Source organism: Pseudonocardia sp. TMWB2A (assembly GCF_017312135.1).
Genome location: NZ_QKQY01000002.1, coordinates 4728841 through 4841520 on the forward strand (window position 1 = coordinate 4728841; position 112680 = coordinate 4841520).

The 112680-nt window shown below is 75.6% G+C and carries 112 protein-coding genes and 2 riboswitches (2 of these 114 cut by a window edge); of the genes, 57 read left to right on the forward strand and 55 right to left on the reverse strand.

Features of this window, described 5'->3' with window-relative positions; all coding sequences use genetic code 11:
- Positions 1–741: the 5' portion of a crotonase/enoyl-CoA hydratase family protein gene (locus DMP17_RS36685; protein WP_226357881.1), read on the reverse strand. 63 nt of this gene lie to the left of the window's left edge; the window shows 741 of its 804 coding nt (coding positions 1–741); the start codon lies at positions 739–741; its stop codon lies beyond the left edge, outside the window.
- A gap of 9 nt (positions 742–750) precedes the next feature.
- Positions 751–1641 carry an alpha/beta fold hydrolase gene (locus tag DMP17_RS36690; protein WP_226366291.1) on the reverse strand — a complete coding sequence of 297 codons (891 nt, stop codon included), beginning with the start codon at positions 1639–1641 and terminating at the stop codon, positions 751–753.
- 130 nt (positions 1642–1771) lie between these two features.
- Here DMP17_RS36690 and DMP17_RS36695 point away from each other — a divergent pair, with 130 nt between their 5' ends.
- From DMP17_RS36695 to DMP17_RS36715, 5 genes are all read left to right on the forward strand, one after another.
- The gene (locus tag DMP17_RS36695; RefSeq protein WP_226366292.1) at positions 1772–2338 is read left to right on the forward strand and encodes a hypothetical protein; all 567 of its coding nucleotides are present in this window, start codon (positions 1772–1774) and stop codon (positions 2336–2338) included.
- A gap of 85 nt (positions 2339–2423) precedes the next feature.
- Complete coding sequence (locus DMP17_RS36700; RefSeq protein WP_226366293.1) at positions 2424–4211, forward strand: SDR family oxidoreductase; 1788 nt, start codon at positions 2424–2426, stop codon at positions 4209–4211.
- A gap of 26 nt (positions 4212–4237) precedes the next feature.
- Positions 4238–5164, forward strand: a complete 927-nt coding sequence (locus tag DMP17_RS36705) for a metal-dependent hydrolase (protein ID WP_226357885.1) — start codon at positions 4238–4240, stop codon at positions 5162–5164.
- Entirely contained in the window at positions 5161–6210 is a 1050-nt protein-coding gene (locus DMP17_RS36710; protein WP_337831929.1) for a PDR/VanB family oxidoreductase, read from the forward strand. The genes DMP17_RS36705 and DMP17_RS36710 overlap by 4 nt, the downstream gene beginning before the upstream one ends.
- Positions 6211–6237: 27 nt before the next feature.
- Positions 6238–6888 carry a TetR/AcrR family transcriptional regulator gene (locus DMP17_RS36715; protein WP_226357887.1) on the forward strand — a complete coding sequence of 217 codons (651 nt, stop codon included), beginning with the start codon at positions 6238–6240 and terminating at the stop codon, positions 6886–6888.
- On the opposite strand, the gene DMP17_RS36720 is transcribed toward DMP17_RS36715, so the two are convergent.
- From DMP17_RS36720 to DMP17_RS36740, 5 genes are all read right to left on the reverse strand, one after another.
- Complete coding sequence (locus tag DMP17_RS36720; protein WP_337831930.1) at positions 6846–8120, reverse strand: phosphodiester glycosidase family protein; 1275 nt, start codon at positions 8118–8120, stop codon at positions 6846–6848. The genes DMP17_RS36715 and DMP17_RS36720 overlap by 43 nt on opposite strands.
- A 237-nt stretch (positions 8121–8357) precedes the next feature.
- The gene (locus tag DMP17_RS36725; protein ID WP_178373978.1) at positions 8358–9725 is read right to left on the reverse strand and encodes an LLM class flavin-dependent oxidoreductase; all 1368 of its coding nucleotides are present in this window, start codon (positions 9723–9725) and stop codon (positions 8358–8360) included.
- Positions 9722–11059 (reverse strand): MFS transporter, encoded by a 1338-nt coding sequence (locus DMP17_RS36730; protein ID WP_226357890.1) that lies wholly within the window; start codon positions 11057–11059, stop codon positions 9722–9724. Before DMP17_RS36730 ends, DMP17_RS36725 begins: the two co-directional genes overlap by 4 nt.
- Before the next feature lie 177 nt (positions 11060–11236).
- The gene (gene erm / locus DMP17_RS36735; RefSeq protein ID WP_443217992.1) at positions 11237–12001 is read right to left on the reverse strand and encodes a 23S ribosomal RNA methyltransferase Erm; all 765 of its coding nucleotides are present in this window, start codon (positions 11999–12001) and stop codon (positions 11237–11239) included.
- A gap of 204 nt (positions 12002–12205) precedes the next feature.
- Positions 12206–13114 (reverse strand): enoyl-CoA hydratase-related protein, encoded by a 909-nt coding sequence (locus DMP17_RS36740; RefSeq protein WP_226357892.1) that lies wholly within the window; start codon positions 13112–13114, stop codon positions 12206–12208.
- Positions 13115–13260: 146 nt separating this feature from the next.
- Between DMP17_RS36740 and DMP17_RS36745 the strand changes: the two genes are divergently transcribed.
- Positions 13261–13947: a hypothetical protein gene (locus DMP17_RS36745; protein WP_226357893.1), complete on the forward strand. Its 687-nt coding sequence runs from the start codon at positions 13261–13263 to the stop codon at positions 13945–13947.
- An 11-nt stretch (positions 13948–13958) separates the two neighbouring features.
- Here the strand turns inward: DMP17_RS36745 and DMP17_RS36750 are convergent, their stop codons facing one another.
- Positions 13959–14711, reverse strand: coding sequence for a DUF1990 family protein (locus DMP17_RS36750; protein WP_337831932.1), 753 nt, complete (start codon positions 14709–14711; stop codon positions 13959–13961).
- Between the two features lie 58 nt (positions 14712–14769).
- Between DMP17_RS36750 and DMP17_RS36755 the strand changes: the two genes are divergently transcribed.
- Genes DMP17_RS36755 through DMP17_RS36765 form a run of 3 tightly spaced genes read left to right on the forward strand, consistent with a single transcriptional unit; the run spans position 14770 to position 16179 of the window.
- Entirely contained in the window at positions 14770–15000 is a 231-nt protein-coding gene (locus DMP17_RS36755) for a hypothetical protein (RefSeq protein WP_062403384.1), read from the forward strand.
- Positions 14934–15722 (forward strand): DUF1990 family protein, encoded by a 789-nt coding sequence (locus DMP17_RS36760; protein WP_337831933.1) that lies wholly within the window; start codon positions 14934–14936, stop codon positions 15720–15722. The genes DMP17_RS36755 and DMP17_RS36760 overlap by 67 nt, the downstream gene beginning before the upstream one ends.
- Before the next feature lie 34 nt (positions 15723–15756).
- Positions 15757–16179, forward strand: a complete 423-nt coding sequence (locus DMP17_RS36765) for a DUF5313 family protein (RefSeq protein ID WP_337831934.1) — start codon at positions 15757–15759, stop codon at positions 16177–16179.
- 31 nt (positions 16180–16210) lie between these two features.
- On the opposite strand, the gene DMP17_RS36770 is transcribed toward DMP17_RS36765, so the two are convergent.
- Entirely contained in the window at positions 16211–17170 is a 960-nt protein-coding gene (locus tag DMP17_RS36770) for an aldo/keto reductase (RefSeq protein ID WP_337831935.1), read from the reverse strand.
- A 52-nt stretch (positions 17171–17222) separates the two neighbouring features.
- Between DMP17_RS36770 and mntA the strand changes: the two genes are divergently transcribed.
- Entirely contained in the window at positions 17223–17624 is a 402-nt protein-coding gene (gene mntA / locus DMP17_RS36775) for a type VII toxin-antitoxin system MntA family adenylyltransferase antitoxin (protein WP_226357897.1), read from the forward strand.
- A gap of 263 nt (positions 17625–17887) precedes the next feature.
- Here the strand turns inward: mntA and DMP17_RS36780 are convergent, their stop codons facing one another.
- A complete protein-coding gene (locus DMP17_RS36780; RefSeq protein WP_337832788.1) occupies positions 17888–19030 on the reverse strand; it encodes a Glu/Leu/Phe/Val dehydrogenase dimerization domain-containing protein in 1143 nt (380 codons plus the stop codon).
- Between the two features lie 326 nt (positions 19031–19356).
- On the opposite strand from DMP17_RS36780, the gene DMP17_RS36785 reads away from it, so the two are divergent.
- From DMP17_RS36785 to DMP17_RS36815, 7 genes are all read left to right on the forward strand, one after another.
- Complete coding sequence (locus DMP17_RS36785; protein WP_337831936.1) at positions 19357–20307, forward strand: LysR family transcriptional regulator; 951 nt, start codon at positions 19357–19359, stop codon at positions 20305–20307.
- Between the two features lie 124 nt (positions 20308–20431).
- A complete protein-coding gene (locus DMP17_RS36790; RefSeq protein WP_337831937.1) occupies positions 20432–21970 on the forward strand; it encodes a molybdopterin-dependent oxidoreductase in 1539 nt (512 codons plus the stop codon).
- A gap of 132 nt (positions 21971–22102) precedes the next feature.
- The gene (locus DMP17_RS36795; RefSeq protein ID WP_337831938.1) at positions 22103–22777 is read left to right on the forward strand and encodes a fasciclin domain-containing protein; all 675 of its coding nucleotides are present in this window, start codon (positions 22103–22105) and stop codon (positions 22775–22777) included.
- A gap of 69 nt (positions 22778–22846) precedes the next feature.
- The gene (locus DMP17_RS36800) at positions 22847–24388 is read left to right on the forward strand and encodes a sulfite oxidase (RefSeq protein WP_337831939.1); all 1542 of its coding nucleotides are present in this window, start codon (positions 22847–22849) and stop codon (positions 24386–24388) included.
- 51 nt (positions 24389–24439) lie between these two features.
- Complete coding sequence (locus tag DMP17_RS36805; RefSeq protein ID WP_337831940.1) at positions 24440–27592, forward strand: arabinosyltransferase domain-containing protein; 3153 nt, start codon at positions 24440–24442, stop codon at positions 27590–27592.
- Positions 27593–27641: 49 nt separating this feature from the next.
- Positions 27642–28076: a VOC family protein gene (locus tag DMP17_RS36810; protein ID WP_073574340.1), complete on the forward strand. Its 435-nt coding sequence runs from the start codon at positions 27642–27644 to the stop codon at positions 28074–28076.
- A gap of 261 nt (positions 28077–28337) precedes the next feature.
- Positions 28338–28826 carry a beta-class carbonic anhydrase gene (locus DMP17_RS36815; RefSeq protein WP_226366307.1) on the forward strand — a complete coding sequence of 163 codons (489 nt, stop codon included), beginning with the start codon at positions 28338–28340 and terminating at the stop codon, positions 28824–28826.
- A 79-nt stretch (positions 28827–28905) separates the two neighbouring features.
- Here the strand turns inward: DMP17_RS36815 and DMP17_RS36820 are convergent, their stop codons facing one another.
- Positions 28906–29742, reverse strand: coding sequence for a helix-turn-helix domain-containing protein (locus DMP17_RS36820; protein ID WP_226357904.1), 837 nt, complete (start codon positions 29740–29742; stop codon positions 28906–28908).
- 46 nt (positions 29743–29788) lie between these two features.
- Here DMP17_RS36820 and DMP17_RS36825 point away from each other — a divergent pair, with 46 nt between their 5' ends.
- A complete protein-coding gene (locus DMP17_RS36825; RefSeq protein WP_337831941.1) occupies positions 29789–30709 on the forward strand; it encodes a TIGR03564 family F420-dependent LLM class oxidoreductase in 921 nt (306 codons plus the stop codon).
- A 184-nt stretch (positions 30710–30893) separates the two neighbouring features.
- On the opposite strand, the gene DMP17_RS36830 is transcribed toward DMP17_RS36825, so the two are convergent.
- From DMP17_RS36830 to DMP17_RS36865, 8 genes are all read right to left on the reverse strand, one after another.
- Positions 30894–31097 (reverse strand): hypothetical protein, encoded by a 204-nt coding sequence (locus DMP17_RS36830; RefSeq protein WP_062396219.1) that lies wholly within the window; start codon positions 31095–31097, stop codon positions 30894–30896.
- Between the two features lie 129 nt (positions 31098–31226).
- Entirely contained in the window at positions 31227–32852 is a 1626-nt protein-coding gene (locus DMP17_RS36835) for a dipeptide ABC transporter ATP-binding protein (RefSeq protein WP_226357906.1), read from the reverse strand.
- Positions 32849–33748: an ABC transporter permease gene (locus tag DMP17_RS36840; protein WP_226357907.1), complete on the reverse strand. Its 900-nt coding sequence runs from the start codon at positions 33746–33748 to the stop codon at positions 32849–32851. The genes DMP17_RS36835 and DMP17_RS36840 overlap by 4 nt, the downstream gene beginning before the upstream one ends.
- The gene (locus DMP17_RS36845) at positions 33745–34692 is read right to left on the reverse strand and encodes an ABC transporter permease (protein WP_226357908.1); all 948 of its coding nucleotides are present in this window, start codon (positions 34690–34692) and stop codon (positions 33745–33747) included. The genes DMP17_RS36840 and DMP17_RS36845 overlap by 4 nt, the downstream gene beginning before the upstream one ends.
- On the reverse strand, positions 34689–36323 hold the full coding sequence (locus DMP17_RS36850; RefSeq protein WP_337831942.1) for an ABC transporter substrate-binding protein: 1635 nt from the start codon (positions 36321–36323) through the stop codon (positions 34689–34691). The genes DMP17_RS36845 and DMP17_RS36850 overlap by 4 nt, the downstream gene beginning before the upstream one ends.
- Positions 36320–37699: an NtaA/DmoA family FMN-dependent monooxygenase gene (locus DMP17_RS36855; protein WP_337831943.1), complete on the reverse strand. Its 1380-nt coding sequence runs from the start codon at positions 37697–37699 to the stop codon at positions 36320–36322. Before DMP17_RS36855 ends, DMP17_RS36850 begins: the two co-directional genes overlap by 4 nt.
- The gene (locus DMP17_RS36860; protein ID WP_337831944.1) at positions 37696–38955 is read right to left on the reverse strand and encodes an LLM class flavin-dependent oxidoreductase; all 1260 of its coding nucleotides are present in this window, start codon (positions 38953–38955) and stop codon (positions 37696–37698) included. Before DMP17_RS36860 ends, DMP17_RS36855 begins: the two co-directional genes overlap by 4 nt.
- 139 nt (positions 38956–39094) lie before the next feature.
- Entirely contained in the window at positions 39095–39193 is a 99-nt protein-coding gene (locus DMP17_RS36865) for a putative leader peptide (protein ID WP_318299301.1), read from the reverse strand.
- A 5-nt stretch (positions 39194–39198) separates the two neighbouring features.
- Positions 39199–39294: riboswitch (SAM riboswitch) on the reverse strand.
- 570 nt (positions 39295–39864) lie between these two features.
- On the opposite strand from DMP17_RS36865, the gene DMP17_RS36870 reads away from it, so the two are divergent.
- The 10 genes from DMP17_RS36870 to DMP17_RS36910 all read left to right on the forward strand — a co-directional run bounded on the left by DMP17_RS36870 (position 39865) and on the right by DMP17_RS36910 (position 48531).
- Complete coding sequence (locus tag DMP17_RS36870) at positions 39865–40959, forward strand: ABC transporter substrate-binding protein (protein ID WP_226357912.1); 1095 nt, start codon at positions 39865–39867, stop codon at positions 40957–40959.
- Between the two features lie 28 nt (positions 40960–40987).
- Positions 40988–41788, forward strand: coding sequence for an ABC transporter ATP-binding protein (locus DMP17_RS36875; RefSeq protein ID WP_337831945.1), 801 nt, complete (start codon positions 40988–40990; stop codon positions 41786–41788).
- Positions 41778–42674 (forward strand): ABC transporter permease, encoded by an 897-nt coding sequence (locus DMP17_RS36880; RefSeq protein ID WP_374203910.1) that lies wholly within the window; start codon positions 41778–41780, stop codon positions 42672–42674. Before DMP17_RS36875 ends, DMP17_RS36880 begins: the two co-directional genes overlap by 11 nt.
- A gap of 187 nt (positions 42675–42861) precedes the next feature.
- Positions 42862–42939 carry a putative leader peptide gene (locus DMP17_RS46555; RefSeq protein WP_368858483.1) on the forward strand — a complete coding sequence of 26 codons (78 nt, stop codon included), beginning with the start codon at positions 42862–42864 and terminating at the stop codon, positions 42937–42939.
- Positions 42940–43328: 389 nt separating this feature from the next.
- Positions 43329–44174, forward strand: coding sequence for an ABC transporter permease (locus tag DMP17_RS36885; RefSeq protein WP_208827110.1), 846 nt, complete (start codon positions 43329–43331; stop codon positions 44172–44174).
- Positions 44147–44878, forward strand: a complete 732-nt coding sequence (locus DMP17_RS36890) for an ABC transporter ATP-binding protein (protein WP_337831946.1) — start codon at positions 44147–44149, stop codon at positions 44876–44878. The genes DMP17_RS36885 and DMP17_RS36890 overlap by 28 nt, the downstream gene beginning before the upstream one ends.
- Complete coding sequence (locus tag DMP17_RS36895; RefSeq protein WP_337831947.1) at positions 44875–45990, forward strand: LLM class flavin-dependent oxidoreductase; 1116 nt, start codon at positions 44875–44877, stop codon at positions 45988–45990. The genes DMP17_RS36890 and DMP17_RS36895 overlap by 4 nt, the downstream gene beginning before the upstream one ends.
- Positions 45987–47072, forward strand: coding sequence for an Rrf2 family transcriptional regulator (locus DMP17_RS36900; RefSeq protein ID WP_337831948.1), 1086 nt, complete (start codon positions 45987–45989; stop codon positions 47070–47072). Before DMP17_RS36895 ends, DMP17_RS36900 begins: the two co-directional genes overlap by 4 nt.
- A gap of 68 nt (positions 47073–47140) precedes the next feature.
- Entirely contained in the window at positions 47141–47551 is a 411-nt protein-coding gene (locus tag DMP17_RS36905) for a cupin domain-containing protein (RefSeq protein ID WP_226358036.1), read from the forward strand.
- A complete protein-coding gene (locus DMP17_RS36910; protein ID WP_226357917.1) occupies positions 47548–48531 on the forward strand; it encodes an ABC transporter substrate-binding protein in 984 nt (327 codons plus the stop codon). Before DMP17_RS36905 ends, DMP17_RS36910 begins: the two co-directional genes overlap by 4 nt.
- A 67-nt stretch (positions 48532–48598) precedes the next feature.
- On the opposite strand, the gene DMP17_RS36915 is transcribed toward DMP17_RS36910, so the two are convergent.
- Complete coding sequence (locus DMP17_RS36915) at positions 48599–49768, reverse strand: LLM class flavin-dependent oxidoreductase (RefSeq protein WP_226357918.1); 1170 nt, start codon at positions 49766–49768, stop codon at positions 48599–48601.
- A gap of 198 nt (positions 49769–49966) precedes the next feature.
- On the opposite strand from DMP17_RS36915, the gene DMP17_RS36920 reads away from it, so the two are divergent.
- From DMP17_RS36920 to DMP17_RS36945, 6 genes are all read left to right on the forward strand, one after another.
- Positions 49967–50059: a putative leader peptide gene (locus DMP17_RS36920; RefSeq protein ID WP_337825862.1), complete on the forward strand. Its 93-nt coding sequence runs from the start codon at positions 49967–49969 to the stop codon at positions 50057–50059.
- Between the two features lie 221 nt (positions 50060–50280).
- Complete coding sequence (locus DMP17_RS36925; RefSeq protein ID WP_226357919.1) at positions 50281–51504, forward strand: acyl-CoA dehydrogenase family protein; 1224 nt, start codon at positions 50281–50283, stop codon at positions 51502–51504.
- Positions 51501–52895: an LLM class flavin-dependent oxidoreductase gene (locus DMP17_RS36930; protein ID WP_226366321.1), complete on the forward strand. Its 1395-nt coding sequence runs from the start codon at positions 51501–51503 to the stop codon at positions 52893–52895. Before DMP17_RS36925 ends, DMP17_RS36930 begins: the two co-directional genes overlap by 4 nt.
- 465 nt (positions 52896–53360) lie before the next feature.
- Complete coding sequence (locus DMP17_RS36935) at positions 53361–54173, forward strand: ABC transporter ATP-binding protein (protein ID WP_443217938.1); 813 nt, start codon at positions 53361–53363, stop codon at positions 54171–54173.
- Positions 54174–54187: 14 nt separating this feature from the next.
- The gene (locus DMP17_RS36940) at positions 54188–55213 is read left to right on the forward strand and encodes an aliphatic sulfonate ABC transporter substrate-binding protein (RefSeq protein ID WP_226366322.1); all 1026 of its coding nucleotides are present in this window, start codon (positions 54188–54190) and stop codon (positions 55211–55213) included.
- Entirely contained in the window at positions 55210–56046 is an 837-nt protein-coding gene (locus tag DMP17_RS36945) for an ABC transporter permease (protein WP_226357922.1), read from the forward strand. The genes DMP17_RS36940 and DMP17_RS36945 overlap by 4 nt, the downstream gene beginning before the upstream one ends.
- Here the strand turns inward: DMP17_RS36945 and DMP17_RS36950 are convergent.
- From DMP17_RS36950 to DMP17_RS36980, 7 genes are all read right to left on the reverse strand, one after another.
- Positions 55991–57175, reverse strand: a complete 1185-nt coding sequence (locus DMP17_RS36950; RefSeq protein WP_226357923.1) for an MFS transporter — start codon at positions 57173–57175, stop codon at positions 55991–55993. The genes DMP17_RS36945 and DMP17_RS36950 overlap by 56 nt on opposite strands.
- A gap of 5 nt (positions 57176–57180) precedes the next feature.
- On the reverse strand, positions 57181–58083 hold the full coding sequence (locus DMP17_RS36955; protein WP_226357924.1) for an ABC transporter substrate-binding protein: 903 nt from the start codon (positions 58081–58083) through the stop codon (positions 57181–57183).
- Between the two features lie 61 nt (positions 58084–58144).
- A complete protein-coding gene (locus DMP17_RS36960) occupies positions 58145–58873 on the reverse strand; it encodes an ABC transporter ATP-binding protein (RefSeq protein WP_226366324.1) in 729 nt (242 codons plus the stop codon).
- Positions 58870–59757, reverse strand: a complete 888-nt coding sequence (locus DMP17_RS36965; protein ID WP_226366325.1) for an ABC transporter permease — start codon at positions 59755–59757, stop codon at positions 58870–58872. The genes DMP17_RS36960 and DMP17_RS36965 overlap by 4 nt, the downstream gene beginning before the upstream one ends.
- The gene (locus DMP17_RS36970) at positions 59754–60770 is read right to left on the reverse strand and encodes an ABC transporter substrate-binding protein (protein ID WP_337831949.1); all 1017 of its coding nucleotides are present in this window, start codon (positions 60768–60770) and stop codon (positions 59754–59756) included. The genes DMP17_RS36965 and DMP17_RS36970 overlap by 4 nt, the downstream gene beginning before the upstream one ends.
- A 212-nt stretch (positions 60771–60982) precedes the next feature.
- Complete coding sequence (locus DMP17_RS36975; protein WP_226357928.1) at positions 60983–61849, reverse strand: nitrate ABC transporter substrate-binding protein; 867 nt, start codon at positions 61847–61849, stop codon at positions 60983–60985.
- A 148-nt stretch (positions 61850–61997) separates the two neighbouring features.
- Entirely contained in the window at positions 61998–62786 is a 789-nt protein-coding gene (locus DMP17_RS36980; protein WP_226357929.1) for an IclR family transcriptional regulator, read from the reverse strand.
- A 158-nt stretch (positions 62787–62944) separates the two neighbouring features.
- On the opposite strand from DMP17_RS36980, the gene DMP17_RS36985 reads away from it, so the two are divergent.
- The gene (locus DMP17_RS36985) at positions 62945–65245 is read left to right on the forward strand and encodes a molybdopterin-dependent oxidoreductase (protein WP_226357930.1); all 2301 of its coding nucleotides are present in this window, start codon (positions 62945–62947) and stop codon (positions 65243–65245) included.
- 15 nt (positions 65246–65260) lie between these two features.
- Here DMP17_RS36985 and DMP17_RS36990 read toward each other — a convergent pair whose 3' ends face one another.
- From DMP17_RS36990 to DMP17_RS37045, 12 genes are all read right to left on the reverse strand, one after another.
- Positions 65261–66349 carry an LLM class flavin-dependent oxidoreductase gene (locus DMP17_RS36990; protein ID WP_226366328.1) on the reverse strand — a complete coding sequence of 363 codons (1089 nt, stop codon included), beginning with the start codon at positions 66347–66349 and terminating at the stop codon, positions 65261–65263.
- Complete coding sequence (locus DMP17_RS36995) at positions 66346–68007, reverse strand: dipeptide ABC transporter ATP-binding protein (protein WP_226366329.1); 1662 nt, start codon at positions 68005–68007, stop codon at positions 66346–66348. The genes DMP17_RS36990 and DMP17_RS36995 overlap by 4 nt, the downstream gene beginning before the upstream one ends.
- Positions 67986–68840 (reverse strand): ABC transporter permease, encoded by an 855-nt coding sequence (locus DMP17_RS37000; protein WP_337831950.1) that lies wholly within the window; start codon positions 68838–68840, stop codon positions 67986–67988. The genes DMP17_RS36995 and DMP17_RS37000 overlap by 22 nt, the downstream gene beginning before the upstream one ends.
- Positions 68837–69802, reverse strand: coding sequence for an ABC transporter permease (locus DMP17_RS37005; RefSeq protein WP_226357934.1), 966 nt, complete (start codon positions 69800–69802; stop codon positions 68837–68839). The genes DMP17_RS37000 and DMP17_RS37005 overlap by 4 nt, the downstream gene beginning before the upstream one ends.
- 7 nt (positions 69803–69809) lie before the next feature.
- Positions 69810–71453: an ABC transporter substrate-binding protein gene (locus DMP17_RS37010; protein ID WP_337831951.1), complete on the reverse strand. Its 1644-nt coding sequence runs from the start codon at positions 71451–71453 to the stop codon at positions 69810–69812.
- Positions 71450–72652, reverse strand: a complete 1203-nt coding sequence (locus tag DMP17_RS37015; RefSeq protein ID WP_337831952.1) for an acyl-CoA dehydrogenase family protein — start codon at positions 72650–72652, stop codon at positions 71450–71452. The genes DMP17_RS37010 and DMP17_RS37015 overlap by 4 nt, the downstream gene beginning before the upstream one ends.
- Positions 72649–73878, reverse strand: coding sequence for an LLM class flavin-dependent oxidoreductase (locus tag DMP17_RS37020; protein ID WP_226357937.1), 1230 nt, complete (start codon positions 73876–73878; stop codon positions 72649–72651). Before DMP17_RS37020 ends, DMP17_RS37015 begins: the two co-directional genes overlap by 4 nt.
- Before the next feature lie 135 nt (positions 73879–74013).
- Positions 74014–75381 carry an FAD-binding oxidoreductase gene (locus DMP17_RS37025; RefSeq protein ID WP_337831953.1) on the reverse strand — a complete coding sequence of 456 codons (1368 nt, stop codon included), beginning with the start codon at positions 75379–75381 and terminating at the stop codon, positions 74014–74016.
- Positions 75382–75530: 149 nt separating this feature from the next.
- Positions 75531–75674, reverse strand: a complete 144-nt coding sequence (locus tag DMP17_RS37030; RefSeq protein WP_226357939.1) for a hypothetical protein — start codon at positions 75672–75674, stop codon at positions 75531–75533.
- 125 nt (positions 75675–75799) lie between these two features.
- Positions 75800–77620 (reverse strand): rhodanese-like domain-containing protein, encoded by a 1821-nt coding sequence (locus tag DMP17_RS37035; protein WP_337831954.1) that lies wholly within the window; start codon positions 77618–77620, stop codon positions 75800–75802.
- Positions 77617–78381 carry a lysophospholipase gene (locus DMP17_RS37040; RefSeq protein WP_337831955.1) on the reverse strand — a complete coding sequence of 255 codons (765 nt, stop codon included), beginning with the start codon at positions 78379–78381 and terminating at the stop codon, positions 77617–77619. Before DMP17_RS37040 ends, DMP17_RS37035 begins: the two co-directional genes overlap by 4 nt.
- Before the next feature lie 107 nt (positions 78382–78488).
- Positions 78489–78620: a hypothetical protein gene (locus tag DMP17_RS37045; RefSeq protein WP_255655962.1), complete on the reverse strand. Its 132-nt coding sequence runs from the start codon at positions 78618–78620 to the stop codon at positions 78489–78491.
- Between the two features lie 96 nt (positions 78621–78716).
- Between DMP17_RS37045 and DMP17_RS37050 the strand changes: the two genes are divergently transcribed.
- Positions 78717–79592, forward strand: coding sequence for a LysR substrate-binding domain-containing protein (locus DMP17_RS37050; protein ID WP_226357941.1), 876 nt, complete (start codon positions 78717–78719; stop codon positions 79590–79592).
- A gap of 11 nt (positions 79593–79603) precedes the next feature.
- On the opposite strand, the gene DMP17_RS37055 is transcribed toward DMP17_RS37050, so the two are convergent.
- From DMP17_RS37055 to DMP17_RS37070, 4 genes are all read right to left on the reverse strand, one after another.
- Positions 79604–80077, reverse strand: coding sequence for a GNAT family N-acetyltransferase (locus DMP17_RS37055; RefSeq protein ID WP_226357942.1), 474 nt, complete (start codon positions 80075–80077; stop codon positions 79604–79606).
- Between the two features lie 210 nt (positions 80078–80287).
- Positions 80288–80395: riboswitch (SAM riboswitch) on the reverse strand.
- A gap of 142 nt (positions 80396–80537) precedes the next feature.
- Positions 80538–81359, reverse strand: a complete 822-nt coding sequence (locus DMP17_RS37060) for an ABC transporter ATP-binding protein (RefSeq protein WP_226357943.1) — start codon at positions 81357–81359, stop codon at positions 80538–80540.
- A complete protein-coding gene (locus DMP17_RS37065) occupies positions 81340–82380 on the reverse strand; it encodes a taurine ABC transporter substrate-binding protein (RefSeq protein WP_226357944.1) in 1041 nt (346 codons plus the stop codon). Before DMP17_RS37065 ends, DMP17_RS37060 begins: the two co-directional genes overlap by 20 nt.
- A complete protein-coding gene (locus DMP17_RS37070) occupies positions 82377–83228 on the reverse strand; it encodes an ABC transporter permease (RefSeq protein ID WP_226366334.1) in 852 nt (283 codons plus the stop codon). Before DMP17_RS37070 ends, DMP17_RS37065 begins: the two co-directional genes overlap by 4 nt.
- A gap of 704 nt (positions 83229–83932) precedes the next feature.
- Between DMP17_RS37070 and DMP17_RS37075 the strand changes: the two genes are divergently transcribed.
- Complete coding sequence (locus tag DMP17_RS37075) at positions 83933–84418, forward strand: OsmC family protein (protein ID WP_226357946.1); 486 nt, start codon at positions 83933–83935, stop codon at positions 84416–84418.
- Between the two features lie 56 nt (positions 84419–84474).
- On the opposite strand, the gene DMP17_RS37080 is transcribed toward DMP17_RS37075, so the two are convergent.
- Entirely contained in the window at positions 84475–85575 is a 1101-nt protein-coding gene (locus tag DMP17_RS37080; RefSeq protein ID WP_226366335.1) for an LLM class flavin-dependent oxidoreductase, read from the reverse strand.
- A 382-nt stretch (positions 85576–85957) separates the two neighbouring features.
- Between DMP17_RS37080 and DMP17_RS37085 the strand changes: the two genes are divergently transcribed.
- The 10 genes from DMP17_RS37085 (at position 85958) to DMP17_RS37125 (ending at position 95495) form a co-directional block, all read left to right on the forward strand.
- Positions 85958–87055: an LLM class flavin-dependent oxidoreductase gene (locus tag DMP17_RS37085; RefSeq protein WP_226357948.1), complete on the forward strand. Its 1098-nt coding sequence runs from the start codon at positions 85958–85960 to the stop codon at positions 87053–87055.
- Positions 87056–87155: 100 nt separating this feature from the next.
- Complete coding sequence (locus DMP17_RS46560) at positions 87156–87269, forward strand: putative leader peptide (protein ID WP_368858475.1); 114 nt, start codon at positions 87156–87158, stop codon at positions 87267–87269.
- Between the two features lie 102 nt (positions 87270–87371).
- On the forward strand, positions 87372–88235 hold the full coding sequence (locus DMP17_RS37090; RefSeq protein WP_374203912.1) for an ABC transporter permease: 864 nt from the start codon (positions 87372–87374) through the stop codon (positions 88233–88235).
- Positions 88232–88945 carry an ABC transporter ATP-binding protein gene (locus DMP17_RS37095; RefSeq protein WP_226357949.1) on the forward strand — a complete coding sequence of 238 codons (714 nt, stop codon included), beginning with the start codon at positions 88232–88234 and terminating at the stop codon, positions 88943–88945. Before DMP17_RS37090 ends, DMP17_RS37095 begins: the two co-directional genes overlap by 4 nt.
- Positions 88935–90062, forward strand: a complete 1128-nt coding sequence (locus DMP17_RS37100; protein ID WP_226357950.1) for an ABC transporter substrate-binding protein — start codon at positions 88935–88937, stop codon at positions 90060–90062. Before DMP17_RS37095 ends, DMP17_RS37100 begins: the two co-directional genes overlap by 11 nt.
- Positions 90059–91162: an LLM class flavin-dependent oxidoreductase gene (locus DMP17_RS37105; RefSeq protein WP_337831956.1), complete on the forward strand. Its 1104-nt coding sequence runs from the start codon at positions 90059–90061 to the stop codon at positions 91160–91162. The genes DMP17_RS37100 and DMP17_RS37105 overlap by 4 nt, the downstream gene beginning before the upstream one ends.
- Positions 91163–91530: 368 nt before the next feature.
- Complete coding sequence (locus DMP17_RS37110; protein ID WP_226366337.1) at positions 91531–92427, forward strand: MetQ/NlpA family ABC transporter substrate-binding protein; 897 nt, start codon at positions 91531–91533, stop codon at positions 92425–92427.
- On the forward strand, positions 92427–93470 hold the full coding sequence (locus DMP17_RS37115) for a methionine ABC transporter ATP-binding protein (RefSeq protein ID WP_337831957.1): 1044 nt from the start codon (positions 92427–92429) through the stop codon (positions 93468–93470). The genes DMP17_RS37110 and DMP17_RS37115 overlap by 1 nt, the downstream gene beginning before the upstream one ends.
- The gene (locus DMP17_RS37120) at positions 93467–94129 is read left to right on the forward strand and encodes a methionine ABC transporter permease (protein WP_337831958.1); all 663 of its coding nucleotides are present in this window, start codon (positions 93467–93469) and stop codon (positions 94127–94129) included. Before DMP17_RS37115 ends, DMP17_RS37120 begins: the two co-directional genes overlap by 4 nt.
- A 22-nt stretch (positions 94130–94151) precedes the next feature.
- On the forward strand, positions 94152–95495 hold the full coding sequence (locus DMP17_RS37125; RefSeq protein ID WP_226357955.1) for an NtaA/DmoA family FMN-dependent monooxygenase: 1344 nt from the start codon (positions 94152–94154) through the stop codon (positions 95493–95495).
- A gap of 9 nt (positions 95496–95504) precedes the next feature.
- On the opposite strand, the gene DMP17_RS37130 is transcribed toward DMP17_RS37125, so the two are convergent.
- A complete protein-coding gene (locus tag DMP17_RS37130; protein WP_157818269.1) occupies positions 95505–95903 on the reverse strand; it encodes a DUF3040 domain-containing protein in 399 nt (132 codons plus the stop codon).
- Positions 95904–96044: 141 nt separating this feature from the next.
- On the opposite strand from DMP17_RS37130, the gene mgtE reads away from it, so the two are divergent.
- Positions 96045–97370: a magnesium transporter gene (gene mgtE, locus DMP17_RS37135; RefSeq protein ID WP_226357957.1), complete on the forward strand. Its 1326-nt coding sequence runs from the start codon at positions 96045–96047 to the stop codon at positions 97368–97370.
- Here mgtE and DMP17_RS37140 read toward each other — a convergent pair.
- The 3 genes from DMP17_RS37140 to DMP17_RS37150 all read right to left on the reverse strand — a co-directional run bounded on the left by DMP17_RS37140 (position 97334) and on the right by DMP17_RS37150 (position 100916).
- Positions 97334–98431, reverse strand: coding sequence for a TerC family protein (locus DMP17_RS37140; RefSeq protein ID WP_337831959.1), 1098 nt, complete (start codon positions 98429–98431; stop codon positions 97334–97336). The two genes, mgtE and DMP17_RS37140, sit on opposite strands and share 37 nt — an antisense overlap.
- A 201-nt stretch (positions 98432–98632) precedes the next feature.
- Complete coding sequence (locus DMP17_RS37145; protein WP_337831960.1) at positions 98633–99733, reverse strand: TIGR03617 family F420-dependent LLM class oxidoreductase; 1101 nt, start codon at positions 99731–99733, stop codon at positions 98633–98635.
- Positions 99734–99782: 49 nt separating this feature from the next.
- Positions 99783–100916 (reverse strand): SDR family NAD(P)-dependent oxidoreductase, encoded by a 1134-nt coding sequence (locus tag DMP17_RS37150; RefSeq protein WP_337831961.1) that lies wholly within the window; start codon positions 100914–100916, stop codon positions 99783–99785.
- A 125-nt stretch (positions 100917–101041) separates the two neighbouring features.
- Here DMP17_RS37150 and DMP17_RS37155 point away from each other — a divergent pair, with 125 nt between their 5' ends.
- Positions 101042–101443 (forward strand): MerR family transcriptional regulator, encoded by a 402-nt coding sequence (locus tag DMP17_RS37155; protein ID WP_062396303.1) that lies wholly within the window; start codon positions 101042–101044, stop codon positions 101441–101443.
- Here the strand turns inward: DMP17_RS37155 and DMP17_RS37160 are convergent.
- Positions 101440–101712 (reverse strand): hypothetical protein, encoded by a 273-nt coding sequence (locus DMP17_RS37160; protein WP_226357961.1) that lies wholly within the window; start codon positions 101710–101712, stop codon positions 101440–101442. The genes DMP17_RS37155 and DMP17_RS37160 overlap by 4 nt on opposite strands.
- A gap of 205 nt (positions 101713–101917) precedes the next feature.
- Between DMP17_RS37160 and DMP17_RS37165 the strand changes: the two genes are divergently transcribed.
- Both DMP17_RS37165 and DMP17_RS37170 read left to right on the forward strand, forming a co-directional pair.
- On the forward strand, positions 101918–102100 hold the full coding sequence (locus tag DMP17_RS37165) for a YegP family protein (RefSeq protein WP_178374004.1): 183 nt from the start codon (positions 101918–101920) through the stop codon (positions 102098–102100).
- Positions 102101–102501: 401 nt separating this feature from the next.
- Positions 102502–103317 (forward strand): sigma-70 family RNA polymerase sigma factor, encoded by an 816-nt coding sequence (locus tag DMP17_RS37170; RefSeq protein WP_337831962.1) that lies wholly within the window; start codon positions 102502–102504, stop codon positions 103315–103317.
- A 121-nt stretch (positions 103318–103438) separates the two neighbouring features.
- On the opposite strand, the gene DMP17_RS37175 is transcribed toward DMP17_RS37170, so the two are convergent.
- Entirely contained in the window at positions 103439–104017 is a 579-nt protein-coding gene (locus DMP17_RS37175) for a type 1 glutamine amidotransferase domain-containing protein (RefSeq protein ID WP_337831963.1), read from the reverse strand.
- Between the two features lie 158 nt (positions 104018–104175).
- On the opposite strand from DMP17_RS37175, the gene DMP17_RS37180 reads away from it, so the two are divergent.
- Both DMP17_RS37180 and DMP17_RS37185 read left to right on the forward strand, forming a co-directional pair.
- Complete coding sequence (locus DMP17_RS37180) at positions 104176–104658, forward strand: winged helix-turn-helix transcriptional regulator (protein ID WP_337831964.1); 483 nt, start codon at positions 104176–104178, stop codon at positions 104656–104658.
- A complete protein-coding gene (locus DMP17_RS37185; RefSeq protein ID WP_337831965.1) occupies positions 104655–105179 on the forward strand; it encodes a PaaI family thioesterase in 525 nt (174 codons plus the stop codon). The genes DMP17_RS37180 and DMP17_RS37185 overlap by 4 nt, the downstream gene beginning before the upstream one ends.
- Positions 105180–105237: 58 nt before the next feature.
- On the opposite strand, the gene DMP17_RS37190 is transcribed toward DMP17_RS37185, so the two are convergent.
- From DMP17_RS37190 to DMP17_RS37210, 5 genes are all read right to left on the reverse strand, one after another.
- Positions 105238–105798, reverse strand: coding sequence for a hypothetical protein (locus DMP17_RS37190; RefSeq protein WP_226357967.1), 561 nt, complete (start codon positions 105796–105798; stop codon positions 105238–105240).
- A 184-nt stretch (positions 105799–105982) separates the two neighbouring features.
- Complete coding sequence (locus DMP17_RS37195) at positions 105983–106336, reverse strand: nitrile hydratase accessory protein (protein WP_337831966.1); 354 nt, start codon at positions 106334–106336, stop codon at positions 105983–105985.
- Entirely contained in the window at positions 106333–106920 is a 588-nt protein-coding gene (gene nthA / locus DMP17_RS37200) for a nitrile hydratase subunit alpha (RefSeq protein ID WP_337831967.1), read from the reverse strand. Before nthA ends, DMP17_RS37195 begins: the two co-directional genes overlap by 4 nt.
- Positions 106917–107639 carry an SH3-like domain-containing protein gene (locus DMP17_RS37205; RefSeq protein WP_337831968.1) on the reverse strand — a complete coding sequence of 241 codons (723 nt, stop codon included), beginning with the start codon at positions 107637–107639 and terminating at the stop codon, positions 106917–106919. Before DMP17_RS37205 ends, nthA begins: the two co-directional genes overlap by 4 nt.
- Positions 107640–108974: an MSMEG_0569 family flavin-dependent oxidoreductase gene (locus DMP17_RS37210; RefSeq protein WP_337831969.1), complete on the reverse strand. Its 1335-nt coding sequence runs from the start codon at positions 108972–108974 to the stop codon at positions 107640–107642. It abuts the gene before it with no gap.
- Positions 108975–109268: 294 nt separating this feature from the next.
- On the opposite strand from DMP17_RS37210, the gene DMP17_RS37215 reads away from it, so the two are divergent.
- The 4 genes from DMP17_RS37215 to DMP17_RS37230 all read left to right on the forward strand — a co-directional run.
- Positions 109269–109787 (forward strand): MSMEG_0572/Sll0783 family nitrogen starvation response protein, encoded by a 519-nt coding sequence (locus DMP17_RS37215; RefSeq protein WP_226357972.1) that lies wholly within the window; start codon positions 109269–109271, stop codon positions 109785–109787.
- Between the two features lie 144 nt (positions 109788–109931).
- A complete protein-coding gene (locus DMP17_RS37220; protein ID WP_226366353.1) occupies positions 109932–111086 on the forward strand; it encodes an MSMEG_0568 family radical SAM protein in 1155 nt (384 codons plus the stop codon).
- Positions 111087–111088: 2 nt separating this feature from the next.
- Entirely contained in the window at positions 111089–112615 is a 1527-nt protein-coding gene (locus DMP17_RS37225; RefSeq protein ID WP_337831970.1) for an MSMEG_0567/sll0787 family protein, read from the forward strand.
- Positions 112612–112680: the beginning of a carbon-nitrogen hydrolase family protein gene (locus DMP17_RS37230; protein ID WP_337831971.1), read on the forward strand. The gene runs 798 nt beyond the window's last position; only the first 69 of its 867 coding nucleotides appear in the window; the start codon lies at positions 112612–112614; its stop codon lies off the right edge, out of view. Before DMP17_RS37225 ends, DMP17_RS37230 begins: the two co-directional genes overlap by 4 nt.

The following is a 112680-nucleotide window of genomic DNA, read 5'->3' on the forward strand; positions in this document are numbered from 1 at the left end:
CTCCGAGGTCAGGACCGGGCCGATGATCGCGTCGTGGCGCTCCCAGCGGTCGGCGCCCCAGTCCGGGCTCTCCCGCACGATCCGCTTCGACGCGGCGACGCCGAGCGGCCCGTTCACCGCGATCCGCGCGGCCAGCGCCAGCGCGGCCTCCAGCGCGGTGCCGTCGTCGACGACGGAGTTGACCAGACCGGCGGCCTCGGCCCGCGCGGCGTCGATCGGGTCGCCGGTCAGCAGCATCTCCAGCGCCAGCGCCCGGGGCACCCGGTTCGCCAGCTCCAGCGCACCGCCCGCGGCGGCGACCAGCGACCGCTTGACCTCCGGCACTCCGAAGCGGGCACCGCGACCGGCGACGACGAGGTCGCAGGCCAGCATGATCTCGAACCCGCCGGCCAGCGCCCAGCCCTCGACGGCGGCGATCATCGGCGTGACCGGCGGGGCCTGGGTGATCCCGCAGAGCCCGCGCCCGGGCACCGACGGACGCTCGCCGCGCAGGAACGCCTTGAGGTCCATCCCGGCCGAGAACACCCCGCCCGCCCCGGTCAGCACGCCGACCCGCAGGTCCGGGTCGGCGTCGAGCTCGTCGACGGCCGCGGCGATCGAGCGCGCGACGTTCTCGTTCAGCGCGTTTTTGGCACGGGGCCGGTTGATCGTGATCAGCAGGACGCCGTCCCGCCGCTCGACGAGCACCTCCTCCTCGGAAGCGGCCGGTCCGGAAGGAGTCAGTTCTGACTGCTCTGTCATGGGGCCACCCTAGATCGCGGGGGCCACCACCGGAACCGAGTGCTCCCAGTCCGCGAGCAGCGTCCGCAGCGCGGTCACCAGGGCCAGCGGCTGGTCGATCATCACGTGGTGCCCGGCCCCGGGGATCTCGACGACCGGCGCCGCCCGGCCCATCCGGTCCACGACCATCTCCCCCATGTCCGCCGGGACCAGACCGTGCTCGGCCCGGAACAGCGCGATCCGGCAGCCGGGACGCCCGAGGTCGCCGGGGGTCAGCGAGATGCCGGCGAAGATGGCCGGGTCGAACTTCCAGCTCCAGCCGCCGTCGACGGCGCGGATGCTGTGCTCGGCGATGTGGCGGTGCACGTAGGGCAGGTCGCCGGGCTGCTCGGGGATGGTGCGGAACCGCGCGATCAGCGCGTCGCGGTCGGGGTGCACCTTCGCCGGGCCGAACGCCCGCTGCTCACGGGCGGCCCGCTCCTCCGGCGACCGGTCCCTGACCGGGGAGTCGACGGCGACGGCGCCGGCCAGCTCGTCGCCGTAGCGCAGGGCCGCGGTGAGCGTCACGAACCCGCCCATGCTGTGCCCGATGAGCGTCGGCCGGGGGCCGAGGCCCGAGGCGTCGATCACGGCGCGCAGCTCGACGGCCCAGCGGTCTAGGTCGTAGGACGGTGCCCGCCCGGAGTCGCCGTGCCCGGACAGGTCGACCGCCACGACCCGGCGCGTTCCCTCGGCCAGCAGCGGGGCGATGTGGTCCCACCAGTGCAGGTGCGCCGCGCCGCCGTGCACCAGCAGCACCCCGGGCCCGCCCGGGGTGCCCCAGCTGCGGAAGCGGACCTCGACGCCGTCGCTCTCGGTGCGGCCGGGCTCCCCCGGCTCGGCGAGTGCGTCGGTGAACCAGGTGGGCGGAGCGGTGGACACGCGGGGACCTCTGTTCGTGGGACGGGGACGACCGTTCGAACCTACGCCCCTCGTCAGTTCTGACCACGCCCGGTAACGGGGTGCGGGGGCCGGGCGACCTGCGTCACCGAGGGGCCGACGAGGAGGCGCGATGACCGGTACGGCGACGGGGACGGTGGTGCGGGCCGTGCCACGCGACCCCGGGGCGTGGGACCGCACCGACCGGCGCCTGGGGAGCGCACTGGTGTCGCTCGCGCGCGACGCGGACGCCCCGGCGGGGACCGCGGACGCGGTGCGCGGCTGGCGCCGGATGGCCGGTCCGCTGCGCGCCGCCCAGCACCGCCCCGGGTACGGCCCCGGGCCGTGCCCGGACCTGTGCCTGGTCCCGGTCGGACCGGCCGACGTCGCCGCGCTCGGCCTGCTCGCCGCCGCCCTCGGCGCCCGGACGCTGCCCGGCGCCGACGAGGGGCCGCTGCGCCGGGCGGCCGCCGCGGCCGGCACCACGGCCACGGCTCTGGTGCTGGAGCTCGCCCGGGTGCACGGCGTCCTGGACCTCGACCTGGGCGCCGACGGCGAGCTGCTCTACGCGCTGGCCGGGGTCCGCACCGCGGGGACCACGGCCGCGGCCGCGCACGACGCGGTGGCCGCCCGGGTCGGCGCGATGTGGGCGGCCGGTCGGGCGCCGCACCCCACACCCACCGTCGACGACCGGGGCTGACCGATCACCGGGTCCCGCCCGGCCGCCCGGGACGGATGACGGGCCAGGGGTGGCGCCTTGTTGACACGTTTTCTACGATGACGGTGTGTCTCACAACGAGGTGGAGTCCGCGAGCCGCACCCGGACGGTGACCACGCAGGACGGCCTGGAGCTGGTCGTGGAGGAACGGGGCGACCCGTCGCACCCGACGGTCGTCGCGGTGCACGGCTACCCCGACGACCGGCACGTGTGGGACCGCATCGCCGCGGACCTCGCCGCCGACCACCACGTCGTCACCTACGACGTGCGCGGCCACGGGGGCTCGGCCGCCCCCGGCGCCCCGGCCGGCTACGACCTGGAGCTCCTCGCCGCCGACCTGCGCACGGTGGCCGACGCCGTCTCCCCCGACGCCCCGGTGCACCTGCTCGCCCACGACTGGGGCTCGATCCAGACCTGGCACGCCGTCACGCGCGAGGACGGCACCCCCTCGGCGATGGACGGCCGGGTCGCGTCGTTCACCTCGATCTCCGGCCCGTGCCTGGACCACGTGGCGCTGTTCCTGCGCCGCCGCGGGCTCCGCGACCTGCGGCCGGTGCTCACCCAGGCGCTGCACTCCTGGTACACCCTGGCGTTCCGGGTGCCGGTGCTGCCCGAGCTGATGATCCGCAGCGGGCTGCTCGGCGCGATGGTGGCGCGGACCGAGCGGATCCCCCGCCCCTCGGTGCGCGACGCGGTCAACGGCCTGGAGCTCTACCGGCGCAACCTGCCGCGGCGGCTCGGCCGCCCGCAGCCGCGCCGCACCGACGTCCCGGTGCAGATCCTGGCTCCGCTCGGCGACGCCTACGTCACCCCCGCGATGGCGACGAGCGCCGCCGGGTTCGCCCCCGACCTGCGGGTCCGCTACCTGCCCGGCGGGCACTGGATCGTCCGCAAGCGCGCGGGCGTGATCGCCCGGTGTGTCCGCGAGCTCGTCGCCGAGCGCAGCGGCGGGACCGCCGCGCCCGCGCTGGCCCGGGCGGGGGCCCGGGGCGCCGCCCTGGTCCGCACCGGGGGACGGCCGGGCCGGGCGTCGCGCTGGGAGGGCGGGCTCGCCGTCGTCACCGGGGCGGGCAGCGGGATCGGCCGTGAGATCGCCCGCCAGGTCGCCGACCTGGGGGGCCGGGTCGTCGTCGCCGACGTCTCCGAGGCCGGCGCCGCGGAGACCGTCGACCTGGTGACCCGGCGGCACGGGCCCGGCCGCGCGGTGGCCGCGGTCGTCGACGTCGCCGACGAGGCCGCCGTCGCCGCCCTCGCCGAGCGGGTCGCGGCCGAGCACGGGGTGCCCGACCTCGTTGTCAACAACGCCGGGATCGCCGTCGCCGGGTCGTTCGCCGACACCACGGCGCAGGAGTGGCAGCGGATCGTCGACGTGAACCTGTGGGGCGTCGTGCACGGCTGCCGGCACTTCGGCGCGCTGCTCGCCGCGCACGGCGAGGGCGGCACGATCGTCAACACCGCCTCGGCGGCGGCGTACCTGCCGTCGCGCTCGCTGCCGGCCTACGCCACGACCAAGGCGGCGGTGCTGATGCTGTCGCAGTGCCTGCGCGCCGAGCTGGCGGGCGCCGGGGTCGGGGTCACCGCGCTGTGCCCCGGGTTCGTCGACACCCCGATCACCGGGGCGACCCGCTTCGCCGGCACCGACGACGCCACCCAGGCCGCCCGCCGTCGCGACGCCGCGGCCGCCTACACCCGGCGCGGGTACACCCCGCAGCGCGTCGCCGCCCGCCTGGTCCGCGCCGTCGAGCGGGACCTGCCGATCGCCCCGGTCACCGCCGAGGCACACGTCGGGCTGCTCGCGTCCCGGCTGTCCCCCGGCCTCGTCCGCGCGCTCGCCCGCGTCGACGGCACCCGCTGAGAAACCCGTCCGAGAGGAGAACCGCCGTGAACAGCCCCGCCGCCGGTGACCCGGCCGCCGACCGCATCGCCCTGCAGGCCCGCGACGTCCACTTCGACTTCGCCGAGCTGCGGACCGACTGGATCCCCGGCGAGCCGTTCGCCTCGCACCTGATCGACGTGCTGCACCTGCTGCTGCCCGAGGGCGAGCGCTGGTTCGTGGAGGTCTTCTCCCGCGCGCTGCCGATGGTCCGGGACGAGGCGCTGGCCGAGGACGTGCGCGGGTTCATCGGCCAGGAGGCCGTGCACGCGACCTCGCACCAGGGGGCGCTGGACCACCTCGTCGAGGCGGGCGTCGACGTGACCCGCTTCGTCGAGCAGGTCGAGTGGATCTTCAAGGAGCTGCTCGGCGACCGCGGCCTGACCGGCGACGCGGCCCGGGAGTGGCTGGTGGAGCGGGTCGGGCTGATCGCGGCGATCGAGCACTTCACCGCCGTCCTCGGCTCCTGGATCCTCGACTCCGCCGCGCTGGACGCGGCCGGGGCCGACCCGCACATGCTGGACATGCTGCGCTGGCACGGCGCCGAGGAGGTCGAGCACCGCAACGTCGCGCACGACCTCTACACCCACCTCGACGGCCGCTGGCTGCGCCGGATCCGGGCGATGGCGGTGGCCGGCCCGGCGCTGGCGAAGCTGTGGGTCGACGGCACCCGGCACCTGTGCGCCCGCGACCCGCACCTGCGCGGGACACCGCAGCGCCGGGCCCGGCTGCGCGACTACCTGCGGGACTCCCGGCGCGGGCTCGTGCCCGGGCCGTGGCTGTTCACCCGCGCCGTCCTGACCTACCTGAGCCCGCGGTTCCACCCGGCCGCGCACGGCGACACCGACGCCGCGGTGGCCTACCTCGCGGTCTCCCCCGCCGCCCGCGCCGCCGAGGCGGGCCACACCGGCCCGGCCGAGGGGTCCGCGGCATGAGTCCCGCGCTGCTGCCCGGCGCGGGCTCGACCGCGCCGCCGCCGCACCCGAACCGCGGGGCCACCGCGCTGTCGGTGCTCACCGCGGTGACCCAGACCCTCGCGACGGCCGGTGCCCGGCGCCGCCGCCCGGTCACCCCGGTGGACCGCACCCTGCTCGTCGAGGTGCACGCCGTGCGCCGTCCCTGCCCCGACGTCGCCGAGCTCGACCTCGTCCCGGCGGGCACCGAGCCGCTGCCGGGCTGGCGGCCCGGCGCGCACGTCGACGTCGAGCTGCCCTCCTGGGTCATGCGCCAGTACTCGCTGTGCGGCGACCCGGACGACCGGTCGGTGTACCGGATCGCGGTACGGAGGGTGCCCGGGGGCACCGGCTCGCACGAGATGCACGCCCTGCGCCCCGGGGTGCGGCTGCGGCTGCACGGCCCGCGCAACGCCTTCCCGCTGGCCACGGCGCCGTCGTACCTGTTCGTCGCCGGCGGCATCGGGATCACCCCGATCGCGCCGATGGTCCGGGCCGCGCACGCGGCCGGGATGCCGTGGCGGCTGGTGCACACCGGCCGGGACCGGGCGTCGATGCCGCTGTCGGACGCACTCGCCGCGCTGGCCCCGGACCGGGTCCTGCGCCGCCCCGACGACGTCGCGGGTGTCCCGTCGGCGGCCGAGCTGCTGTCCGGGACCGACGCCGACGCCGCCGTCTACTGCTGCGGCCCGCCGCCGATGATCGAGTCGCTGCGCCGGGCACTGCCCGCCGGGCAGCGGTTCCACTCCGAGCGGTTCTCCCCGCCCCCGATCCGCGACGGCCGCCCGTTCACCGTCCGGATCGCCGGTGGCCCGGACGTCGCGGTCCCCGCCGACCGCACCGCGCTCGACGCGGTCCGCGAGCTGCGCCCGGACGTGCCGTACTCGTGCCGGCAGGGGTTCTGCGGGACCTGCCACGTGCGGCTGGTCGAGGGCACGACCGTGGGCGACCCGGCCGGGCCGGGCCTGACCGCGCTGTGCGTCGGGCGGGCCACGGACGGGACCATCGTCGTCGATCTCGGGCGCTGAGGCGTGGGATCCGTACTCTCGTCGGTGATGACCTCACCCGCACGTCCACCCCGGCGTATGACGCCCGAGGCCCGCCGCGCACAGCTCGTGTCCGCCGCGCTCGACCTCTACGGCGCCCGCTCGCCGGAGGAGGTGGCCGTCGAGGACGTCACCCGGGCCGCGGACGTGTCCCGGGCGCTGTTCTACCGGTACTTCTCCGGGATGGAGGAGCTGCACGTCGCGGCGCTGGGCAGCGTCGCCGAGGAGCTCATCGACCGGGTCGCGCTGCCCACCGACGGCCCGCTGGACTCCCAGCTGGCCGACGCGCTGGACGTGTTCCTCGACGTCGTCGGCCGGCACTCGCGGGCCTACGTCGCGCTGCTGCGCAGCGGCTCGGTCGTCTCCACCGGGGAGACCGACGCCATGGTCGACGGCGTGCGCGACCACATCGTGGACCTGCTGTGCGTGCGCGGCGGCGTGCCCGACCCGACCCCGCTGCAGCTGATGACCCTGCGCGGCTGGGTCGCGCTGGTCGAGGGCTCGGTGCTGGTGTGGCTGGAGGCGGGCCGGGTGCCCGCCCACGCCGAGCTGCGGGACTGGCTGGTGGAGCAGCTGTTCGCGATGCTCGGGGTCACCGTCGCCCGCGACCCGGACGCTCAGTTCTCCACGACGCCGAGCGCGTTGGGCACCAGCCGGTAGGCGTCCTCGGACGGGCTGTTCACGACCTGGTCGCGGAACACCATCGTCGAGGAGCCGCCGCCGTCGAGGTTGACGCCGTCGACGGCGCCCGCCCGGCGCAGCTGCTCGGCGGTCTCGGCCAGGGTGATCCCGACCGAGGTCGACTCGCGGCCGTCGGCGGTGAGCAGGATCAGCCGTCCCTGCGCGGTGTAGCCCGCGGCGCTGCGCGGGTCGCGCGAGCGGGTGTCCAGCCCGGCGACGGGTGCGCCGTCGCGCAGGATCGGTGACGCCCCGACCGCGGTCCGCGGCGCGGTCCCCGACGCGGCGGTGAGGGCCTGCCGCACGGTGACCCGGTCGCCGACGGCGAGCCCGCGCAGCGCGGCGGCGCCCTGGTCGCGGCCGGCGAGGACCTGTTCCCCGGCCGGGATCGCGCCCCCGCCGGGCGGGCCGACGGCGGTGACCGCGCCGTCGCGGACCACGACCTCGACCCGGTCCGGTGCGCACGGCGCGTCCCGGTCGGTGTCGCTGCCGCACAGCGTGGCGGCCCGGTCGCCCGCCCAGTCGGAGGTGAACAGCCCGATCCCGCCGACGGGCACGGCGTAGGCGTTGAGGGTGTCGATCCGCAGGCGGCCCTTCGGCCCGGTCACGGACGCGTCGAGGGTGAGCCGGTCCAGACGGGGGGTGCCGTCGTCGTCGATCGCGAGGACGTCGCCCTGCTGGGCGCCGGGGACGCCCGGGGCGAGCCGCCGCCCGGGCGGGACGGCGGAGGTGAGTGCCCGGCCGTCGCGGACCGAGGGGCCGGCCGCGGCGTTGCTGCGGGCCAGGTCGAAGAAGTCGCCGTTGATCGCGGCGACGGCGCCGCCGCGCCGGGCGTGCGCGGGCACCGAGGACCGCTCCCCGACCATCGCGCCGGTGAGCAGGGTCGCGCGCAGCTCGGCCCGGTTCAGGTCGGCGACGACGATGTCGACGGTCACCGGCCCGGCCGGGGTGTCGACGCGCTCCTCGCGGTGGGTGATCGCGGGGGCCTGCGGGGCCGGGGCGACGGGCGCCGCGGCCGGGCCCGGGGCGGCACCGGGTCCGGCGGACGCGGGTGCGGCGGCGGGACCGGCGGACGCTGCCGCCGGCGCGGTGGCCGCGACGGGGTGCGCCTCCCGGGCGGGGGCCGCGGACGCCTGCTGGGTGACCGGTACCAGCACCCCGATCACGACCGCCGCCGCCACCGCCGCGCCCCGGCTGCCCGTCCACCCCACCATGCCCGCACTCCCCCGATCGCCACCCCGGCCGGGACCGAGGTGAACACGGCGGTACGGCGACGGCGCGGGGCGTCACGCGTCGGTGGTGCAGGGCCACCCGGTCGGGGTCGGGACGTCCCCCTGCGGGGTGGCCCGGCTCCGCGGAGCGCGACCGTCGGCACCATGATCACCGGGAGTGGAGCGGCCGGGTGAGGGGACTGCTCCCCGCGCTCCACTCCCGGTGATCATGGCGTGGGGTCAGAGCGTGCGGTGCGCCGCCCCGGGGTGGTCCTTCGCGAGCCGGGCGCCGTCGCCGGTGCCGTAGCGCTCGCGCAGGGTGGGGCCGCCCGCGTCGGCGGCGGCGGGCATCCGGCCGCGGCGGCGCAGCTCGGGCACGACGTGGGTGACGACGTCGGCCATCGTCCCCGGGGTGACGGCGTAGGCCAGGTTGAAGCCGTCGAGGTCGGCCTCGTCGGCCCAGCGCTCCAGCTCGTCGGCGACCCCCGCCCCGGACCCGACGACGAGCGGCCCGCGCCCGCCGACGGTGATGAACTCCGCGAGCTCCCCCACCGTCCAGTCGCGGTCCGGCCCGGTGAACGACGCCAGTGCCGAGCGGGTCGCGTCGGTCTGCACGTACTCGAGCTTCTGCTCCGGCGACGCCCCGGCCAGGTCGACGCCGGACCAGCCGCCGAACAGCGCCAGCGCCGCGGACGGGTCGGTCAGCTCCAGGTACTCGGCCAGCGTCGCGCGGGCGGCCTCGTCGGTCTCCCCGGCGATCGCGGTGAGCATCGCGAAGACCTTCACCGAGCGCGGGTCCCGCCCGGCGCGGGCGGCCTCGGCGCGCACCGCGTCGACCGAGCGGCGGACCACCGCGGGCGACGGGCCGGACACGAACACGGCCTCGGCGTGGGTGCCGGCGAACCGGGCACCGCGCGGCGACGCGCCCGCCTGGAAGATCACCGGGGTGCGCTGCGGGGACGGCTCGGACAGGAACGGGCCGGGCACGTCGAACCAGCGGCCGTGGTGGGCGATGTCGTGCACCCGGTCCGGCTCGGTGAACACGCCGCGGGCACGGTCGCGGACCACGGCGTCGTCGTCCCAGGAGCCCTCCCACAGCTTGTAGCAGACCTCCAGGAACTCCTCGGCGAGCTCGTAGCGCTCGTCGTGCGGGATCTGCCCGGACCGGCCGAGGTTGCGCGCCGCGGAGTCCAGGTAGGACGTGACGACGTTCCACGCGACCCGGCCGCGGGTGAGGTGGTCGAGGGTGGTGAGCCGCCGCGCCAGCGCGTAGGGGTGCTCGTAGGCGACCGAGACGGTCACCCCGAACCCGAGCCGCGAGGTCACCCCCGCCATCGCGGGGACGAGCAGCAGCGGGTCGGCGAGCGGGACCTGCGCGGCGGCGCGGACGGCGGCGTCGCGGGAGCCGCCGTAGACGTCGTAGACGCCGAGGACGTCGGCGAGGAACAGCGCGTCGAAGCCGCCGTCCTCCAGCATCCGGGCCAGCGAGGTCCAGTGGTCGAGGTCGGTGTAGCGGTGCCCCTCGTCGGACGGGTGGCGCCACAGCCCGGCGGACTGGTGGCCCACACAGGCCATGTCGAAGGCGTTGAGCAGGATGCGGCCGGTCATGCCGACACCTTCTCCCGGGCGGTGCGCAGCCCGCCGCGGTGGGTCTCGCGGAGCAGGACGGTGGAGACGATGCAGATCGCGAACAGCACCCCGAAGTACCCCCAGATCAGCCACGGGGTCCCGCCGCCCGCATAGAGCAGCGCGGTGGCGACCAGCGGCGTGGTGCCGCCGATGACCGACCCGATCTGGTAGCCCAGCGACGCCCCGCTGTAGCGCAGCCGGGTGTCGAACAGCTCGCCGTACCAGGCCGCCTGCGGGCCGTACATCGCGTCGTGGAAGAGGTTGACCAGCACGACCATGCCGACCACGACCAGCACGGTGGACCCGGTGTCGAGCAGCAGGAAGAAGGCCCCGAGGAACAGCGGCGCCCCGATCGCGCCGACCAGGTAGACCGGCTTGCGGCCGACCCGGTCGGACAGGACCGCCCACAGCGGCGTCGAGAACAGCCCGATCGCCGAGGCGATGATCACCGCGGTCAGCCCGGCGCCCTCGGCGGCGCCGGAGTCGCCCTGGGCCAGATAGGTCAGCGCGAACGTCGTCGCCAGGATGTAGACGGAGTTCTGGGCGATCCGGCTGCCGACGGTCAGCAGCACGGTGCGCCAGTCGGTGCGCAGCACCTCCAGCACCGGGCGGCGGGACAGCGTCCCGGCGTCGCGGGCGGCGGTGAACACCGCGGGGTCGGCGAGGGTGAGCCGGATGGCCAGCCCCACCACGACGAGCACCGCGCTGAGCAGGAACGGGATGCGCCAGGCCCCGGCGAGGAACGCCTCCTTGCCCGCGATCGCGAGCACCGCGGTGTAGACGCCCGACGCGAGCAGCATCCCGGCCGAGGAGCCGATCTGCGGGAAGCTGCCGAACAGGCCGCGCCGGCGTTCGGTCTCGGCGTGCTCGACGGCCATCAGCACCGCACCGGCCCACTCCGCGCCCACGGCGAGCCCCTGGGCCAGCCGCAGCACCACCAGCAGCACCGGGGCCAGCAGCCCGACGGTCGGGTAGGTCGGCAGCAGCCCGATGAGCGTCGTCGCGACGCCCATCAGCACCAGCGACCCGACCAGGACGGCACGGCGGCCGATCCGGTCGCCCAGGTGCCCGGCGACGACGGCCCCGATCGGCCGCGCCCCGAACCCGGCGGCGTAGGTCGCGAACGACGCCAGCACGCCGGTCGCCGGGTCGGCGTCGGTGAAGAACAGCGGGGCGAACACCAGCGCCGCGGCGGTGGCGTAGAGGTAGAAGTCGTACCACTCGATGGTGGTCCCGACGAGGCTCGCGACGGCGGCGCGGCGCGGGGTGGCGCCGGACGGCGGGGCGGGATCGGACACGGCGGAGCTGGACACGGGACCTGCCGGTGGGTGAGGCGGAGCGGGGAGTCGGTGCGCGGGGCCGGGGTCAGCGACAGGCGTGCGACGACAGGCGGCCGTGGTCCAGCCACCGCCGGCGGGTCAGCTCCGAGTGCTCCACACCGCCCACCCGAACAGACGACCCCCGCCCGGCGCAACGGAGCGGGACCGGAGTCACCTCCGCCCGGCCACTTCGACGTGCAGCCGGACCCACGCCCCGGCGTCGAGGTCGCGCGGCAGCGCCCGCGGCCCGAGCCCGCACTCGCGCGCCCAGTCCCGGGCGAGGGCGCGGCCGAACCGCCGCCCGACGACGTCGACGACCCCGCGGCCGCGGCCGGTGAACACCGCGTCGACCATCCGGTGGTGGTCCCGGGGCCGGGCGTCGAGCAACGGCACGTCGCGGCGGGCGATCTCCAGCACCCCGCCGTCGACGGCCGGGACCGGCCGGAACGCCCGGGCCGGGACACGGTCGTGCAGGGTGAAGGTGAACCACGGCCACCAGCGGGCGGTGAGCGCGCTGGTGCCGCCGACCGCCGCCCGCTTGCGCGCCACCTCCCACTGCACCAGCAGCAGCGCGTGGGCCCAGCGCGGGGCGCCCAGCAGGCGTCGCAGCAGCGGGGTGGTCAGGGCGTAGGGGACGTTGGACACCACGTCGACGGGCCGGTCCAGGCGGGCGTCGAGCAGGTCGCCGTGGACGACGGTGACGGCGTCGCCGAACCGCCGCCGCAACCGGGCCACCCGGTAGGGGTCGAGTTCGACCGCGGTCAGCGGCCTGCCGGGCAGCCGCAGCAGCTCGGCGGTCAGCGCACCGTCGCCGGGGCCCAGCTCCAGCAGCGGCCGGGCCGGGTACCCGGCGACGACCGCGGCCAGCGCGGCCGGGACGGAGGCGTCGACGAGGAAGTTCTGACCGTGCTCGTGACGGCCGAGCGGGCGGGGCAGGGGGGATCGCACAGGAGGCTCCCGGGGTGGGAGCCGGGGGCGCGGCGGGGCGCCGCCCGGCAGGGGTACGAGGACCGGCTGCTCGGACGGCGGCGCCACGAGATCGGCAGGGATCAGGTGTGGCGCCGCCGTCGGGCGACGCGCAGGCGTATCGAGGCCACGGGGCGACGGTAGGGGCGCCGGGGTCGCCGGCGCACCCGGATTTCAGTCCGTCAGGTCGGCGGGCGGCGCGGGCCAGTGCGGCAGGACGTGACCGGGGTAGTCGTCGGTGACGGTGTCGGGGAAGGCGGGCGGGCGCTTCTCCAGGAACGAGGTGACACCCTCGGCGACGTCGCGGCCCTGCCCGAGGTGCGCGATCGCGGCCGAGTCGGCGCGGTGGGCGTCCCACGGGGTGGGTGAGCCGAGCATCCCCCACAGCAGCTGACGGGTCAGCGCGACCGACACCGCTGAGGTGTTGTCGGCGATCTCGCGGGCGATCGCGCGGGCGGCGCCGAGCAGCTCGTCGTCGGGCAGGACACGGGAGACCAGGCGTCCGTCGAGGGCCTCGGCGGCGTCGAACACCCGGCCGGTCGCGGCCCACTCCATGGCCCGGGAGACGCCGACGATGCGCGGCAGGAACCAGCTCGATGCGGCCTCGGGGACGAGCCCGCGGCGGGCGAACACGAACCCGAACCGGGCCGAGGCCCCGGCCAGCCGGATGTCGGCGGGCAGCGTCATCGTCGCCCCGATGCCGACCGCGGGCCCGTTGACGGCGGCGATCACCGGGGTGCGCAGGGCCGCCATCCGCATGGTCACGGTGCCGCCGCCGTCGCGGACGACGCCGCCGATGGTGCCGACGCCCGCCCGGTCGGCGGCGCGCTGCGGGTCGGTGGGGTCGAACGACGCCCCGCCGCGGCCCAGGTCGGCGCCGGCGCAGAAGCCGCGGCCGCGGCCGGTGAGCACGATCGCGCGGACGGTGTCGTCGGCGTCGGCGCGGTCGTAGGCGGCGATCAGCTCGCGGGCCATCGTCGGGGTGAACGCGTTGAGGCGGTCCGGGCGGTCGAGGGTGATCGTGGCGACCCGGTCGTCGACGTCGTAGGAGATCTCGGTGAAGGCGGGAGCGTCGGTGCTCATGATCGGCGAGTCTGCCCCGCCCCGCGCCCGGGCGACAGTGCCCGCGGCGTCCGCAGCCCGTCCGCAAGTGGGCTGCAAGCGGCCGGACGCACGGTGGTCGGGTCGCGCCGGACCGACCGGACGCGCCCCTTCCGGAAGGACCCACCGTGACCGTGCAGGACTCCCCCACAGCCCCCACCGCCCCGGCCGTCCCCGCCGTCGACCCCGCCCGGCGACGCCTGGTGGTGGGCGGCGGCGTGATGCTGCTCGCCTCCGCCGTGCTCTCGCTCGCCGGTGGCGTCGCCCACCCCGTCGTCGACGGGAACGCCCACTCCGTCGCGTCCCTGCTCGCCCCCGGCTCGCCGTGGGCGCAGCTGTCGATCTACGCCGGCGCGCTCGCGCTGATGATGGGCCTGCCCGCGGCCTGGGGCTGGTTCGCCCCGCGGGCCGGTGTGCTCGGCACGCTCGGGTTCGGCCTGTACTTCCTGGGCAACGCGCTGAGCGCGCAGGGCCACCTCGTCGTCGAGGGGCTGGTGGCGCCCGCGATCGCGCAGGCCGCCCCGGAGCTGGTCCCCGACGACGGCAGCATCCTCGCCGCCCCCGGTTTCGCGCTGCTGCAGATGGTCGGCGGGCTGGTCTTCCTGGCCGGGCTGGCGCTGATGGGTGTGGCGCTGATGCGCACCGCCGGGGTGCCGCGCTGGATCGGCGCGGCCGCGCTGGCCGGGTCGCTGCTGCTGTTCGTGCCGCTGCCGGAGGCCCCGGTGCTCAGCGGGCTGCACGTGGAGCTGCTGCGCGGGATCGCCGTCGCCGGGCTCGGGGTCGTCATGATCCGCGAGGTGCGGGCCGCCCGGTGAGGCCCGCCGCGTCATCCGGCGGTCGCGAACCGCCGGGTGCGCACCGTCACGCCGCCGTCCGGGCGGCCGCCCGCGATGGCGGCCGCCCGGATGCAGGCGTGCGTCCACATGTTGAACTGCACCTCCTTGGCCACCCGCAGGGTGTTGTAGAGCACGTGCGACAGCCGGTCCCCGGGCCGCGCCCAGGACTCGATGTCGAAGCGCAGCATCTCCGGGTGGTCCGGGTCGCGACGGGTGCGGAAGTCGATCCGGCCGGCCTCCAGGTGCCCGTCGAGGGTGACGAAGGAGAACCCGGTCGGCCCGGCGGCGGCCACCCGCACCGGGCCGTCCCACGGGCCGGGCATGCGGATCAGGAACTCGTCGCCGACGGTCATCCCGCCGGGCTCGCCGTGGGTGCGGCGGAACACCGCGAACTCCGGTGACCAGCGGTCGGGGTCCGCGGCGAGGCGCGTCATGAGCTCCTCGGGGCCGAGCCGGGACCCGCGGATGCGCACGGTGTAGCGCCGGTGCAGCAGGGTGCCGTACCCGTCCGAGGGGCGCTGGACGTCGTCGCCCTCGGCGCCCTGCGGCGAGGCGGGCGGCAGGTCCCCCAGGTCCCCGACGACGTCGCTGCGGTGGATCGGTGTGGTGCGCCAGAAGTAGCGCCACGACACCAGCGCCAGGCCCACCGGCCAGCGCAGCACCGCCGACACCCGCCGGGACCGCCGGTCACCCGTCACCGGGGTGGACCGATCGCTCGTCGTGGCCGTCCTGGGAGTCCGCACGGCGTAGACATACCCCCTGTGCGGGATTACATCCGCCGGGAGCGGGGAAGGGACCGCCATGACGGTCGGACGTGTCCTGCACCGGGTCGGGTTGCGCGGTGCCCAGCTCCAGTGGTTCTCCCTCGGCTCGGTGGGCTTCTCCATCGCGCTGTGGCTGCGCGCGAAGACCGTGGACCAGGACGAGCGCGGCAACGCCGAACGCCGCGCGGTCTTCGTCGGCCTGTGGCCGTCGATGTTCTGGCTGATCGGCGACTCGATGCGGCGCGAGGAGAAGGGCCGTCGGTCCTGAAGCGCCCCGCCCCCGGGGACCGTCGCGCCGACCTGGACGGGCTCGCCGCACGCGGCGTGAACTTCGACGACGCCGAGACCCCCACCGACACCCGTGACCCGCGCTGGCACGTCGACCACGGCCGGGCCCTGGTCGGCACCGAGCCGCCCGGCGACCCGGTCCCCGACGGCCCGTGGGAACGTGCCTGCGCGGTGCTGCGCGACTACCAGTTCACCGCCCCGAACCGGCTGCGCGGCGTGTTCCGCCCGTCCGACCCGCTGCTGGGGCGGGACATGCTGCTGGAGGGCCGGTTCGGGCCGATGCGCTTCCACCTCGGCGTCCGCGTGACCGGTCTCGTCGACGAGACCGTCGACGGCCGGCGCGTCTGGGGCTGGACCTACGAGACCCTGCACGGACACCTGGAGGAGGGGCGGCTCACCTACGAGGTGGTCAAGGACCTCACGACCGGCGACGTCGAGTTCGTCATCCGCGCGTTCTCCCGGCCCGCGCACATCCCGAACCCGCTGTTCCGGCTCGGCTTCGGACTGTTCGGCCGCGCGGTGCAGCTGGAGTTCTACCATCGGGCCGGGCAACGGGTCCGCGAGCTCGTGGCCGACGCGGCGGCGGGCAGACCGCTGCCACAGCCGCTGCCGGGTGCCGACGGGGTGACCGTCGCCCCGCAGAACGGCGGACGGCACTGGACGGACCCGTTCGCCGTGCTCGTCCGGCATCCGGGTGTCTGACCCGGGTGCGCGATCCGATGAGGGGGAGCTTCCGATGGACGACCGGATCCGGCGTCCGAACCCGTTCCGCTGGGTGGCCTACGCCTTCGGTGCCCGGCTGCCGGCCCGGAACCGGCGCTGGGTGCTGCACGACGTCACGACCCGCACCTGGGTGCTGCGCCACCTGATCCGTACGACGGTCCAGCTGATCCCGCTGCTGGCCCTGCTGTTCCTGGTGGTGCCCGGCCCGGCGTGGGTGCGGCTGGGCGCCATCGCCTCCGGCGCGGTGATCGGCTACTTCTACTCGACGGTCTACGTGGTCGAGGCGTGCGAGACCCGGGTGATGAAGGCCGGCTACCCGGTGGGGGCGGCCGCGTCGACCCGGGAGGCGCGACGCGCCGAGCAGCACGTCGACGCCCGCCTGCGTCACGACCGGGAGTTCGGGGCGGACCGCGACCGGAACGACCGCCGGGGCTGAGCACCCCCGCCGCGGCGCGCCCCGGCAGCGGTCACGCCGCGCCGTCGAGCCGGGCCCGGTGCTCCCCGGTGAGGTGCAGGTCACGGGCGTCGAGGGCCTCGTCGAGCTGGGCGGTGCGGCTGACCCCGACCAGCGGCCACGCCGGCCCGACGGCCTGCTCGCCCGCCAGCCCGGTCCGGCCGTGGCCGCCGGTGGTGATCCAGGCGAGCACGACCTGGTTGCGGGTCGCGCCGGTGTCGGCGGCGACGGCGTCGAGCGCGGCTAGCCGCGCGGTGGTGCCGGGGTGGTCGTAGGCGTCGGGCAGGGCGCGGTCGGCGCGGGTCAGCGCCCCGTTGACCAGCGGGGTGTAGGCCCACAGGGTCAGGTCCTCGGCGGTCGCGAGGTCCGCGGCGTCGGCGCCCAGCAGCATGTGCCCGGAGTCCGGCAGCGCCGCACCGGGCCGCGGGACCACGTAGGAGTGCCGGTACTGGACGGCGTCGAACCCGGCGACGCCCTGTGCCGCGGCGCTCGCACGGGCCCGCTCCACCCGCCACGCGGTGTGGTTGGACGCGCCGAGTCGCCCGGCCAGCCCGTCGGTGACCAGGGCGCCGAGCGCGGCGACGGTCTCGTCGAGGCCGGTCGCGCGGTCCTCGGTGTGCGCCCAGAACAGGTCGACGGCCTCGACGCCGAGCCGGGCCAGGCTGCCGGCGGCCGCGTCGCGCACCGCGGTGGCGCCGAGCCCGCCGCGCACCCCGGTCTTGGTGGAGATCCGGACCTGCTCGCGCACCCCGGGCCGGGCGGCGAGCCAGGCGCCGAGCACCCGCTCGCTCGCCCCGATCTCCCCGGCCGGGTCGTTCCAGAAGGCGTAGACGTCGGCGGTGTCGAGCCACACCCCGCCGCGCTCGACGAAGCGGTCGAGCAGCGCGAACGAGGTGGCCTCGTCGACGCGGGTGCCGAGGTTCATGGTGCCGAGGACGATCTGCGGCGCGGTCGGCGAGGTCGCGGGGGTCATGGGAGGAGCATCCGGGTCGATGCCCCGCGACGGGGCGCCGGGGTGTGCCACGATGACCGTCGTGGATCCCGATCTCGACCCGGTGTTCACCGCGCACGACGTCGCGGTGGCCTACCTGTTCGGGTCGCGCGCCACCGGGACCGCGCGGCCGGACAGCGACCACGACGTGGCGGTGCTGTTCGCCGGTGAGCCCGCTCCCGTCGCCACCGAGCTGCTCGCCGCGGACCTGGCCGCCCTGCTCGGGACCGGGGTGGACGTCGTCGACCTCGGGCGGGCGGGCCTCGAGCTGCGCGGCCGGGTCGCGGAGTCCGGCCGCCTGCTGTTCAGCGCCGACGAGGTCGCACGGGTCCGGTTCGAGGTGGACGCCCGGATGCGCTGGATCGAGTTCCGCCCCGTCCTGGAGGAGACGACCCGTACCTTCCTCGCCCGTGTCGCGCGGGAGGGGTTGCGCTGATGGTCGACACCGACCGCGTGCGCCGGTTGCTGGTGATGCTGGAGCGCTACCGAGACCTCCTCGCCGAGGACGCCCCCCGACCCGTTCCGCCGCCGTAGTCCTGCGGGGTCCGGTGGGCGCCTTCGCCACCCGCATCGCCGCCCTCGCCGCCTGACACCGGGCCCGCGCCGGTCCCCCGGCACGCCGCGGCGCCCCGTCCCGACGCGCGGCCCCCGGTGCACGGGGTGCCGCGCGGCGTCACGGGGCGCCGCGGGCGGAGCGGATCAGGGGATGACGACCGGCCCGGTGGTCGGGGCGGGGTCGTCGGCCCAGCGGTGCCCGGTCTCGCGCGGGGTGACGCCGTCCTCGGACCACGCGGCCAGCAGCTGCGCGACCTTGGCGTGCATCACGGTGCGCAGCCGGTCGAAGGAGTTCTGCGGGTCGTCGTCGACCTCACCGAGCAGCAGCCACCAGGCCCAGGCGACCGCACCGGCGTTGGCGACGAAGTCCGGCAGCACCGGCACGCCGCGGGCGGCGAGCATGGCCTCGGCCTCCGGGGTGGTCGCGGCGTTCGCGGCCTCGACGACCACGCGGGCGCGGACGTCGTAGGAGTTGTCCGGGGTGATCGCGTAGGAGATCGCGGCCGGCACCAGGATGTCGACCTCGGCGGAGAGGATCGCGGTGCGCGGGAGCTGCTCGACACCGGCGGGCAGCCGGGTGCGGTCGATCTCGCCGAAACCGTCGCGCAGGTCCAGCAGCGCGGGCACGTCGAGCCCGTCGGCGCAGTGCAGGGTGCCCGCGGCGTCGGCCAGCGTGGTGACCTTCATCCCGGCCTCGTACAGGTAGTAGGCGGCCGCACCGCCCATCGTGCCGACGCCCTGGATCGCGACCGTGGTGTCGGCCGGGATCCGGCCCCAGGACACCGCGGAGGCCAGGCAGGCGTGCGCGACGCCGTAGCCGCCGATCACGTCACCCAGCTCGAACCCGCCGTCGACCTCGGCGGTCAGCCCGGTGCGCACCCGCTCCAGGGTGGCGGCCGGGTCGGCGGCGCGGCTGATCGCGGCGTGGTAGCTCTGGCCGAGGCCGATCTTCTCGAAGACCTCGTCGATCAGGTGCTGCGGGACGCCGAGGTCCTCCGCGGTCACCCAGTGCGCGTCGATCCAGGGGCGCATGGCCTCGCAGAACCGCTCCAGCACCTCGACGGCGCGCGGGTCCTTCGGGTCGAAGTCGATGCCGCCCTTGGCCCCGCCGATCGGCAGGTCGAAGGTGGCGGTCTTGTTGGCCATGCCGCGTGCGAGGTCCTCGACCTCGGACAACGTGCAGCCGGCCCGCATCCGGGTGCCGCCGGTGGCGAGGCCGGCCCGCAGGGTGTGCACGACCAGGTAGCCGACGGCGCCGGTCACGGCGTCGTTCCACTGCAGGCGCATGTACGGCTCGGGGCGGCGGACGACCGGAGCGACGGTGGGCGCCGGGGCGCCGGAGACGTACGGGGCGGCCGTGGCCGCCGTCTGCGGGGTGCTCCCGGCCGGGTTCTGCATCGTCGTCATGGCGACCCACCTCCTGCTCGTGCTGCACCGGTCGTCGCCGCCAGGGGCCGTTCCGGTCTCGTCGACATCGCGGACCTCGTCGTCCCCCGGCCGCAGTCGTTCCCGACCGGTGGCCCCAGGTTGCGGTCGCACCCGGCCCCGCGTCCATTTACGGATCATTCACGGCGCTGTTCACCGTTCCTGCACAGCGCAATAGGCTCAGCCACATGGAGCTGTCCCTGTCTCGGCTGCGGATGCTGCGCGAGCTGCACCGGCGGGGAACCATCACGGCGGCGGCGACCGCGCTGCACTACACGGCGTCGGCGGTGTCCCAGCAGCTCGCGCAGCTCGAGCGCGACGTCGGGAGCCGCCTGTTCGAACGGAGAGGTCGCCGGGTCCAGCTCACCGACCTCGGGGTCCTGCTGGCCGAGCACGCCGAGGAGATCCTCGCCTCGGTCGAGCGCGCCACCCAGGCCCTGGAGGAGGCGGGCGAGACCGTTGCGGCCAAGCTCACCGCCGGGGTGTGGGCCTCGGTCGCCTCGGGCCTGCTGCCCGACGCGCTGACCGCGCTGGCCCGTACCCACCCCGGTGTCGAGGTCCGCACCCGCGAGCTCGCCCCGGAGGAGACCGCGGCCGCGGTGCGCGACGGCGAGCTCGACCTGTCGTTCGTCATCGACTACTCGAACTACCCGATGACGTGGGACAAGGGCCTGGAGCGGGCGGTCATCGCCGTCGAGCGGGTCTACGCGGCGGTGCCCGCCGGGGCGGTGCCGGCCGCGAGCGTGATGCTGTCGGAGCTGGCCGAGCACCCGTGGATCGTCTCGCCCGCCCGGTCGCACTTCGGGCAGGCGGCCCGGCTGGCCTGTCAGAGCGCGGGCTTCGAGCCGCGGATCGACCACGAGGTCGAGGAGCAGGCCACCGCGATGGCGATGGTCGCGGCCGGGCTCGGCGTCACCCTGGTGACCGACCTGGGCCTGGCGCTGCGCCCGCCGGGGGTCGACATCGTCGCGCTCGGCGACTCCCTGACCCGCACGGTGTCGCTGGCCTACCGCACCACCACCGCACGACGCGCCGCGCTGCCGCTGGTGATCGAGGCCGTCCGGACCGCGGCGGCGCAGAAGGGGCTCGGCGCCGACGTCCCGGTCCCGGCGCAGCCGGACTCGCTCGGCCTGACCTGACCCGTTCCGCGGCGGAATCGTCGGAACCCGGTCGAACCGTTTCCGCCGCCGGTTCCGAAGAACGGTCGTGCTGACCGAGAACCGGACCGAGGGAAACGGGCCCCTGGCCCTTCCGTCGCGTTCCGTGGCGATCCTGGTGGAACTGCTGGCGATCGCCGCGGCGGTGGCATCGGGGCACCTCGTGGCGGCCCTGATGGCGCCGGCGTCGTCGCCCTTCGTGGCCGTCGGCGACGCGGTCGTGCGGCTCTCGCCGCAGCCGGTCGTGGAGTTCGCCAAGTCCGCGTTCGGGACGGCCGACAAGCCGGTCCTGCTCACCGGGATCGGCGTGCTGCTGGTGCTGCTCGGCGCACTGGCCGGGCTCGCGGCGCGACGACGGCCCGCGGTGGGGACCGCGGCCGTCGCCGCGCTGGGGCTGCTCGCGGTGGCCGCGGTGCTGACCGGTCCGGTGCCGACCGCGACCGACCTGCCCGCACCGGTCGTCGCACTGGTGGTGGGCGTGGCGGTGCAGCGGGGGCTGGACCGCCTCGCCCGCCGTCCCGGTGGGACACGCACCGAGGGCGGCGGGAGCGGTGCCGGGGTCCCCCGGCGCACCGTGCTCGCCGGGGCCTCGGCCGCCGTCGCCGCCGGGACGCTCGTCGCGGGCGGCGCCGGCCTGGCGCTGTCCTCCTCGGGCAGCGGGATCGCGGCCTCGCGGGCCGCGCTGACCGGCAGGCTGGCCGCGGCGACGCTAGCCGAGACCGCCCCGCCGGTGCCCGCCTCGGCCGCGTTCCCCCAGCTCGGCACCGTCCCGTTCGTGACGCCGAACGCCGACTTCTACCGGATCGACGTCGCCCTGACGATCCCCGCGGTCCGGGCCGAGGACTGGTCGCTGCGGGTGCACGGCCGGGTCGGGCGCGAGCTCGTCCTCACCGTCGACGACCTGCTGCGACGCCCGTTGGTGCAGCGCACGATCACGATGACCTGCGTGTCCAACACGGTCGGCGGGAACCTGGTGTCCACCGCGGACTTCGTCGGCGTCGAGCTGGCCCCGCTGCTGCTGGAGGCCGGCGTCGACCCGTCCGCGGACCAGATCGTGTCCACCAGCCGCGACGGCTGGACCGCGGGCACCCCGACCGCGACCGTGCTGGAGCCCGGCCGCGGCGCGCTGCTCGCACTCGGCATGAACGGCGAGGCGCTGCCGGTCGAGCACGGCTTCCCCGTGCGCATGGTCGTCCCCGGCCTCTACGGCTACGTCTCGGCCACCAAGTGGCTCGCCGACATCGAGCTGACGACCTTCGCCGAGCGCAGCGTCTACTGGCGCGACCGGGGCTGGGCCGAGCGCGCCCCGATCAAGACCCAGTGCCGCATCGACGCCCCGGTCGGGTTCTCGAAGCTCCCGGCCGGACGTGTGCAGGTCGCCGGGGTCGCGTGGGCGCAGCCGGTGGGGATCACCGCCGTCGAGGTCCGCGCCGACGACGGACCCTGGGTGCGCGCCGAGCTGGCCACCGAGGTCAACCCGAACACCTGGCGGATGTGGCGGGCCGAGCTCGACCTCTCCCCCGGCAGCCACACCCTCACCGCCCGCGCCACCGACCGCCGCGGGCTCGTCCAGACCGACGTCCGCGTCGAACCGATCCCGGACGGCGCGACGGGCTGGCCCAGCACCATCGTCACCGTCGTCTGAACCGATTCCCGAGGCTCTCGGAAAAAAGATCCGGAAACTTCCCGGATACCCCGAACCGCCCGGCCCCACAGCCCGAACAATTCATCGACAGTCTACACAGGACAGACAGTTTCCTCGAAAGGGAATTCAGCCATGCGCGCCTCTCGCACCCTCGCCACCGTCGGCCTGCTCGCCGCCCTCTCGCTCGGCCTCACCGCCTGTGGCGGCGGCAGCGACTCCTCCACCCCGCCGGCCGCGGCCCCGGCCTCCTCCTCGGCGCCGGCGACCACCGCCGCCGCCGACGGCGTCACCACCAACGACGACGTCTTCGGCCCGGCCTGCAGCCAGCTGCCGCAGGGCGACGAGCCCGGCTCGCTGAACTCGATGGGCCCGCAGCCGGTCGCCACCGCCGCGAGCACCAACCCGCTGCTGACCACGCTGGTCACCGCCGTCGGCAAGGTCCCCGGCCTGGCCGACACCCTGAACCAGCAGAAGGGCATCACCGTCTTCGCCCCGGCGAACGACGCCTTCACCGCGGTGCAGAAGCAGCTCGGCGACGAGAAGTTCAACGCCCTGCTGGCCGACACGACCGCGCTGCAGGGCCTGCTCTCCTACCACGTGACCCCGGAGCGCCTGGACGCCGCGGGAATCGTGGAGAAGAAGACCCTGACCGAGCTGGCCGGCGGTGACCTCACCATCGGCGGCACCGCCGAGGCACCCACCGTCACCGACGGGCAGGGCAACACCGCCAACATCCTCTGCGGCAACATCCCGACCGCGAACGCCACCGTGTTCGTGATCGACAAGGTCCTCATGCCCAAGAGCTGACGACCGACAGCACGACACGACGGGCCCGGGGTGCGAACCCCGGGCCCGTCGTCGTACGAACACCCTGGTGTGACTGCGACCCCGATCCGCCCCGCCGAGTCCCTCACCCGGCCGCGGGCGGTGGTCACCGGTCTTCTCGGCGTCGGCTCGGCCCTCGCCGTGGGCGACCTCGTAGCGGGGCTGGTGGCGCCGGCGTCGTCGCCGTTCCTGACCGTCGGCGACCAGTTCGTCCGGCTGACCCCGGAGTGGCTGAAGCAGTTCGCGATCGCCACGTTCGGCACCGCCGACAAGCTCGCACTGCTGACCGGGATGGCGCTGGTGATCACCGGGCTGGCCGTGGCCGCCGGGCTCCTGGCCCGGCGACGGCCCGCCCCGGGCGTGGCGGTCGTGGTCGCGATGGGGGTGACCGCCCTGGTCACCACGGTGTCCGCGCCCGCGTTCCGGCCGGTCGACCTGCTCGCCCCCGCGGTCGCGCTCCTCGTCGGGCCGACGGTGTTCCTCGCGGTGCACGCCGCGTTCACCCGGGCGGCCCGGGACGGCCTGGGCGCCGCAGCGCCGCTGTCGCGCCGGCGGGCCCTCTCGCTGGCCGGCGGGGTCGCGGTCGTGTCGCTGGGGGCGACCGTCGCCGGGCGGCTGCTCGCCGCCGCGCCGTCGACGTCCGGGCCCGCGGCACTCGCGCTGCCGCCCGCCCCGCCGGTACCGGCGCTCCCGCCGGACGCGACCCTGCCGGGCGCACCGGCCTGGCTGACCCCGACCGCGGACTTCTACCGGATCGACACCGCGCTGCAGGTCCCGCGGGTCGACGCCGCGTCGTGGACCCTGCGGGTGCACGGCATGGTCGAGCGCGAGCTGACCCTCTCCCTGGACCAGCTGCGGGCCCGCCGGGTCGTCGAGGTGCCGATCACGATGGTGTGCGTGTCCAACCCGGTCGGCGGCGCGCTGATCTCCACCGCCCGGTTCACCGGGGTGCGCCTGGCCGACCTGCTCGCCGAGGCCGGGGTCGGGCCCGGGGCCCAGCAGCTGCTGTCTACCAGCGTCGACGGGTTCACCACCGGCACCCCGGTCGACGTCGTCACCGACGGCCGCGACGCCCTGCTCGCGTTCGGCATGAACGGCGAGGCGCTGCCGGTCGAGCACGGCTTCCCGGTGCGCATGGTCGTCCCCGGCCTCTACGGCTACGTCTCCGGCTGCAAGTGGATCACCGACATCGAGGTGACCACCTGGGACGCGGCCACCCCGTACTGGGCCGAGCGCGGCTGGGCCCGCGAGGGCCCGGTGAAGACCCAGTCCCGCATCGACACGCCGGTCGCCGGGGCGTCGGTCCCGGCCGGGCGGGTCGTCGTCGCCGGGACGTCGTGGGCACCGCACGTCGGCATCACCCGGGTCGAGGTCGCCGTCGACGGTGGGACCTGGGTCCCGGCCCGCCTCGGCGCCGACGTCGCTGCCGACACCTGGCGGATGTGGCGCACCGAGATCGAACTGGGACCCGGCGAGCACACCCTGCGCGTGCGCGCGACCGACCGGACCGGCACGGTGCAGACGGAACGGGAACAGGTCTCGATCCCCGACGGCGCGACCGGCCGGCACACGGTGCCGGTCACCGCGGTCTGACGGGCGGGCCGGCCCCGCCGCGCTCCCCCCGCCGAGTCGATCCGGAAGTCGATGCACCCCTCAGCCCACCCCGCCCCGCCGTCCGTCCCCCGCCGCCTGGTGGTCGCGACCCTGCTCGCCGGCCTGCTCGCGGGCCTGCTCGCCGCGCTGGTGCCGTTCGCCCCCGTCGACACCCGCAGCACGACCGTGACCTGGCCCCGGGCGGGCGAGCAGCCGGTGTCGACGACGGCGGCGTTCCAGCCCTACGCGCCGGAGGCGGTGCGCGTCGACGTCGGCTGCCGGGTGCTGCGCGCCGCGCAGGCCCGCTCCGCCGACACCGGGACGGCGACGACCGTCGTGGCCTCGGAACGGCCCGGTGCCACCGGGATCGGGTTCGCCGTGCTCACCGGACCGGGCGGGGAGCTGCGGGTCCTGGTCGGGGGCCGTGAGCTGCTGCGCGCCCCCGTCCCGCCCGGCGACGACTGCGGGCTGGTCCTCGACACCGACGAGGCCGGGTCCCGGGTCACCCTCGGCGACGCCGCCCCGCGCGCCTTCTCCGGCGACGTCGTACGCGCGGTCGCCGCGTTCACCACCCAGCTCTCCCCCGCCGACGCCGACGGCCTGCGGGTCACCGCGCGCACCGCGGACTGGTTCGCCGCCGCGTCGTCGCCGGCCAAGACCGCGCTGATCGGGCTGCAGTGGCTCGCCGCCGCCGTCGCCGCGGTGCTGCTGGCCCGCCTGGCCGGTGACCGGTTCCGGCGCCGCCGTGGCGCGGCCCGGCTCCGGCGGGCCCGGCTGGCCGCGGTGGGCACCCCGGCCGGGATCGGGCGGGCCGCCGCGGACGTGCTCGTCGTCGTCACCCTCGCGGTGTGGACGGTGCTCGGGCCGCTGTCCACCGACGACGGCTTCACCGAGGCGATCGCGCGCAACGCGACCGGCACCGCGACCGGCGACTTCGGCAACGTCTACCGCTGGGGCAACGCCTCGGAGGCGCCGTACACGCTGGTGATCCGTATGGTCCGGGCGCTCGCCGAGACCGGGGTGGGGCCGCTGGTGCTGCGCGTGCCGTCGGTGCTCGCCGGGATCGCGGTGTGGCTGCTGCTGTCGCGGGTCGCGCTGCCGGCGGTGCTGGCACGCCACCACCGCCGGGCCTGGGTGCGGGGCACGCTCGGCGTCGCGCTGCTGGCGTGGTGGCTGCCGCTGAACCTCGGGGTCCGCCCGGAGCCGTTCGCGGCGCTCGCGACGACCGCGGCGCTGTGCTGTGCGCTGCGCGCCGCCGCCCGGCCCGGGCGCCGCGGCGGGACGTGGACCGCGGCCGCCGCCCTGGCCTCGGGGCTGGCACTGGCGGTGACGCCGTCGGCGGTGACCGTCGCCGGTCCGCTGGTGCTGCTGCTCCCGGCGCTGTGGCGGCGGGTCACCCGCCACGGCGGCGGGGGGCTCGCAGTCGGGGTCGCGGCGACCGTCGCCGCGGCCGGGATCGCCGCGGCCGGGCTCACCCCCGTCTTCACCGGGCAGAGCCTGTACACGGTCGCGCGGGCCACCGAGATGCACCAGTTCTACGGCCCGGCCACACCGTGGTTCCAGGAGCTGCGCCGCTGGAGCTACCTGCTGGGGTTCGGCACCGAGCAGGGCGGCCTCGGCCGCCGGGTGCCGGTGCTGCTCGCCGTCGCGATGCTGGTCGCGGCGCTGCCGCTGGTCGCCCGCGGCGCGCACCGGTGGGGTCCGGGTCTGCGGTGGACACCGGTCCCCCTGGCCGGGCTCGCACTCGGGTTCGTGCTGCTCACCCCGGCGCCGTCGAAGTGGACACACTACTTCGGGACGCTCGCCGGGACCGGGGCGCTCGCCGTCGCCGCGGGGGCGGTGCTGGTGGTGACCGCGGCCCGGCGGCCCGCCGACCCGACCGTGCGCGGCGCGGCCGCCGCCGGGACCCTGGCGGCGGTCGTGCTGGCCGCGCTGGCCTTCTCCGGACGCAACGAGTGGTTCCTGTGGTCGGGCTGGGGCGTGCCGCGCGCCGACGGGCCGTTCGCGCCGCTGAACTCGCCCGCGGCGTGGGCCGTGGTGGCGGTGGCGGTGCTGGTGGTGTCCACCGTCGCGGGACGACGACGGCACCGGACACGGCGGGAGTCCACGGCCCGGGCCGCGGCGGCGCTGCCCGCCGGGGTCGTGGTGGTCGCCCTGGTCATCGGGGTGTCGGTGGTGGTGGCGTCGTTCGTCGTCGCCCCGGTGCGCCAGGGCGGGGGCTACAGCGTCGGCGGACAGATGTGGAGCGAGCTGACCGGCCGCGACACCTGCGGGATCCTCGACCACGTCACGGTTCCGGTCGACGCGGGCGCGCTGCCCGCCGCGGGCGGCGCCGACACCCTCACCGGGTTCGCCGAAGGCCGTGGCTGGGTCGACGCCCCGCCGCGCGGCGAGCTCGCCTGGGGCAGTCTCGACGGCGGCCCGGGCACCACCGGCGAGCTCCGGACCCGCTGGTTCACCGTCGCGCCGGGACCGGGCGACCGGGTGCTGTCGGTCGACGTCGCCGGGCGGACCGGGCAGGGCAACACCCTGGAGCTGGAGTACGCCCGCGCCGGGTCGCCGGGCCCGGACGGGCGCGTGTCGCTCGACGACACCGCGACCGGTGCCCGCGGCACCTACCCCACCGAGCGGGTGCAGGAGGCCGTGCCGCTGGACCGGCCGGCCTGGCGCACCGTGCGGGTGCCCGTCTCCGCGTTCCCGGTGGACGTCGACCGGGTGCGGGTGCACGCCGTCGACACCGCCGTCGGGCCGGGCGGCTGGGTGGCCGCGGCCGCCCCGCGGATGCTCACCCCGGCGCCGGTGGTGCCGCTGCTGCGCGACGCCGACGGCCCGGTCTACGTCGACTGGTCGATCCTCTGGTCGGCGCCCTGCCTGCGCGACCTGCCCGCCGTCCGGGCCGGGCTGGTGCAGACCCCGCGCTACCTGGTGCTGGGCCCGTCGTCGCTGGGGTTCGCCGTGGACGTGTCGTTCGCCGACGTCGCCGGGGGCAGCTTCGCGGCGATGCGCCGCACCACCACCGAGCAGGTCGTCGCGACCCGGATCGACACCGCCGACGACCCGGACCAGGCCGACTGGGGCTCGGTCACCCGGATCGACACCGACCTCGCCGTCGACGCCTACGACGTCACCTCGGTCCCGGTGCGCCGCTGGGGCTGGGAGGGCGACCGGACCCCGGTCGGGTACCCGGCCCTCCCGGCACCGTGACCACCCTCCGGTCGGAGGGGGCCCACGGCCGCGTCCGGCTGATAGACACATGCGGACACCCGCACGCAACGAAGCGAGGGACACCGTGGCCTTCCCCGGTCTGCAGCACGTCGCCCTGACCGTCAGCGATCTCGAACGCAGCACGCGCTGGTACGCGGCGCTGTTCGGCACCGAGCCCGTCCTGGACGAGGACGAGGAGGGCGGCCGCTTCCACCACACCGTCTTCGCCCTCGACGGCGGGATGCTGTTCGGTCTGCACACCCACCAGGGCCGCGAGTCCGGCGAGCCTTTCGACGAGGAGCGCACCGGCCTCGACCACGTCGGCTTCGCGGTCGGCTCGCACGCCGAGCTGGAGCAGTGGGCGCAGAAGCTGACCGAGCTCGGGATCGCCCACGAGGGCGTCAAGAAGGCGCACTACGGCAGCGGGGTCTCCTTCCGCGACCCGGACAACATCGCCCTGGAGTTCTTCACCGGACCGGAGTGAGCCGGCGGGTGGGGCATGTCCGGACACGCCCCACCGGTGTCCGTCCGGTGGACGGTTCCTTGCTCCGGACCGGGTATCGCGATCGAATCATGCGGTGATGCGCACCCTGCTGGAGCCGTTCTGGCCCGGTCGGCGGATCGTCGCGTTCGACGAGCTGTGTCGGTGGGCCGCGTAGCGACCCCCGGGTCGCCGCGTGGCCGCCCCGTGCATCGCGCGCGGGTCCGACGCCCGCGCCACCGACCACCCACACCGGAGGACCCCGTGTCCGTCACCGACGAACTGCTCGAGAACAACGCCCGCTACGCCGAGAACTTCTCCGGCCCGCTCCCGCTGCCGCCGGCCCGCAAGATCGCGGTGGTCGCCTGCATGGACGCCCGGCTCGACGTGTACCGCGTCCTCGGTCTGAACGAGGGCGACGCCCACGTCATCCGCAACGCGGGCGGCGTCGTCACCGACGACGAGATCCGCTCGCTCGCGATCAGCCAGCGGCTGCTGGGGACCGAGGAGATCATCCTCATCCACCACACCGACTGCGGGATGCTGACCTTCACCGACGACGCGTTCAGGGCCTCGATCCGCGACGAGACCGGCATCAAGCCGCCGTGGGCCGCCGAGGCGTTCGACGACCTCGACGCCGACGTCCGTCAGTCGCTCGCCCGGATCCGGGCGAACCCCTTCGTCCCGCACACCGACGCCGTCCGCGGTTTCGTGTTCGACGTCGCGACCGGGCGGCTGACCGAGGTGGAGTAGGCCCGTCACACCCCGCGTGCGGTCGCCGCACCCGTCGCGACGGGTGCGGCGACGTCGCGAGGGGTGCGGCGGCAGCGGGTCAGGACGGCAGCAGCACCAGGACCGCCGCGCCCGGCACCCCGGCCTCGCCCAGCAGGTAGGCCGTCCGGTCGGCACCGCCCAGGCGCACCCGGGGCCGGCCGAACGCGCCGACGCCGCGGCACTCCCACAGCGGCGTCCACTCCGGTGCGTCGGCGCGCAGGGCGGCGCGGACCCCGCGGGTCCCCGGGTCGGTGGGGTCGAGATCCGAGGCCATCCGGAACCGGCGGTGCAGCGCGGCGAGCAGCCCGTCGGGACCGGGGCCGGGGCACGACGTCACCGCCGGGCCGGGGTCCGGCCCGAACCGGGCCCGCGCCGACGGGTCGGCCGCCAGCTGCCACAGCACGTGCCGCCGTCCCGGGTCGTCGTCGGCGGGCCGGCCGACCGCGGCCTCCCACGCGTCGTTGGCGGCGACGACGCCGAGCCGGGCGTCGAGCAGCACCGCCGGGTGATCGGGCCAGCTCGCGAGCACCGGGGCCAGCTCCTCCGGCGCGGTGCCCGCCGCCGGTCCCCCGTCGCGGGACAGCCGGGTCAGGTGGGCGATCCCGGGGGCGTCGATGCCCAGCACCCGGCCGACCGCGGTGAGGACCTCGTCGGAGGCGGTCACCCGCCCCTGTTCGAGCCACGTGTACCAGGTCAGACCGACCCCGGCGAGCGCCGCGACCTCCTCGCGGCGCAGCCCCGGCGTGCGCCGGCGGCCCCGGTCGGGCAACCCGACCGTCGCCGGCGCGACCCGCTCCCGGTAGGAGCGCAGACAGGCGCCCAGCTCACGGCGGCGGTCGGCCGTCGCCGTCCGGGACCGGGCCGTCGCCGATCCTGTCACCACGGGTACCCCCATCGGTTCGCTCCTGGTCCGGGCCCGGCCGTCGTCGCACGGTGGGTCCATGATCGGTATCGGTGTCAACCTCGCGGCCGGGCTCGAGGATTCCGGGTCGGCGAACCTGGTGGAGGAGATCGTGGACCGCGCCCGGGCGGTCGCCGCGGCGGGACTGCGCACGGTGTGGCTGCCGCAGGGCTACGGGTTCGACACGCTCACCCTGTACGCCGCCGTGGCCCGCGAGGTCCCCGACGTCGAGCTGGGCGCGTCGGTCGTCGTCGTGCAGCCGCGGCACCCCCGGGTGCTGGCCGCGCAGGCGCTGACCGTGCAGGCGGCGTCGGGCGGGCGGCTCACGCTGGGGCTCGGGGTCAGCCACCCGGGGCTGCTGGAGGTGTACGGCCTGCCGTTCACGCGGCCGGTGGCCGCACTGTCCGACCACCTCGACGTGCTCGCCCCGCTGCTGCGCGGCGAACGGGTCCCCGGCTCGTCCGGTCCCGGGTCGGATCCGGCGGACACCGCGGTGTCCGGCGCCGCGCCGGAGGTCCCGCTGCTGCTCGGCGCGCTGGGCCCGCGGATGCTGCGGCTGGCGGGTGAGCGGACCACGGGCACCATCACCTTCCTCACCGGGCCGCGGACGATCTCCGGGCACGTCCGGCCGTTGCTCGACGCGGCGGCCGCAGGACGGCCGTCGCCGCGGGTGGTCGTCGGGGTGCCGGTGTCGGCGACGACCGCACCGGACCGGGTGCGGGCCGCCGCCGCGGCCGACTACGCGGCCTACGCCCGGCTGCCGTCCTACGCGGGGGTGCTGGAACGGGAGGGGCTGAGCTCGCCGGGCGGGCTCGTCGTCGCCGGGGACGAGGACGTGATCGCGGCCGGGATCGCCCGCTACGCCGACGCCGGTGCCACCGACCTGCTCGTCAGCCCGCTGGGCGACGCCACCGAGCGGGCGCGCACCGTCGCGGTCCTCGGCCGGATCGCCGCGTCCTGAGCGCCGCATCTCGGCGACGCCCGGATGCGCGGTCGCCCGCACGCCGACCGGCCCGCCGGCACCGGGGCGCGCGCCGAGATGCAGCCCAGCGGGCGCACGGGGTCGCCCTGCGCCTCCTGAGCTGCATCTCGGTGTCATCCCGGGCCCGCCGGGACGCGACTCGTGCCGCGTCCCGGCGGGACGGTCAGGCGACGCGCGGGCGGCGGCGCAGCGCCGTGCGGGCCGCCGCGAGCTGCTGGGCCACCTCGGCGGTGATCAGCTCGGCGTGCAGGGCGTCGTTGCCGGGGTCGCCGCCGCCGCGCAGCGCGCGGTGGCGCCGCACGAGGGCGTCGAGACCGTCGAGAAGCTGGGTTCCCGGATCAGCGGTGGGCAGGGTCGGAACGCTCATGGGATGTCTCCTGGTGACGAGGTGTCGGTGTCGATCCGTCGGGTCGATCGACCGGCCGACACAGCGTCGTGGACACCCTCACGTAGTCGATGTGACGCCGCCGGGACAGGACGGTGTTGATGTACCAGCTCACGGCGCCGCGGCTTTCCTGCCGGCGATCGCGGCTAGCAGCTCTCGGGTGTAGTCGTCCCGCGGGTCGTCGAACAGCTCCGCGGTGGGCCGCAGCTCGCGGAGCCGACCGTCGCGCATCACGCCGGTACGGTGCGCGACCCGCCGGACCACGGCGAGGTCGTGCGAGATGAACAGGTAGGACAGGCCGTCGCGCTGCTGCAGCTCCGCGAGCAGCTCCAGCACCTGGGCCTGCACCGAGACGTCGAGCGCGGACACCGGCTCGTCGGCGACGACGAGGTCCGGCGACAGGGCCAGCGCCCGGGCGATCGCGACGCGCTGGCGCTGCCCGCCGGACAGCTCCTCGGGCCGCCGGTCGAGCGTCCCGGACGGGAGTGCGACCCGGTCGACGAGCTCCGCGGCGCGGTCGGCCTGCTCGGCGGCCGAGCCGACGGAGAACGCCCGCAGCGGCTCGGTGACGATCTCGCGGACGGTGAACCGGGGGTCCAGCGAGGCGTAGGGGTTCTGGTAGATCAGCTGGGCGCGGCGGCGCAGCGCCCGCCACGCCTCGCCGCGGACGTGGGTGACGTCCTCGCCGCCCAGCAGCACCTGCCCGGAGGTGGGGTCCTCCAGGCGCAGCAGCAGCCGCGCGGTCGTCGACTTGCCCGATCCGGACTCCCCGACCAGGGCGACGGTCTCGCCGCGGGCGATCGTGAACGACACCCCGTCGACGGCGCGGTGGGTGCGCCGCCGCCACGAGCCGCGGACCCGCGGCAGCGGGAACTCCTTGACCAGGTCGCGGACCTCGGCGACCGGGGTCCCCGAGGTGTCGACGGCGGCCGGCTCCGGTGGGGCGGTGAGCGCGAGACCGGGGGCGGCGGCGAGCAGCTCCCGGGTGTAGGGGTCGCGGGCCCCGGTGAGCAGCTCGGCCGGGGTGCCCTGCTCGACGACCCGCCCGTGCCGCATGACGACGATCCGGTCGGCCCGGTCGGTGGCGACGGCGAGGTCGTGGGTGATCAGCAGCAGCGCGGTGCCGAGGTCGCGGCGCAGCGCGTCGAGGTGGTCGAGGATCCGCCGCGCCACGGTCGCGTCGAGGGCGCTGGTCGGCTCGTCGGCGACGACCAGCGCGGGCCCGGCGGCGAGGGCGATCGCGATGAGCACGCGCTGGCGCATCCCGCCGGACAGCTGGTGCGGGTACTGCCCGGCGCGGGTGTCCGGCTCGTCGAGCCCGGCCTGCCCCAGGAGCTCGACGGCACGGGCCGGTGCGGAGCGGCGGTCGGCGAGCCCGTGGGTGCGCAGCACCTCCGCGACCTGCACGCCGACCTTCTGCACCGGGTTCAGCGCGACGCCCGGGTCCTGCGGGACGAACCCGATCCGGGCGCCGCGCACCGACCGGTACGCCCGCTCGGACAGCCCGGTGAGGGTGGTGCCGTCGAGGGCGACGGTGCCGGCGGTGACGGCGCCTGCGACGGGCAGCAGCCCGAGCACCGCGGCGGCCAGGGTGGTCTTGCCCGACCCGGACTCCCCGACGACGGCGACGACCTCGCCGGGCGCGACGGTCAGGTCGACCCCGCGGACGGCGTGCACCGTCCCGCCGCCACCGGCGTAGGCGACCTCCAGGCCCTCCACCTGCAGCAGGGCTCTCATGCGGACCGCCCCCACTCGCCGTCCAGGGCGCGGGAGATGCGGTTGACCGACAGCACGGTCGCGGCGATGACCAGGCCGGGCATCGCGCACACCCACCAGGCGACGGCCAGGTAGTTGCGGCCGTCGGCGACCAGCGAGCCCCACTCCGAGGCGGGCGGTGGGGCGCCGTAGCCGAGGAAGCTCAGCGCGGACACCGCGAGGATCGCGAGGCCGAACTCCAGCACCGCGAGCACGACGACCGGCCCGGCCGCGTTGGGCAACACGTGCCGCCACAGCGAGACGTACCAGCGGGTGCCGACCGCGCGGGCGGCCTCGACGTAGAGGGCGCGGCGCACCCGCAGGGTCTCGGCGCGCATCACCCGGGCGAAGCTGGCGACGCTCGCCACGCCGACCGCGATCGCGACCTTCACCGTCCCGAAGCCGAGCGCGGTGATCAGGGCCAGCGACAGCAGGATCGCGGGGATCGCGAGGAGCACGTCGACGCCGCGCATGAGGATCTCGTCGACCCAGCCGCCGGCGAACCCGGCGAGCAGCCCGATCAGCCCGCCCGCGACGAGGGCGACGGCGACCGCGATCACCGTGGCCTGCAGCGACAGCGAGGCGCCGTGCACGACCCGGGTCCACACGTCGCGGCCGAGGTGGTCGGTGCCGAACCAGTGGCCCGGCCCGGGCGGGGCGAGCCGGTGCGCGGTGTCGCCGACGGCGGGGTCGCCGGGTGCGAGCAGCGAGGGCACGAACGCCGCGGTCAGCACGAGCAGCACGACCGCCGCGGCGAACACCAGCCCGGGCCGGGACCGCAGGAACCGTCCGAGCCGGGCCCGCGGCCGTCGTCCGGCCGGGGGCGGTGCGTCGCGGACGCCGGGCGCGACGAGGGGTGTGTGGTCGAGCAGGGTCATCGGGTACTCCCGGAGGCGACGGCGACCCGCGGGTCGAGCAGCGGGTAGGCGAGGTCGACGAGCAGGTTGACCACGACGAACGCGAGCGCCGCGAACAGCACGACCCCCTGGACGACGGGGATGTCCTGGGCGCCGACCGAGGCGACGGTGAGCCGGCCCAGGCCGGGCCGGGTGAACACCGTCTCGACGACGACGGACCCGGCGAGCAGGTTGCCGACGACGTACCCGAGCACGGTGAGGGCGGGGATCGCGGCGTTGCCCAGGGCGTGCCGCAGGTGCACCGCGGCCTCCCCCACCCCCTTGGCGCGGGCGGTCGTCACGTAGGGCGCGTCGAGTGCCTGGGTGAGGCTCTTCGCCAGCACCTGCGCGACGAGCGCACCGGTCGGGAGCCCGAGGGTGACCGCCGGGAGGATCAGCGACTCCGGTCCGCGGTCGCCGACCGAGGGCAGCCAGCCGAGGGAGAACGAGAACAGCTGCACCAGCATCAGCCCGACCCAGAACACCGGCAGCGACACCGCCAGCGACGGCAGCGACGCCAGCACCTGCCGCAGCCACGGCGTCCGGGCCCAGGTCGCGGCGAGCGCGACCGCGGTGCCGCCGACGACGGCGACGAGCAGCCCGGCGGCGGCGATCTGCAGGGTCGGCGGGAGGGCCTCCGCGACCGCGGTCCGCACGTCCTGCCCGCTGGCGAACGACGTCCCGAGGTCACCGTGCAGCGCCGCCCAGAGCTTCGTCACGTACTGCACCGGCAGCGGCTGGTCGAGGCCGTAGCGGGCGCGCAGGGCGTCCAGCTCGGCCGGCGACACCGGCTCGCCGTCGCCCGAGGCCATCGTCGCGACCGGGTCGCCGGGCAGCAGGTAGAGCACGACGAAGCTGACCGTCCACGCCGCCCAGAGCACGACGGCGGCGAGCCCGAGGCGACGCAGCAGGTACGGGACGGTCATCGCGCGTCGGACTTCCAGGCGTCGTGCAGCTGGATGCGCGAGGACGCGTCGAACGCGACGCCGTGCGCGTCCGGGCCGACGCCGAGCACGGTGGTGAGCTCGACGACGGGCGCGGTGTCGAACCGCTCGGCGAGCAGCTTCTGCGCCTGCCCGGCGAGTGCCGCGCGCTGCGCCGGATCGACGGTGGCTGCCTGCGCCACCAGCGGGGCCTGCAGCGGACCGGCGGGCAGCCGGTAGCGGTTGGTCCCGTCGGTGCCGTAGGTCGACCGCAGGATGTCCGGGTCGGCGCGGGTCAGGTTGCCCCACGCGGCGACGAAGTCCCCTCCGTCGAGGACGGCCTGGGTCTCGGCGATCTGGATCTCGCGGAGCTGGAGGTCGATCCCGATCCGGCGCAGCTGCTGCTGGATCAGCTCCAGCGCGGGCTTGGTGGTGCCGATGTTCTGGGCGAACGTCAGCGGCACGGTCAGGCGCTGCCCGCCCTTGGCGCGGATGCCGTCGGGCCCGGGCACCCACCCGGCGCGGTCGAGCGCGGCCGTCGCGGCGGCCGGGTCGTAGCCGACGAGCGCGGACTGGTCGGCGTAGGACGGCGTCGTCGACGACAGCGGGGAGGTCGCCGCGCGCGTCTGGCTCGGGTAGACCGCGGCGACGACCTCGTTGCGGTCGATGCCCCGGCTCACCGCCTCGCGGACGGCGGCGTCGGCGCCGAGCGGGGTGCCCTGGTTGAACGTGATCCCGAACGGCAGGCCCGGGTTCGGCCGGGCCGGGAGCTGGACGCCGGCCCCGGTGAGCGGGGCCTCGTCCTGCTGGCCGACGCTGGCGATCGCGTCGACCTCGCCGGACTGCACGCTGCCCGCCCGCACCCCGGACTCGGGGACGACGCGGAACTCGGCCCGGTCGAGCCAGGCCTCGCCGGGGTGGGTGAACAGCTGCGAGCCCCAGTCGTAGCCGGCCCGCTTCGCGAGCACGGTGACGTCGTTCTTGGCGTAGCGCTCGATCGTGAACGGGCCGGAGCCGACGACGCCGGCGCAGCGCTCGTCGTCGGAGCGGGCGGCGCTGGCCGGGGACAGCAGGCCGAGGCTGTGGGTGGAGGTGCCCTGCAGGAACTGCACGTTGGGCTTCGCGAACCGGACGGTGAACCCGGTGGGGCTCGTGACGTCGGTGCCGGTGTACCCGGCCAGGTACCCCTTGGGGAGGCTGCCGCGGGCGCCCAGCTTCACCGCCCGGTCGAGGTTCGTCCTCACCGCGGCCGCGTCGACCGGCGCACCGTCGGAGAACGTGGCCCCGGGGCGCAGCGTGAACGTCCAGGCGGTGGCGTCGGCGTTCGACGACCAGCGGGTCGCCAGCCAGGGCACGATCGCCCCGGTGGACGGGTCCTGGTCGGTGAGCGAGTCGACGACCTGGCGCAGCGAGTAGATCGAGTCGTTGCTCTGCACCTGCTGCGGGTCGGCGCAGCCCTGGTCCGAGGAGACCGCGAACACCAGCGTCCCACCCGGCTGCGGCGGGCCCGCGTCGGCGGCGGCGCCCCCGGCGCCGGAGCCGCAGGCGGTGAGGGTGAGCGCGGTGGCGGCGAGCAGCACCGCCGACCGGCCGGCGGGCAGGTCCCGCCACCATCCGCGACGACGGCGCGTCACGACGCCACCGCCGGGCGGCGCTCGCCGAACCGCGACGGGCTCGCGAGTCCGAGGTGCTCGCGCAGCGTCGCGCCGGGGGTGTAGTCGGTCCGGAACACTCCGCGCTCCTGCAGGATCGGGACGACCTTCTCCACGACCTCGTCGAGGCCGGACGGGGTGACGTGGGAGCCGAGGATGAAGCCGTCGGAGGCGTCGGCCTGCACGTAGCGGTCGATCTCGTCGGCGACGTGCTCCGGGGTCCCGACGAACACCGCGCGGTCGAAGACGTGCGCGACGGTCTCGCGCAGGGAGTACCCGTGGGCGGCGGCGAGCTCGCGCCAGGCGGCGACGGTCGCGTGGGCGTCCTGGGTCAACGGGGCCCGGCCCTCGATCCACTTCGGGGCGTCGGGGGTGGGGTCGACGTCGGGCAGCGGGCCGTCCGGGTCGTAGGCGGACAGGTCCCGGTTCCACACCATCTCGGCGAGCACGATCGAGGTCCACGGGTCGACCTGCTGGTCGTGGATGTGGGCGTGCCGTTCGCGGGCCTCGGCGTCGGTGTCGCCGAGGACGACGCCCGCGCTGGGCAGGATCCGCACCTCGTCGGGGTCGCGGCCGGCCTTCCGGACGCGGGCCTTGACGTCGTCGTAGAAGGCGCGGGCCTCGTCGAACTTCTGGTAGCGGGAGAAGATCGCGTCGGCGGACGCGGCGGCGAAGTCGCGCCCGGCCGGGGACTCCCCGGCCTGCAGCACCACCGGGTGGCCCTGCGGGCTGCGCGGGGTGGTGAAGCGCCCGGCGATGTCGAACTGGTTGCCCGAGACCGCGAAGTCGCCGACGTGGCCGTCGCGCAGGAAGGTGCCCGACGCGGGGTCGGCGACGACGGCGTCGGAGCCCCAGGAGTCCCACAGCGCGCGGACCGCGGCGAGGGTCTCCCCCGCGCGCTCGTAGCGCTGGTGGTGGCCGAGGAACGCGCCGCGGCGGAAGTTCTCGCCGGTGGGGGCGTCGGAGCTGGTCACGACGTTCCACGCGGCCCGGCCGCCGGAGAGCAGGTCGAGCGTGGCGAACTTGCGGGCCAGCTCGTAGGGCTCGTTGAAGGTGGAGTTGATCGTCCCGGCCAGCCCGATGTGCTCGGTGACCGCGGCCAGCGCGGCGAGCACGGTGAAGGTGTCCGGGCGCCCGACGACGTCGGAGTCGAACACCTCACCGCCGCGGGTGCGCAGCCGCAGCCCCTCGGCGAGGAAAAGCAGGTCGAGCCTCCCGCGCTCGGCGGTGCGCGCCCAGTGCTCGAAGGACTCCCAGTCGATGTGGCTGCCGGAGGCGGGGTCGCTCCAGACGGTGTCGTGGTTGACGCCCGGGAAGTAGGCGCCGAGCACGATCTGCTTCCTGCCGGTCCTGGTCATGCGGTCGCTCCGGAGAGGGTCGGTACGGCGGTGGGATCCGCTCCCGGGGCGTAGCGGCTGACCGGGCGGGTCAGGCCGAAGCGCGCGCGCAGGGTGGTCTCGCCGTAGGTCGTGCGGAAGGCGCCGCGGGCCTGCAGCTCGGGCACCAGGCCGTCGACGACCGCGTCGAGGTCGGTCGGGAGGACGGCCGGGCGCAGGCGGTAGCCGTCGAGGCCGGCACGGCGCCAGGACAGCAGGGTGTCGGCGAGCCCGGTCGGGGTGGTGGCGAGGACGACGGCGTCGGAGGAGATCGGGTCGAGGGCGTCGAGGCGGGCGAGCCGGTCGCGGGCGGCGCGTTCGGTCGCCTCGAGGACCACGACGACGTCGCCGAGGATCCGCAGCGGCGGTGCGGTGCGGCCCACGGCGGCCTCGGCGGCCCGGACCTGGGCGACGATGCGGGCGGCGTCGTCGGCGTCGTGCGGGGTGGTGAACACGACGTCGCCGACCCGGGCGGCGAGCAGCGCCGGGGCGTAGCCGTGGGCCAGCGAGACGACCAGCGGCTGGCCCTGCGGCGGGCGCGGCACGATCGACGGCCCGGCGACGCCGAAGTGCTCCCCGGCGAAGTCGACCCGGTGCAGCTTGTCCCGGTCGACGAAGCGCCCGGTCAGGGCGTCGCGGATCTCGGCGTCGTCCTCCCAGGAGTCCCAGAGCCTGCGCACCACCTCGACGGCGTCGGCGGCCTCGCCGAACAGCTCGGCGACGAGCTCACGGGCGGCCGGGGTGTCGAGGTCGGCGCGGCGCAGGCCGGGGACGGTGCGGCGGCCGAAGTGGGCGGCCTCGTCGGCGCGCACCGAGGTCTGCACCCGCCAGCCGGCGCGGCCGCGGCTGTCGTGGTCGAGGGTGGACAGCGCCGACGCGACGTGGAACGGCTCGGTGTGGGTGGTGGTGACGGTCGGGACCAGCCCGATCCGTGAGGTCAGCGGCGCGAGGAAGGCGGCGACGAGGGAGGCGTCGAGCCGGCCCTGCACCCGGTCGGTGCGCCGGTCGGCGCCGCTCAGGTGGTCCCCGGACTGCAGCCCGAGTGCGTCCTCGATCGTGAGCAGGTCCAGCAGCCCGCGCTCGGCGGTGCGGGCCAGGTCGGTCCAGTAGCGGGCGGTGAACAGCTCGCCGGGGCGGGCGCCGGGCTCGCGCCAGGCGGCGGGGTGCCAGCCGGCACCCTCGAGCGCGACGGCCAGGTGCAGAGGGCCGTCGCCGGTGGTGGTGTCCGATGTGGACATACGGCATCGCTTTCTCGTCGAACGGGGGCACGACGGGACGACAAGGACGTCGGGGCGGCCCGCGGGACGCGGCGGCCGGGACGGGTGGCCGTCGTGGACGGCCGGGACGGGGTGGGCGGGGCGCCCGGCGGGACGCCGGTCAGGCCCGACAGGTGGCGCCCGCGACCCGCATCAGGTCGACGTGGCGGCGGTACCGGGGATGGTGCGCGGCACGCACCTGCTCGGCGACCGTGCGCATGGGTTCCTCCATCGAACCCGGCTGGAGCACCCGCTCCCGCGTGCTGCGGGGGGTTGCTGCGGCGTCGTCGAGCCGGGTCTCTCGGCCGCTCCGGATGGTGTGCGATCCGACTGTAGGTTTCCGGTGCCCGACGGTGTCAACCCGCATCACAGTCGAGTGACCTGCGCCGCAGCAAGTCTCCCGACCTGCGGAACCACCACCCGGATGCCAGGGAAGATGTCCGGACACGCTGACCGTGTTCCTGGTTGGTGGACGCCGGGTTGTCCGGAGAGGTGACCACCGCGCACCCTGGTCGGGTGACGATGAGCCAGCGGCGGCCCTCGCGCCCCGCACGGCTCGTGGGGGACGCGACGGCCCCCGTCCCCCAGCGGCAGGCGCGCACGGCGTGGCGCGCTGTGCCCCTGCGCCCTACCGGCCTCGAGCCGTTCTGGCCGAGCCGGCGCGCGCCCGCCTACAGCGAACTCTGTCGCTGACCGGTCTCCCGTCCCGCGGGCCGTAACGCCACGCCCCCGGCGTGCGAGGCACCCGCCGGACCGGGAACCGCCCGCCGGACACCACTCCGGCCCGCCACCCGTCCCGTACCCCGGCACGCCCTCCCAGGGCCGGCCGGCCCCGGCGCGCAGCGGTCGTCCCGACCGCCCGCCGCCCCCACGGAAGGACCCCGTCCCGCGATGTCCCCGCACGTCCTGCGTCCCGGATCCCGGGCGCGCACCGCCGCCGTCCTGCTCGCGCTGCTCACCGCGCTCGGGCTGCTGGCCGGCTGCTCCCGCGCCGACGAGAGCACCACCGCCGCGGGAGCCACCTCCCCCGCGACCGAGGTCCGCCTCGGCTACTTCCCGAACATCACCCACGCCCCCGCGCTGGTCGGGGTGAAGCAGGGCCTGTTCGCCGCCGAGCTGGGGAACACGAAGCTCACCACCCAGACGTTCAACGCCGGCCCGGACCAGGTCAACGCCCTGCTCGGCGGCTCGATCGACGTCGCGTTCATCGGTTCCGGCCCGGCGATCAACGCCTTCACCAAGTCGAACGGCGAGGCCGTGCGCCTCGTCGCGGGATCCACCTCGGCCGGCGCCCAGCTGGTGACCAGCCCGGACATCACCTCCCCCGAGCAGCTCAAGGGCAAGATCATCGCGACGCCGCAGCTGGGCAACACCCAGGACATCGCGCTGAAGACCTGGCTGTCGGAGAACAAGCTCCCGATCGGGCAGGGCCCGGCCGCGGTGACCGTGCAGAACATCGAGAACCCGCAGACCCTCGACCTGTTCAAGCAGGGCAAGGTCGCCGGCGGCTGGCTGCCCGAGCCGTGGAGCTCGCGCCTGGTCGACGCCGGGGCGAAGGTCCTGGTCGACGAGAAGTCCCTGTGGCCCGGCGGGAAGTTCCCGACGACCGTCGTCATCGTCCGGACCGAGTTCCTCCAGCAGCACCCGCAGACCGTCGAGGCGATCCTGCGGGGCGAGCAGAAGGCCATCGCGCTCATCCGCGACAACCCCGCCGAGGCGAAGACCGTCTCCAACGAGGCGATCGGCGAGATCACCGGCAAGCCGCTGGCGGCGAACATCCTCGACCGCGCCTTCACCGAGCTGTCCTTCGACTCCGATCCGCTCGCCTCGACCTTCCCGCAGCTGGCCAAGGACTCGGTCACGGCGGGCATCGCGAAGAGCGAGGCGAACCTGACCGGCTTCCTCGACCCGGCCGCGGTCGACGCGGTCCGGACCAGCTCCGGGGAGACCGCCGTGGACCCGGCCGGTCTCGCCGCCGCGAACTGACCTTTCCGATCGACGAGGGGAACCACCGATGACCGTCGACCTGACCACCCGGCGCCCGAGGACCCGCGGCACCGCCGTGGAGCTGTCCGGGGTCGCCAAGACCTTCGGCACCGGCACCGGGGCCGTGACCGCGCTCAACGGGATCGACCTGCGGGTCGGCGACGGCGAGTTCCTCTGCGTGCTCGGCGCGTCCGGCTGCGGCAAGTCGACGCTGCTGAACCTGCTCGCCGGGCTCGACGGGCCCACCGCGGGCGCGGTCCGGGTCGGGTCGGCGCGGCCGTCGTTCATGTTCCAGGAGGCCGCGCTCATGCCGTGGCTGACCGCGCTGCGCAACGTCGAGCTGCCGCTCAAGCTCGCCGGGCACGGCCGGTCGGCCCGGCGTGAGCGGGCCGAGGAGCTGCTCACCCTGGTACGGCTGGAGGGCCTGGGCGACAAGCGTCCGCACGAGCTGTCCGGCGGCATGCGCCAGCGCGTGTCGCTGGCCCGCGCCCTGGCCGCGGCCACAGGCCTCGGCGACACCCACGGCGCCGGGGGGCTCCTGCTGATGGACGAGCCGTTCGCCGCGCTCGACGCCATCACCCGCGACGTCCTGCAGGGCGAGCTGCTGCGGGTCTGGCGGGCCACCGGGACGACGATCGTGTTCGTCACCCACGACGTCCGCGAGGCCGTCCGGCTGGCCGAGCGGGTCGTGCTGCTGTCGTCGCGGCCGGGGACCGTCGTCCGCGAGTGGACGGTGCCCGCCGGCGGTCACGACGCCGAGGCGCAGGCCGAGCTGCACGACGACATCACCGGACGGCTGCGGGCGGTGATCACCAGCCATGCCGCGTGAGGAGTCCTCGATGACCGTCGTCGACGACGACCGCGACTCCGCGGCCGCCGTCGCCGGGCTCGACGCGCTCGACACCCCCGTCGAGCGGACGACGCCGTGGTGGCAGCGGTTCCTGCGGACCTGGCTGCCGCCGATCGTCGCGCTCGTGGCGATCGTGGTGGTCTGGCAGATCGTCTGGGCCTCGGCGGTCACGCCCGAGTACCGGCTGCCCGCCCCGGGCGCGGTGGCCGAGGCGTTCGGCGAGACCGTCGTCAGCGGCGAGATCTGGTCGATCCTGTGGACCTCGATCAGCCGGGCCGCGCTCGGCTTCCTGCTCGCCCTGGTGATCGCCACCCCGCTCGGCGTGGTCGTCGCCAAGGTGCCGCTGGTCCGTGCGGCGATCGGGCCGCTGCTCACCGGTCTCCAGTCGCTGCCGTCGGTGGCCTGGGTGCCCGCCGCGGTGCTGTGGTTCGGGCTGACCAACACCACGATCTTCTTCGTGGTCCTGCTCGGCTCGGTGCCCTCGATCGCGAACGGCCTGGTCGCGGGCATCGACCAGGTGCCGCCGATCCTGCCCCGGGCCGGCCAGGTCCTGGGCGCGACGGGCTACCAGATGGCCCGCTACGTCCTGCTCCCCGCGGCGCTGCCCGGCTACCTCGCCGGCTGCAAGCAGGGCTGGGCGTTCTCCTGGCGCTCGCTGATGGCCGCGGAGATCATCGCGGCCGGACCCGCGCTCGGGGTCGGGCTGGGCGCCTACCTGAAGAACGGCGCCGACGTGAACGACATCGTGCAGGTGTTCGCCGCGATCCTGCTGATCCTCATCGTCGGCATCGGGGTCGAGCTGCTGGTCTTCCGGCCGCTGGAGCGACGGGTGCTGCGCGCCCGGGGGCTGGCGCTCACCGTCTGACCCGGCCGTCGACCTCCCCGTCCCACGACCGGGCCGCCCGTACGAACCCGCGTACGGGCGGCCAGGTCGTGCGTGATCCGAGGTGTCCGGACGGGTTCCCGCACCCGTTCCCACCAGCCGAAACGTCGTGACTCCAATCCCAACTCCAAGGGTTGGGTTTCGAGCCCGGGGCGGTTACCGTCACCGTATGACCGTTCCGGTTCCGCTGACCACGCGCGCGCACATCGACCTCGCGCGCGTCGCGTCGGCGCTCTGTCGGTCCTGACCCGGGCACGGCCCACCGCGCCGCCCGGTCCCGCTCGACGGCGCCCCCGACCGCACCACCCCGGCGTGCCGCGCCTGTGGTGCCGGTCCGGCACCCCGGCCGGCCGGGTGGCCCCGCCCGGTGTGCGCCACCGCCGGGCGGGCGGACCACCGCGGCTCCGCACCCCGCCGGCGCACCCGGCCACCTGACGACACCCGTCCCACCGGCCCCGTGGGGCAGACCGGTCCCACCGTGCCCGCCCGACACGGCCGGTTCCGGCGTGCCGGTACCTCCGGCACCCCACCCCCGTACCCGGCCCGTCCCCGCGACGGCCCACGAGCCCGCCACCTCCGCCCGGCACCCGCACCGCCCGGGCCGGCCGGCGTGCCCTCCGAACCCCAGGAGCCCCCATGACGACCGTCTCCGAACGGGAGCGCACCAGCTCCCCGCCCGAGGTCGAGACCCTCCGCACCCGGCACACCCGCGGACCGGACCGGGTCCCCCGCTGGGTGGTCAAGACCGCGTCCCCGGTCGTGCTCATCGGGCTGTGGCAGGTGCTGTCGAGCACCGGCGTCCTCCCGCGCGACGTCCTCGCCTCCCCCGCGACCGTCGCGGTCACGGCCGCCGAGATGTGGGCCGACGGTGCGCTGCAGAGCGCGGTGGCGGTGTCGAGCGTGCGGGTGCTGTCCGGCATCGCGATCGGTGTCGTCGCCGCGGTCCTGCTCGCCACCCTGTCCGGGCTCTTCCGGCGCGGCGAGGACGTGATCGACGCGCCCGTGCAGATGCTGCGCACGGTGCCCGTCATCGGGCTCATCCCGCTGCTGATCATCTGGTTCGGCATCGGCGAGGAGCCCAAGATCGCGCTGATCGCGCTGGCGGTGACCTTCCCGCTCTACATGAACCTCTTCGGTGGCATCCGCAACGTCGACGCGACGCTCGTCGAGGCCGCCCGCACCCTCGGCCTGGGCTGGTTCGGCCAGGTCCGGCACGTGATCCTGCCGTCGGCGATGCCCCAGTTCCTGGTCGGGCTGCGCTACTCGCTCGGCACCGCGTGGCTCGCCCTGGTCTTCGGCGAGACGATCAACGCGACGTCGGGGATCGGCTACGAGATGAACACCGCCCGGGAGTTCTTCCAGACCGACGTCATCGTCGTCTGCCTCGCGCTCTACGCGGTGCTCGGGCTGGTCGGCGACCTCGTCGTGCGCACCCTGGAGAGGGGGCTGCTGTCGTGGCGACCGGCGTTCAGCGGGCGGTGAGGCCCGTCTCGGTCCGCGGCCTGAGCCGGCACTTCGGTGACCGGGCCGTCCTGACCGACCTCGACCTGGACATCGAGCCCGGCGAGTTCGTCGCCCTGCTCGGCGCCTCGGGCTGCGGCAAGTCCACCCTGCTGCGGATCCTGGCCGACCTCGACAACGACGTCAGCGGCGAGGTCACCGTCGCCCGGCGCCGCGCCGTCGGCTTCCAGGCACCCCGCCTGCTGCCGTGGAAGAGGGTGTGGCGCAACGTCGTGCTGGGCCTGCCCGGACGGCCGGACCGCGCCCGCGCCGAGGCCGCGCTGACCGAGGTCGGCCTCGCCCACCGCACCGACGTGTGGCCCAAGGTCCTGTCCGGCGGCGAGGCGCAGCGGGCCGCGCTGGCCCGCGCCCTGGTCCGCGACCCGGACCTGCTGCTGCTCGACGAGCCGTTCTCCGCGCTCGACGCGCTGACCCGGATCACCGCCCGCGGGCTCGTCGACGAGCTGTGGCAGCGCCACCGCTGCGCGGTGCTGCTGGTGACCCACGACGTGGAGGAGGCGCTCGTCCTGGCCGACCGCGTCCTGGTGATGGACGGCGGCCGGATCGCGCACGACGCGCCGATCCCGTTCCCCCGGCCGCGCGACGTCACCGACCCCGCCTTCCAACACCTGCGGGCCGACCTGCTCGGCAGGCTCGGCGTGCACCGACCCCAGGAGCGAGCGTGAGCATCGAGTTCATCGGCATGATCGGGACCCAGGAGGTCTCCGAGATCCGGCCCGCCACCGGCCCCGTCCTGGACCCGGCCGTCGTCCGCCGGTTCGCCGCCGCCCACGAGGAGGCCGGCTTCGACAAGGTCCTCATCGGGCACTCGTCGTCGACGCCCGACGGGCTGCAGGTCGCCGCGTACGCCGCCGCGCACACCGACCGGCTCGGCTTCCTGGTCGCGCACCGGCCCGGCTTCACCGCGCCCACCCTGGCCGCCCGCCAGTACGCCACGCTCGACCACGTCAGCGGGGGCGGCCGGGTCGCGATGCACGTCATCTCCGGGGGCAGCGACACCGACCAGCGCCGCGACGGCGACTGGCTGGACAAGGACGAGCGCTACGCCCGCACCGACGAGTACCTCTCCGTCGTCCGCCGGGCCTGGACCGACCCCGAGCCCTTCGACCACACCGGCGAGCACTACCGGGTCGCCGGCGTCGCCCAGGAGATCCGTCCGCTCGGCCCGATCCCGGTGTACTTCGGCGGGTCCTCCGACGCCGCGTACCGGGTGGGCGGGCGGCACGCCGACGTGTTCGCGCTCTGGGGCGAGCCCCTCGCCGGGACCGCCGAGCAGATCGCCCGGGTGCACGACGCCGCCCGCGCCGCGGGCCGCACCGAGCCGCCCCGGATCAGCGTGTCCTTCCGCCCGATCCTCGGCGACACCGAGGAGCAGGCGTGGGCACGCGCCCACGACGTCCGGGACCGGATCGTCGCCGCCCGGGGCGGGCACGGCTCGTTCACCGGCACCCGGATGCGCGAGCCGGGGGCCCCGGCCAACGTCGGCTCGCAGCGGCTGCTCGCCGCCGCCGAGGCCGGTGAGCTGCACGACCGCTGCCTGTGGACCGCCACCGCGGCCGCCTCCGGCGCGGCCGGCAACTCCACCGCGCTCGTCGGCACCCCGGACACCGTCGCCGCGGCGCTCGCCGACTACGCCGACATCGGGGTCACCACCCTGCTGATCCGCGGCTACGACCCGATCGACGACGCCCGCCGCTACGGCAGCGAGCTGCTGCCCGCCGTCCGGGCCGAGCTGGCCCGGCGCGCGGCCACCGCCGGGGTGGGGGTCCCCGCGTGAGCGCACCCGCCACCGCCGGCACCGTGTGGACCCCCGAGGGCACCTCGCGCGGCACCGTCGCCGTCCTGACCGGCCGGGGGGAGCACCCCGGTCTCTACGCCCGGCTCGGCCGACGGCTCGCCGTCGACGGCTGGACCCTCGCCGTGCCCGGCCCCGGCGCCGGGGTGGACGAGGTCGGCGCCGCGCTGGCCGGCGCGACCGGGGCCCGGGTGCTGCTCGGGTCCGACACCGGTGCGCTGCGCGCCTGGGAGCTGGCCGCCACCGTCCGGCCGGACGGGCTCGTGCTGGCGGGGCTGCCCACCGGCGCCCCGGGGGCACCGCCGGCGGACCGGGCCGGGGAGCTCGACGCCCGCACCGCCTGCCCGGTGCACCGTGGGCTGCTCGAGTCCGACCCCGACTTCACCTGGGGCGCGTTCGCGCAGGCGCCGCCCCCGCCGCCGTCGGACCCGCTGCCCGGCTCCCCCGTGCTGTGGCTGCACGGCGACGCCGACCCGGTGGCCCCGGTTGCCGGGATCCGGGCGCTGGCCCGCCCGGGCGACGACGTCGCCGTCGTCGTCGACGGGGTGCACGACGTGCTCAACGACCAGTTCCACCGGATCGTCGCCGCCCGGCTCGTGCAGTTCCTCGAGCGCCTCGCCAAGGGCGCCCGGTTCGCCGAGGAGACGCCGACCGCCGCGGCGGAACCGGTCCGCGCGCGCCGCGCCGCGCCGCTGACCGTCTCGGCGCGGCTGGACCACGCGATGCGCGCACTGGCCGAGCTCGTCGCCGCCGACGGCGCGACCGTCACCTGCGACGCGATGGCGCGCGCCCGCGGCGTCCCGCTGAACTCGCTGGTCAACGTGATGCTCGCGCTGCGCCGGGCCGGCCTGGTGACCAGCCGCCGCGGCTGCGAGGGCGGCTACCGGCTGGCCCGGCCGGCCGCGGAGATCACCGTCGCCGACGTCGTGCGCGCCACCGAGGGCTCGATCGCCCAGGTCCGCGACGGCGGTCCGGCCGCGCCGCTGTGGGCGGACCTGGAACGCACCGTCGCCGACTTCCTGACCACCCGCACCCTGACCGCCCTGGAGGGCGATACCCGGTGACCACGCACCCGCACGGGACCGACCCGTTCCACCCCGACCTCGTTCCCACCCCGCCCGACCACGCCCGGGTGCACCTCGTCCGGGGCGCCGAGCTGTCCGCCGACACCGCCCAGACCAGCGGCATGTCCCGCCGCGAGGCGGTGAGCGGACGGACCGTCGGCTCGTCGAAGCTCTGGACCGGTGAGACGCACGTCGCGCCCGCCACGAACTCCGGGGACCACCACCACGGCGAGGCGGAGACCTCGATCTACGTCGTCTCCGGCCGGCCGCGGTTCGTCTTCCACGACGGCACCGGCGAGGTGGTCCTGCAGACCGAGCCCGGCGACTACGTGTTCGTGCCGCCGTGGGTCCCGCACCGCGAGGAGAACCCCGACCCGGAGGTGCCGGCCGTCGTCGTGATCTCCCGCAGCACCCAGGAGGGGATCGTCGTGAACCTCCCCTCGCTCACCCCGCTCACCGACCCGGAGACCACCCCGTGACCCGCCGACCGCTGCTCGCCCTGCCCGCCGTGCTCGCCGCGCTGGCGCTGCTGCTCACCGGCTGCTCCGGCGCCGCCGACGACGGCCCGGCCGACCTGTCGCAGGTCACCCTGCGGGTCGGCGACCAGGCCGGCATCCAGCAGGCGCTGGTGAACGCCTCCGGCGCCCTCGACGGCGCCCCCTACCGGGTGGAGTGGGCGCAGTTCCCGGCCGCCGCGCCGCTGCTGGAGGCACTGCGCGGCGAGGCGATCGACGTCGGCATCGCCGGCGACGCACCCACCCTGACCGCGCTGTCCTCCACCGACCGCATCAAGATCGTCGAGGCGACCCGCTCCCCCAGCCAGGGCGGCCTCGCGCTGCTCGTGCCGAAGGACTCCCCGATCCGGTCGGTCGCCGACCTGCGCGGGAAGAAGGTCTCGCCGACCACCCAGGGCAGCATCGGCCACTACCTGCTGCTGCGGGCGCTGGAGGAGGCCGGCGTGCGGCCGGACGAGGTGACGATCTCGTTCCTGCAGCCGGTCGACGCGGCCGCCGCGATGAACTCGGGTGCGATCGACGCCTGGTCCACCTGGGACCCCTACACCGCGGTCGCGCAGCAGGAGTCCGGCGCGCGGATCCTGCGCGACGCGAAGGGCCTCGGCACCGGGCTGACCTTCCTCGACGCCAACACGGCGGCGCTGGAGGACGCGGGCACCCGCGCCGCGCTCACCGACTTCACCGAGCGCTACGGCCGTGCCCTGCAGTGGGCCCGGGAGCACCAGCAGCAGAACGCCGCGATCTACGCGGAGCTGACGAAGCGGCCGGCCGCGGTGGCCGACCTGATGGCGCAGCGGGCGCTGCGCGACACCCAGCCGCTGTCCCCGGAGCTCGTCGCCGAGCTGCAGGGGGTCGCCGACCGCTACTCCGCCTACGGCGTGCTGCGCACCCCGGTCGACGTGGCCTCCGCGATCGAGGACCTGCGCGCCCCCGCCGGCTCCTGACCCCGACGCCCCCACCCCGCGCCACGTGAGCGGGGTGGGGGCGTCTCCCGCACCGGGACGAGGGTGCTCACGTCCGGTAGTCGGCGGCGAACGGGACGGACCGGGCCGATCCGGCGTCGGCCGGGGCGCCGTCGGGCGGGGTCCACAGGCCGCGCTCACGCAGCACCGGCATGACGCCCTCGCCCATCCACCACGCCTCCTCCAGGTGCGGGTACCCGGAGAGGACGAACTCGTCGATCCCGGCCTCGTGGTACTCCGCGATCCGGTCGGCGACCTCGGTGTGGCTCCCGACGAGTGCGGTGCCCGCGCCGCCGCGGACCAGGCCGACCCCGGCCCACAGGTTCGGCGCGATCGTCAGGTCCTCGACGGAGGTCTTGACCCCGCCGTGCAGGGCCCGCATCCGGCGCTGCCCCTCCGACTCCGAGGCCGCGAGCCCCGCCTGCACCCCGGCGATCGTCGCGGGGTCGAGCGCGTCGAGGAGCTTCTGCGCCTGCGCCCACGCCTCGGCGGCGGTGTCGCGGGTGATCACGTGCAGCCGGATCCCGAAGCGCACGGTGCGCCCGCGGTCGGCGGCGAGCTTCCGGATCCAGCCGATCTTCTCCCGGACGGCCTCCACGGGCTCGCCCCAGGTGAGGTACACGTCGGCGTGCTCGGCGGCGACGTCACCCGCGGCCGGGGAGGACCCGCCGAAGTAGACCGGCGGGACCGGGTCGGGCAGCCGCGACAGCGACGCCGTCTCGACCCGGACGTGCTCGCCGTCGAGGTCGACGGTCCCGCCGCGCCACAGCCGGGTCACGACCGAGAGGAACTCGCCCGTCCGGGCGTAGCGGGCGTCCTTGTCGAGGAAGTCGCCGTAGGCGCGCTGCTCGCGGGACTCGCCGCCGGTGACGACGTTGAGCAGCAGCCGGCCGCCGGAGTGGCGCTGGAAGGTCGCGGCCTGCTGGGCGGCCAGGGTCGGGGAGATCGATCCGGGCCGGAACGCGACGAGGAACTTCAGGCGCTCGGTGTGCGCGACGAGCATCGCGGTGGTGAGCCACGCGTCCTCGCACCAGGCGCCGGTCGGGGTGAGCGCGCCGTCGAACCCGGCCTGTTCCGCGGCCCGGGCGACCGTGGTGAGGTACTCGATCGAGGCGGGACGGATGGCGCCGGCGGACCCGGTCGCGTTGCCGTGGCCTCCCCCGACGAGGTGGCGGCCGTCGCCCATGGTGGGCAGGAACCAGTGCAGGGTGACTCCCATCCGGGAGACGGAACAGTGCCGCACCCGCCGGCGCAAGTCGGCCGGGACGACGGTCACACGGTGTTCCACAGTGGACCGCCCAGCCCGCGGGACACCTGTCCGGACGACCCGGATCATGCCTCCCACCAGGCAGGACGCCGGTGATCCGGGTCCCCGTCCCCTTGGGTGACGGCGCCGGTCACGGCTACCGTGGCGTCCGTGACCGGATCGGTGCTGCTGACCACGCGAGGCCATGTCGACCTCGCGCGCGTGGCGTCGGCGCTGTGTCGGCGCTCGGCCCGTCGCCGCTGAGGCCACGCCCTCGCCGACCGGGATCCGTACCGCGCCCGGTCCTGCGGGACCACCGGCGGCCGTCGCGGCCGCCGGGCCCCCGCCCGCCGCCGGCCCGACGGGGCCCGGACGTTCCCGCGGACCGCCGGCCCCGCACCGCGGCACCCACCCGTACCCCACCCCGGCGCCACCGCGCCGCCGTCGTGCCCCGGCGCGTCGCCGCCCCACCGGAAGGACCTCCCGTGACCACCACCTCCCCCGCCCCCACCGGCACCGACGGCCGCGCCGCCTGGACCGACGAGCAGCTCGACGCCGTCTTCGCGCCGGTGTTCGCGCGGATCGCGCAGGGCGCGGTGGCCCGTGAGCAGGGCCGGGCCCTCGCCCGCGACGAGGTCGCCGCGCTGCGGGCGGAGCGCTTCGGCGCGCTGCGGCTGCCCGTGGAGCTCGGCGGCTACGGCGCCACGGTGCGCCAGCAGTTCCGGCTGCTCGTCGACCTCGCCGCCGCGGAGTCGAACCTGCCCCAGGCGCTGCGCGTGCACTGGTGGTACGTCGACGACCTGCTGCTCGCCGCACCGGGCGCCGACCGCGACGCCCGCCTCGCCGCCGTCGCGGAGGGTGGACTGGTCGGGAACGCGATCACCGAGCCCGGCGTCGGCGCGATCGACCGGTACCGCACGACGCTGACCCCCGACGGCGACGGCTACCGGCTCGACGGCACCAAGTACTACTCGACCGGCAGCCTCTACGCCGACCAGATCCTGGTCGCCGCCGACCTCGACGGGGAGCGCGTGTCCGTGCTCGTCGACGGCGACGCCGAGGGCGTCGTGCAGCACGACGACTGGGACGGCTTCGGCCAGCGCCTCACCGCCAGCGGCACCACCGACTTCCGGGGCGTCGCGGTCGCCCGCGACCGGGTCCTCGGCCCCGGCTACGGCACCGAGGGCCGCGGCTGGGGCACCTCCTACCTGCAGCTCGTGCAGCTCGCCGTGCTCGCCGGGATCGCCCGGCGCGCCACCGACGACGTCGCCGCCTGGGTCCGCGAGCGCACCCGCACCTTCACCCACGCCCCGGCCGATCTGCCCCGCCACGACCCGCTGGTGCAGCAGGTCATCGGCCGGCTCTCGGCCGCCGCGTGGTCCTCGCGCGCCCTGGTGCTGACCATCGCCGAGCAGCTCGACGCGCTGCTGGCCGCGGGCGGGGAGGACGCGGAGCTGCTCGACCGGGTGGAGCTCGACGTCGCCCACGCCCAGGCCGCGGTCATCCCGGCGGTGCTCGACGCGACGACCGAGCTGTTCGAGGTCGGCGGTGCCTCGATCACCTCGGAGAAGCTCCGGTTGGACCGGCACTGGCGCAACGCCCGGGTCATCTCCACGCACAACCCGCTGATCTACAAGCTGCAGTCCATCGGTGACCACGTGCTCAACGGCACCGACCTGCCCTACGCCTGGAGCGCGGGCAAGCGATGACCGGCCACCCGCGACGGCTGCACCTCAACGCCTTCGACATGACCTGCGCCGGGCACCAGTCGCCCGGGCTGTGGCGCCACCCCGAGGACCGCTCGCACACCTTCCACGACCTGCGCTACTGGACCGATCTGGCGCAGCTGCTGGAGCGCGGCGGGTTCACCAGCCTGTTCGTCGCCGACGTCGTCGGGCTCTACGACGTCTACCGCGACGGCCCCGAACCGGCGATCCGCGACGGCGTGCAGGTCCCCGTCGGGGACCCGACGCTGGCGGTGTCGGCGATGGCCGCGGTCACCGAGCGGCTCGGCTTCGGGATCACCGTCTCGCTGACCTACGAGAAGCCCTACGCCCTGGCGCGCCGGTTCTCCACGCTGGACCACTACACCCGGGGCCGGGTCGCGTGGAACGTCGTGACCTCCTACCTGGAGTCCGCGGCCCGCAACCTGGGCCTGGAGAAGCAGGTGCCGCACGACCGGCGCTACGACGTCGCCGACGAGTTCATGGAGGTCGTCTACCAGCTGTGGGAGGCCTCCTGGGACGACGACGCGGTGCTGCTCGACCGGGAGAAGGGCGTCTACACCGACCCGGCGAAGGTCCGCCCGATCGACCACCACGGCGAGTTCTTCGACGTGCCCGGCATCGGGCTCACCGAGCCGTCGCCGCAGCGCACCCCGACGATCTTCCAGGCCGGTGCGTCGTCGCGCGGCACGACGTTCGCCGCCCGGCACGCCGAGGGCGTCTTCGTCATCTCCCCCACCCCGGAGACCCTGGCGCCGCGGGTCGCCGAGCTGCGCAGGCAGACCGCCGCGCAGGGCCGCGACCCACGCGCGGTGAAGGTCTTCACGATGGTCACCGTGATCACCGGCGCCACCGACGAGCAGGCCCGGGAGCGCTGGGCCGACCTCGCGCAGTACGTCAGCCTGGAGGGCGCGCTCACCCTCTACGGCGGCTGGTCGGGCCTCGACCTGTCCACCATGGACCCGGACGAGCCGCTGCGGTTCGCCGAGACCGAGGCCATCCGCAGCGCGGTGGAGCTGTTCACCACCGCGGACCCGACCCGTGAGTGGACGCCGCGGGCGATCGCCGAGCACATCGGGATCGGCGGGATGGGCGCGGTCGTCGTGGGCGGGCCGCAGACGGTCGCCGACGAGCTGGAGCGCTGGGCCGAGGTCGCCGACGTCGACGGGTTCAACCTGGCCTACGCCGTCACCCCGGGCACCTTCGCCGACGTCGTCGAGCACGTGGTGCCCGAGCTGCGCCGGCGCGGGGTCCTGGCCGAGGCGCCGGAGGGTGCGACGCTGCGCGAGCACCTGCAGGGCGCCGGTCAGGCCCGGGTCCGGGCCGACCACCCCGCCGCCGTCCACGCGCGGCGCCGGGGCCCGACCCCCGCCTGACCCGGCTCCCCTCCCGGCCCGCGGTCCCGCTCCCCGCTGCACGGGCGGGCCGTTCGTCCCGTAGGTCGGCACGAACGGCCCGTTCGCGCCGAGCCCGGCGCACGACCCGCCGCGCGAACGGCCCGGTCGTGCCGAGCCGGGCCGGACGTCGTGGTGTCGTCGTCGCCCTCCGGCTCGCGGCCGATCCAGGGGCCGGCGGCGTCCCGGACGGACCGACCACTCCGTCGAGTGATCGCCTAACACGACGGCGCACCGGATTCGCACGGAGACGACGAAACTCACCATCGCTTTCCGAATTCGTTCACCCGTTCGTATGATCTCCGCGTGCGACTTCCCGGACCGAGCGTGGGCGACCTGCTGGTCGGCCGCATCTGGCTCGACCTCGGGTACCTCGCCGGCGCGACCTGTCGGGCCTGACGCGACCACCGCCGTCCGTCCCCGTCGCGCCCGAACAGGACTCCCGTCGTGCAGACCGCCGCCACGTGGGCGCCGCCCGCGTCCGTCCGCCTGTCCGCCGTCGACCGCGCCTTCGGCTCCGGTCCCGACCGCCGCGTCGTGCTCGACGAGGTCGACCTCGACGTCGCCGCCGGTGAGGTCGTCGCCCTGCTGGGCGCCTCCGGCTGCGGCAAGTCGACCCTGCTGCGGCTCGTCGCCGGTCTCGACCACCCGTCCGCAGGCGAGGTCCGGGTCGACGACGAGCGCGTCGACGGCGTGCAGGGCCGTGCCGCCGTCGTCTTCCAGGAGCCGCGGCTGCTGCCCTGGCGCACCCTCGCCGACAACGTCGCGTTCGGGCTTCCCGACCGCACACCCCGTGACGAGCGGGCCGACGCCGTCGCCCGCGCGCTGGAGGCGGTGGGGCTCGCCGAGTTCGCCGGGTACCGGCCACGGGCCGTCTCCGGCGGCATGGCCCAGCGGGCCGGGCTCGCCCGCGCGCTCGTCCGCACCCCCGGGGTGCTGCTGCTCGACGAGCCGTTCGCCGCGCTCGACGCACTGACCCGGCTGCGGATGCAGGACCTGGTCGACGACCTGCAGCGCGCCTCCGGGGCGACCGTGCTGCTCGTGACCCACGACGTCGACGAGGCCCTGCACCTCGCCGACCGGGTCGTCGTCCTCGGTCGGGCGGCCCCCGACCGAGGTGCCGCGGTGGTGCACACGCTGCGGCCGCCGTCGCCACGCCCCCGCGACCGCTCCGACCCCGCCGCGACGGCGCTGCGTGCGGACCTGCTGTCCCGCCTCGGCGTCCCCGCCCAGCACAGCCGCATCCCCACCCAGCGATGAACGGGAGACCGACCATGCGCCCGCTGCGCACCGTCCTGCCCGCCCTGCTCGCCCTGCTGCTGCTCGCCGGCTGCGCGGCCGGGGAGAACGCCGACGGCACCGTCGCCGGGGACTCCGGAGGCGGAGCGGCCGCGGTCCGGCTGGACTACGCCTACTACAACCCCGAGAGCCTGGTGATCCGCGAGCAGGGCTGGCTGGAGCAGGAGCTCGGCCGGGACAACGTGGAGTGGGTGCTCTCGCAGGGGTCGAACAAGGCCAACGAGAACCTGCGGGCCGGGGTGATCGACGTCGGCTCGACGGCGGGCACCCCGGCGCTGCTGGCCCGCGCCAACGGGTCCCCGATCCGCTCGATCGACGTCTACTCCCGGCCCGAGTGGTCCGCGATCGTGGTGCCCGCCGGCTCGGCGATCACCGACCCGGCGCAGCTGCGCGGGCGCAAGGTCGCCGTCACCCAGGGCACCGACCCGTACTTCTTCCTCGTACAGACTCTCGCGCGGGCCGGGCTCGACCGCGACGACGTCGAGATCGTGAACCTGCAGCACTCCGACGGGCGCACCGCGCTGGAGCGGGGCGACGTCGACGCCTGGGCCGGTCTCGACCCGTTCATGGCGCAGTCCGAGCTCTCCGTGGGGTCGCGGCTGGTCTACCGCAACCTCGACTTCAACTCCTACGGGCTGCTCAACGCCACCGAGTCGTTCCTGGAACGCGACCCGGACACCGCGGCCGTCGTCGTGCGGGCCTACGAGCGGGCGCGGGCCTGGATCGCCGAGAACCCCGACGAGGCCGTGGCGACGCTGGCCCGGGCCGCGTCCATCGACCCGGCCGTCGCCCGCAAGCAGCTCACCGAGCGCACCCGGCTCGACATCGACCCGGTCCCCGGCCCCGACCAGCGGGCGGTGCTGGAGCGACTGCTGCCGATCCTGGTGTCGGAGAACCTGGTCCGCTCCGAGAGCGACGCCCGCACCGCGCTGGACACCCTGTTCGAGCCACGTTTCGCCGAGCAGGCCGCCGGCACCCGGTCGGACGGGAGCCGGCCGTGACCGTCACCGGGACCAGGGGCACCCGCCCCACACCGGCTCCAGCGACGCCGGGACCGGCCGCCCCGGACCGGCCGACGCGTCGCAGGCTGCTCACCGGCGCCGCCGCCGGCCTCGTGCTGCCGGTCCTGCTGGTCCTCGGCTGGCACCTGCTCGCGGCGTCCGGACGGTTCTCTCCCGCGCAGCTGCCCGCCCCGCTCGACGTCGCCGCCGCACTCGGTGAGCTCGCCGGACGTGGCGAGCTGTGGCAGCACGTCGCGATCAGCGTGCAGCGGGTGCTGCTCGGCTTCGGCGCGGGTGCAGGGGCGGGCCTGCTGCTGGGTGGGCTCGTCGGGCTCTCCTCCCGGGCGCGGTCCCTCCTCGCCCCCACCGTGCAGGCGCTGCGTGCGGTGCCCTCGCTGGCCTGGGTGCCGCTGCTGCTCCTGTGGCTCGGCATCGGCGAGACCCCGAAGATCACTCTCGTGGCGATCGGGGCGTTCTTCCCCGTCTACACGACGGTCGCGGCCGCACTCGACCACGTCGACCACCGGCTCGTCGAGGTCGGCCGCGCCTACGGACGCTCGGGCCTGCGACTGTTCCTGCAGGTGCAGCTGCCGGCGATCGCGCCGCCCGCGCTCGCCGGGCTGCGGCTCGGGCTCGCGCAGGGCTGGCTGTTCCTGGTCGCGGCGGAGCTGATCGCGTCGTCGATCGGGCTCGGGTTCCTGCTGATCGACAGCCAGAACACCGGGCGCACCGACATCCTCCTGCTGGCGATCGTGCTCCTCGCGGTGCTGGGGAAGCTCACCGACGCGCTGCTCGGTCTGGCCGAGCGGGCGCTGCTGCGCCGCTGGACCTGACCCGCACCGCGGCCAGCAGCGCCAGCGCCAGCACCGGTGCGACGGCGGTGGCGGCGAACCCCGCGGCCCCGGCGTGGGCGTACAGCGGCACCCACACCGGCGGCGCCAGCGCGCCGCCGAAGAACTGGGCCGACAGCGCCAGTGACGCCGCCCCCGCCCGGTTGCCGACGGTGCTCGTCGCCGCCACGGCGTTGACCGTCGTGCGCAGACCGGTGACCGCGGCGCCGACCGCGGCAATGCCCAGCCCGAGCAGCCACACCGTCGGCCCGAGCGCGGCGAGGAGCAGCCCGGCCGCCAGCAGGAGGTTCATCAGCACCCCGGTCCGGCGCGGTCCCAGCGTGTCCAGCCGCCGGCCCAGCAGCGGCGCGGCCAGCAGACCGGCCACACCGAACGCGGCCGCGAGCAGGCCGCGCTGCCACGGCCCGAGCCCGAAGTCGGCCTCGGCGCGCAGGATCGACAGCACCGTCAGCCCCACGGCCGCCAGGTAGCAGAGGAACGACAGCCCACAGGCCAGCGCCAGGTTCCGGTTCAGCAGCGCACGTACCGGCGGTGGCCCGGCGGGGCGGGGTCCGGCCGTCATCGTCGGCGGGAACACCGCCAGGACCACCGCGACCACGGCCGGGAACACGAATGCCAGCCGCCAGTCCAGCGCCGCCGACGGCCCGGACACCAGCGGGCTCGCCGCCTGCCCGGCGGCCTGCATCCCGGCGAAGAAGCCCAGCGCCCGGCCGAGCCCGGCCCGCGGGACCAGGTCGGTGATCGCGGCGACCAGCAGCGGTGTGGTGAACGCGTTCGTGACCCCCTGCAGCGCGCGGGCGGCGAGGAACCACTCGACGGTCGGGGCCAGCACGCAGCACACGCAGGCACCCACGAACGCCACCAGCGACACCTGCATGGTGCGGGCGCGACCCCAGCGTTCGGCGAGGGTCCCCGACACCAGCATCACCGCGGCGAACGGGAGCATGTAGGCGGTGACGGCCGCGGCCGTCACCTCGGGTGTGCCGGCCAGGCCGGTCGCGACCTCGTGCACCATCGGCGTGACCATCGTGCTGGCGTACGGGCCCAGGAAGCCGCCGACGTAGAGCGGCCACGCCCGGACACCCGGACGTGGCCGCAGCGGGGTGGTCACCCGTCTCAGACCTCCACGAGGTTCTTGACCAGGCCCTCGTAGGTGCGGTCCGGCTCGATCAGGCCCCAGGACACCATCCAGTCGTAGGTGCGCTGGAACTGCGCCTGCGGGTACGGCGCCGGGTCGACGTAGCGCAGCCGGCCCAGCGGGATCTCGTGCGGCTCCACGGTCCCCAGCTCGGCCGGGATCTCGCCGGTCAGGTGGTGCAGGTACGGGCGCGGGTCGGCGTTGATCGCCGCCACCGCCCGCACGACGGCGCGGTTCACCCGGGCGTAGGTGTCCTCGTCGACCTGGGGGCTCGCGATCTCGGCACCGACGTAGAACGCCTCGGCCAGTACCTTGTAACCCTGCTTCTCGGCCAGGGTGATCCACGGCTCCATCAGGGCGGCGGCCTCCACGGTGCCGTCGCGCAGCGCCTCGAAACGGACCTGCGGGCCACCGTAGTGCGCGACCGAGATCTCCTCCCGCGGCAGGAAGCCCTCCAGGGTCTGCAGCGCGACGTAGTGCGAGCCGTGGTGGAAGTTCACCGCCACCGTGACCCCCGCGAGGTCCTGCGGGTGGGTCGCCGGGTGGTCCCCTCGGACCATGATCGCCTGACCGTTCACGGCCGCCCGCTTCGAGACGACCCGCCCGCCGACGGCGGTGTCCTGGGCCCGGCGCACCTGTCCCCACTCGCAGGCCCGGTACAGCGACGCCTCACCGCTCTCGAAGTGTGACTTGGTGGCGCCGAACGCGCTGAGGAGCTCGTGGTCCTCCAGCGGGGAGAGCCCGGCGTTCGCGTAGGCCTTGGTGACGAACTCGACGTCGACCCCCTCGTCGGCGAAGTAGCCCTCGTCCTGGGCGACGAGCTGGGGCAGTGAGAACACCAGGGACAGCAGCTCCATGGTGACCTTCGGACGCTCGGTCATGAGGTCGTTCCCTTCCGTTCGGGCGCACCGCGCTCGGGCGAGAGCGGTGTCGGATGCGCGCTCAGGCGAGCGCGGCGACGATGCGGGTGTGCAGGTCGAACAGGTGCGGGTCCTCCGCCGAGCGGGGCCGGGCCCGGTCGACGTGGTGCTCCGCGGCGATCCGGGCCGGGCGGCCGGCCAGGACGATGACGCGGTCGGCGAGCAGGGCCGCCTCCAGCGGGTTGTGGGTGACGAGCAGGCCCGTGCGGGGACGGCGCATCCACAGCTCCTGCAGCAGCAGCCGCAGCTTGCGGGCGGTCAGCTCGTCCAGCGCGCTGAACGGTTCGTCGAGCAGCACGAGGTCGGGCTCGACCGCGAACGCCCGTGCCACCGCGACCCGCTGACGTTGACCGCCGGACAGCACGCTCGGATAGGACCCGGCGTACTCGGCGAGCCCCACCGCCTCGAGCACCGCGTCCGCGGCGCCCGGTTCCAGGCCCGCGGCCTCCAGCGCGAGGACCACGTTCTGCCGGACCGGGAGCCAGTCCAGCAGACGCGGCTGCTGGAACACCACCCCGAGGCGGGGCCGTCCGATCTCGACGGTGCCGCGGTCGGGCACGGTCAGCCCGGCGACCACGTGCAGCAGGGTCGTCTTGCCGGTCCCCGAGGCGCCGACCAACGCGACGAGCTCACCTTCCTCGACGGTCAGCGAGAAGTCCTCCAGGACGGTCTGCGGCGTGCCGGTGCGGACGTCGACGAAGGTCTTCCCGACACCGTCGAGCCGGATCCGGGTGGTGGCCGGGGCGCTCACACCGTCACCGCTCTGCGCCAGCGGCCGGCGCGCCGCTCCAGGCCCTGCAGCACGCCGTACTCCAGCACCGCCATGACGACGGCGAACAGCAGCGTCCACGCCAGGACGGCGGCGACGTTCTGCCCGGCGAAGGCGTTGTTGAGCTGGTAGCCCACCCCGCTCGACATCCCGAAGACCTCCACGAGCACGATCACCTTCCAGCCGAGCGACAGGCCCAGCCGGGCACCGGCGAACAGCGACGGCGCGAGCGCGGGCAACCACAGCCGGCGCAGCCGCGTGCGGCGGGAGAACCGGTAGACGTGCGCCATCTCCAGCAGGTCCGGGTCGACCGAGCGCACGCCCTGGTAGATCGTCAGGACGAGCGCGGGCGCCGAGGCCAGAGCCACCGCGATCACCGGGTTGGCCAGACCGACGCCGAACCAGATCACGCACAGCAGCGCCCACACCAGCCCCGGAATGGTCAGGCCGAGCAGCACCGCGGGCTCGCAGAACCGGCGCGCGACGGCGTTGCGCCCCATCGCGATCCCCACCGCGACGGCGACGACGAAGGCCAGTGCGAAACCGAGCGCCACCCGCAGCACCGTGATGCCGAGCTGGGTGACGAGATCGCCGTCGACGACGATGCCGACGAGCTCACCCGCGATGTCCCCGACGCCCGGGACCAGCACGGAGTCGACTAGCACGGCCATGAGCTGCCACCCCGCGGCGGCGAGGACCAGGAACGCCGCGGCCGGGCCCACCGCCCGCAGCACCGTCCGCCCCCCGCCCGCGGACGCTCCGGTGTCCGCCGGTCGGCGACCGGACCCGGCGCCGGGCGATGAGCCGGGGCCGGGCGGTGCCGGGGCCGTCGGCGCGGCCGTGCCGGGGTCCGTACCGGTGCTCATGCCGCCCCCAGCTCGGTCCAGGGCAGCTGAGCGGGCACGGCCTTCACCAGGCCGACCTGCCGGGCGACCTCGACCTGGCGTTGCAGGTTCGCGAACGCGGGCGCCCCCCACTCGACCGGGTAGACGTCCCGCATCCGTTCGGGCAACAGGGCGATCGCGGCCCGCTCCGTGGCCGGGATGCCGTAGACCTCGTGCAGGTCGGTCAGGACCGCGGGTCGCTCACGGATGATCTCGTGGGCGCGCACCCGCAGGTCGGCGACCGCGCGGGCGGCGACCGGGTCGCGGTCCAGGAAGGAACGGACGGTGCCCTGCCCGTTGAGGATCAGCGACGCCGGGTCCTCGCCGGTGCCCTGCGCCCACTGCTCACCGACGGTGGCGATCTGGCGGGCACCCCGCCCGACCAGCCGTGTCGCGTTGGGCTCGATGGTGACGATCGCGTCGACGTCGCCGCGGTCGAACAGGGCCAGCCCGGCCAGTACGGCGCCGGGGAACAGCTCGTACTCGGCGTTCAGGTCGGTCCCGTTCACCGCGGCCGCGAGCTGGGTGGAGCGGAACGCGTCGCTGTTGTTCGGCGGCGTCGCGACCCGCTTGCCCCGGAGGTCGGCCGGCGTCCGGTACGGGCTGTTCTCCGGGACCAGCCAGCGGACGTGGTTGGTGAGATTGGGTGAGAACAGCACGACGTCCGACCCCGCCTCGGCTGCGACGACCGCTCCCAGCGGGCCGAAGCTCGCGACGTCGAGCGCGCCGGAGAGCAGCTTGTTCTGCACGTCCCCCGGACCGGTGCCCGAGACGTAGCTGAGGTCGAGCCCCTCGAGCAGGCCGTTCTGCTCGGCGATCGGCCGGATCACCGAGCTCGCGGTGCCCGCGCCGGAGTCCTCGACCCGGGCGCCGGCCCGCCCGCCTGCCGCACCACCGCAGGCGGCGAGCAGAGGTGTGGCGGCGAGGCCGGCGGCGCCGAGGAGGACGGCGCGCAGAACGGTGCGCCGGTCGGTGGTCAGGGGATGTTCGGGCATGGGTGGGTCTCCGTGTCCGGGGAGGAGTCCGCGCGCGGGCGCGACGAGGACCGGCGTCGCGCGGAGCGCGGCCGGATGGGAACGGGCCGTGGGGCCCGGCGGGATGAGAAGGCCGGTGGGTCAGCGGGCCGACGGGCCCGGACACGTCCCACCGTTGATCCGGCAGAGGTCGATGTGCCGGCGGCTGGTGAGCAGCCGCGTGCGGGCGCCGGTCATCGCAGTGCCTGCAGCGTCTCGTAGCCGGAGCGGCCGTCGGTGAGCCGCCAGGACCGCATCCAGGCGTAGGTCTCGGTGAACCGCTGCTCGGTGAACGGGACGATGTGGGTGTAGCGGTAGTGGTCGGACCGCAGGTCGGCCGGGTCGAGCCGGTCGCCGGCCTCGGCTGCGACCAGCGGAGCCCACCGGGCACGGTCGGCGTTGATCAGGTCGACGGCACTGTTCACCGCGCCCCGGTAGGCCGCCTGCTGCTCGGCGGTCAGGTGCGGGGCCACCACCTGGGACCCGCGGTAGGTGTAGGTACCCAGCACGTGAGCACCGTGGACCAGTGCCGCGGACAGGAACGGCTCCATCAGCATCGTCGCCCGCGACCGGCCGGCGAGCAGCGCGTCGAGCCGGTCGACCGGCCGGCCCCCGTGCACCAGTGCGATCCGCTGCCGGGGCACGGTGCCCTCCAGCAGGTGCAACGCGGTGTAGTGGGACCCGGTGTACTCGTTGATCGAGACCGGGACGTCGGCGAGGTCGTGCGGCTCGTTGAGCTCCGGGTCGAGGCTGACGAGCGCCTGGGCGACGACGGCGGCACGCAGGTGCCCGATCCGGCCGCCGCGGGCGTCGCGCTCGAGACGGTCGATGCCGCCCCACTCGCAGACGTTGTAGACGTCGGCGCGGGCCGCGGCGAACTGCGACTCCTTGTACCGGACACCGGGGTTGCGGCGCGCGTCGGCGGAGCGGTCGGCCGGGTCCTCGAAGCGGACCGACAGGCCTGCCTCGGTGAAGAGCCCCTCCGAGACCGCGACGAGCTCGGGGAGGTCGAACACGACGTGGTTCGGCGACACCACGATCTCGTCACGCACAGCGGTCACGACGCGTCCTCCTCCCGGTGCGGTGAACACCACCGTAGGAAGCGACGGACAGGCCCGTCAACAGGCAGTTTGCAGGATGCGGGACACACTTCCGCAGTGCGCAATGTACGGACACGTGTCCAGATTCGTCCGGTTCGGGATCGCCCTCTCAGAACTCCCCGAACGCCATCGACACCGGCAGCCCCTCCAGTGCGTCCGCTGCGGTCCGGACCAGCGCGCCGACCTCGTCGAGGGAGCCGTCGGGCAGCCGGCTCACCGGACCCTGGACCTCCACCCCCATCCGCACGACCTCGCCGGGGCCGACGAGCGGCGCCGCGACCGCGCGCAGGGCGTCGTCGTGCGGGTCGTCGAGCACGGCGTAGCCGCGGAACTGGGTGGCGAGCAGGTCGGTCTCGGCGAGCCACGACTCCGGCGAACGGTGCCCGGAGCGGGTGAGCAGCGCAGCGGCCTCGTCGAGCGGGTCGGTCCCGAACGCGACGACGGCGTGCCCGATCGCCGAGTCCAGCAGCGGGACCCGGCGCCCCGGCTGCCCGGTGTAGCGCAGCGCCCGGGTCGAGGGCACCGACAGCACCACGAGCACGTCGTCGCCACGGCGCATGCCGATGCTCGCGGTCTCACCCGTGCGGTCCGCGAGCTCCTTCAGCACGTCCGCCGCCTCGGGGACCCCGGAGGAGCCGAGCGACTTGCGGGCCAGCCGCAGCAGCAGCGGGCCGGGCAGGAACCGGTCGGATGCCGCGTCGCGGCACAGCAGGTTGCCCGACACCAGGGTGTGCGCCAGCCGGTGCACCGTCGACACGGTCATCCCGGTGATCTTGGCGATCTCGGTCGTCGTGAGACCGCCGTCGCTGTCGACGACGATGCCGAGCACCGAGGCCGCCCGGGCCACGGACTGGATCTCGCCGCCACGGGAGGCGCCACCGGGTGCACGTCCGGTCATCGGGAGGTCCTCGGGTCCGGTCTCGACACCGGCCCACCCTAGTGCCCCGACGGCGGGCGGCCCCCGCACCGCGACCGGGACCGATCACGGGAGACGATCGACGCCGATGGCGGATCATCGTTGGACACCGCCGCCCCCGGACGCCTTGACTCGCGAACGTGGCCGCCCCCGCTCCCCCGCCCTCCGCCCGCCACCACAGCTCGCACTGGGGGTCGTTCCGGGCGGTGCCGTCGGGGACGGGGCTCGCCGTGTTCCCCCGGCCCGGCGACCCCGACCCGTCGCCGTTGCTCGGCAACGTCGCCTCCGCCGTCGACCACCCGGCGCGGGTGCGGCGGCCTGCGGTGCGGCTCGGGTGGTGGACCGACGGCCCCGGCCCGGACGCGCGGCGCGGCGCCGACCGCTGGGTCGAGGTCGGCTGGGACGAGGTGCTCGACCGGCTCGCCGCCGAGCTGGTCAGGGTCCGTGACACGCACGGCCCGCAGGCCGTCTACGGCGGCAGCTACGGCTGGGCCAGCGCGGGCCGTTTCCACCACGCGCAGAGCCAGGTGCACCGCTTCCTCGACGTGGCGCTCGGCGGGTACGTGCGCTCGGTCGGCACCTACAGCGCGGCCGCCGCGGAGACGGTGCTGCGCCACGTGCTGGGACCCACCGACGTCGTCTCCAAGGGCCCGGTGACCTGGGACCAGGTGGCCACGCACACCGACACGGTGCTCGCCTTCGGCGGGATGAACCTGAAGAACTCCACGGTCGGGGCGGGCGGGATCAGCGCGCACGTGGAGCGCGACGCGCTGGCCGCGGCGGCCGCGCGCGGCGCGCACCTGGTGAACATCGGGCCGCTGCGCTCGGACCTGCCGCCCGAGGCGCGACCGCGGTGGCTGTCGCTGCCACCGGGCACCGACACCGCGCTGATGCTCGGGCTCCTGCACACCCTGCTCGACGAGGACCGGCACGACCGGGCGTTCCTGGACCGGTACTGCGTCGGCTGGGACCGGGTCGCCGGATACCTGCTCGGCCGCGACGACGGCGTCGTCAAGAGCGCGGTGTGGGCGTCGGGGATCACCGGGGTGGCGGCCGGGGAGATCCGCGACCTCGCGCGGCGCGCGGCGGCCGGACGGACGCTGGTCACCGTCGCGCAGTCGCTGCAGCGCGCCGAGTTCGGCGAGCAGCCGGTGTGGGCGGGCGTCGTGCTCGCCGCGGCACTGGGTCGGATCGGGCTGCCGGGCGCCGGGTTCTGCTACGGGCTGGGCTCGATCGGGCACTACGGCAGGCCGCGGGTCGACGTCGCGGTCGGGGCGCTGCCCCAGGGCGTGAACGGCGTCGACGCGGCGATCCCGGTCGCCCGGGTCGCGGACATGCTGCTGCATCCGGGCGAGCTCTACGACCACGACGGCCGCCGCGCCCGTTACCCGCACGTCCGGCTCGCGTACTGGGCGGGCGGCAACCCGTTCCACCACCACCAGGACCTCGGGCGGCTGCGTCGCGCCCTCGCCCGGCTCGACACCTTCGTCGTGCACGAACCGGCGTGGACCGCGACCGCCCGGCACGCCGACGTCGTGCTCCCCACGACCTGGACGATCGAGCGCGACGACATCGGCGCGAGCCGCCACGACCCGGTGATGACCGCGATGCACCGGCTCGCCGACCCGCCCGGCGAGGCCCGCGACGACCACGCGATCCTCTCGGCGCTCGCGGACCGGCTCGGAGCGGGCGCGGCGTTCACCGGTGGCCGCGACGTCGACGGCTGGCTCGCCCACCTCTACGAGGTGACCCGCGCCGACCTGGCGGCCCGCGGTCTGCCCGCACCGTCCTACGCCGGATTCCGCGCCGCCGGGGAGCTCACGCTGCCGACCCGCCCCGACGACGGCGGCGTGCTCGCCGCGTTCCGCGCCGACCCCGACCGGCATCCGCTGCCGACACCGTCGGGCCGGATCGAGCTGCACTCCGCGACCGTCGCCGCGTTCGGCTACGCCGACGCCCCTGGCCACCCGGTGTGGCGGGCGCCGACCGACGCGCCGACCGCGCGGCACCCGCTGTGGCTGGTGGCGAACCAGCCGGCGACCCGACTGCACTCCCAGCTCGACTTCGGCGCGCACAGCGCCGCCCACAAGGTCGACGGCCGGGAGGTCGCGGCGGTGCACCCGGACGACGCCGCGGCCCGCGGCATCGCCGACGGCGACCTGGTCCGGCTGCACAACGACCGCGGCGCCTGCCTGGCGGCGGCCCGGGTCACCGACGACGTCCGGGCCGGGGTGGTTCAGCTGCCGACCGGGGCCTGGTTCGACCCGCTGGACCCGACGGCGGAGCGGCCGCTCTGCGTGCACGGCAACCCGAACGTGCTGACCCGCGACGTCGGCACCTCACCGCTGGCCCAGGGCTGCACCGGCCAGCACACGGCCGTCGAGCTGACCCGCCACGACGGGCCGGTGCGCCCGGTGGGGGTGCACCGGCCCCCGGTGTGAGCCGGCCGCGCAGGGTCAGGCGGGTGACCAGCCCCAGGCCGGCGCGACGGCGGCGAGGTCGGTGAGCAGCCGGACGTTCGCCTCCGGCCCGAAGCCCGGCGGCAGGAACAGCACGACCTCGTCGGCGGCGGCGATCCCCGGGTCGGCGAGCACCGAGGCGGCGACCTCGTCGGGGGTGCCGTGGTGCACCGGGCTGATCCGCTGCCCGGCCGGGAGCCGCGGGCCGACCACCGGTTCCAGGGCGCCGTGCGGGCGCGAGGCCGCCATCCCCTCGGTGCGGCGCTGGTGGTCGTAGGCGGCGTAGGTCGCGCGCAGCGCCGCGGTGGTGCCGGGCAGGATCGACGCGGCGACGGCCACCGGCGGCGGGGGGCTGCCGTGCACGTCGTGCCAGGTGTCGCGGTAGGCCGCGATCACCCGGGCCTGGTACTGCGCGAAGGTCTCCCCGTCGGCGAGCCCGTGCAGCACGGTCCCGGTGATCAGACCGAGCCCGAGGCGGGCGGCCCGCCGTGCGGAGTCGGTGCTCGCCGCGCCGATCCGCAGCCGGGCGCGCAGTCCGGGGCTGTGCGGGGTGACCCGGATCGGGGTACCGACCGGGGCGCCCTGCCCCGGCCCGTCGACGACGTGCAGCGGCTCGCCGGACACCCCGGCGAGGAACCGGTCCAGCCGGCGCAGCGCCTCGGTACGCGGGTCGGTGTCGACGCCGCCGAACACCGCGTCCCACGGCGCCTGCGCCCCGGTCGCGAGCGCCAGCTCCAGGCGGCCGCCGACGAGCAGGTCGGTGGTCGCCGCGGCCTCGGCGAGCAGCACCGGGTCCTGGTAGCGCATCGGGAGCACCGCGGAGCCGAGGCGGATCCGCGCGGTGTGCTGCCCGACGGCGGCGAAGAACGGCAGCGGCGAGGACAGGTAGTGGTCGAAGTGGCGCTGGTAGGCCCATCCGGTGTCGTAGCCGAGGTCCTCGGCGGCCTGGTAGAGGGCGACGCCGTCGGCGAGCCCGGCGGCCGGACCGCGGTCGTCGGACCAGGAGACCCGGGTGTTGAAGCCGAGCGCGGTGACCGGGCGGGGCCCGCCGGCCGGAGCGGTGGACGCCGTGGCCGGGGCGCTCACGCGGCGGCCCTCGTGGAGCCGGGCAGCGAGGCGAGCAGCGTACGGGTGTACTCCTCGCGCGGGCAGTCGAAGATCGACGCGACCGGCCCGGACTCCACGACCCGCCCGGCCCGCAGCACGGACACGGTGTGCGCGAGCTGGCGGACCAGGGAGAGGTCGTGCGAGACGAACACGTAGGTCAGCCCCAGCTCCGCCTGCAGCCGCAGCAGGGTCTCCACGATGCCGGCCTGCACCGTCACGTCGAGCGCCGAGGTCGGCTCGTCAAGCACGATCACGTCCGGTCGCAGCACCAGTGCGCGGGCGAGCGCGACCCGCTGGCGCTGGCCGCCCGACAGCGCCGCCGGGCGTCGGTCGAGGAGCTCCTCGGCCAGCCCGACCGAGGCGACGGCGGCCCGTACCAGTGCGGCCCGCTCGCCGCGGTCGCCGACCCGGAACCGGTCCAGCGGCTCACGGACCAGCCGTCCGACCTTCCAGCGCGGGTCCAGCGAGGTGAACGGGTTCTGGTAGACGAGCTGCAGGTGGCGGCGGATGTCGCGCAGCTCGGCACGCGACCGGCCACGCAGCTCCCGGCCGGCGACGACGATCCGTCCGGCGTCGGGGCGCTCCAGACCGAGCAGCATCCGGACCGCGGTCGTCTTGCCCGACCCGGACTCGCCGACCAGCGCGTGCGTGGTGCCCGACGGCACGCGGAACGACACGTCGTCGGCGGCGACGACACCACCGGAGAAGGTCTTCGCGACGCCGTCGAGCTCGATCCGCGCCTCCGCGCCGGACCGCGCCTGCCCGACGGCGCGCAGCGCGGCCCAGCGGTCCGGGTTCAGCGCGGGCACGTCGGCGTGCAGCCTGCGCGCGTACTCCGACGCCGGGTGCTGCGACACCTGCCGGGTCGGTCCGGTCTCCTGGACGGTGCCGTCCCGGAGCACGAGCAGGTCGTCGGCCCGCTCCGCGGCGACGGCCAGGTCGTGGGTGATCAGCAGCAGCCCGATGCCGAGCTCGGTGCGCAGCCCGGTCAGCAGGTCCAGGATCCGGCGCTGCACGGTCACGTCGAGCGCCGAGGTCGGCTCGTCGGCGACCAGCAGCGACGGCCGCGGCAGCACCGCGAGCCCGATCAGGACGCGTTGCAGCATCCCGCCGGAGAGCTGGTGCGGGTAGGCACCGTAGACCCGGACCGGGTCGGGCAGCCCGACCCGCTCCAGGGTGTCGAGGACCAGGGCGCGCCGGTCCACCGCGTCGACGCCCGCGACGAGCGAGGCCGCCTCCAGCGCCTGCGACCCGATGGTGCGGACCGGGTTCAACGAGCTGGCAGGGTCCTGCGGGACGAACCCGAGGGTGCGTCCGCGCAGCGGCCGGAACGCGCGCTCGGACAGACCCAGCACCTCGCGGCCGTCGACCTCCACCCGGCCCGTGGCCCGCCCACCTCTGGGCAGCAGCCGCAGCAGTGAGCGGGCGATCGTGGACTTGCCCGACCCGGACTCGCCGATCACCGCGAGCGCACCGCCCGCGGCCAGGGACAGGTCCACACCGGACACGACGCGGCGGTGGCCGTAGTGCACGGTCAGGTCCGACACGCGCAGCAGCGGCGCGACGGGCCGGCCCGCGGGCTCCGCGGCGATGGCGGGGTCGAGGACGGTGCCGGTCAGTCGGTCGTGCGGAGCCATCGGCTGATCCTGTTCACGGAGAGGACGGTGACGATCGTGACGAGTGCCGGCGCCCAGACGAGCCAGGGCGCCAGCGGGTAGTCCTTGCCGGTCGCGACGAGCAGCCCCCAGTCCGAGGCGGGCGGCGGGTCGCCGTAGCCGAGGAACGCGAGGCTGGCGATGACCAGCACGGACAGCCCGAACTGCAGGACGGCGAGCTGCAGCACCGAGCGCGAGGCATTGGGCAGGACGTGGCGCAACAGCACGTGCCACCGGGATCCGCCGAGCAGCAGCGCGGCCTCGACGTAGACGGCCGAGCGGGTCTTGAGCACCTCCGAGCGCATCACCCTGGCGAACACCGCGACCGCGGAGATGCCGGTGGCGACGGCGGCGTTGATGGTCTGGAAGCCGAGCGCGCTGACGATCACCACCGCCAGCAGGAAGCCGGGGATGGCGAGCAGGACGTCGACGAGACGGGCGAGCACGACGTCGACGACGCCGCCGAGGAACCCGGCGAGCAGCCCGATCGTGCCGCCCACCAGGACGCCGATCGCGACCGCGACGAGCGCGCTGGTCACCGAGGACGCGGTGCCGTGCACGATCCGGGCGAACACGTCGCGCCCCAGCTGGTCGGTGCCGAGCAGGTGCCCGGCGCCGGGCGGGCGGAACAGCTCCGACGGGATCCCGTCGACCGGGTCCTGGCCGGTGAACAGCCCCGGCGCGACCGCCCAGGCCAGCACCAGCGCGACGACGACGAACGAGACCAGCACCGTCGGCGGCGGCCGGCGGCGGGTTCCTCCGGCGCGGGCGCCCGGGTCGGGCGTCCCGCCGGCGCGGGTGACGGAGACGGTCATGCGGCCACTCCTGTTTCCTGCCGGGTCACCGGACGCACCCGCGGGTCGAGCAGCGGGTACACCAGGTCGGCCACGAGGTTGACGACGACGAACACGACGGCGGCGAGGGTGACCACCGCCTGTAGCACGGGCAGGTCCTGCATCGCGACCGAGCGTTCGACCAGGCTGCCGAGCCCGGTCCGCCCGAAGACCGCCTCGACGATCACGGCGCCGCCGAGGACCTCCCCGACCATCAGCGCGAACACCGTCACCACCGGCAGCGACGACGGCCGGAGCAGGTGCCGCAGCAGCAGCCGGCCCCGGGTGAGCCCCCGCGAGCGGGCCACCGCGACGTACTCCTGGTCGGCCTCGTGGTCGAGGTTGGCGATGAGCACCTCGGCGATCTGGGCGGACACCCAGATCCCCAGGGTGAGCGCCGCGAAGAAGGTCGCGACGGCGGAGTCGGCGTCGATCGCCCGGAACCAGCCGAGCCGGAAGGAGAACAGCTGGATCAGCAGCAGCCCGGCCAGGAAGGTCGGCGCCGACAGCGACAGCGCGGGCACCGACCGCAGGATCGAGCTGTACGGGGCGGGCAGCCGGTGCACGCCGAACGCGACGCCGAAGGCGATCACGACCGCGATCGTCAGCGCCGACGCGGCGAGCGCGAGGGTGGAGGGCAGCGCCTCGGCCACCATCCCGGACACCGGGAGGTTCGACCGGAGCGACAGGCCGAGGTCGCCGACCACGAACCGGGACGCCGCCTCCCACAGCTGGACGGGGATCGGACGGTCGAGGCCGTAGTAGGCCACGATCCGCGCGATCTCCTCCTCGGTGAACCCGTTCTCGGGGTTGCGCAGCGTCGTCGTGACCGGGTCGCCCGGCAGGACGCTGATCACGACGAAGGTGAACACGTAGGCGAGGGCCACCACGACGAGCGACTGCCCGGCGCGGCGCAGCGCGTAGGTGACGTAGTCCCGGTTCATCGCGCGGTCAGTCCTGCAGCCAGGCGGTGTAGTAGTTGGCGTAGGCGACGCCGTTGTAGGTCACGCCCTGCACCCGCGGGGACTGCGCGTAGATGCGCTGCACGATCTGGGTGACCGGTACGAAGTAGCCCTGGTCGAGGACGTGGGCCTGCAGCTCGTCGAGGAGCTTGTCGCGCGCGGCGGGGTCCTTCGCCCCGGCGATGCCGTCGGCGAGCCGGTCGAGCTCCTGGTCGCTGCGGCCGAGGCCGAACCAGTTCTCGCCCTTGTTCGCGTCGGTGAGCACGCCGGAGACGGTGCCGGCGTCGATGAAGCTGCGGGTGACCTCGTAGGCGGGCACCGTGGGACTCCCGACGACGACCTTCTGGGTGTAGTTGACGACGTCGAGCGCCTGGATCGGTGCCTCGATCCCGACCTTGCGCAGCTGCTGGGCGATCAGCTCGTCGATCGCCCGGGAGGTGGCGAGGTAGGGGTTCGGGTGCAGGGTGACCGAGAGCCGCTTCCCGTCCTTGACGCGGATCCCGTCGGGACCGGCGACCCAGCTGGCCTGGTCGAGCAGCGTGGCGGCCTTCGCCGCGTCGAAGGCGAACGACGACGAGTGGTCGGTGGCGCCGGGGACGTTGCTCTGGATGAACGACTCGGCCTTCTGCCAGTCCGGGGTGTAGACGGTCGCGATGATCTCGTCGCGGTCGATGGCGTGCTGCACGGCCTGCCGGACGCGGACGTCGTCGAACGGGGCCACCGTCGTGTTCAGCGCGAAGCCGTTGACGAAACCGAGGTAGCGCGGGGTGGCGGCGGTCAGTCCCTGCGCCTTGAGGGTCTCCAGCTCCTTGGGCGAGGGGTTATAGGCGACGTCGGCCTGTCCGGACTGTACCGAGGAGGTGCGGACCTGCTGCTCGGAGACGACCTTGTAGGTCAGCGAGTCGATCCGGGCCGGGCCCTGGTGGTCCAGCGCGGCGGGCGCCCAGTCGTAGTCGGGGCGCTTGCGGAGCACGACGTTGTCGTCGTCCTTCCAGGACTCGACGACGTAGGGGCCGGAGCCGACGTCCCGGGACAGGTCGGCCTGCTGCGCGGCAGGCAGTGCGAGCGTCTTCGGCGAGATCAGGATCGAGCCGTGGTAGCCCAGGGTCGGGATGAAGCCCAGGGTCGGCGAGCGGAAGGTGACCTGCACCGTCGTGGGGTCGACCGCGCGGGCCGCCTGGTAGGTCTTCGGGAACAGCCCGATCGGCTTGATGCCGTCGTCGGGGCGGCCCTTGGCCCAGATGTCGAGGTTCGCGACGACCGCGGCGGCGTCGACCGGGGACCCGTCGGAGAAGGTGACGCCGGGGCGCAGCTTCAGGGTGAACCGGGTGGCGTCGGCGTTCTGCTGCCAGCTCTGCGCGACCCAGGGCGACACGGCGCCCTTCTCGTCGACGTAGACGAGCTTGTCGGTGACATGGCCCCAGACGTGCCCCTGGAAGCTGGAGATCGAGCTGTTGTTCGGGATCCAGGTGTCGCCGAGGGAGTCGATGAGGAAGGTCAGGTCGCCGCCGTCGGTGGGGGCGCCGGCGGCGGTGTTCTGCACCGCTCCGGTGCCGCAGGCCGATGCGAGGACGGCGGCGGCGAGGACACCGGCGGCGGCACGGAGCACGGACCGGCGGGAGGGGGTGGTCATCGGGGGTTCTCTTCCTGCGGGGTGGGGCGGGACAGGAGGCGGCGGCCGGCGTCGAGGAACGCGGCGTCCGCCTGCGGCGGGTGGACCCGCACGCAGAGCACGTCCCGCAGGTGCCGTTCGAACGGCAGGTGTCGGGTGAGCGCGGGGTTGCCCAGCGCGGCGACGGCGGTCTCGACCGCTGTGATCGCCGAGCGGGCGATCTGCACCTTCAGCAGCGACAGCTGCGGCAGGTGAGAGGTGTCTCCGGCATCGACGCGGAGCAGGGCGCCGAACAGCAGCGTCTCGGCCTGCGCGACGTGGGCGTCGATCTCACCGGCGACGGTGCGGATGCGGTCGGTCTCGGCGATCGGGCGCCCGAGTGCCGTGGGGACCCGTTCGCGGGCGTAGCGGACGAACGCGGCCCGGGCGGCGCGGGCGACACCGACGTAGAGCGCGGGATGGCCGAGGCTCGCCGGGCCGGCGACGGCGGCCGGGTCGCGGTACACGCCGTCGTCGCCACGCGGGATCTCGACGAACGCGTCGGGCGGGAGCGCGACGTCGTCGTAGACCACGTCGTGGGTGTTGGAGGCGCGCAGCCCCAGGTGGTCCCAGGTGTCGACCCAGCTGATGCCGGGTGCGTCGGCGGGCACGAGCAGGTGCCCGACGCGGGGCTCCTCGTCGTCGGTGACCGCCCACACCACGTGGTGGGCCAGTGCGGTGCCGCCGGTGGCGTAGGCCTTGCGGCCGGACAGCGACCAGCCGTCGCCGGTGCGGCGGGCGACGGTGGCGGGCAGTCCGCCGCGGGCGGGGGCGCCCAGCTCGGGCTCGGCGCGTACCGCGTTGAGCAGGGTCGGCTCGTGCACCGAGCGGCGCAGGATCCGCGCGTAGGTGGCCTCCGGCCAGGTCGCCGCGGCGGCCTGGCCCTGGTGCACGTTCAGGGTGTTTGCGGTGATCAGGGCGGCCGACGGGTCGCCCTCGCCGAGGGCGACGAGGATGCGGGCGGCGTCGAGCAGCGAGGCCCCGGGGCCGCCGTAGCGGGTCGCGACGGTGGCGGTGAGCAGCCCGGCCCGGTGCACGGCGGCGATCCCGGCCTCGGGGACCGCGCCGCTGCGGTCGTAGGTCCCGGCGGTGGCGGCGAGCTCGGCGGTCACCGCGGCGAGCGCGGCGTCGGACAGGTCCGGGACCGGGAGCGCCACGGTCCGCTCGTCGAGCGCGGTCACCGGGCACCGGCCAGCGCGTCGGCGTCGAAGCCGGGGGCGAACGCGCCCGGGTGGTCGGCCTGCAGGGTGCCGCGGCGCCCGGTGGCCTCCCGGTGCGCGAGCTCCTGGCGGACGAGGGGCAGCACCCGGCGGCCGTAGTCGGCGGCGTCGGCGAGGGTGTCGTAGCCGCGGATGGACACCAGGTCGGCGCCCAGGTCGATGTAGTCGACGATCGCCGCGGCGACGGTCTCCGGGGTGCCGACCAGCGCGGTCGAGGCGCCGCCTGCGTTGGTGACGGCGGCGGTGCGCGTCCACAGAGCGCGGTCGTAGACCTCGGCGCGCGCGGCGAACTCCAGTGCCCGCTGCGAGCCGACGTTCTGCGGGGTGCCGGTGGAGCGGTGCTTGGTGGCGCCGCGGCGGAAGCTCGCGCCGATCGTGTCGGCGTAGGTGTAGGCCTTGCGCCAGGCCAGCTCGTCGGTGCGGTCGACGATCGGGCGGAACGTCACCCAGATCCGGGGACGCGGCCTGCCGGCGGCGTCGGCGATGGCGTGCACCCGGGCGATCTGGGCGCGGATGTCGGCGAGCGGCTCGCCCCAGAAGCTGAACACGTCGGCCTGCCGGCCGCCGATCTCGAACGCCTCGTCGGACTGGCCGCCGATGGAGATCGGGATGGTGTCGCCGTGGGGCGCGAAGCCGGGGCCGAAGTCGTCGAAGCGGTAGAACTCGCCGTCGTGGCCGAACGCCCCGGTCTCGGTCCAGGCGCGGCGCAGCAGCGTGATGAACTCGCTGGTGCGGGCGTAGCGGCGGTCCTTGGGCAGGTAGTCGCCCTGGCGGGCCTGCTCGGCGTCGTTGCCGCCGGAGATGAGGTGGACGACGGCGCGGCCCTCGGTCAGCTGGTCGAGCGTCGCGAGTTGCTGGGCCACCACCAGCGGGAACGCGGTGTTCGGCCGGACCGCGACGATGGGGCGCAGCCGCTCGGTGAGCTGCCCGACCGCGGAGGCCACGACGAAGGAGTCCGCGGTGTTCGAGCCGTAGGGCAGCAGCGTGTAGTCGTAGCCGGACTCCTCCAGGGTGCGCACGTAGCGCCGGAAGTAGGGCAGGTCGATGCCGCGGGTGGGCAGCGGGGCCAGCTCGGTGGAGGGGTTCAGGTGCGACAGCGAGATGAACTCGACGCGGCGTGCGGCCGTCACGGGAACGGTGTCGGAGGGGGCGGCATCGGTCGGGGCGGTCGCGGGCGTGTCGGGCACGGGTGTCTCCTCGGTGCGGGTACGGGCGGGCGGCCGGGCGCGGCGGTGCGGCACGTCCGGTACGGGTGGTGCGGTAGGGGCGGCGCAGTGAGGGTGGCGCGGTGGGCCGGCGCGGAGCGCGCGGCGGCCTGCCGGTCAGAGGGCCTTGCCGGGGTTGAGCACACCGCGGGGGTCGAACACCGACCGCAGCTGCTGTTGCAGGTCGAGGAGGTCGTCGCCGAGCTCGTCGCGCAGCCAGCGGCGCTTGAGCAGGCCGACGCCGTGCTCGCCGGTGAGGGTGCCCCCGAGGCGCAGCGCGGTCGTGAACACCTCCCCGGCGACGTCCCACACCTGCTCGTCGAGGCCGCGGCCCGGCTCGAGCACGAGGATCGGGTGCAGGTTGCCGTCGGCGGCGTGCGCCATCGTCGCGATCCGGATCCCGCTGCGGGCCGAGATCGCGGCGACCGCGGTGACCGCCTCGGCGAGCCGGGACCGCGGCACGGCGACGTCCTCGACCAGGACCCGGCCCAGCCGTTCCAGGGCGGGCAGCGCGGCGCGCCGGGTGGCGAGCAGGGTCCGCGCCCCGACGTCGTCGGTGGCGATGTCGACCCGCGACGCGAGCGGCTCGACCACGGCGCGCACCGCGTCGATCTCGACCGAGGCGCCGAACCCGTCGGTCTGGACCAGCAGGAACGCCGTGCCGTGCGACGCGGCACCGCCGGCCGCGGCGACCGCGTCCAGGCAGGCCGTGTCGAGCAGCTCGGCGACGGCGGGCTGCAGCCGGGCCGCGGTGATCGCCGCGGCCGCGGCGGCGGCGCCGGCCACGTCGTCGAACCAGGCGGCCAGGGTCGCGGTCGCGACCGGGACCGGTCGCAGCCGGACGGTCGCGCCGACGACCACCCCGAGGGTTCCCTCGGACCCGACGAACAGCCCGGTCAGGTCGTAGCCGGCGACGCCCTTGACGGTGCGCCGCCCGGTCGCGACCCGGCGGCCGTCGGCGAGGACGACGTCCAGGCCGAGCACGGCCTCGCGGGTGACGCCGTACTTGGCACAGCGCAGCCCGCCCGCGTTGGTGGCGATGTTCCCGCCGATCGTGGAGATCGCCGCGCTCGCCGGGTCCGGGGCGTAGCGCAGGCCGTGCGCGGCGGCCGCGGCGTCCAGGTCGGCGGTGAGCACCCCGGCCTCGACGACGGCGAGCTCGTCGACCGGGGAGATCTCCAGGATGCGGTCGAGCCCGCTCACGTCGAGCACGACACTGCCGGCTCCGGCGACCGCTCCCCCGGACAGTCCCGTCCCGGCCCCGCGGACGACGACCGGGGTGCCGGTGGCGTGGGCGTGGGAGAGCAGCTCGGTGACGTCGTCGACCGAGCGGGCGACGACGACGGCGTCCGGGACCGAGCCGGGGTCGAACCCCGAGCGGTCGAGCCGGGCGGCGGCGCGGACGGCCGGGTCGGTGCTCCAGCCCGGCAGGGCGGACGGGTCGGTACGGGAACGGGTCACGGTGCTGGTCGCATGGCTGGGCACAGGAGGTCTGCTTCCGGTTCGGCACCCCGCCGTCGGGAGGGCGGCACGGCGGGGCGGACCCGCCGTGGGCGGCGGGCCGGGAGGGCTGCGTGCCCGGGGGCACGCGGGGACCGGAGGAGAGACCCGGGGGCGGCGCTGCGGGCCGGGTCTCAGCAGGCCCGACAGCCTGCGGAGAAGACGGTGCCGTGGTCGATCACGCGGCGCCGGGTGAACCCGGTCGGCGCGGGCACCGGGCACGACCGGGCCGGACGGCGGCGCGGCGCCGCGGGTCCGGTCGAGATCGTCGTGTCCACACCGAGGAGTGAATCCCGGACCAGCGGTCCGGGTCCAGCGACGATTCGGGATCGGTTCCGATCACGCAGCGCGATCGGTGAGGGCACGGACCCCCGTCCGGGGTCGGCGGGCGTACCGGTACCGGTCACGGCTCGGCCCCGGTGGCGACCGGGCGCGTCGGGTCGTTCGACCACGCCGACCAGGACCCGGGGTAGAGCGCGGCCGGCACCCCCGCGGCGGCGAGCGCGGCGACCTGGTGGGCCGCGGTCACCCCGGACCCGCAGTAGACACCCACCGGCCGGTCGAGGGCGCCGAGGGCGGCGAAGCGGGCACGCAGGGCCGCGGGGTCGCGGAAGCGGCCGTCGGTGTCGAGGTTGTCCGCGGTGGGGGCGTTCACCGCGCCCGGGACGTGCCCGGCACGAGGGTCGACCGGTTCGGTCTCGCCGCGGTAGCGCTCCCCCGCGCGGGCGTCGAGGAGCAGCCCGTCCCGGGCCAGTGCGGCAGCGGAGTCGGCGTCGAGGACCGGCAGCGCGCCGCCGGTGAGCACGACGTCACCCGGCTCGGGGTCGGGCACCTCGCCGGACTCGACGCGCTGCCCGGCTGCGGTCCAGGCGGCCAGGCCGCCGTCGAGCAGCCGGACGTCGTCGTGCCCGGCCCAGCGCAGCAGCCACCACGCGCGCCCGGCGGCGAGACCGCCGGTGGCGTCGTACACGACGACCGGGCGGTCGGCCCGCACGCCCCAGCGCCGGGCCGCGGCCTGCAGGGAGGCGACGTCGGGCAGCGGGTGGCGCCCGTCGCGCGGATCGTCGGAGTGGGCGGCGAGCTCGGTGTCGAGCGGCACGTGGACCGCGCCGGGCAGGTGTCCCGCACGATGGTGCTCGCGCCCGTGCGGGTCGCCGAGCGCCCAGCGGACGTCCAGCAGCACCGGCGGGGTGTCCCCCGCCAGCTCGGCGGCCAGCGAGCGGGCGTCGACCAGCACCGACACCGCGGGCAGGGTCGCTGTCAGGTCGGCGTCGTCGAGGTCGTGCACCCCGGACCCGTCGGCGACGGCGCGGCGCAGCCGGTCCGCGACCGCCGCGTTGCGCGGCGCCGTGGTCCCGTGCAACCCGGCGAGCAGCACGATCTCACCGTTGAGGAAGTCGGTCTCCGGGCTCGCCCCGCGGCGCAGGCTCTGCCAGGTGGACCGCCCGCCACCGGCGGCGACACCGGGGACGGGGTGCACGGCCGGCGAGCCCAGATCCAGGGTGGACTCGACCCGCGGGTCGGCCGGGTCGACCCCGGCCGCCCGGTACACCTCGTGGGCCTCGGCGCGCAGCGCGGCCGCGGCCCGCTCGCGCAGCGGCGACGGCGGGTACAGCGCGTCGAGGGCGTTGCCCAGCACCACCGGGAGCTTGCCCGCCTTCCAGCGGGGCACGTCGTCGACGACCTGGGTGGGGTGGCGGGCCGCGGTCAGGTCGGCGGCGATCTCCCCGGCGCGCGCGTCGCGGCCCGCGGGGAACCGACCGAGCCACACCAGCCCGGCCGCGGGTGCCCCGGGCGACACGACCTCGCCGGGGGTGACGTAGGTGGTCGGCGACCACACGACGGCGCCGTAGACGGTCGCGAAGCGGCGCAGCGCCGCCCGTTCGGTGTCCAGGCCGTTCTGCAGTACGACGACCGGCAGCGCCGCCGCGGCGGTGCGACCGGCCACCGGGCGCGCGGCCCAGGTGACCAGAGCCGCGTCGGCATCCTGGGCCTTCGTCGCCAGCAGCAGCACGTCCTCGGGGCGCAGCGCCACCTCGTCCTGCGCGGCGGCGGGCACCGCGACCCGCTGCTCCCCCTCCGGACGCAGGTAGCGCAGGCCACCGCGGAGCGCGTCGAGGTGCGCACCGCGGGCGACGAGCACGACCTCCCGCCCGGCGAGGTGCAACTCGGCGGCGAGCGTGGCGCCGACCGCGCCGGCTCCGACGACGACGTAGCGGGTCACCGCGGCACCGCCGGGACCTCGACGCGGGCCAGCCGCGACCCGGCGCGCAGCCGCTCCAGGAACAGCACCGCGGTGGCGGCGGCGGTGCGGTGGGTGGCGTCGTTGAGGGCGTCGTGCGCCCCGCCGGCGACGCCGACCAGCTCCCCGGCCGGGAGGGCCGCGTAGAAGTCGCGGACCGTGGCGAGCGGGCTGACCGCGTCGTCGGCGCCGTGCAGGCCGAGCACCGGCACCCCGATCGCGGAGGGACGGGCCCGCTCGACCCAGCCGACGGGCAGCGGGCCGGTCAGTGTGCCGCGACGGACGGTGTCGTCGGCATCGAGGCGGCCGCGGTGGGTCGGGCAGGACGTGCGCAGTGCGAGCTCCTCGGCCCAGTCCGGTGCGCCGGGCGCGGCGCGCAGGGGGAGCCCGGCCAGCACCAGTCCGTCGATGCCCGCGCCGCCGTCGGTGACCAGCCCGGCCGCGAACAGCGCACCGGTGTCGGAGCCCACCAGCACTCGCGGTGGCGGCCCGGCCTCGCCCGGCTCCTCGGACGGGGTGCGGTCGAGTAGCGAACGGATCTGCCCGGCGGCGCGGGCGGCGTCGACGGTGGGGTCGCTGACGGCCCACACGCGGTAGCCGTCGGCGGCGATCCGCCTGCCGAACCGCTCGTAGACCGCGGCGTGCTCGCCGCGGCCCGGGACGACGACGACGGTGCCGCGCGGGCGGATGCCCTCGGGCTCGGTCCAGGAGGCGAGGACCGGGGTCGTGCCGACTGCAGTCATGGGGAACTCATCTCTTTCTCGGGGGACGCCGGGATGCGCCGCTCGGCGCGGGAACCGGCGGAGGGCGGACGGAGCCGCACGGGTACGGGCCGCGGTGGACCCGTGGTTCAGCGGGCCGGACAGGCCGCGGAGCAGACCGTGCCGTGGTCGACGACCCGGCGACGCGTGAGCCCGGCCGCCCGGCGCGCGACGGCGGCCGGCACGTGCCGGCCGGGGGTCACGGGGCGCGGGCGGGTCATGCCCACCATCAGAGACGGTCGCGGGCGCCCGGTCCAACGACGAAAGCGCATCACAACCGATCGCGATCCGCGATCGTTCTCGGTAGCCTCGGGCCCGTGCCCGCCGTCCTCGACATCACCGCGCTGCGGAGCATCGTCGCCGTCGCCGACCAGGGCGGGTTCCACCGCGCGGCGCAGGCCCTGATGCTGTCGCAGTCCGCGGTCAGCCAGCACGTGCGGCGCCTGGAGAAGGCCGTCGGCCGCCCGCTGGTCCGCAAGGACGGCCGGGTCAGCCGGTTCACCGCGGAGGGCGAGGCGCTGCTCGGCGAGGCCCGCCGGATCCTGGCCGCCCACGACGACGCGCTGCGCCGCCTCGGTGTCGGCGACACCCGTGAGTCGCTGGTGCTGGGCTCCACCGAGCACGCCGCGGACGAGCTGCTGCCCCGTGTCATGGAGCGGCTGCAGGACGTGTTCCCGGGGACCGCGGTGCGTTTCCGGCTGGACCGCTCCAGCCGGCTCAACGACGCCGTGGACCGCGGGACGCTGGACCTCGCGATGTACATCGGCGACGTGGTCGACGGGCCCGGTGTCGCCGCCGGGGCGATCCCGCTGACCTGGTACGCGGCGCCGGGCTGGCGGCGCCCCGCGGACGGCCCCGTCCCACTGGTCGTGATCGACTCGCCGTGCACCATCCGTCGCCGCGCCCTGCAGACGCTGTCGGCCGCCGGGATGGCCGCGACCGTCGTCGGGGAGGCCGCCTACCTGGCCGGCGTGCTCAACGCGGTGCGCGGCGGGCTCGGCGTCGCGCTCGTCGCCGGGCTCGGCGACGCACCCGAGGGGCTCGAGCCGTGCGCGGATCTGCCGGGAGCCCCGTCCGAGCCGCTGCACCTGCGGGCCCGGGCGGGCGCCGACCCCCGCCTGGTCGAGACCGCCGCGGCCGCGCTGGCCGCGGTGCTCTCGCCGGCCGGGGACCATCCGCCCCCGGCCGGCTGAGGACCGGTCGGTCACGCGAACCGGCCGTGCAGGTACTTCTCGAACGGGCGGCGCCGGACCCGGCCCGCGGGCAGCGCGCGGTCGTAGAGCGCCGTGTACCCGGCGGCCAGGCACAGGTCACCGACCTCGGGCCGGCGCGGCCCGGCCGTCAGGTAGACGCGGCGGTAGCCGCGGGCGGCGACGGCGTCCTCCAGCTCGACCAGCACCCGGCGGCCCAGGCCGCGGCGCCGGTGCGACGCGGCGGTCCAGATCCGGGTCAGCTCGGCGGTGTCGGAGTCCCGCCGGCGGAACGTGCCCCCGGCGACGGGGTCGCCGCCGTCGAGCAGCAGCACCACCGGCCCCGACGGGGCGGCGGGGGCCGCGCCGTCGCCGTCGGGGCGGGTGCCGGGCCCGGTGGGCAGCGGGCGGACGAGCGGGTCGGTGTGCTCGACCCACCGGACCTCCAGTGCGGAGGCGGTGGGCGGGACGAGATGCGGTGCGGTCACGGTCGGGACCTCTCGGGTGCGGGCGCTGCCCTCGGGCAGGCGGGGACCGGCCGTCCACGTCGGGGGGGCGGTCCGGTGCGGGGCACGGGTGGAGAGGTCAGCGACAGAGCGCGGCGCCGGTGCGGCACAGGTCGACGTGGCGGCGCCGGACCCAGCGCAGCCGGATCCGGGCCCGCTGCCCGGAGTCGGGCCGGGGCGTCGCGTGGCGGTGGGCCATCGGGGTCTCCCATCGGACCCGGCGGTAGCACCCTGCCCCGGTGACGGGGCGGGTTGCTGCGGCGTCGACGAGCCGGGACTCTCGACCGCTCTGGATGGACTGCGACAACTGGAACCGATGTACCGATCGGGTGTCAACCCCCACGGCCCCGGGCCGGGGGCCCGGGGCCGCGGACGGGCCGGGACGGGCCGTCCGCTCGTGGGGAGCGCGGGCGGACGGCCCGTCGACGACGTGCGGCCGGGATCAGGCGGCGGCCTCCTTCACCGCGGCCCCGACCCGGGCCCGCAGCTCGGCGAACTCCGGGGAGCCGCGCAGCGCCTCGGCGTCCACACCGGACCGCGGCAGGTCGATCCGCAGGTCCAGCGCGATCCGGCCGGGGCGGGCGGTGAGCACCACGACGCGGGAGCCGAGGAACACCGCCTCGTCGGCGGAGTGGGTGACGAACACGCTCGTCCGGCCGGTCTCGTGGCTGACCCGGCGCACGTCGTCCTGCAGGCGTTCGCGGGTGAGCGCGTCGAGCGCGCCGAACGGCTCGTCGAGCAGCAGCAGGTCCCGGTCGGCGGCGAGCGCCCGGGCGATGGCGACCCGCTGCTGCTGGCCGCCGGAGATCTCCCAGATCCGCCGGTCCGCGACGCCGGTGAGCCCGACCCGCTCCAGCAGCCCGTCGCGGGCGACGGCCCGGTCGGACGGCGCGACGCCGGCGTACTTCAGCGCGAGGTCGACGTTGCCGCCGACGGTGCGCCACGGGAACAGCCGCGGCTGCTGGAACACCACGCCCGCGCCGACGCCCGGCTCGGGCGCCCGCCCGGCGACGGCGAGGGTGCCGTCGGTGGGCCGCTCGAACCCGGCGACCAGCCGCAGCAGCGTCGACTTGCCACAGCCCGACGCCCCGACCAGCACCAGGAACTCGCCGGGCCGCACGGTCAGGTCGAGCGGGCCGAGTGCCTGCACCCGTTCCCGGCGGCCCGGGTAGGAGTGGCCGAGCCCGGCCGCCGCGATCGCGGGTGTCCCGGCGCCGGTCCGCGCACCGGTGTCGGTGTCGGTGTCAGCCTGCGGCGAGGACATTCGGGAGCCCCTTCGTGTAGATCGCCTTCTGGAAGGTCGCGAGGTCCGGCGCGGCGGGGATCTGCTTCTGCCCGGCGAGGAACTGCGCGGCGCTCTGCAGATTCTGGGCGAGGTTGCCCGGGGCGCCGTCGGTGCCCAGCCACTCGGCAGAGGTCAGCTGCTGCGGGGACAGGAACACGCCCTGCTTCAGCTGGGCCGCGGCCTCCTCGGGGGTGGCGCCGATCTCGGCGGCGACGGCCTGCGCCGCGGCCCGCGGGTCGGTGCGCACGGTCTCCAGGGCGCGGGCCTCCACCTTGCGCCAGGCATCGACGACCTCGGGGTGCTGCTGCGCGAACGGCGTCGACACCACGCCCAGGTCGAGGGTCGGCTTGCCCGCGGTGGCCAGCTCGCGGCTGGTCACCAGCGTCCGACCGGTCTTGCGCAGCTCGTCGAGGGTCGGCAGCCAGGTGTAGACGGCGTCGACGTCGCCCCGCTCCCACGCGGCCAGCGCGGCCTGCGGCTGCAGGTCGACCAGCTGCACGTCGGCGGGCGCGAGGCCGGCCCGCTCCAGGGCGGCGAGCAGGCTGTAGTGCGAGGTCGAGGCGAACGCGGTGGCGATCCGCTTGCCGCGCAGCCCGGCCACGTCGGTCACGCCGGTGGCGTTGCGGGCGACGAGCGCCTCGTTGTCGCCGGCGACGTCGAGCACGAACGCGACCTGGTAGGGGATGTTCAGCGGGGCGGACAGGCCGCGGGCGACCGGGCTCGACCCGATCGCGCCGAAGTCGAGCTCACCGGCGACGAACGCGGTGTTGATGTCGGCGCCGGAGTCGAACTTCGTCCACTGCACGTTCCAGTCCGGCAGCGCGTCCTCCAGCCACCGGTTGTGCTTGGCGACCAGGTCACCGCTGGGGAAGCTCTGGTAGGCGATCCGGATCGTCGGCTTGCCGGAGTCCTGCCCGGCGGGACCGACGGCGCAGCCCGCGAGGACGGTCAGTGCCAGCAGGCCCACGAACAGCGAGGTCAGTCGGGTGCGGATGGTCATGCTCGTCCCCTCCACGGAACGGTGCGGCGCTCGACGGCGCGCAGCAGCGCGTCGATCACCAGGCCGGAGATGCCGATCGCGAAGATGCCCACGAGCACGACCGGGGTGTTGTTGTAGTTGCTGGCGTCCTTGACCATCCCGCCGATGCCGGGGATGCCGTTGAACAGCTCGGCCGCGACGACCGAGGAGTAGGCGATGCCGACGGCCAGCCGGATGCCGGTGAAGGTCTCCGGCAGCGCCGAGGGGACGATCACGTCCCGCACGACCTGGCCGCGGGTGGCGCCGAGCGCGCGGGCGGCCTCGACCAGCCCCAGCGGGGCGGCGGCGACCGCGGCGGTGGTGGCGACGGCGGCGGGCGGGAACGCGGCGAGCGCCAGCAGGGTGACCTTCGGGGCCTCGTCGATGCCCAACCAGATCACCAGCAGGAAGAAGTACGCCAGCGGCGGCAGCGCACGCAGGAACGTCAGCCACGGCTCGAGCACCCGGCGGACCCAGCCGACCGTGCCCATGAGCAGGCCGACCAGCACACCGGCGACCACACCGAGGACGACACCGGCCAGCACCCGGCGCAGGGTCATGTACAGGTGCTCCCACAGCAGGTAACCGCCGTAGCCGCGGGTGCCGTCGTGGGTGGTCGAGACCTCCACGAACGCGCGCCACACCGTCGAGGGGTACGGCACGAAGGTCTCGTTCCAGACCCCGCTCGCCGCGGCGACCTGCCAGACGGCGAGGAACACCAGCACCGACAGGAGTGGCAGAGCCGCCGTGCGGGGGTCGAACCGCAGGCGGCGTGGGGACGGGGGTGCGGCGCGGGCCGCCCCGGACGGGGTGTCGGTGGACGCGGACACGGTGGACCTCTCGGCGGGCACGGGGCGCGGACCGGCACCGGGGTGGTCGGGCCGGTGCGTCCGCGCGCGGACGGCGTGCCGGGCGGGAAGCGGGTGCGGCCGTCGGGCACGGGTGCGCGGACGAGGGCTCCGTCGTCGGAGGGCTCGCCGGTCTCGAGTCGGATGCGGGTCGCCCCCGCCCGGGGCCCACGGGAGCGGGGGCCGGGCGTCCGGCACGGCCGGGCGGGGCGGGCACGGTCAGCGGCGGCCGACCGTGCACAGGGGACACCGGCCGGACGTCGTCCGCCCCGTCGCCCCCTGCTGCACGATGCAAGAGGTACCGGACGGACGGTGCCCGGACAAGGACGCACCCGCTGTCACGAACACCACCCACCGGCTCCGTAACACCGGGCGCCCGGACGCGCCCTCCCGACCGGTGGGACGGGCCGCCGCTGTCCGGACCGTGGCCGGCGTGGGCCCACCAGCTGGACGGCGAGGCGGGCGTTCCTTGCCGCCACCGGCACCGGTCGGACACGATCGATCCCGTGACCGGAACCGCGCGCCTCGTCGCGCGCCTGCACGTGGACCTGGGGCGTACCCGGTCCGCGCTCTGTCGCTGACCCGTTCACCCCCTCGACCCGCGCCCCACCGTGCCCCGTCCCGCGGCGGTGCCGGTCGGCTGCGCGCCCGTTCCCACCGCACCGAACTCGTCCGGGAGGACACCCATGACCGCAGTCCGTCCGAAGCAGACCGTCGTTCCGTTCGTCGTGCACTCCGAGGGCACCGGGGTCTTCCAGACCCTGCGCCCCGAGGGCGACGCCGGGCACGTCTTCACCGCCGACGCCTACCCGGCCTTCGGCGGCGCCGACTCCGCGCCCAGCCCGCTGTTCTTCGCGCTCGGCGCCCTGACTTCGTGCAACCAGGTGACGGCGAGCCTGGTCGCGAAGGACCTGGGCGTCCGGCTGGGCCACTGGACGTTCGAGGTGCGCGGTGACCTCGACACCGCCGTGCTCGTCGGCGGCGCCGAGGGCAACGCGAACTTCGACCGGGTGCAGGTGCGGGCCACCGTCGAGACCGACGCGACGGCCGAGCAGTTCGAGCGGCTCGTCTCGGAGACCGCGCGGCGCTGCCCGGTCACCCAGCTGTTCGAGCGCAGCGGGCTGGAGTTCGTCAACGACTGGACCCCGGCCGCGCTGCCCGACGCCGGCTGAACCGGCGCGGCCCCGGCCCGGCCCCGGCCCGTACGACACCCGGGGCCGGGGCGGGGTCAGGCCGCGACGACGAACCCGGCCGCGCGGCCGGCGTCGGCGGGGCCCCACAGCGTCGTCGACACCTCGCGGCGCACCCGTGGCACCACCTCGGTCGCGAACCGGGTCAGCACCTCGTGCTGGCGCGCGTAGGGCAGCACCGGGTTGATCGACACCGACTGGACGTCGTGGCCGTAGGCGGCGTGGTAGTCCAGGATCTTCGCCGCGACCCGCTCCGGGCTCCCGACCAGCGCCGGGCCGTGCGCCACCGCCTCCTCGACGGTCGCGAACGAGGTGGCCTTGCCGGGGCGGTCGTCGCCGGCGTGCGCGGCGCGCATCTTCGCCGCGAACCCCTCGTAGACCGGGCGGTACTCGGCGATCGCCTCGGCGTCGGTGTCGGCGAGGAACAGCCCGCCCGAGCCGGAGCCGACGTAGCCCGACGCCGGGTCGTGGCCGTGCTCGGCGAGCTTCTCGCGGTAACGGTCGATGAGGACCTTGTAGTTCTCCCGGGGCTGCAGCGCGTTCGCGGAGAAGATCGGGTCGCCCCAGCGGGCGGCGAGGTCGACGGCGGTGGTCGAGGTCGCCGAGCCGTGCCAGATCCGGAACGGGCCCGCGAACGGCCGCGGGAACGTCGTCACCCCGGCCAGGTCGGCGTGGTGGGTGCCCGACCAGTCCACCCCCTCCTCACGCAGCAGGCGGCGCAGCAGCTCGTAGTTCTCGGCGAGGTACTCGTACTGGCGACCCAGCTCGAGCCCGAACATCGGGAAGTGCCGGTCCTCGTTGCCCTTGCCGATCACGATCTCCAGCCGGCCGCCGGAGAGCTGGTCGACCGTCGCGTAGTCCTCGGCGACGCGGACCGGGTCGAGCAGCGACAGCACCGTCACCCCGGTCGAGAGCAGGATCCGGGAGGTGGCCTGGGCGATCGCGCCGAGCAGCACGGTGGGCGACGACGAGACGAACTCGCCGGCGTGCCGCTCGCCGACGGCATAGGAGTCGAACCCCAGCCGCTCGGCGAGCACCGCGGTGTCCACCACCCGGCGCAGCCGCTCGTGGGTGTCGACGATCTCGCCGGTCACCGGGTGCGGGGCGTGCGGAACGATGTCGAGAACCTGGAACCTCATGGGAAGCACCGCCTCACGCGCGGGTGCACCGCACGCGTCGTCGCCGGAGGTGCCGGGTGGGGCCGGGCGCCGGCGGAGCGCGGGTGCGCCGGGGGCGTCGCGGCCGGACCGGGCCGCCGCGCGGGCCCGGTGACGGGCGGCGCGGCGGGGCGGCCGGCACGGGGACCGACGGTAGCAAGCCGTGCCGGGGTTGCGCCCCCGTCGTGGGCGGGGCGACGATCGGGGGGCGACCGGCGTCGCCCGGGCCGGACCTGCCCGCGGCGCACCGCCCGAGCCCGCACCCCGCTCCGCCCCGCGTCCCGCGCCGGGCCCGCCGGGGACGGACACCGTCGCCCGGCCCGGTCGTCGCCACCGCCCCGGGCACGTCCGGAGGTGTGCCGCCGTGCCCGTTCCCCTGTCCGTCCTCGACCTCTCCCCGGTACCGGCCGGCTCGACCGTCACCGACGCCCTGCGCGACACCCTCGACCTGGCCCGCTCCGCCGAACGGGCCGGCTACGCCCGGTTCTGGCTCGCCGAGCACCACCTCAACCCGGGCGTCGCGGGGGCCTCGCCCGCCGTGCTGATGGGCGCCGTCGCCGCCGCGACCTCGACGATCCGGGTCGGCTCCGGAGCCGTGCAGACCGGGCACCGGACCCCGCTGTCGGTGGTGGAGGACTTCGGGACCCTCGACGGTCTGCACCCGGGCCGGATCGACCTCGGCCTGGGCCGCTCCGGCGGGTCCCGGCTCCCGTCCCGCGAACCGGACGGGCGCGGCGACCGGGTCGTCGACGGTGTGCTGATCCCCGCCCCGGTGTCGCTCGCCGCGATCGCGTCCTCCCCCCGGTTCCGCGCCCAGGCGGCGGCGCTGCGCCAGCCCGGGGCCCAGGTGCCCCCGTACGAGGAGTTCCTCGACGCTGTCGACGGGCTGCTCACCGGCACCTGGACACCGGGCGGGGTGGAAGTCCGCGCCGTCCCCGGCGAAGGTGCCGCCCTGCAGACCTGGGTGCTCGGGTCCAGCGGCGGGGAGAGTGCCGTCCTCGCCGGGCGCCGCGGGCTGCCGTTCGCGGCGAACTACCACGTCAGCCCCGCGACCGTGCTCGACGCCGTGGCCGCCTACCGGCACGCGTTCCGGCCGTCGGAGCGGCTGGACCGCCCGCACGTGATGGTGTCGGCCGACGTCGTCGTGGGCCCCGACGACGCGCACGCCGCCAGGATCGCGGCGGGCTTCGGCCCGTGGGTGCACAGCATCCGCACCGGGGCGGGCGCCATCCCCTACCCCCGCCCCGAGGACGCCGACGGGTTCCCCGCCGACCCGGACCTAGTGACCGACCGGATCGCGACACGCCTGGTCGGCGGCCCGGCCACGGTCGCCGACGGCCTGGAGCGGCTGCGCGCCGTCACCGGGGCCGACGAGCTGCTGCTGACCACCATCACCCACCGGCACGCCGACCGGGTCGCGTCCCAGGAACTGCTGGCCGACGAATGGGCCCGCCGCGGCTGAGCTCCCACCCCGCGGGAGCCGGTCCGCACACCCCTGGTCACCCGTCCCGCAGGACGGACGTCGTTTGGTCACGGTACGGACGCCGTGGTCACCTGGACGCATGAGCACCGGTCGGCGCACCCCGTCACGCACGGTCGCCGTCGGTCCGGGCCGCGACCTCACCCGCCGCCGCCACGTGGATCTGCTCCGCCTCGCCGGCTGCACCTGTCGCTGACCGCGGCCGCCGCGCCGCCCCCGCCCGTGCCGCGGGCCGCCCGACCGGGGCCGCCGCGGCGTGCGCCCACCCCTGTCACGACCACGAGTCCCGGGAGCCCCCGTGTCCACGACTTGGACCTCCGCACCGGCCGACGCCGTCACGCCACCCGCCACCCCGTCACCACCCGGGCCCGCGGGCACCGCCCGCAGGCTCCGTCGCCGACCGGACCTGCGCCGCTGGATCTCCCCCGTCGCCCTGATCCTGCTGTGGCAGCTCGCGTCGTCGACCGGGCTGCTCGCCGAGGACGAGCTCGCCTCCCCGCTGCGGGTGGTGACCGCCGCCGTCGACCTCACCCGCAGCGGGGAGCTGCCCGAGGGGCTGTTGGTCTCGCTCGCCCGGGTCGCGACCGGACTGGTACTCGGCCTGGTCGTCGGGGTCGGTCTCGGCGTGGTCTCGGGGCTCTCGAACTGGGGCGGGCTGCTCGTGGACCCGCCGGTGCAGATGCTGCGCACGCTGCCGCACCTCGGCCTGGTGCCGCTGTTCATCCTGTGGTTCGGCATCGGGGAGCTGCCGAAGGTGCTGCTCGTCGCGCTCGGGGTGCTGTTCCCGATGTACCTCAACGTGCACGCCGGGGTCCGGGGCGTCGACCCGAAGCTGATCGAGGCGACCGCGGTGTCGGGGTTCACCCGGGCCGAACGACTGCGCCACGTCGTGCTGCCCGGCGCGATGCCGTCCACCCTCACCGGCCTGCGGCTGGCGCTGGGGATCGCCTGGCTGTCGATCATCGTCGCGGAGACGACCTCGGCCGACGCCGGCCTCGGCTACATGATCATGAATGCCCGGGAGTTCCTCCGTACCGACGTCATCGTCGTCGGGCTGGCGGTGTACGCGCTGCTCGGACTCGGCACCGACGCCCTGGTGCGCCGGCTGGAACGCCGCGTCCTGGCCTGGCGCCCGGCCGGCCCGGCGGGGGCCGACCGGTGAGCGCCCGCGTGCACGACCTGGTCCGCGAGTTCGACGGCCGCCGGGTCCTCGACCGGCTCGACCTCACCATCGGCGACGGCGAGTTCGTCGCCCTGCTCGGCCGCTCCGGGTCCGGCAAGTCGACGCTGCTGCGGCTGCTCGCCGGGCTCGACGACGCCTCCGACACCGGGGTCTCGGGCACGGTCGAGGTCCCCGGCTCGGTCGCGGTCGCGTTCCAGGAGCCGCGGCTGCTGCCCTGGCGCACGGTCCGCGACAACGTCGCGCTCGGCCTGCACCGCGATCTGGGCGGCGACACCCCCGCCGGGGTCGCCGACGCCGCGCTCGCCGAGGTCGGGCTGAGCGCCCGCTCCGACGCGTGGCCGCTGACCCTGTCCGGCGGCGAGGCCCAGCGGGCGTCGCTGGCCCGGGCCCTGGTCCGCGAGCCCGACCTGCTGCTGCTCGACGAGCCGTTCGGCGCGCTGGACGCGCTGACCCGCATCACCATGCACCGGCTCGTCCTCGACCTGTGGCGCCGGCACCGCCCCGGCGTGCTGCTCGTGACCCACGACGTCGACGAGGCGCTGCTGCTCGCCGACCGGGTGCTGGTGCTGGCCGACGGTCGGATCGGCGACGAGCACCGCCCCGGCGAGCGTCCCCGCGACCCGGAGCGGCTCGCGGCGCTGCGCCGCACCGTGCTCGACGAACTGGGGGTGGCATCGGATGCGGCGTGAGCGTCGCCGGCGCACCCCGCCCGCGGTCCCCGCGCCCTCCGCGGCGGGTGCGGCGCCCCCCTCCGGGGTGCGGCGCCGGGCCGCCGCGCTGGTCGTCGCGGTCGCGGCGCTGGTGCTCGCCGGTTGCTCGTCGGTGCCGGTGTCGCGGCCGCCGGTCCAGCCGCCGGTCGACCCGGCCGCGCTGGCCGGGGTGACCCTCGTCGTCGGGGACCAGAAGGGCGGGTCCCGGTCGCTGCTGCGCGCCGCCGAGCTCCTCGACGACGTGCCCTACCGCATCGAGTGGCGCACCTTCACCGCCGGTCCCCCGCTGATCGAGGCGGCCCGGGCCGGGGCGATCGACGTCGGCGGCACGGGCAACACCCCGGCGATCTTCGCGGCCGCCGCTCGGGCCCGGGTGCAGGTCGTGTCGGCCAACCGCGGCAACGTCACCAGCGACGCGATCCTGGTGCGCCGCGACTCCCCCGTCCGCACGGTCGCCGACCTGCGCGGGCTGCGCATCGCCGTCGGCAAGGGAACCTCGGCGCACGGGCAGCTGCTGTCCACGCTGCGCGCCGCCGGGATGTCCCTCGACGACGTCGACCTCACCTTCCTCGCCCCGGCCGATGCCTACGGCGCGTTCCGCCAGGGCGACGTCGATGCCTGGGCCGTCTGGGACCCCTACACCTCCCAGGCCGAGCTCGACGGCGGCGCCCGGATCGTCGCCGACGGCACCGGCACCGCGAACGGCTACGGCTTCCAGGTCGCGTCCAACGCCACCCTGGCCGACCCGGCGCGCAGCGCTGCGCTGGCCGACTTCCTGGCCCGGCTCGCGGCCGCGCAGGTCTACTCCGACATCCACCGCGAACAGCGCGCCCGGGTCTGGAGCGAGGAGACGACCATCCCGCTGCCGATCACCCGACGCGCCGTCGCGCGCGGCCCGGACCTGCCGATCCCGCTCGACGACACCGTCGTCGCCTCCCAGCAGACGCTCGCCGACGCGTTCTCCGAGGCCGGGGTCGTCCCGGGCCGGGCCGACATCGGCGCGTCCGTCGACCGCCGCTACGAGGCGACCACCCTGGCCGCCGCCCGGGACGGCATCCCGGGCACCCCCACCGACCGACGGACGGGAGCACGATGAGCATCGTCCCGCACTGGTTCCTGCCCACCTCCGGCGACGGCCGCACCATCGTCGCCCGCCGGCACGCCGACCGCGGCGAGGCCGGGACGACGGCCCGCGAGGCGGACATCGGCTACCTCGCCCAGATCGCTCGGGCCGCCGAGGCCCAAGGCTTCCACGGCGTCCTCACCCCGACCGGCACGTTCTGCGAGGACGCCTGGCTGACCACGGCCGCGCTGCTGCGCGAGACCCGCACGCTGCGCTACCTCGTCGCGTTCCGGCCGGGCGTGCTCTCCCCGACCCTCGCCGCCCAGATGGCCGCGACCTACCAGCGCGTCTCCGGCGGCCGGCTGATGCTCAACATCGTCACCGGCGGCGACGCCGTCGAGCAGCGCCGCTTCGGCGACCACGCCTCCCACGACGAACGCTACGCCCGCACCGACGAGTTCCTCACCGTGCTGCGCGGCGCCTGGGGCCCCGAACCGTTCGACTTCACCGGCGCCCACTACGACGTCGACGGCGCCACCACCCTCGCCCCGCCTGACCCGCTGCCGCCGGTCTACTTCGGGGGCTCCTCCGACGCCGCGCTACCGGTCGCCGCCCGGCACGCCGACGTCTACCTGACCTGGGGCGAGCCCCCCGCGGCCGTCGCCGAGAAGATCGGGCGGGTCCACAAGCTCGCCGACGATCTCGGCCGCACCCCACGCTTCGGCATCCGGCTGCACGTGATCACCCGCGACACCGCCGACGAGGCGTGGGCCGAGGCCGCCCGGCTGCTCGACGCGCTCGACCCGGCCGAGATCGAGCGGGCCCAGGCGACGCTGCGGTCCAGCCAGTCGGTCGGGCAGCAGCGGATGCTCGCGCTGCACGGGGGCTCGGCCGACGCGCTGACGATCGCGCCGAACCTGTGGACCGGGGTGGGTCTGGTCCGCGGCGGCGCGGGGACCGCGCTGGTCGGGTCGCACACCGAGGTGGCCGACCGGATCGCCGAGTACCACGAGCTGGGGATCGACGAGTTCGTCCTGTCGGGCTACCCGCACCTGGAGGAGGCCTACCGGGTCGGCGAGGGCGTGCTCCCCGAGCTGCGCCGCCGCGGCCTGCTGGCCGAGCCACCGCGCTGAGCTGCCGTACCGGTCCCGTGGCGCCCGGTCCGCCGGCGTCGGGCGCGGCACGCCCCGTCGGTTATTCCTGTTCGTGAGCTTCGTCGCGGATGATCCGTTCGGACGGTTCGTCCCCGGTAGGTTCATCGGTCGTGCCGACCGCCCCGTCGCGGCCGGTCGCACTTACCCGGTGCGGCCCGGTCCGGCGGCCCGGTCTCCCCCGGCGTCGTCCCCGGAGCCCTCGCTCCCGCCCTGCGTCGCCTACGGCGCCGCACTGCGGCGTCACCCCGGGGCGCCGCTGTACGCGGTGCCCGGCACGCCTCCGACGCACCGCTGCGCCGGCCCCCGGACGCGACCCGTCCCGGAGTCGGCGCCGAGAGGAACCCCCGATGCGCCTGCCACGCGTACTGTCCCTGCTGGTCCCCGCCGTCGCGCTCGCCGTACTGGCGGCCGGCTGCGCCGCCCCCGGCGAGTCGTCGTCGGGCGGCGGGGAGAACGGGTCCCGCACCGTCCGCATCGGCGTCTCCGACGGCGCCGAGCCCTACTGGAACGTGTTCAAGGACAAGGCCACCGCAGAGGGCATCACCGTCGAGCTGGTCAACTTCACCGACTACAACCAGCCCAACCCGGCGCTCGCCCAGGGCCAGCTGGACCTCAACCAGTTCCAGCACCTCCAGTACCTGGCCAACTACAACGTGCAGAACGACGACACCCTGGTCCCGATCGGCGCGACGGCGGTGTACCCGCTGCCGCTGTACTCCACGAAGCACGCCGACCTCGCGCAGATCCCGCAGGGCGGGCAGGTCGTCATCCCGAACGACGCCGTGAACCAGGCCCGCGCGCTGAACGTCCTGCAGTCCGCCGGGCTGCTGCGGCTCACCGACGGCGGCACGACGACCTCCACCCCGGCCGACATCGACGCGGCCGCGTCGAAGGTCCGGGTCACCCCGGTCGACGCGGCGCAGACCGCGGCGAACCTGACGAGCGCCGACGCCGCGATCGTCAACAACAACTACGCGCAGTCGGCGAACCTGACCCCGGACCAGGTCGTCTACTCCGAGGACCCGGACTCGGAGAAGGCGAAGCCCTACATCAACCTGTTCGTCGCCCGCGCCGACCAGAAGGACGACCCGGCCTACGCGACGCTGGTGCGGATCTACCACGACCCGCAGGTCCTCGACGCCGCCCGCCGGGACCTCGGCGACGGCGGCGTGTTCCGGGACAACTCCCCGGCCGACCTGCAGCAGACCCTGGCCGGCATCGAGCAGCAGCTGCGGTCCCGCTGATGGCGGCGCCGGTGATCTCGTTCTCGGGCGCGACCCGCACCTTCGCCGCCCGGCGGGGCCCGGGCGTCACCGCCGTCGACGGCGTCGACCTCGACATCGCCGAGGGCGGGATCACCGGCGTTATCGGCTGGTCCGGCGCGGGCAAGTCGACGCTCGTCCGGATGATCAACGCCCTGGAGCTGCCGACCTCGGGGACCGTCACCGTGCGCGGGCGGGTCACCTCGGAGCTGTCCGAGCGCGGCCTGGCCGAGCTGCGCGGCGAGGTCGGGATGATCTTCCAGCAGTTCGCGCTGATGAACTCCCGCACCGTCGCCGGCAACGTCGGCTACCCGCTGGCCGTCGCGGGCCGGTCCCGCGAGCAGCGCCGGGCCCGGGTCGCGGAGCTGCTGGAGTTCGTCGGCCTCTCCGAGCTCGCCGGGCGCTACCCGGCCCGGCTGTCGGGCGGGCAGAAGCAGCGGGTCGGGATCGCCCGCGCGCTCGCGACGTCGCCGTCGATCCTGCTCGCCGACGAGGCGACCAGCGCGCTGGACCCGGAGACGACCCGGGAGGTGCTCGCCCTGCTGCGCCGGGTCAACCGCGAGCTGGGCACCACCGTCGTCGTGATCACCCACGAGATGGAGGTCGTCGCGGAGATCTGCGACCGGGTCGTGGTGATGGAGCGGGGCGCGGTCATCGAGGACGGCGACGTCTACGACGTGTTCGCCGCGCCGTCGCACCCGGCGACCCGGCGGTTCGTGCACGGCGTGCTGCAGGACGTCCCGTCCGACGAGACCCTCGACCGGCTGCGGGCCCGCCACCCCGGCCGGCTGGTGACCGTCGCCGTGGGCGGGCCCGGCTCCGGGGCCGCCGACGCCCAGGACGCGATCTCCCGGGTGCCCGCCGCGCACGGGGTCCGCGCGACGGTGGTGCACGGCGGCATCCGGGAGCTCTCCGAGCGCCCGGTCGGCAGCCTGACCCTGGAACTGACCGGTGCCGACGCGGCCGTGCAGGCCTGCGTCGACGAGCTGTCCCGGGCCACCCGGGTGACGGAGCGGACCACGTGAACAACGACTGGGCGACGCTGCAGCCGGTGCTGTGGCTGTCGGTGCTCCAGACCGCCTACATGGTGTTCTGGACGATGCTGCTGGCGGGCGCGCTCGGGCTGCTGCTCGGCGTCGCGCTGCACACCACCCGGCCCGGCGGCCTGTACGCCCACCGCGGCGTGTTCGGCGTACTGAACGTGCTGGTCAACATCGTGCGCCCGATCCCGTTCATCATCTTCATCACCGCGGTCGGTCCGCTGACGCTGATCGTGATGGGCACGACCATCGGCACCCGGTCGGTGCTGTTCCCGATGGTCGCGATGGCGACGTTCTTCATCGGGCGCATCGTCGAGCAGAACCTGGTGTCGGTGGACCCGGCCGTCGTCGAGGCGGCCAGGGCGATGGGCGCGAGCCGGTTCCGGATCGTGTGGAGCGTGCTGGTGCCCGAGGCGCTGGCGCCGCTGGTGCTCGGCTACACCTTCGTCTTCGTCGCGGTGGTCGACATGTCGGCGATGGCCGGCTACGTCGGCGGCGGCGGCCTGGGCGACTTCGCGATCTCCTACGGCTACCAGCAGTTCGACTGGCCGGTGACGCTGCTGACCGTCGCGATCATCGTGGTCGTCGTGCAGTGCGCGCAGCTGCTCGGGAACACCCTGGCCCGGAGGGTGTTGCACCGGTAGGAGCCACGTCGGGAGGACACGCATGCCACGCAAGCAGATCCACCTCGCCGCCCATTTCCCGGGCGTCAACAACACGACGGTGTGGAGTGACCCGGCGTCCGGCAGCCACATCGACTTCTCCTCGTTCGCGCACTTCGCGCGGACCGCGGAGCGGGCGAGGTTCGACTTCCTGTTCCTCGCCGAGGGGCTGCGCCTGCGCGAGCACCGCGGCGAGATCTACGACCTCGACGTGATGGGCCGGCCGGACACCTTCACGGTCCTGAACGCACTGGCCGCGGTCACCGACCGGCTCGGCCTGGCCGGGACGATCAACTCCACCTTCACCGAGCCCTACGACGTCGCCCGCCAGTTCGCCTCGCTCGACCACCTGTCCGGCGGCCGCGCGGCCTGGAACGTGGTGACCTCGTGGGACGCGTTCACCGGCGAGAACTTCCGCCGCGGTGGCTTCCTCCCGAAGGAGAAGCGCTACTCCCGGGCCAAGGAGCAGCTGGCCGCGACCGCCGCGATCTGGGACTCGCGCACCGGCCCCGACGACCGCGGGGAGTTCGCGTACACCTCCGACCAGTTCGACGTGCACGGCCGGTTCTCGCTGCCGCGCAGCCCGCAGGGCCGCCCGGTGATCCTGCAGGCGGGTGACTCCGAGGAGGGGCGCGAGTTCGCCGCCGCGTCGGCCGACGCGATCTTCTCCCGGCACGCCGAACCGGAGGCCGGACGCGCGTTCCTCGCCGACGTGAAGGGCCGCCTCGCCCGCTACGGCCGGGCGTGGGACGACCTGAAGATCCTGCCCGCCGCGACGTACGTGCTGGGCGACACCGACGCCGAGGCCGCCGAGCTCGCCGAGGTGATCCGCTCCCAGCAGGTCAGCCCGCAGACCGCGATCGTGTTCGCCGAGCAGCTGTGGAACACCGACCTGTCCGGGCGCGACCCGGACGGCCCGCTGCCGGAGTTCGACCCCGTCGAGGGCGAGCTCGTGTCGAAGGGCCGCGCCAGCGTGCGCCAGTACCGGGACCCGAAGGCCGTCGCCGACCAGTGGCGCGCCCTCGCCGCGGAGAAGAACCTGTCGCTGCGCGAGACGGTGATCGAGGTGACCGGGCGGCACACCTTCGTCGGGAGCCCGCGGACGGTCGCCGACGCGATCGACGACGCCGTGCAGTCCGACGCCGCGGACGGCTACGTGCTGGTCCCGCACGTCACCCCGGGCGGGCTCGACGAGTTCGCCGACCGGGTCGTGCCGCTGTTGCAGGAGCGCGGGTCGTTCCGCACCGAGTACGCCGGAACGACGCTGCGCGAGCACCTCGGGCTCCCGGCCGTCCGCTCGACGACCGACCCGACCGAGGCGGCGACGGCGGCCCCCTCCGCGACCTGACCGCGCGGGTCAGGTGCGCTCGTCGTCGCGGCCCTCGGCCTGCTCCCGGGCGGCGTTCTCCCGGTGCGCACGGACGGCGATCCAGGCCATCGCGGCCGGGATCCCGAGCAGCAGCCCGAACGACAGCAGCCCGGCGACCCAGTCGCCCGGCACGATCACCAGCACGATCACGGTGATCGCGACGGCCTGCAGGATCCGGTCCGCGCGACCGCCCGCGGCGCGCGTGGGCCGGTGCGGTGCGGTCAGCTCGGTGTCCAGCTCCGGGTCGGAGCGGCGCAGCTCCTGTTCGAGACCGGAGAGCCGGAGCTCCTCGTCGCGGTCCAGGGGGCGCGCCACCGGGCGTGGGTCGGGGTCGCCGGTCCCGCCGCCGGGCGACGGCGGCGGCAGGGGCGGGGGTGTGACGGACATCGTGACCTCCTCGGTGCCACCGACCGGGTTCCCGCTCCCGGGGGCAGTCATCCGGGATGTGCGGTAGACGTCACCGATCCTACCGAAACGGACATACTCCCGCCGCTGCACGCGGTAGGCCCCGGCGGCAGGATCACCCGCATGGAACGCTGGACCGATCTCGTCGAACGCCACGACCCCGCCGGAGTCCTCGACCGGCTCGACGGACGGCCCGCCCACGAGATCGCCGACGCGCTGGCCCGGATGGAACCGGTCGACGCGGGCTGGGTGTTCCGGCTGCTCGGCAAGGACCGCGCGCTCGACGTGTTCGAGGAGCTCGACCCGGTCGACCAGCAGGAGCTGCTGGCGGGGCTGCGCGACGACGCGGTGACCGCCCTGGTCGAGGACATGGACCCCGACGACCGCGCCCGGATGCTCGGCGAGGCGCCGGCCAAGGTCGCGAACCGGGTGCTGGCCGGGCTGTCGGCCGGGGAACGGTCGATGACCGCGGCGCTGCTCGGCTACCCCGACGGCTCGGTCGGGCGGGTGATGACGCCCGAGACCGTCGCCGTGCCGCTGCACAGCACCGTGACCGAGGCGCTGGCCGTCGTGCGGCGCAAGGGCGCGCAGGCCGAGACCGTGTACACCCTCGCCGTCACCGACGCCGGACGCCGGGTGACCGGCACCGTCTCGCTGCGCGACCTGGTGCTGGCCCGGCCGGACGTCGCCGTCGCCGAGCTCGTCGACGACGGGGCCCCGCGGGTGCGGGCCACCGACGCCGCCGAGGACGCCGCCCGCCTGATGGGCGAGGCGAACCTGCTCGACCTGCTGGTCGTCGACTCCGAGGACCGGCTGCTGGGCCTGCTCACCATCGACGACGCCGTCGAGATCCTGGAGCGCGCCGACACCGAGGACGCCGCCCGCCAGTCCGGTGCGGCGCCGTGGTCGGGCCACTACATGTACGTGCGGGTCACGAAGCTGGCGCGCACCCGCGCGGTGTGGCTGGCGGTGCTGCTGCTCGCCGCGGTGCTGACGGTCAACGTGCTGCAGATCTTCGAGGACGCACTCGAGCAGGTCACCGCGCTGGCGCTGTTCATCCCGCTGCTCGTGGGCACCGGCGGCAACGCGGGTGCCCAGTCCGCGTCGGCGGCGGTCCGGGCGATCGCCGTCGGGGAGGTGCGCCTGGCCGACCTGCCCGCCGTGGTGTGGCGGGAACTGCGGGTCGGGCTGCTGCTGGGCACCCTGCTCGGTGCGCTCGGGCTGGCCGTCGCGTCGCTGCTGGTCGGGGTCCAGGTCGCCGTCGTGGTGGCGGTGACGCTGGTGGCGATCTGCGGCTGGGCGGCGACGGTCGGCGCGACGATGCCGTTGCTGGCCCGCCGGGTCGGGATCGACCCGGCGGTGGTGTCCGCTCCCCTGGTCACGACGCTCGTCGACGCGACCGGGCTGCTGATCTACTTCTCGGTCGCCCGGGTGGTGCTGGGGATCTGACCCGCGTCCACGGTCGCGTCGTCCGCGCCGTCGGTGTCGGGTCCGGCGACCTCCGGGGAGTCCGCACCGTCCCCGGCGTCCGCAACGCGGCGCCGGGAGACGACCAGGCTCGCGACGGCGGCGACGGCGATCGTCCCGGTGATGACCAGCAGCGACAGCCAGATCGGCACCTCGGGCACCGGCACCGGCTGCCCGTCGTTGATGAACGGCACGTTGTTCTCGTGCAGCGCGTGCAGGGTCAGCTTCACGCCGATGAACGCCAGGATCACCGCGAGGCCGTGCGCCAGGTAGATCAGGCGCTCCAGCAGGCCGCCGATGAGGAAGTACAGCTGGCGCAGGCCGAGCAGGGCGAAGGCGTTCGCGGTGAACACCAGGAACGGCTCCTGGGTGAGGCCGAAGATCGCCGGGATCGAGTCGAACGCGAACAGCAGGTCGGTCAGCCCGATCGCGACGATGACCAGCGCCATCGGGGTGAGGAGCCGCTTGCCGTCGACGCGGGTGACGAGCTTCGCGCCGTCGTACTCGGTGGAGGTCGGCAGCACCTTGCGGACCAGGCGGATCAGCTTCGAGTCACCGGCGTCGGCCTGCTCGTGGTCGTCCGACGACATCGCCTCGCGGATCTGGGACCAGGCGAGCCAGAACAGGATGACCGCGAACAGGTAGAAGACCGCGACGAACTGCTCGATGATCACGGCGCCGACCGCGATGAACGCACCGCGCATGACGATCGCGATCGCGATGCCGATCAGCAGCACCTTCTGCTGGTGCACCTTCGGCACCGCAAAGCTGGTCATGATCAGCAGGAAGACGAACAGGTTGTCGACCGACAGGGCCTTCTCGGTCAGCCAGCCGGCCATGTACTCGCCGCCGTACTGCCAGCCCGAGAAGACACCGACGCCGACGCCGAACAGCAGGGCGATCGCGATGTAGCCGGCCGACCAGATCGCCGACTCGCGCAGCGTGGGCTCGTGCGGGTCGCGGGCGTGCCCGACGAAGTCGAACACGAGCATGCCGACGACGACGGCGAGCGTCGCCAGCCACACCCAGAGGGGAACGTTCATGGCGGGGTCCTCCAGCGCAGGTAGGGGCGCTGAAGGTCTCCTCCGCCCGCCGCGGTGACCGCGGTGGACCGGCGCAACCGGGACCGGCTCGGGCCGGTGCCGTGATGACGGCGACGCCGTGTTCGGGAGTACTCCCCTTCGACTGTGCAGAACGCTAGGGCATGACCCCGGGTTCCGACAGTGGGAGGTACGCGAGCCTCGTCACATCTGTCCGTTTCCGCCGATGATCTCCCGGCGGGCGGCGCCGTCGCCGTGGGCCCGCAGGGTGGCCGCGAGACCGGCGAGCGTGGCGCGGTCGGTGTCGTCGTGCACGGCGATCGAGAACTCGCAGTCGGTGACCAGGTCGCCGAAGCGGTCGAGCAGCCGCGCGCCGATCTCGTCGTGGGTGCCGATGACGGCGAAGCGGTCCAGCACGTCGTCGTCGACCAGGGCGGGCAGCTCCTCCCAGCGCTGCTGCTTCGACAGCTGCTGGGCGTGCGCGGCGAGGTCGTCGAGGCCGAGGTGGGAGAACGCCCGGACGTAGCCGGGGGTGGAGGCGTAGAAGGCGATCCGGGCCCGGGCGTCACGGATCCGGGTCTCCAGCTCCGCGTCGGTACGGGCGGTCGCGACCAAGGGTTTCATCGCGACCCGGAAGTCGGCCAGCGACCGGTCCCCCGCGCCGCGGCGGACCGCGGGGAGCATGACCTCGCGGATGTAGGACGGCGTGCACACCGGGTGCGGCCGGACGCCGTCGGCGACCTCGCCCGCGACCCGGCACAGGTAGGGGTTGACCGCGGCCAGGTGCACCGGGATCGCGGGGTGCGCGATGGGACCGGGGTCGAACAGCGGCACCATCAGCGACAGGTCGTAGTGCTCGCCGTGGAACTCCAGCGGGGTGCCGTGCTGCCAGCAGTCCCAGACCGCGCGGACGGCGCCGACGTACTCGCGCATCCACGGTCCCGGCGGGTGCCACTGCATGCCGTAGCGGCGGCGCACGTGCCCGCGGACCTGGGTGCCCAGGCCGAGGGTGAACCGGCCACCGGACAGCTTCTGGATGGTCCAGGCCGACAGCGCGGTGACCGTGGGGCTGCGCGGGAACGCGATCGCCACCGCCGTCCCCAGGCGCAGCCGGGTGGTCGCCTGCGCGGCCAGCGCCATCACGACGAACGGGTCGTCCTTGGTCTCCTCGACGACGAGCCCGCCGTAGCCGACCTCCTCCAGGAGCGCGGCGTCCGCGGCGACGGAGGCCAGGTCGAGGGTCCGTTCGGGGGCCCGCAGGCCCGGGTCCACCTTGCCCAGCGGCAGCAGCGTCTCCAGGTGCACGGACCCTCCCGGTGGCCGACGACGACGTCCCGGGGCCGACCCTAGATCGTCAGCCCGCGGCGAGCCGGACGGTCGCGGCGTCGCGGGCCGGCTGCACCGGACGCGGGGCGGCGGGCAGCCTGCGGACGGCGGCGCGGGCCGTCGCGGAGGCGGCCGCCCGCGCGGCGGCCGGGCGGACCGGCGCGGCCCCGGTCCCGGCCGGACGGGTCACGACGGGCAGCGGGCCGGTGCCCGACACGCGCGGCGCCGGGAACGTCGCGGCGGCGACGTGCGCGGGCCGCGCCGGCTCCTCGGGCAGGACCGGCGGCACCGGCGTCGCCGGGCCGACCGCGTGCACCGCGACGGCCGGCAGCGGCCGGGCCGGGGCGGGCGCGTCACGGAACGGCGTCGGGACCGGCGACGGCCGGGTGTGCCCGCTCCCCCGCTCCAGGCGCTCGCAGCGCTCCCGGCCCCGGCCCGCCACCCGCGCGGCCAGCCGCAGCGCGGTGCGCGGCGCCTCCAGGTAGCCGACCAGCGCCCGGTACACCCATCCCGGCGCGGACAGCGTGCGGCCGCGGGCGAGGTCGTCGAGCGAGCGGCGCACGACGTCGCGGGGGGCGAGCCACAGCGGGCCCTGCGGGTCGTCGTCGGTCCGGATCCGGCCCGCGGTGACCGCGGTGACGGTGACGCCGGTGCCGTGCAGCGACGCCGCGACGGTGTCGCTGAACGCCAGCACCCAGGACTTCGACGCGCCGTAGGCGTTGCCGCCCGAGGCCAGGTACCCGGCGAAGCTCGCGATGTTGAGCACGCCGCCGCGGCCGCGGGCGGTCATCGCCGGGACCGCGGCGCGGGTGAGGCGCATCAGGGCCGTCACGTTGAGGTCGATCTCGCCGGTCAGCGCCTCGACCGGCGCCTCGGCGAACACCGCGTCGGTCTCGACGCCGGCGTTGTTGACCAGCAGCTCGATCGGCAGGTCCCGGTCGGTGATCCGGCGCTCGACGGCGGCCAGCCCGGCCGGGTCGGTGAGGTCGGCGGGCAGGATCTCGACGATGGCGCCGGTGGCGCGGCCGACCCGCTCGGCGACGTCGGCGAGGCGGGCGGCGTCGCGCGCCACGAGGACGACGGACCATCCGCGCTCGGCGAGCTCGTGGGCGTAGACGGCGCCGAGCCCGCGGCTCGCTCCGGTGACCAGTGCAGTCGGCATGTCGACGACGCTAGGGACGGTTCGCTGTGGCGCCCCTGAGAACGCCCGCCCCGCTGAGAGCCCGCTGAGACCGTCCCGGGCCCGGCGGTACGGTCGGGGCCGCACGGTCGAGGGGAGGTGGTGTCGTGCAGCAGATCGGTGAGGTGGCCACGCGGGTCGGGCTGTCGCTGCGCACCATCCGGCACTGGGACGAGCTGGGGCTGGTCACGCCGTCGGCCCGCAGCACCGGCGGCTTCCGTCTCTACACCGAGGACGACGTCGAGCGCCTGCGGTTCGTCAAGACGCTCAAGCCGCTCGACCTCGGCCTGGACCAGATCCGCGCGCTGATGGCGGTGATCGACGGCGCCCGCGCCGACCTCGACGCGGGCCGCCCGGTCGGCGACGACGCCCGGGACCGGCTGGCGCTCTACCGCACCGCCGCCGAGTCGCGGATCGAGGCGCTGCACGCCCGGATCCACGGGCTGGAGCTGCTCTCCCGCGAGCTGCGGGCGCTGTCCGAGCCGCGGACCGGCGACGCGGACGACTAGCGCGGCGACGGCAGTCCGCGCACCGCGCCGAGGTCCTCGGGCACGTCGACGTGGCGCCACAGGTCGTCCAGCCCGGTCAGCGGGCGGTCCGGCAGGGCGGCGTCGAGCACCTCGTGCAGGCGGGCCCTGGCGTCCTCGGCGCGGGCCGCGGCCAGCAGCGCCGCACGGGGCACCGGACCGTGGCCGAACAGCTCACCCACGAAGTCCAGCACCTCGACCCGGGTGACCGGTACCCGATCGGGGTCGGCGGGACGGTCGTCCTGACCCACGGCACCCTCCTCTCGCCGCCGGGACGGCCCGGGAAGTGCACCGGCCGGGCCGCCGGAGGACCGGACTCTACCCTCACACGCGGGGAGGGTTGGCCGACCCGCCCGACGAGCGGCACGCTCCGTTGCCCGCCGTAACACCATCTGGGCTAACGTGCGCGGCCATCCGCACCAACCAGCGGTGGTCGATCAAGCCGAGGAGGCCCCTGTGGCAGGTAAGTTCGAGGTGTACGAGGACCGGGGCGGGAAGTTCCGGTTCCGACTGAAGGCGAGCAACGGGCAGGTCGTCGCCGTCGGCGAGGCCTACGAGAGCAAGTCGGCCGCCCACAAGGGCTGCGAGGCGGTCCAGCGCGCCGCCGAGGGCGCCACCGTCGTCGAGACCGACGCCTGAGCGGACCTGCCGGGGCCGGTGTCGCGGCCCCACCGGCAGCCCGCCGGACGCGTCCGGTCCGTGACGGGTCGGACCGCGCCCGGCGGGCACGCGCCTCCGCCGCGGTGCTGCAGGCGTCCGAGCGGGACGGCTCGACGACCGCGGGTCCCGCTCCGATCCCGACGCCTTGCGGCGGGCCGGCACGACGGTGTTCGTGACACCTCCGCGCGCCCGGGGCTGAGCGGCGCCGGGGCGTACCCGATCGAGTTGTGGACCATCGAGCCCGGAGTTACCGTGGATTCTCACAGACCCGGGCGCACGGGAGACACCGCCGAGGCGGTCCCGCCCGTCCACCGGGACGTACGAGATCCGTTCAACCATGCAGCGGACCCCGCACCTGCCATCGGCGATTGCGAGGGACCATGCGCAGTCCCACCCTCCCCATCCGTCCCGCGGAACGCACCCGCGACGGCCGTCGGGGCTACGACGACCTCATCCCCGATCTCGACCAGCTGGCCGCGACCCCGCGGGACGCACCGGGCCGGGCCGCGTTGCGCGAGCACGTGATCAGCGAGTTCCGCCCGCTGGTCCGCAACCTGTCCCGGCGCTTCGCCGCCCCCGGCCGGGGCGTCGAGGACATCGAGCAGGCCGGCATGCTCGGCCTGGTCAAGGCGGTCGACCGCTACGACCCGGCGTCGGCGACCGGCGGTCCGCTCGGCTACCTGGTGCCGAGCATCCGCGGCGAGATGAAGCGCCACCTGCGCGACTACTCGTGGGCGGTGCGGGTGCCGCGCGACCTCAAGGAGCTCGCCGTCACCGTCGGCCGGATCGCCGACGAGATGGGGCAGCGGCTCGGTCGTCCGCCCCGCCCGTCGGAGATCGCGGCCGAGGCGGGCGTGCCGGTCGGCGAGGTGGTCGACGCGCTCGGTGCCCTCGAGTCGCACCACGCGAGGTCGCTGGACGCCCCGGTCGGCGACAGCGGCTCCGGTGAGGACCTGTCGCTCGCCGAGCGGATGGGGTCCGAGGACCCGGCGCTGGACCTGGCCGCGCACGGCCCGGGGATGCGCGCGGCGCTCAACGAGCTGCCCGAGCGGGAGCGGCGGATGCTGGTCCTGCGCTTCTACGGCGACCGGACCCAGTCCCAGATCGCCGCCGAGCTGGGCATCTCGCAGATGCACGTCTCACGGCTGCTGTCCCGGACCCTGGCGCGGCTGCGCGAACGGCTGGCCGAGGACTGAGGGCGGCCAGGTCCGACGCGGACACCGCGCGGACGGCCGGCCCCGTCGAGGTCCGACCCGGTACGCGGACGGGCCCGGCCCCCGCTCGGGGTGCCGGGCCCGTCGGCGTCGTGCGGGTGGGTCAGGCGGTCGCGCCCTCCGGGTGCACCGGGTGCCTCCCCTCGGCGAACTCCTCGATCAGCTTCGCGCAGAACGCGTCGAGGTCGTCGGGGTTGCGGCTGGTGACCAGGCCCTTGTCGTTGACGACCTGCTCATCGACGACGGTCGCGCCCGCGTTGCGCAGGTCGGTCCGGATGCTCGGGAACGACGTGAGGGTGCGGCCCTTCACCACGTCGGCCTCGACCAGCGTCCACGGGCCGTGGCAGATCGCGCCGACCGGCTTGCCCGCGGTGAAGAAGGCCTTCACGAACGCCACCGCGGTGGCGTCGGCCCGGAGGTTGTCCGGGTTCACGGTGCCGCCGGGCAGCACCAGGGCGTCGTAGTCGTCGGCGGACACGTCCGCGACGGCCCGGTCGACGTCGAGCTTCTCGTCCGGGTTGATGTCGGCCGACATCGACTGGATCGGGTCCGTGGACAGCGAGACCACCTCGACCCGGGCGCCGGCCTTCTGGAGCTCCTCGCGGGGCTGGACCAGCTCGACCTTTTCGACGCCGTCCGCGGCCAGGATCGCGACGGTCCGGCCCTGCAGTTCGTTCGCCACCGTGGGGTCCTCCTCGGTCTCGTGCTCGTGCGTTGTCCCCTCCCGGCTTCCCGCTGTGCGCACGATCAATCGCGCACGACGGCACCGGACTCTGTCGCCGTCCGCCGCGCCGGGTTACGCTCCCACCTGAGTAGCGCAGCGATACCCAGGAGGCGGGGATGGACGCACGGACGGCGGCGGCGTCCCAGGTGTGCTCGGTGGCCCGCACCGCGGCGCTGCTGGCCGACCCCTGGACGGTGCTGCTCGTGCGCGACCTCGGCCGCGGGGTCACCCGCTTCGACGAGCTGGCCCGCGGCCTGGGCGTCGCACGCACCGTCCTGAGTCGACGGCTGTCCGAGCTGGTCGGCGACGGCGTCGTCGAACGGGTGGACTACCGCGAGCCCGGCGCCCGGACCCGCGCCGAGTACCGCCTGACCCGTCGCGGCCGCGACCTGGGCGTGGTCCTGGCCGCGCTCATGGACTTCGGCGACCGGCACCTCGCCGGCGACGCCGGCCCGCCCGTGGTCCGCGTGCACACCGGCTGCGGCGCCCCGGTCCGCCTGGTGAGTGTGTGCACCGCCGGACACCGCCTGGGCCGCGCCGACGACGTCCACCTCGAACCGGGCCCCGGAGCCCCCGTCACCGAGCAGGAGCCACGATGACCTCCGCAGCAGAACCCACGACCGGACCGGCCACCACGCGCCGCCGCGAGCACGAGTGGACCGACCCGATGGAGCTCGCCGCCGCCGCGTCCGGTCTGGACGGACTGGAGTACCTGCGCCGGATCGTCGACGGCCGCCTCCCCGGGGCGCCCATCGCGAGCCTCGTCGGGTTCCGTGCCGTCTCCGCCGAGCACGGGCGCGTCGCGTTCGCCTTCGAACCCGGCGAGCACCAGTACAACCCGATCGGCTCGGTGCACGGCGGGGTGTACGCCACGCTGCTCGACTCCGCCTGCGGGTGCGCGGTGCACTCCACGCTCCCCGCCGGGACCGGCTACACCAGCCTGGACCTGTCGGTGCGCTTCCTGCGCCGGATCACCGTCGACACCGGCACCGTGAACTGCACCGGCCACGTCGTGCAGGCCGGGCGCCGCACCGCGCTGGCCCGGGCCGAGCTGACCGACGCCGAGGGCCGACTGCTGGGCGAGGCCACGTCGAGCTGCCTGATCCTGTCCGGCGGCTGAGCCCGCCTCAGCACGGCGCGACCGGGCCCCGGGTCGGCGCGCCCCCGGAACGGTCGGCTCAGCGCGGCGCGACCGGGCCCTGGGTCGGCGCGGTGCCGGAGCGGTCGGCGCGCTGCGCGGCCTCCACACAGGTCACGGCGCGGACCGCGCCGGCCGCGTCCGGGCCGGTGGCGTAGAGCGACGGCCCGGGGAGCTCGGGGGTGAGGGCACGCGCGTCGTCGGTGACGGCGGCGAAGCCCTGCCGCCCCCACACCCACACGGCGCGGTCCCCGGCGCCGCGCAGCGTGCCGGTGATCGGCGCCGAGACGAACGTGAGGTCCCCGTCGGTCGCGGTGAACCGGTCGGCGCCGGGCACCGCACCGAGCGGGAGCGCCCCGGACAGCGCGTCGACGAGGGTCCCGCGGGCGGGGGTGCACGAGCGCAGCGCGGCGGCCGGGTCGTCGACGGCGAGCCGGGCGAACTCGGTGGCCGGGTCGATCTCGCGGGACGCGCGCGCCTCCCCCGGTGCGACGAGCGCGCCGAACCCGACGACGACGGCGGCCAGCACACCGGCACCCACCAGCAGGACCCCGGCACACCAGGCGACGGTCCGCAGGACCACCGACCCGGATCCGCTCATGGCACCAATCTATCCGCGTGCGGGCCCATCGGCCCCGCGGAAACATGATCGGTTACCGAGCGGTGACACCGGCCGGGTCGCGCACGACCCCGATCGGGTCGGCACGGTTCCGTTCCACATTCGTGTGGGGTAATGCGCGGAATGCGATCACCGGACCATTCCGTCACCACCGGTATGCATTCTCCTACCGAACGTGACCGTGGCCGTGACTGGCGTGGTCGTGGTTGTGGTCGTGACCGGCCGGGCGGGCGGCGAGGCCCGCGGCGCGGGTGGACACGTCGTCCCCGTCCAGCCGGCCCGCGGCGACGAGCGCGTCCTCGCAGGCGGCGAGCCAGCAGCCGTAGTAGGGGGCGGTGGGGTCGGCGGCGATCCGCGCGACCAGCCGGTCGCGGAAGCCGTCCCAGGTGAACACCCCCGCCTCGGCGAGCGCGACGGCCAGCCCGAACGCGCGTCCCTCCCAGGGCGCGGCGAACACCAGCTCGCCGTTGGCGCGCGGCGGGGCGGCGGGGCCCGCGACGTCGAGCAGCGGAGCGCTCACGACGGCGCCACCGCCTCGGCGACCCCGACCATCGCGTCCCGCCCGACCAGCCCGGCGAGCTGCTCGGCGGTGAGCCCGTCGGTGCCCGCGGGGCGGCGCGGCAGCACCAGGTAGCGGACCTCGGCCGAGGAGTCCCACACCTCGATCCGCCGCTCCGGGGGCACGTCGAGCCCCATCTCGGCGAGCACGGTCCGCGGCTCCCGCACGACCCGGGCGCGGTAGGCGGGGTCCTTGTACCAGCTCGGGGGCAGCCCGAGGACCGGCCACGGGTAGCAGGAGCACAGCGTGCAGACCACGACGTGGTGCACCTGCTCGGTCTGCTCCAGCACCACCATGTGCTCGCCCTGCGGTCCGGTGAACCCGAGCGAGGCGATGGCCGCGGTGCCGTCGCGCAGCAGCCACTCCCGGAACCGCGGGTCGGTCCAGGCGCGGGCGACGACCGTCGCGCCGTTGAGCGGGCCGACGTCGCGTTCGTAGGTGCGCACGAACCCGTCGACGACGGCCGGGTCCACCAGCCCCCGTTCGACCAGCAGCTCCTCCAGCGCCGCGGTGCGCAGCGCCGGACCGGGATCGTCGTCGGTCATCGTGGCTCCAGGTAGGACTCGAACAGGTCGGCGTGCACGGTGACGTGCGGGTCCGCGCCGGGGCCCCACACGTCGGGCGCGGCGAACGCGACGGTGTACACGTGCTCGGGGTGCTCACCGGCGAACACCGCGTGGGTGTCGGGCAGCACGTGTGCGGGCCGGACCGCGGTCACGGCGCCGGGCCTCCCGCGCAGGTAGCGGGGCAGCTTGCACGGCCCGCGGCCGACCGGGCCCGCCGACGGCGCGGGCGGGGCGACGTCCGGGGGCTCGCGGCGCGCGCGGACCGGGTCGCCGGGGGCGAAGCGCGGGGCGGCCTCGACGGTCCGCAGCGACCCGGGCGCGGTGGGCGCGTAGTCGGGCTTCGCGACCGGAGGGTCGGCCGGCTCGGGCACGTCCTCGCCGCGACCGCGCCGGGCCCGTGCCTCCACCGCGCCGGGCGCCAGGACGCCCGAGTCGACGAGCATCAGCTCGGCGGCGTGCAGCCAGCGGCCGTAGTAGCCGTCGTCGAGGTAACGGGTGCGGTCCAACCGGGACAGTGCGTGCCGGAACGCGTCCAGGTTGCGCCCGGAGATCCGGCCCATGGTCAGCGCGGTCATGGCGAACGCCCGCCCCTCCCAGGGCCGGGCGAAGGGCGGCTCGGGCTCGACGTCGGGCGGGGCGACGACCCGCCCCCAGCCCGTCGTCCCACCCAGGTCGGCCGGGTCGGCGGATCCGTCCACTCAGGACCCTAGGGCGAGGACGTTGCAGACGTCGCCGCGTCCGCCGGTCGAGGTCAGGCCGCGCTGCGAGCGGATCCGCTCGGCGAGGAACGCCGCGTCGGCGCCCACCCCGGAGAACCGCCCGGACCCCCAGGTCCACTGCCAGGGCAGGCCGAGGAAGAACAGACCGGGGACGCCCGTCGCGCCGCGGCTGTGCACGGGCGAGCCGCGGCCGGTGAACACGCCCAGGTCGATCCAGGAGAAGTCCTGCCGGAACCCGATGCACCAGACCACCGAGGTGATCCCGGTGCCGGCCAGCGCCAGCTCGGTGACCTCGCGCTCCGGGCGCCACACCGGGGTGTAGCGCTCCTCGACCGGGGCGTCGATCCCCTCGTCGGCGATCCAGCCGTCGATGGTGTCCTTGATGGACTCGCTGACCTCGTCGGCGTGGTCCAGTGAGGACTCCAGGTCGGGGGCGAAGGTGAGGCTCCCCCCGGTGTGGTCGGTGAGCGCGCCGTAGAGCCGCATGCCCTCGGCGGCGAAGCGGCGCAGGTCGATGTCGCGACCACCGTCGCGGCCGGTCACGTAGTGGTTGGCCTGGGCGCGCACGGCCTCGCGGCGCGGGTGCCGGGTCACCGGCATCCGGTAGTAGCCCATCTCGTCGAGCCAGTCGGTGACGTCACGGCCCCGGTAGAAGCGGGCCACCCGCGGCGCGTGCCCGACGACGAGGTGCACCCTGCGCCCCTCCAGGTGCAGGTCCTCGGCGATCTGGGCGCCGGACTGCCCCGACCCGACCACCAGCACCTCCCCCGGCGGCAGCTGCCCGGGGTTGCGGTAGTCCTGGGACCCGATCTGCGTGATGCCGGCCGGCAGCGGCTCGGACAGCGGCGGGGTGAGCGGCGTGTGGTACCCGCCGGTGGCGACGACGACCTGGTCGGCGGTGCACGTCCCGGCGGAGGTCTGCACGACGAAGGTCCCCCGCTCGTCGCGGTGCAGCCGGGTCACCGCGACGCCCTCGAGCAGCGGCGGGTCGACGAACGCCCGGTAGGCCTCCAGGTAGTCGACGATCTCGCCGCGGACCATGAACCCGTGCGGGTCCGGCCCGGCGTAGGGGAAGTCCGGCAGGTCGCACTGCCAGTTCGGCGTGACCAGGCTGAACGTGTCCCAGCGGTGCCGCTTCCAGGAGGAGGCGACGACGTCGCGTTCGAGCACGAGGTGGTCGATGCCGCGCACGTCCAGGCAGCGGCTCATCGACAGCCCCGCCTGCCCGCCGCCGACGACGACCACCGTCCGGTGCTCGCCGTCCAGCCGGGCGGGCGGGGTGCGCCGGTCCTCGCGCCGGATCACCGCGGTCATGGGGCCTCCTCGTGGGGGGATCAGGGGAACGGCCCCACGGTCGACCCGTCGTATTACCGGATCGTGTCGTTCGGACGACGGGAGCATTGCCCCGTGTTACGCAACACGACGGTCACACAAGGCGGATCCGGAATTGTCGTCGTAGTCCGCTCTCAATGTTCCGGCAACAGATCACTGGTGTCGTAGTGCTCGCCGGAAACGGTGGGACCCGATTCCATCGCATTCTCCCTCCCCCGGCGCTCCCACGCACCCGTATTCCCGGCGTGGATCCGTCACACCACGAGGAGCATTCCCATGACCAGCGCCGAGCTGTCCGACATCGAGAAGAAGAGCCTCGAGGAGATCCCGCACCCCTCGCTGCCCGAGGGTTCGAGCATCTACGGCGGGACGAAGGTCTTCCCGGACCTGCAGGCCGAGGACGGCGAGACCTACTTCACCCTGGTGCACGGCATCGCGCACGAGTCCTCGGTCAGCTTCGTGGCCGTGCTGCAGGCGACCCGTGCGCTGCGCAAGGGATTCGAGTCGGCCATGTACTTCTACGGTCCCGGCTCGCTGAACTGCCTGGCCACCCGCGGTTTCCCGACGACCGGCACGTCCGCGTTCCCCGGAGAGCACAACATCAACGACCAGCTCAAGACGTTCATGAGCGAGGGCGGCAAGGTGTTCTGCTGCCGCTTCGGGCTGTCGCTGCACGGTGCCCGCGAGGAGGACCTGATCGAGGGCGTCATCCCGACGCACCCGCTCGACGTCCAGGACGCGCTCATCCACTACGCCCGCAAGGGCGCGATCATCAACTCGACCTACCAGCTCTGACGACGACGGGACGCCATCGTGTCCCGGATCCGTCCCGGGATGCGGCCCGGTGCCTCGGCCACGGGCTGCATCCCGGCGGGTCCGGGCGCGGGCGGTCCCGTCCCCGCCGTACCCGGCCCGTCGCATCCCCGGAGGTCCGCCCGCATGTCCGCACCGTCCCGTACCGAGCCCGGTCTGCGGGCCCGCGCCGAGCTCGCCGTCCGCGGCGTGGCGCTCGACCCCGACACCGGCACCGGGCCGGACCGGCCCTCCGGCGTGACCGACCTGGGCTCGGTCATCCCGCTGCGCCGCCCCGGCGGGGCGGGCCCGTCCGCCGACGGGCACGTCCTCGTCGACGGGCTGGCGACCACCGTCCCGATCGTCGCCGACTCCCCGTACCGGCTGCGGGACGGGCGGCTGCTGCGCCGCGAGCCCGGCGGCGGCGTGACCGACATGGGCGTCGCGGTCGACACCGTCGCCCGGCCGGCGTTCTACGACCTCACCACCGCCGACGGCGTGCCCTACGAGAAGATCGCCCGCCTGCACGGCGACGACGTGCTCGCCTCCACGGTGGTGCAGACCTGCGTGCGCTACGGCGAGGCCGACCGCTGCCGGTTCTGCGCGATCGAGCAGTCACTGGCCTCCGGTGCGACGACGGCGGTGAAGACCCCCGACCAGCTCGCCGAGGTCGCCGAGGCCGCGGTCCGCCTGGACGGGGTGCGCCAGATGGTGCTGACCACCGGCACCTCCAACGGCCGGGACCGCGGCGCCCGGCACCTGCTGCGCTGCGTGCGCGCGATCCGCGAGCGCGTCCCCGCGCTGCCGGTCCAGGTCCAGTGCGAGCCGCCCGCCCCCGACGACCTCGGTGTGCTCGCCGAGCTGGCCGCCGCGGGCGCCGACGCGATCGGCATCCACGTCGAGTCCCTCGACGACGACGTCCGGCGCCGCTGGATGCCCGGCAAGGCCACCGTCCCGCTGTCCCAGTACCGGGCGGCCTGGGACGAGGCCGTGCGGGTGTTCGGCCCGAACGCCGTGTCGACCTACCTCATCGTCGGCCTCGGCGAGGACCCCGACGAGCTCGTCGCCGGCGCCGCGGAGCTGGTCGCGGCCGGGGTGTACCCGTTCGTCGTCCCCTACCGGCCGCTGCCCGGCACCCTCGCCTTCGCCGACGGGGTGCCCGCCCCCGACCCGGACCTGCTCGCCGACGTCACCGGCCGGGTCGCCGCGGTGCTCCGCGCCGCCGGGATGCGCGGCGCCGACCAGGCCGCCGGCTGCGCGGCCTGCGGGGCGTGCAGCGCGCTGTCCGCGGCGGGGGGCTGAGCATGAGCACCACCGACCCGCGCCCCCGCTTCGTGACCGGGGCGCCCCGCCACCTGACCCCCGCGCCGCGCTGGATCGCCGACGAGCTGCTCGGCGGCCGCCCGGCCCGCACCGGCGGAACCCCGGCGGTGACGGTCCGCGAGGCCCGCGCCGACGACGCGCACGACCCCGGCGTCGCCGGGTACCGGGCGCTGCGCCGCGCGGTGTTCTGCGTCGAGCAGGGCCTGTTCCCCGACCGGCCCACCGCCGACCTCGACGACCACGACGCCGACCCGCGCGTCGTCGTCCTGCTCGCCCACGACGCCGACGGGACCCTGCTCGGCGGGGTACGCCTCGGCCCGGCCCGGGCGGCCCACCCCGACATCGGGTGGTGGACCGGCAGCAGGCTGGTCGTGGCTCCCGCCGCGCGCCGTCGCACCGGTGTGCGGGTCGGCGCCGCGCTGGTCCGCGCCGCCTGCGCGCGCGCCGAGGCCGCGGGCGCCCTGCGCTTCGACGCCGACGTGCAGGCCGCGGGCGCGGTCCTGTTCGAGCGGCTCGGCTGGACCCGGGTGCGCGACTGCGTGGTCGCCGGGGCCCCGCACGTCACGATGCGATGGCCGGTGACCCGCGTCCAGGACCTCGTCGTCGCCACCAAGGCCCCGCTGGGTGCGCTGGTCGGCGGCGTCGGCCCGGCCGGGTTCGTCGGCGACGACGGCGCCCCCGTCCCGGGCAGCGACCTGGTGGCCTGCTGCGACGCGATCGTGCCCGCCATGGTCGAGCGCGACCCGGAGTGGGCGGGCTGGGCCGGGGTGCTGGTCAACGTCAACGACCTCGCCGCGATGGGCGCCGTCCCGGTCGGGCTGCTCGACGCCGTCGGCGCCCGGGACGCCTCCTTCGCCCACCGCGTGCTGAGCGGCGTGCGCGACGCGGCCGCCGCCTACGGTGTCCCGCTGCTCGGCGGGCACACCCAGCTCGACGTGCCCGCGGCGCTGTCGCTGACCGCGCTCGGGCGCACCGACCGGCCCGTCCCCGCCGGTGGCGGCCGCGCCGGGCACCGGGTCCGGCTCACCACCGACCTCGGCGGCGGCTGGCGGCCCGGCTACACCGGGCGCCAGTGGGACTCGACGACCTCGCGCACCCGCGCCGAGCTGGCCGCGACCGTCGGCGCCATCGGCCCGGACGCACCGCACCGCCCGGCCGCGGCGAAGGACGTGTCGATGGCCGGGCTCGCCGGGACCCTCGGCATGCTCGCCGAGGCCTCCGGGGTCGGCGCCGTGCTCGACGTCGCCGCCGTCCCCCGCCCGGACGGTGCGACCGCGGGCGACTGGTTCACCTGCTTCCCCGGGTTCGGCCTGCTCACCGCGGACGACCCGGGCTCCCCCGCCCCCGACGCCGGTCCCGCGGTGTCCGCCGAGTGCGGCGAGCTCGTCGCCGGTGCCGGGGTCCGGCTGCGCTGGCCCGACGGCGAGCAGACCGAGGCCGTCACCGCGGGCGTCACCGGCATGGGCCGCGCCGGCACCCCCGCCCCCCACCCCGAGGAGACCCGATGACGCCCACGACGTTCGGCGCCGCCGCGCAGGGTTTCGTCCGCGACCTCGACGAGGACTTCGCCCGG

Excerpts from the sequence above, each read along its gene's own strand:
- DMP17_RS37065 (WP_226357944.1), bottom strand. The coding sequence starts at position 82,380 with ATGACCATCCGCACCCGACTGACCTCGCTGTTCGTGGGCCTGCTGGCA.
- DMP17_RS36865 (WP_318299301.1), bottom strand. The coding sequence starts at position 39,193 with ATGCGCACGGTCGCCGAGCAGGTGCGTGCCGCGCACCATCCCCGGTAC.
- DMP17_RS36830 (WP_062396219.1), bottom strand. The coding sequence starts at position 31,097 with ATGAGCGTTCCGACCCTGCCCACCGCTGATCCGGGAACCCAGCTTCTC.
- DMP17_RS36695 (WP_226366292.1), top strand. The coding sequence starts at position 1,772 with ATGACCGGTACGGCGACGGGGACGGTGGTGCGGGCCGTGCCACGCGAC.
- DMP17_RS37180 (WP_337831964.1), top strand. The coding sequence starts at position 104,176 with ATGGACGCACGGACGGCGGCGGCGTCCCAGGTGTGCTCGGTGGCCCGC.
- DMP17_RS46560 (WP_368858475.1), top strand. The coding sequence starts at position 87,156 with ATGAGCACCGGTCGGCGCACCCCGTCACGCACGGTCGCCGTCGGTCCG.
- DMP17_RS36860 (WP_337831944.1), bottom strand. The coding sequence starts at position 38,955 with ATGTCCACATCGGACACCACCACCGGCGACGGCCCTCTGCACCTGGCC.
- DMP17_RS46555 (WP_368858483.1), top strand. The coding sequence starts at position 42,862 with ATGACCGTTCCGGTTCCGCTGACCACGCGCGCGCACATCGACCTCGCG.
- DMP17_RS37045 (WP_255655962.1), bottom strand. The coding sequence starts at position 78,620 with ATGACCCGCCCGCGCCCCGTGACCCCCGGCCGGCACGTGCCGGCCGCC.
- DMP17_RS36785 (WP_337831936.1), top strand. The coding sequence starts at position 19,357 with ATGGAGCTGTCCCTGTCTCGGCTGCGGATGCTGCGCGAGCTGCACCGG.
- DMP17_RS36805 (WP_337831940.1), top strand. The coding sequence starts at position 24,440 with ATGCACCCCTCAGCCCACCCCGCCCCGCCGTCCGTCCCCCGCCGCCTG.
- DMP17_RS36880 (WP_374203910.1), top strand. The coding sequence starts at position 41,778 with ATGCCGCGTGAGGAGTCCTCGATGACCGTCGTCGACGACGACCGCGAC.
- DMP17_RS36755 (WP_062403384.1), top strand. The coding sequence starts at position 14,770 with ATGACGGTCGGACGTGTCCTGCACCGGGTCGGGTTGCGCGGTGCCCAG.
- DMP17_RS37185 (WP_337831965.1), top strand. The coding sequence starts at position 104,655 with ATGACCTCCGCAGCAGAACCCACGACCGGACCGGCCACCACGCGCCGC.
- DMP17_RS37150 (WP_337831961.1), bottom strand. The coding sequence starts at position 100,916 with ATGCCGACTGCACTGGTCACCGGAGCGAGCCGCGGGCTCGGCGCCGTC.
- DMP17_RS36845 (WP_226357908.1), bottom strand. The coding sequence starts at position 34,692 with ATGACCGTCCCGTACCTGCTGCGTCGCCTCGGGCTCGCCGCCGTCGTG.
- DMP17_RS36820 (WP_226357904.1), bottom strand. The coding sequence starts at position 29,742 with ATGGGGGTACCCGTGGTGACAGGATCGGCGACGGCCCGGTCCCGGACG.
- DMP17_RS36915 (WP_226357918.1), bottom strand. The coding sequence starts at position 49,768 with ATGGGAGTCACCCTGCACTGGTTCCTGCCCACCATGGGCGACGGCCGC.
- DMP17_RS37010 (WP_337831951.1), bottom strand. The coding sequence starts at position 71,453 with ATGACCACCCCCTCCCGCCGGTCCGTGCTCCGTGCCGCCGCCGGTGTC.
- DMP17_RS36725 (WP_178373978.1), bottom strand. The coding sequence starts at position 9,725 with ATGACCGGCCGCATCCTGCTCAACGCCTTCGACATGGCCTGTGTGGGC.
- DMP17_RS37220 (WP_226366353.1), top strand. The coding sequence starts at position 109,932 with ATGTCCGCACCGTCCCGTACCGAGCCCGGTCTGCGGGCCCGCGCCGAG.
- DMP17_RS36810 (WP_073574340.1), top strand. The coding sequence starts at position 27,642 with ATGCGGACACCCGCACGCAACGAAGCGAGGGACACCGTGGCCTTCCCC.
- DMP17_RS37080 (WP_226366335.1), bottom strand. The coding sequence starts at position 85,575 with ATGAGGTTCCAGGTTCTCGACATCGTTCCGCACGCCCCGCACCCGGTG.
- DMP17_RS36720 (WP_337831930.1), bottom strand. The coding sequence starts at position 8,120 with ATGGTGGGGTGGACGGGCAGCCGGGGCGCGGCGGTGGCGGCGGCGGTC.
- DMP17_RS36870 (WP_226357912.1), top strand. The coding sequence starts at position 39,865 with ATGTCCCCGCACGTCCTGCGTCCCGGATCCCGGGCGCGCACCGCCGCC.
- DMP17_RS37075 (WP_226357946.1), top strand. The coding sequence starts at position 83,933 with ATGACCGCAGTCCGTCCGAAGCAGACCGTCGTTCCGTTCGTCGTGCAC.
- DMP17_RS36885 (WP_208827110.1), top strand. The coding sequence starts at position 43,329 with ATGACGACCGTCTCCGAACGGGAGCGCACCAGCTCCCCGCCCGAGGTC.
- mgtE (WP_226357957.1), top strand. The coding sequence starts at position 96,045 with ATGGAACGCTGGACCGATCTCGTCGAACGCCACGACCCCGCCGGAGTC.
- DMP17_RS37225 (WP_337831970.1), top strand. The coding sequence starts at position 111,089 with ATGAGCACCACCGACCCGCGCCCCCGCTTCGTGACCGGGGCGCCCCGC.
- DMP17_RS37130 (WP_157818269.1), bottom strand. The coding sequence starts at position 95,903 with ATGTCCGTCACACCCCCGCCCCTGCCGCCGCCGTCGCCCGGCGGCGGG.
- DMP17_RS37210 (WP_337831969.1), bottom strand. The coding sequence starts at position 108,974 with ATGACCGCGGTGATCCGGCGCGAGGACCGGCGCACCCCGCCCGCCCGG.
- DMP17_RS36765 (WP_337831934.1), top strand. The coding sequence starts at position 15,757 with ATGGACGACCGGATCCGGCGTCCGAACCCGTTCCGCTGGGTGGCCTAC.
- DMP17_RS36930 (WP_226366321.1), top strand. The coding sequence starts at position 51,501 with ATGACCGGCCACCCGCGACGGCTGCACCTCAACGCCTTCGACATGACC.
- DMP17_RS36965 (WP_226366325.1), bottom strand. The coding sequence starts at position 59,757 with ATGAGCACCGGTACGGACCCCGGCACGGCCGCGCCGACGGCCCCGGCA.
- DMP17_RS36795 (WP_337831938.1), top strand. The coding sequence starts at position 22,103 with ATGCGCGCCTCTCGCACCCTCGCCACCGTCGGCCTGCTCGCCGCCCTC.
- DMP17_RS36715 (WP_226357887.1), top strand. The coding sequence starts at position 6,238 with ATGACCTCACCCGCACGTCCACCCCGGCGTATGACGCCCGAGGCCCGC.
- DMP17_RS37140 (WP_337831959.1), bottom strand. The coding sequence starts at position 98,431 with ATGAACGTTCCCCTCTGGGTGTGGCTGGCGACGCTCGCCGTCGTCGTC.
- DMP17_RS37105 (WP_337831956.1), top strand. The coding sequence starts at position 90,059 with ATGAGCATCGTCCCGCACTGGTTCCTGCCCACCTCCGGCGACGGCCGC.
- DMP17_RS36710 (WP_337831929.1), top strand. The coding sequence starts at position 5,161 with ATGAGTCCCGCGCTGCTGCCCGGCGCGGGCTCGACCGCGCCGCCGCCG.
- DMP17_RS37190 (WP_226357967.1), bottom strand. The coding sequence starts at position 105,798 with ATGAGCGGATCCGGGTCGGTGGTCCTGCGGACCGTCGCCTGGTGTGCC.
- DMP17_RS37115 (WP_337831957.1), top strand. The coding sequence starts at position 92,427 with ATGGCGGCGCCGGTGATCTCGTTCTCGGGCGCGACCCGCACCTTCGCC.
- DMP17_RS36875 (WP_337831945.1), top strand. The coding sequence starts at position 40,988 with ATGACCGTCGACCTGACCACCCGGCGCCCGAGGACCCGCGGCACCGCC.
- DMP17_RS36955 (WP_226357924.1), bottom strand. The coding sequence starts at position 58,083 with ATGACCGAGCGTCCGAAGGTCACCATGGAGCTGCTGTCCCTGGTGTTC.
- DMP17_RS36740 (WP_226357892.1), bottom strand. The coding sequence starts at position 13,114 with ATGAGCACCGACGCTCCCGCCTTCACCGAGATCTCCTACGACGTCGAC.
- DMP17_RS37125 (WP_226357955.1), top strand. The coding sequence starts at position 94,152 with ATGCCACGCAAGCAGATCCACCTCGCCGCCCATTTCCCGGGCGTCAAC.
- DMP17_RS36770 (WP_337831935.1), bottom strand. The coding sequence starts at position 17,170 with ATGACCCCCGCGACCTCGCCGACCGCGCCGCAGATCGTCCTCGGCACC.
- DMP17_RS37000 (WP_337831950.1), bottom strand. The coding sequence starts at position 68,840 with ATGACCGTCTCCGTCACCCGCGCCGGCGGGACGCCCGACCCGGGCGCC.
- DMP17_RS37110 (WP_226366337.1), top strand. The coding sequence starts at position 91,531 with ATGCGCCTGCCACGCGTACTGTCCCTGCTGGTCCCCGCCGTCGCGCTC.
- DMP17_RS37005 (WP_226357934.1), bottom strand. The coding sequence starts at position 69,802 with ATGAACCGGGACTACGTCACCTACGCGCTGCGCCGCGCCGGGCAGTCG.
- DMP17_RS37170 (WP_337831962.1), top strand. The coding sequence starts at position 102,502 with ATGCGCAGTCCCACCCTCCCCATCCGTCCCGCGGAACGCACCCGCGAC.
- DMP17_RS36780 (WP_337832788.1), bottom strand. The coding sequence starts at position 19,030 with ATGCGCCTGCAGTGGAACGACGCCGTGACCGGCGCCGTCGGCTACCTG.
- DMP17_RS37100 (WP_226357950.1), top strand. The coding sequence starts at position 88,935 with ATGCGGCGTGAGCGTCGCCGGCGCACCCCGCCCGCGGTCCCCGCGCCC.
- DMP17_RS36840 (WP_226357907.1), bottom strand. The coding sequence starts at position 33,748 with ATGACCCTGCTCGACCACACACCCCTCGTCGCGCCCGGCGTCCGCGAC.
- DMP17_RS36970 (WP_337831949.1), bottom strand. The coding sequence starts at position 60,770 with ATGCCCGAACATCCCCTGACCACCGACCGGCGCACCGTTCTGCGCGCC.
- DMP17_RS37060 (WP_226357943.1), bottom strand. The coding sequence starts at position 81,359 with ATGTCCTCGCCGCAGGCTGACACCGACACCGACACCGGTGCGCGGACC.
- nthA (WP_337831967.1), bottom strand. The coding sequence starts at position 106,920 with ATGACCGACGACGATCCCGGTCCGGCGCTGCGCACCGCGGCGCTGGAG.
- DMP17_RS37215 (WP_226357972.1), top strand. The coding sequence starts at position 109,269 with ATGACCAGCGCCGAGCTGTCCGACATCGAGAAGAAGAGCCTCGAGGAG.
- DMP17_RS37040 (WP_337831955.1), bottom strand. The coding sequence starts at position 78,381 with ATGACTGCAGTCGGCACGACCCCGGTCCTCGCCTCCTGGACCGAGCCC.
- DMP17_RS36825 (WP_337831941.1), top strand. The coding sequence starts at position 29,789 with ATGATCGGTATCGGTGTCAACCTCGCGGCCGGGCTCGAGGATTCCGGG.
- mntA (WP_226357897.1), top strand. The coding sequence starts at position 17,223 with ATGACCGTCGTGGATCCCGATCTCGACCCGGTGTTCACCGCGCACGAC.
- DMP17_RS36835 (WP_226357906.1), bottom strand. The coding sequence starts at position 32,852 with ATGAGAGCCCTGCTGCAGGTGGAGGGCCTGGAGGTCGCCTACGCCGGT.
- DMP17_RS36855 (WP_337831943.1), bottom strand. The coding sequence starts at position 37,699 with ATGACCAGGACCGGCAGGAAGCAGATCGTGCTCGGCGCCTACTTCCCG.
- DMP17_RS36995 (WP_226366329.1), bottom strand. The coding sequence starts at position 68,007 with ATGGCTCCGCACGACCGACTGACCGGCACCGTCCTCGACCCCGCCATC.
- DMP17_RS36980 (WP_226357929.1), bottom strand. The coding sequence starts at position 62,786 with ATGACCGGACGTGCACCCGGTGGCGCCTCCCGTGGCGGCGAGATCCAG.
- DMP17_RS36940 (WP_226366322.1), top strand. The coding sequence starts at position 54,188 with ATGCGCCCGCTGCGCACCGTCCTGCCCGCCCTGCTCGCCCTGCTGCTG.